This window comes from Collimonas sp. OK607 (assembly GCF_900111995.1).
Taxonomy (GTDB): domain Bacteria; phylum Pseudomonadota; class Gammaproteobacteria; order Burkholderiales; family Burkholderiaceae_D; genus Collimonas.
On the sequence record NZ_FOKF01000001.1, the window covers coordinates 1 to 114,551 of the forward strand.

Annotated in this window: 107 protein-coding genes, 2 tRNA genes and 1 pseudogene (1 of these 110 running past the window's edge); 66 read left to right on the forward strand and 44 right to left on the reverse strand. The window is 56.0% G+C overall.

Annotated elements, in window-relative coordinates; genetic code table 11:
• The coding region (locus BM029_RS00005; protein ID WP_139217158.1) for a transposase at positions 1-201 on the reverse strand (201 nt) is incomplete at its 3' end.
• A 145-nt stretch (positions 202-346) separates the two neighbouring features.
• Between BM029_RS00005 and BM029_RS00010 the strand changes: the two genes are divergently transcribed.
• Complete coding sequence (locus tag BM029_RS00010; protein WP_211482419.1) at positions 347-1,387, forward strand: hypothetical protein; 1,041 nt, start codon at positions 347-349, stop codon at positions 1,385-1,387.
• Between the two features lie 194 nt (positions 1,388-1,581).
• Here the strand turns inward: BM029_RS00010 and BM029_RS00015 are convergent, their stop codons facing one another.
• Positions 1,582-2,013: a VOC family protein gene (locus BM029_RS00015; protein WP_092431409.1), complete on the reverse strand. Its 432-nt coding sequence runs from the start codon at positions 2,011-2,013 to the stop codon at positions 1,582-1,584.
• Between the two features lie 133 nt (positions 2,014-2,146).
• Here BM029_RS00015 and BM029_RS00020 point away from each other — a divergent pair, with 133 nt between their 5' ends.
• Positions 2,147-2,698, forward strand: a complete 552-nt coding sequence (locus BM029_RS00020) for a TetR/AcrR family transcriptional regulator (RefSeq protein ID WP_092431412.1) — start codon at positions 2,147-2,149, stop codon at positions 2,696-2,698.
• 497 nt (positions 2,699-3,195) lie between these two features.
• Here the strand turns inward: BM029_RS00020 and BM029_RS00025 are convergent, their stop codons facing one another.
• From BM029_RS00025 to BM029_RS00035, 3 genes are all read right to left on the reverse strand, one after another.
• A complete protein-coding gene (locus BM029_RS00025) occupies positions 3,196-3,993 on the reverse strand; it encodes an amidohydrolase family protein (RefSeq protein WP_092431414.1) in 798 nt (265 codons plus the stop codon).
• Between the two features lie 162 nt (positions 3,994-4,155).
• Positions 4,156-5,445: an MFS transporter gene (locus tag BM029_RS00030; RefSeq protein ID WP_092431416.1), complete on the reverse strand. Its 1,290-nt coding sequence runs from the start codon at positions 5,443-5,445 to the stop codon at positions 4,156-4,158.
• Positions 5,446-5,531: 86 nt separating this feature from the next.
• Positions 5,532-6,266: a GntR family transcriptional regulator gene (locus BM029_RS00035; RefSeq protein WP_092431419.1), complete on the reverse strand. Its 735-nt coding sequence runs from the start codon at positions 6,264-6,266 to the stop codon at positions 5,532-5,534.
• 443 nt (positions 6,267-6,709) lie between these two features.
• Here BM029_RS00035 and dctA point away from each other — a divergent pair, with 443 nt between their 5' ends.
• Positions 6,710-8,011, forward strand: a complete 1,302-nt coding sequence (dctA, locus tag BM029_RS00040; protein ID WP_092431422.1) for a C4-dicarboxylate transporter DctA — start codon at positions 6,710-6,712, stop codon at positions 8,009-8,011.
• Positions 8,012-8,107: 96 nt separating this feature from the next.
• Positions 8,108-9,151 carry a porin gene (locus tag BM029_RS00045; protein ID WP_092431424.1) on the forward strand — a complete coding sequence of 348 codons (1,044 nt, stop codon included), beginning with the start codon at positions 8,108-8,110 and terminating at the stop codon, positions 9,149-9,151.
• Between the two features lie 12 nt (positions 9,152-9,163).
• Here the strand turns inward: BM029_RS00045 and BM029_RS00050 are convergent, their stop codons facing one another.
• Positions 9,164-10,087, reverse strand: a complete 924-nt coding sequence (locus tag BM029_RS00050) for a LysR family transcriptional regulator (RefSeq protein ID WP_092431427.1) — start codon at positions 10,085-10,087, stop codon at positions 9,164-9,166.
• Positions 10,088-10,234: 147 nt separating this feature from the next.
• Here BM029_RS00050 and BM029_RS00055 point away from each other — a divergent pair, with 147 nt between their 5' ends.
• Complete coding sequence (locus BM029_RS00055) at positions 10,235-11,104, forward strand: amidohydrolase family protein (protein WP_092431433.1); 870 nt, start codon at positions 10,235-10,237, stop codon at positions 11,102-11,104.
• A gap of 47 nt (positions 11,105-11,151) precedes the next feature.
• Here BM029_RS00055 and BM029_RS00060 read toward each other — a convergent pair whose 3' ends face one another.
• From BM029_RS00060 to BM029_RS00075, 4 genes are read right to left on the reverse strand one after another with little or no spacing between them, the layout of a single operon-like run.
• Positions 11,152-12,060, reverse strand: a complete 909-nt coding sequence (locus tag BM029_RS00060; RefSeq protein ID WP_092431439.1) for an NAD(P)-dependent oxidoreductase — start codon at positions 12,058-12,060, stop codon at positions 11,152-11,154.
• Between the two features lie 15 nt (positions 12,061-12,075).
• Positions 12,076-12,765, reverse strand: coding sequence for a 4-carboxy-4-hydroxy-2-oxoadipate aldolase/oxaloacetate decarboxylase (gene ligK, locus BM029_RS00065; protein WP_092431442.1), 690 nt, complete (start codon positions 12,763-12,765; stop codon positions 12,076-12,078).
• A 9-nt stretch (positions 12,766-12,774) separates the two neighbouring features.
• Positions 12,775-13,803, reverse strand: a complete 1,029-nt coding sequence (locus BM029_RS00070; RefSeq protein WP_092431444.1) for an amidohydrolase family protein — start codon at positions 13,801-13,803, stop codon at positions 12,775-12,777.
• 13 nt (positions 13,804-13,816) lie between these two features.
• On the reverse strand, positions 13,817-14,950 hold the full coding sequence (locus tag BM029_RS00075) for a 4-oxalomesaconate tautomerase (protein ID WP_092431447.1): 1,134 nt from the start codon (positions 14,948-14,950) through the stop codon (positions 13,817-13,819).
• A 138-nt stretch (positions 14,951-15,088) separates the two neighbouring features.
• Here BM029_RS00075 and BM029_RS00080 point away from each other — a divergent pair, with 138 nt between their 5' ends.
• On the forward strand, positions 15,089-16,297 hold the full coding sequence (locus BM029_RS00080) for a LysR family transcriptional regulator (protein WP_092431449.1): 1,209 nt from the start codon (positions 15,089-15,091) through the stop codon (positions 16,295-16,297).
• Between the two features lie 355 nt (positions 16,298-16,652).
• On the opposite strand, the gene BM029_RS00085 is transcribed toward BM029_RS00080, so the two are convergent.
• From BM029_RS00085 to BM029_RS00120, 8 genes are all read right to left on the reverse strand, one after another.
• On the reverse strand, positions 16,653-17,570 hold the full coding sequence (locus tag BM029_RS00085) for a DUF2145 domain-containing protein (RefSeq protein ID WP_092431451.1): 918 nt from the start codon (positions 17,568-17,570) through the stop codon (positions 16,653-16,655).
• On the reverse strand, positions 17,567-18,022 hold the full coding sequence (locus BM029_RS00090; RefSeq protein WP_092431453.1) for a hypothetical protein: 456 nt from the start codon (positions 18,020-18,022) through the stop codon (positions 17,567-17,569). Before BM029_RS00090 ends, BM029_RS00085 begins: the two co-directional genes overlap by 4 nt.
• 123 nt (positions 18,023-18,145) lie before the next feature.
• Complete coding sequence (locus BM029_RS00095) at positions 18,146-18,838, reverse strand: PqiC family protein (RefSeq protein ID WP_092431456.1); 693 nt, start codon at positions 18,836-18,838, stop codon at positions 18,146-18,148.
• Positions 18,835-20,475 carry a PqiB family protein gene (locus BM029_RS00100; protein WP_092431458.1) on the reverse strand — a complete coding sequence of 547 codons (1,641 nt, stop codon included), beginning with the start codon at positions 20,473-20,475 and terminating at the stop codon, positions 18,835-18,837. Before BM029_RS00100 ends, BM029_RS00095 begins: the two co-directional genes overlap by 4 nt.
• Entirely contained in the window at positions 20,468-21,124 is a 657-nt protein-coding gene (locus BM029_RS00105; protein ID WP_092431461.1) for a paraquat-inducible protein A, read from the reverse strand. Before BM029_RS00105 ends, BM029_RS00100 begins: the two co-directional genes overlap by 8 nt.
• Positions 21,121-21,777 carry a paraquat-inducible protein A gene (locus BM029_RS00110; RefSeq protein ID WP_244544832.1) on the reverse strand — a complete coding sequence of 219 codons (657 nt, stop codon included), beginning with the start codon at positions 21,775-21,777 and terminating at the stop codon, positions 21,121-21,123. The genes BM029_RS00105 and BM029_RS00110 overlap by 4 nt, the downstream gene beginning before the upstream one ends.
• Positions 21,774-22,439 (reverse strand): DUF3313 domain-containing protein, encoded by a 666-nt coding sequence (locus BM029_RS00115; protein ID WP_092431466.1) that lies wholly within the window; start codon positions 22,437-22,439, stop codon positions 21,774-21,776. The genes BM029_RS00110 and BM029_RS00115 overlap by 4 nt, the downstream gene beginning before the upstream one ends.
• 453 nt (positions 22,440-22,892) lie before the next feature.
• Positions 22,893-23,462 (reverse strand): TetR/AcrR family transcriptional regulator, encoded by a 570-nt coding sequence (locus BM029_RS00120; RefSeq protein WP_092431473.1) that lies wholly within the window; start codon positions 23,460-23,462, stop codon positions 22,893-22,895.
• 219 nt (positions 23,463-23,681) lie between these two features.
• Between BM029_RS00120 and BM029_RS00125 the strand changes: the two genes are divergently transcribed.
• The 3 genes from BM029_RS00125 (at position 23,682) to BM029_RS00135 (ending at position 26,238) form a co-directional block, all read left to right on the forward strand.
• The gene (locus tag BM029_RS00125) at positions 23,682-24,113 is read left to right on the forward strand and encodes a TetR/AcrR family transcriptional regulator (RefSeq protein WP_244544833.1); all 432 of its coding nucleotides are present in this window, start codon (positions 23,682-23,684) and stop codon (positions 24,111-24,113) included.
• Positions 24,114-24,251: 138 nt separating this feature from the next.
• The gene (locus BM029_RS00130; protein WP_371329065.1) at positions 24,252-24,530 is read left to right on the forward strand and encodes a helix-turn-helix domain-containing protein; all 279 of its coding nucleotides are present in this window, start codon (positions 24,252-24,254) and stop codon (positions 24,528-24,530) included.
• 454 nt (positions 24,531-24,984) lie between these two features.
• Positions 24,985-26,238, forward strand: a complete 1,254-nt coding sequence (locus tag BM029_RS00135; RefSeq protein ID WP_139217179.1) for an IS256 family transposase — start codon at positions 24,985-24,987, stop codon at positions 26,236-26,238.
• A gap of 264 nt (positions 26,239-26,502) precedes the next feature.
• Here BM029_RS00135 and BM029_RS26520 read toward each other — a convergent pair whose 3' ends face one another.
• Positions 26,503-27,150 (reverse strand): PcfJ domain-containing protein, encoded by a 648-nt coding sequence (locus BM029_RS26520; protein WP_371329066.1) that lies wholly within the window; start codon positions 27,148-27,150, stop codon positions 26,503-26,505.
• A gap of 810 nt (positions 27,151-27,960) precedes the next feature.
• Positions 27,961-28,037, reverse strand: a tRNA-Pro gene (locus BM029_RS00145).
• 150 nt (positions 28,038-28,187) lie between these two features.
• Between BM029_RS00145 and BM029_RS00150 the strand changes: the two genes are divergently transcribed.
• On the forward strand, positions 28,188-29,309 hold the full coding sequence (locus tag BM029_RS00150) for a M14 family metallopeptidase (protein WP_092431484.1): 1,122 nt from the start codon (positions 28,188-28,190) through the stop codon (positions 29,307-29,309).
• Positions 29,310-29,412: 103 nt separating this feature from the next.
• Here the strand turns inward: BM029_RS00150 and BM029_RS00155 are convergent, their stop codons facing one another.
• The gene (locus tag BM029_RS00155) at positions 29,413-30,285 is read right to left on the reverse strand and encodes a pirin family protein (RefSeq protein ID WP_092431487.1); all 873 of its coding nucleotides are present in this window, start codon (positions 30,283-30,285) and stop codon (positions 29,413-29,415) included.
• Between the two features lie 124 nt (positions 30,286-30,409).
• Between BM029_RS00155 and BM029_RS00160 the strand changes: the two genes are divergently transcribed.
• Positions 30,410-31,315, forward strand: coding sequence for a LysR family transcriptional regulator (locus BM029_RS00160; protein WP_092431490.1), 906 nt, complete (start codon positions 30,410-30,412; stop codon positions 31,313-31,315).
• A gap of 330 nt (positions 31,316-31,645) precedes the next feature.
• Here the strand turns inward: BM029_RS00160 and BM029_RS00165 are convergent, their stop codons facing one another.
• From BM029_RS00165 to BM029_RS00185, 5 genes are all read right to left on the reverse strand, one after another.
• On the reverse strand, positions 31,646-32,899 hold the full coding sequence (locus BM029_RS00165; RefSeq protein ID WP_092431493.1) for a DUF2863 family protein: 1,254 nt from the start codon (positions 32,897-32,899) through the stop codon (positions 31,646-31,648).
• A 396-nt stretch (positions 32,900-33,295) separates the two neighbouring features.
• Complete coding sequence (acnA, locus tag BM029_RS00170; RefSeq protein WP_092431496.1) at positions 33,296-36,007, reverse strand: aconitate hydratase AcnA; 2,712 nt, start codon at positions 36,005-36,007, stop codon at positions 33,296-33,298.
• Positions 36,008-36,032: 25 nt separating this feature from the next.
• Positions 36,033-36,518 carry a hypothetical protein gene (locus tag BM029_RS00175; RefSeq protein ID WP_092431499.1) on the reverse strand — a complete coding sequence of 162 codons (486 nt, stop codon included), beginning with the start codon at positions 36,516-36,518 and terminating at the stop codon, positions 36,033-36,035.
• A gap of 50 nt (positions 36,519-36,568) precedes the next feature.
• Positions 36,569-37,540 (reverse strand): HpcH/HpaI aldolase/citrate lyase family protein, encoded by a 972-nt coding sequence (locus BM029_RS00180; RefSeq protein ID WP_092431501.1) that lies wholly within the window; start codon positions 37,538-37,540, stop codon positions 36,569-36,571.
• Between the two features lie 80 nt (positions 37,541-37,620).
• Positions 37,621-38,610: a malate dehydrogenase gene (locus tag BM029_RS00185; RefSeq protein WP_092431504.1), complete on the reverse strand. Its 990-nt coding sequence runs from the start codon at positions 38,608-38,610 to the stop codon at positions 37,621-37,623.
• Between the two features lie 487 nt (positions 38,611-39,097).
• On the opposite strand from BM029_RS00185, the gene BM029_RS00190 reads away from it, so the two are divergent.
• From BM029_RS00190 to BM029_RS00250, 13 genes are all read left to right on the forward strand, one after another.
• Positions 39,098-39,892, forward strand: coding sequence for a GntR family transcriptional regulator (locus BM029_RS00190; RefSeq protein ID WP_092431507.1), 795 nt, complete (start codon positions 39,098-39,100; stop codon positions 39,890-39,892).
• 229 nt (positions 39,893-40,121) lie between these two features.
• Positions 40,122-40,532 (forward strand): succinate dehydrogenase, cytochrome b556 subunit, encoded by a 411-nt coding sequence (sdhC, locus tag BM029_RS00195; RefSeq protein WP_092431511.1) that lies wholly within the window; start codon positions 40,122-40,124, stop codon positions 40,530-40,532.
• A 2-nt stretch (positions 40,533-40,534) separates the two neighbouring features.
• Positions 40,535-40,903, forward strand: coding sequence for a succinate dehydrogenase, hydrophobic membrane anchor protein (sdhD, locus tag BM029_RS00200; protein WP_092431513.1), 369 nt, complete (start codon positions 40,535-40,537; stop codon positions 40,901-40,903).
• Between the two features lie 2 nt (positions 40,904-40,905).
• The gene (sdhA, locus tag BM029_RS00205) at positions 40,906-42,684 is read left to right on the forward strand and encodes a succinate dehydrogenase flavoprotein subunit (protein ID WP_092431516.1); all 1,779 of its coding nucleotides are present in this window, start codon (positions 40,906-40,908) and stop codon (positions 42,682-42,684) included.
• An 83-nt stretch (positions 42,685-42,767) separates the two neighbouring features.
• A complete protein-coding gene (locus BM029_RS00210; RefSeq protein WP_092416203.1) occupies positions 42,768-43,481 on the forward strand; it encodes a succinate dehydrogenase iron-sulfur subunit in 714 nt (237 codons plus the stop codon).
• A 135-nt stretch (positions 43,482-43,616) separates the two neighbouring features.
• Positions 43,617-43,886 carry an FAD assembly factor SdhE gene (locus BM029_RS00215; RefSeq protein WP_092416202.1) on the forward strand — a complete coding sequence of 90 codons (270 nt, stop codon included), beginning with the start codon at positions 43,617-43,619 and terminating at the stop codon, positions 43,884-43,886.
• Between the two features lie 107 nt (positions 43,887-43,993).
• Positions 43,994-45,298, forward strand: a complete 1,305-nt coding sequence (gene gltA / locus BM029_RS00220; protein ID WP_092431519.1) for a citrate synthase — start codon at positions 43,994-43,996, stop codon at positions 45,296-45,298.
• A gap of 395 nt (positions 45,299-45,693) precedes the next feature.
• Entirely contained in the window at positions 45,694-48,549 is a 2,856-nt protein-coding gene (locus tag BM029_RS00225) for a 2-oxoglutarate dehydrogenase E1 component (RefSeq protein ID WP_092431522.1), read from the forward strand.
• Positions 48,550-48,605: 56 nt separating this feature from the next.
• Positions 48,606-49,856 (forward strand): 2-oxoglutarate dehydrogenase complex dihydrolipoyllysine-residue succinyltransferase, encoded by a 1,251-nt coding sequence (gene odhB / locus BM029_RS00230; RefSeq protein ID WP_092431525.1) that lies wholly within the window; start codon positions 48,606-48,608, stop codon positions 49,854-49,856.
• Between the two features lie 194 nt (positions 49,857-50,050).
• On the forward strand, positions 50,051-51,478 hold the full coding sequence (gene lpdA, locus BM029_RS00235) for a dihydrolipoyl dehydrogenase (RefSeq protein ID WP_092432004.1): 1,428 nt from the start codon (positions 50,051-50,053) through the stop codon (positions 51,476-51,478).
• Between the two features lie 11 nt (positions 51,479-51,489).
• Positions 51,490-51,906, forward strand: coding sequence for a hypothetical protein (locus tag BM029_RS00240; RefSeq protein ID WP_092431527.1), 417 nt, complete (start codon positions 51,490-51,492; stop codon positions 51,904-51,906).
• 188 nt (positions 51,907-52,094) lie between these two features.
• Positions 52,095-53,192, forward strand: coding sequence for a cell division protein ZapE (zapE, locus tag BM029_RS00245; RefSeq protein WP_092431530.1), 1,098 nt, complete (start codon positions 52,095-52,097; stop codon positions 53,190-53,192).
• A gap of 69 nt (positions 53,193-53,261) precedes the next feature.
• Positions 53,262-54,131: a hypothetical protein gene (locus BM029_RS00250; protein WP_092431534.1), complete on the forward strand. Its 870-nt coding sequence runs from the start codon at positions 53,262-53,264 to the stop codon at positions 54,129-54,131.
• A gap of 12 nt (positions 54,132-54,143) precedes the next feature.
• Here the strand turns inward: BM029_RS00250 and BM029_RS00255 are convergent, their stop codons facing one another.
• Complete coding sequence (locus tag BM029_RS00255; protein WP_092431538.1) at positions 54,144-54,950, reverse strand: PP2C family protein-serine/threonine phosphatase; 807 nt, start codon at positions 54,948-54,950, stop codon at positions 54,144-54,146.
• Between the two features lie 217 nt (positions 54,951-55,167).
• Here BM029_RS00255 and BM029_RS00260 point away from each other — a divergent pair, with 217 nt between their 5' ends.
• From BM029_RS00260 to BM029_RS00270, 3 genes are all read left to right on the forward strand, one after another.
• Positions 55,168-55,374 (forward strand): YdcH family protein, encoded by a 207-nt coding sequence (locus BM029_RS00260; protein ID WP_170850937.1) that lies wholly within the window; start codon positions 55,168-55,170, stop codon positions 55,372-55,374.
• Between the two features lie 132 nt (positions 55,375-55,506).
• A complete protein-coding gene (locus tag BM029_RS00265; protein WP_092432006.1) occupies positions 55,507-57,549 on the forward strand; it encodes an ATP-dependent DNA helicase in 2,043 nt (680 codons plus the stop codon).
• Between the two features lie 235 nt (positions 57,550-57,784).
• Complete coding sequence (locus BM029_RS00270; RefSeq protein WP_092431541.1) at positions 57,785-59,239, forward strand: Ppx/GppA phosphatase family protein; 1,455 nt, start codon at positions 57,785-57,787, stop codon at positions 59,237-59,239.
• A 156-nt stretch (positions 59,240-59,395) separates the two neighbouring features.
• On the opposite strand, the gene BM029_RS00275 is transcribed toward BM029_RS00270, so the two are convergent.
• Positions 59,396-60,508, reverse strand: coding sequence for an ABC transporter substrate-binding protein (locus tag BM029_RS00275; RefSeq protein WP_244544834.1), 1,113 nt, complete (start codon positions 60,506-60,508; stop codon positions 59,396-59,398).
• 172 nt (positions 60,509-60,680) lie between these two features.
• Between BM029_RS00275 and BM029_RS00280 the strand changes: the two genes are divergently transcribed.
• The 4 genes from BM029_RS00280 (at position 60,681) to BM029_RS00295 (ending at position 64,160) form a co-directional block, all read left to right on the forward strand.
• Positions 60,681-61,217 (forward strand): hypothetical protein, encoded by a 537-nt coding sequence (locus BM029_RS00280; protein WP_244544835.1) that lies wholly within the window; start codon positions 60,681-60,683, stop codon positions 61,215-61,217.
• Positions 61,218-61,471: 254 nt separating this feature from the next.
• On the forward strand, positions 61,472-62,239 hold the full coding sequence (locus BM029_RS00285; protein ID WP_092431550.1) for a GNAT family N-acetyltransferase: 768 nt from the start codon (positions 61,472-61,474) through the stop codon (positions 62,237-62,239).
• The gene (locus BM029_RS00290; RefSeq protein WP_092431554.1) at positions 62,236-63,120 is read left to right on the forward strand and encodes a UDP-2,3-diacylglucosamine diphosphatase; all 885 of its coding nucleotides are present in this window, start codon (positions 62,236-62,238) and stop codon (positions 63,118-63,120) included. Before BM029_RS00285 ends, BM029_RS00290 begins: the two co-directional genes overlap by 4 nt.
• Positions 63,102-64,160 (forward strand): glycosyltransferase family 4 protein, encoded by a 1,059-nt coding sequence (locus tag BM029_RS00295; RefSeq protein ID WP_092431557.1) that lies wholly within the window; start codon positions 63,102-63,104, stop codon positions 64,158-64,160. Before BM029_RS00290 ends, BM029_RS00295 begins: the two co-directional genes overlap by 19 nt.
• A 102-nt stretch (positions 64,161-64,262) precedes the next feature.
• Here the strand turns inward: BM029_RS00295 and BM029_RS00300 are convergent, their stop codons facing one another.
• Positions 64,263-65,084, reverse strand: a complete 822-nt coding sequence (locus BM029_RS00300; protein ID WP_092431560.1) for an outer membrane protein assembly factor BamD — start codon at positions 65,082-65,084, stop codon at positions 64,263-64,265.
• A 67-nt stretch (positions 65,085-65,151) separates the two neighbouring features.
• Between BM029_RS00300 and BM029_RS00305 the strand changes: the two genes are divergently transcribed.
• Complete coding sequence (locus BM029_RS00305; RefSeq protein ID WP_092431562.1) at positions 65,152-66,222, forward strand: RluA family pseudouridine synthase; 1,071 nt, start codon at positions 65,152-65,154, stop codon at positions 66,220-66,222.
• A 53-nt stretch (positions 66,223-66,275) separates the two neighbouring features.
• Complete coding sequence (gene pgeF / locus BM029_RS00310) at positions 66,276-67,067, forward strand: peptidoglycan editing factor PgeF (protein ID WP_092431565.1); 792 nt, start codon at positions 66,276-66,278, stop codon at positions 67,065-67,067.
• Between the two features lie 41 nt (positions 67,068-67,108).
• On the opposite strand, the gene BM029_RS00315 is transcribed toward pgeF, so the two are convergent.
• A complete protein-coding gene (locus tag BM029_RS00315; protein ID WP_092431568.1) occupies positions 67,109-67,369 on the reverse strand; it encodes a hypothetical protein in 261 nt (86 codons plus the stop codon).
• A 68-nt stretch (positions 67,370-67,437) separates the two neighbouring features.
• On the opposite strand from BM029_RS00315, the gene phaC reads away from it, so the two are divergent.
• The 6 genes from phaC (at position 67,438) to BM029_RS00345 (ending at position 74,043) form a co-directional block, all read left to right on the forward strand.
• Positions 67,438-69,207, forward strand: coding sequence for a class I poly(R)-hydroxyalkanoic acid synthase (gene phaC / locus BM029_RS00320; protein ID WP_092431573.1), 1,770 nt, complete (start codon positions 67,438-67,440; stop codon positions 69,205-69,207).
• A gap of 138 nt (positions 69,208-69,345) precedes the next feature.
• Positions 69,346-70,086 carry a 3-ketoacyl-ACP reductase gene (locus tag BM029_RS00325; protein ID WP_092431575.1) on the forward strand — a complete coding sequence of 247 codons (741 nt, stop codon included), beginning with the start codon at positions 69,346-69,348 and terminating at the stop codon, positions 70,084-70,086.
• Between the two features lie 219 nt (positions 70,087-70,305).
• Positions 70,306-70,869: a polyhydroxyalkanoate synthesis repressor PhaR gene (gene phaR / locus BM029_RS00330; protein ID WP_092416180.1), complete on the forward strand. Its 564-nt coding sequence runs from the start codon at positions 70,306-70,308 to the stop codon at positions 70,867-70,869.
• A 104-nt stretch (positions 70,870-70,973) separates the two neighbouring features.
• Positions 70,974-72,368 (forward strand): 30S ribosomal protein S12 methylthiotransferase RimO, encoded by a 1,395-nt coding sequence (gene rimO / locus BM029_RS00335; protein ID WP_092431578.1) that lies wholly within the window; start codon positions 70,974-70,976, stop codon positions 72,366-72,368.
• Positions 72,365-72,847, forward strand: coding sequence for a hypothetical protein (locus tag BM029_RS00340; RefSeq protein WP_139217160.1), 483 nt, complete (start codon positions 72,365-72,367; stop codon positions 72,845-72,847). Before rimO ends, BM029_RS00340 begins: the two co-directional genes overlap by 4 nt.
• A gap of 32 nt (positions 72,848-72,879) precedes the next feature.
• Complete coding sequence (locus BM029_RS00345; protein ID WP_092431587.1) at positions 72,880-74,043, forward strand: cystathionine beta-lyase; 1,164 nt, start codon at positions 72,880-72,882, stop codon at positions 74,041-74,043.
• Positions 74,044-74,351: 308 nt separating this feature from the next.
• Here BM029_RS00345 and BM029_RS00350 read toward each other — a convergent pair whose 3' ends face one another.
• The 5 genes from BM029_RS00350 to mfd are packed head-to-tail and all read right to left on the reverse strand — an operon-like array spanning position 74,352 to position 80,396.
• Positions 74,352-75,119 carry an SAM-dependent methyltransferase gene (locus BM029_RS00350; RefSeq protein ID WP_092431590.1) on the reverse strand — a complete coding sequence of 256 codons (768 nt, stop codon included), beginning with the start codon at positions 75,117-75,119 and terminating at the stop codon, positions 74,352-74,354.
• Between the two features lie 3 nt (positions 75,120-75,122).
• Positions 75,123-75,623, reverse strand: a complete 501-nt coding sequence (locus BM029_RS00355; protein WP_092431595.1) for a GNAT family N-acetyltransferase — start codon at positions 75,621-75,623, stop codon at positions 75,123-75,125.
• Positions 75,624-75,640: 17 nt separating this feature from the next.
• On the reverse strand, positions 75,641-76,003 hold the full coding sequence (locus BM029_RS00360) for a DUF4870 family protein (protein ID WP_092431597.1): 363 nt from the start codon (positions 76,001-76,003) through the stop codon (positions 75,641-75,643).
• A 46-nt stretch (positions 76,004-76,049) separates the two neighbouring features.
• Positions 76,050-76,910 carry a phosphoserine phosphatase SerB gene (serB, locus tag BM029_RS00365; RefSeq protein WP_092431598.1) on the reverse strand — a complete coding sequence of 287 codons (861 nt, stop codon included), beginning with the start codon at positions 76,908-76,910 and terminating at the stop codon, positions 76,050-76,052.
• A 45-nt stretch (positions 76,911-76,955) separates the two neighbouring features.
• Entirely contained in the window at positions 76,956-80,396 is a 3,441-nt protein-coding gene (mfd, locus tag BM029_RS00370) for a transcription-repair coupling factor (RefSeq protein WP_092431600.1), read from the reverse strand.
• A gap of 305 nt (positions 80,397-80,701) precedes the next feature.
• Here mfd and ispD point away from each other — a divergent pair, with 305 nt between their 5' ends.
• Together ispD and ispF are read left to right on the forward strand one after the other, a co-directional pair.
• Positions 80,702-81,400: a 2-C-methyl-D-erythritol 4-phosphate cytidylyltransferase gene (ispD, locus tag BM029_RS00375; protein WP_092431601.1), complete on the forward strand. Its 699-nt coding sequence runs from the start codon at positions 80,702-80,704 to the stop codon at positions 81,398-81,400.
• Positions 81,401-81,434: 34 nt separating this feature from the next.
• Positions 81,435-81,923, forward strand: coding sequence for a 2-C-methyl-D-erythritol 2,4-cyclodiphosphate synthase (gene ispF, locus BM029_RS00380; protein ID WP_092431603.1), 489 nt, complete (start codon positions 81,435-81,437; stop codon positions 81,921-81,923).
• 127 nt (positions 81,924-82,050) lie between these two features.
• On the opposite strand, the gene BM029_RS00385 is transcribed toward ispF, so the two are convergent.
• Complete coding sequence (locus tag BM029_RS00385) at positions 82,051-83,391, reverse strand: sensor histidine kinase (RefSeq protein ID WP_092431605.1); 1,341 nt, start codon at positions 83,389-83,391, stop codon at positions 82,051-82,053.
• Between the two features lie 51 nt (positions 83,392-83,442).
• Positions 83,443-84,198, reverse strand: coding sequence for an osmolarity response regulator transcription factor OmpR (ompR, locus tag BM029_RS00390; RefSeq protein ID WP_092432010.1), 756 nt, complete (start codon positions 84,196-84,198; stop codon positions 83,443-83,445).
• 172 nt (positions 84,199-84,370) lie between these two features.
• Between ompR and BM029_RS00395 the strand changes: the two genes are divergently transcribed.
• Entirely contained in the window at positions 84,371-84,658 is a 288-nt protein-coding gene (locus BM029_RS00395) for a hypothetical protein (protein WP_139217162.1), read from the forward strand.
• A 230-nt stretch (positions 84,659-84,888) separates the two neighbouring features.
• Here the strand turns inward: BM029_RS00395 and BM029_RS00400 are convergent.
• Positions 84,889-84,965: transfer RNA gene (locus BM029_RS00400), tRNA-Arg, on the reverse strand.
• 300 nt (positions 84,966-85,265) lie between these two features.
• Here BM029_RS00400 and BM029_RS00405 point away from each other — a divergent pair.
• The 5 genes from BM029_RS00405 to BM029_RS00425 all read left to right on the forward strand — a co-directional run bounded on the left by BM029_RS00405 (position 85,266) and on the right by BM029_RS00425 (position 89,773).
• Positions 85,266-85,808, forward strand: coding sequence for an iron transporter (locus BM029_RS00405; protein WP_092431609.1), 543 nt, complete (start codon positions 85,266-85,268; stop codon positions 85,806-85,808).
• Positions 85,809-85,868: 60 nt separating this feature from the next.
• Positions 85,869-86,189, forward strand: coding sequence for a cupredoxin domain-containing protein (locus tag BM029_RS00410; RefSeq protein ID WP_092432011.1), 321 nt, complete (start codon positions 85,869-85,871; stop codon positions 86,187-86,189).
• A 127-nt stretch (positions 86,190-86,316) separates the two neighbouring features.
• On the forward strand, positions 86,317-87,147 hold the full coding sequence (locus BM029_RS00415; protein WP_092431611.1) for an FTR1 family iron permease: 831 nt from the start codon (positions 86,317-86,319) through the stop codon (positions 87,145-87,147).
• A gap of 4 nt (positions 87,148-87,151) precedes the next feature.
• The gene (locus tag BM029_RS00420) at positions 87,152-88,555 is read left to right on the forward strand and encodes a 4Fe-4S binding protein (protein WP_092431613.1); all 1,404 of its coding nucleotides are present in this window, start codon (positions 87,152-87,154) and stop codon (positions 88,553-88,555) included.
• 198 nt (positions 88,556-88,753) lie between these two features.
• Positions 88,754-89,773 carry a bile acid:sodium symporter family protein gene (locus BM029_RS00425; RefSeq protein ID WP_092431615.1) on the forward strand — a complete coding sequence of 340 codons (1,020 nt, stop codon included), beginning with the start codon at positions 88,754-88,756 and terminating at the stop codon, positions 89,771-89,773.
• A 10-nt stretch (positions 89,774-89,783) separates the two neighbouring features.
• Here BM029_RS00425 and BM029_RS00430 read toward each other — a convergent pair whose 3' ends face one another.
• Both BM029_RS00430 and BM029_RS00435 read right to left on the reverse strand, forming a co-directional pair.
• Positions 89,784-90,833, reverse strand: coding sequence for an NADP(H)-dependent aldo-keto reductase (locus tag BM029_RS00430; protein ID WP_092431618.1), 1,050 nt, complete (start codon positions 90,831-90,833; stop codon positions 89,784-89,786).
• Between the two features lie 76 nt (positions 90,834-90,909).
• Complete coding sequence (locus BM029_RS00435) at positions 90,910-92,190, reverse strand: MFS transporter (RefSeq protein WP_092431620.1); 1,281 nt, start codon at positions 92,188-92,190, stop codon at positions 90,910-90,912.
• Between the two features lie 446 nt (positions 92,191-92,636).
• On the opposite strand from BM029_RS00435, the gene BM029_RS00440 reads away from it, so the two are divergent.
• The 8 genes from BM029_RS00440 (at position 92,637) to BM029_RS00475 (ending at position 102,784) form a co-directional block, all read left to right on the forward strand.
• Positions 92,637-92,840, forward strand: a complete 204-nt coding sequence (locus BM029_RS00440) for a cold-shock protein (protein ID WP_014005790.1) — start codon at positions 92,637-92,639, stop codon at positions 92,838-92,840.
• A 279-nt stretch (positions 92,841-93,119) separates the two neighbouring features.
• On the forward strand, positions 93,120-94,277 hold the full coding sequence (locus BM029_RS00445; protein ID WP_092431622.1) for an ABC transporter substrate-binding protein: 1,158 nt from the start codon (positions 93,120-93,122) through the stop codon (positions 94,275-94,277).
• A gap of 154 nt (positions 94,278-94,431) precedes the next feature.
• Positions 94,432-95,322, forward strand: a complete 891-nt coding sequence (locus BM029_RS00450) for a branched-chain amino acid ABC transporter permease (protein WP_092431624.1) — start codon at positions 94,432-94,434, stop codon at positions 95,320-95,322.
• A gap of 2 nt (positions 95,323-95,324) precedes the next feature.
• The gene (locus BM029_RS00455; protein WP_092431626.1) at positions 95,325-97,325 is read left to right on the forward strand and encodes a branched-chain amino acid ABC transporter ATP-binding protein/permease; all 2,001 of its coding nucleotides are present in this window, start codon (positions 95,325-95,327) and stop codon (positions 97,323-97,325) included.
• 1 nt (position 97,326) lies between these two features.
• Positions 97,327-98,052, forward strand: a complete 726-nt coding sequence (locus BM029_RS00460; RefSeq protein WP_092431629.1) for an ABC transporter ATP-binding protein — start codon at positions 97,327-97,329, stop codon at positions 98,050-98,052.
• Positions 98,053-98,243: 191 nt separating this feature from the next.
• Positions 98,244-99,044, forward strand: a complete 801-nt coding sequence (locus BM029_RS00465) for an N-acyl amino acid synthase FeeM domain-containing protein (protein ID WP_092431631.1) — start codon at positions 98,244-98,246, stop codon at positions 99,042-99,044.
• Between the two features lie 117 nt (positions 99,045-99,161).
• Positions 99,162-102,143: a putative bifunctional diguanylate cyclase/phosphodiesterase gene (locus tag BM029_RS00470; protein ID WP_244544836.1), complete on the forward strand. Its 2,982-nt coding sequence runs from the start codon at positions 99,162-99,164 to the stop codon at positions 102,141-102,143.
• A 41-nt stretch (positions 102,144-102,184) separates the two neighbouring features.
• Complete coding sequence (locus tag BM029_RS00475) at positions 102,185-102,784, forward strand: LysE/ArgO family amino acid transporter (RefSeq protein WP_092431633.1); 600 nt, start codon at positions 102,185-102,187, stop codon at positions 102,782-102,784.
• A 218-nt stretch (positions 102,785-103,002) separates the two neighbouring features.
• Here the strand turns inward: BM029_RS00475 and BM029_RS00480 are convergent, their stop codons facing one another.
• Positions 103,003-103,896 carry a LysR family transcriptional regulator gene (locus BM029_RS00480; protein WP_092431635.1) on the reverse strand — a complete coding sequence of 298 codons (894 nt, stop codon included), beginning with the start codon at positions 103,894-103,896 and terminating at the stop codon, positions 103,003-103,005.
• A gap of 150 nt (positions 103,897-104,046) precedes the next feature.
• Between BM029_RS00480 and BM029_RS00485 the strand changes: the two genes are divergently transcribed.
• From BM029_RS00485 to BM029_RS00505, 5 genes are all read left to right on the forward strand, one after another.
• The gene (locus BM029_RS00485) at positions 104,047-105,027 is read left to right on the forward strand and encodes an aldo/keto reductase (protein WP_092431638.1); all 981 of its coding nucleotides are present in this window, start codon (positions 104,047-104,049) and stop codon (positions 105,025-105,027) included.
• Positions 105,028-105,058: 31 nt separating this feature from the next.
• Positions 105,059-106,048, forward strand: a complete 990-nt coding sequence (locus BM029_RS00490; RefSeq protein WP_092431640.1) for an aldo/keto reductase — start codon at positions 105,059-105,061, stop codon at positions 106,046-106,048.
• Positions 106,045-106,431: a nuclear transport factor 2 family protein gene (locus BM029_RS00495; protein ID WP_092431643.1), complete on the forward strand. Its 387-nt coding sequence runs from the start codon at positions 106,045-106,047 to the stop codon at positions 106,429-106,431. Before BM029_RS00490 ends, BM029_RS00495 begins: the two co-directional genes overlap by 4 nt.
• Before the next feature lie 97 nt (positions 106,432-106,528).
• A complete protein-coding gene (locus BM029_RS00500) occupies positions 106,529-106,945 on the forward strand; it encodes a (R)-mandelonitrile lyase (protein ID WP_092432013.1) in 417 nt (138 codons plus the stop codon).
• 52 nt (positions 106,946-106,997) lie between these two features.
• Positions 106,998-107,825 (forward strand): SDR family oxidoreductase, encoded by an 828-nt coding sequence (locus BM029_RS00505; RefSeq protein ID WP_092431645.1) that lies wholly within the window; start codon positions 106,998-107,000, stop codon positions 107,823-107,825.
• Positions 107,826-107,946: 121 nt separating this feature from the next.
• Here the strand turns inward: BM029_RS00505 and BM029_RS00510 are convergent, their stop codons facing one another.
• Entirely contained in the window at positions 107,947-108,837 is an 891-nt protein-coding gene (locus tag BM029_RS00510) for a LysR family transcriptional regulator (protein WP_092431647.1), read from the reverse strand.
• A gap of 184 nt (positions 108,838-109,021) precedes the next feature.
• Here BM029_RS00510 and BM029_RS00515 point away from each other — a divergent pair, with 184 nt between their 5' ends.
• Positions 109,022-109,873 (forward strand): aldo/keto reductase, encoded by an 852-nt coding sequence (locus BM029_RS00515; RefSeq protein ID WP_092431648.1) that lies wholly within the window; start codon positions 109,022-109,024, stop codon positions 109,871-109,873.
• 14 nt (positions 109,874-109,887) lie between these two features.
• Positions 109,888-111,045, forward strand: coding sequence for an aldo/keto reductase (locus BM029_RS00520; RefSeq protein WP_092431650.1), 1,158 nt, complete (start codon positions 109,888-109,890; stop codon positions 111,043-111,045).
• Positions 111,046-111,219: 174 nt separating this feature from the next.
• On the opposite strand, the gene ampC is transcribed toward BM029_RS00520, so the two are convergent.
• On the reverse strand, positions 111,220-112,389 hold the full coding sequence (gene ampC, locus BM029_RS00525) for a class C beta-lactamase (protein WP_092431651.1): 1,170 nt from the start codon (positions 112,387-112,389) through the stop codon (positions 111,220-111,222).
• A 293-nt stretch (positions 112,390-112,682) separates the two neighbouring features.
• Here ampC and BM029_RS00530 point away from each other — a divergent pair.
• A pseudogene (locus BM029_RS00530) lies at positions 112,683-112,859 on the forward strand (VOC family protein); the annotation flags it as partial.
• Between the two features lie 38 nt (positions 112,860-112,897).
• On the opposite strand, the gene BM029_RS00535 reads toward BM029_RS00530, so the two are convergent.
• Positions 112,898-113,344 (reverse strand): SRPBCC family protein, encoded by a 447-nt coding sequence (locus BM029_RS00535; RefSeq protein WP_092432016.1) that lies wholly within the window; start codon positions 113,342-113,344, stop codon positions 112,898-112,900.
• Between the two features lie 138 nt (positions 113,345-113,482).
• Between BM029_RS00535 and BM029_RS00540 the strand changes: the two genes are divergently transcribed.
• The 3 genes in view from BM029_RS00540 to BM029_RS00550 are tightly spaced (at most 52 nt apart) and all read left to right on the forward strand, a layout consistent with a single transcriptional unit that may run on beyond the window.
• The gene (locus BM029_RS00540; RefSeq protein WP_092431652.1) at positions 113,483-113,806 is read left to right on the forward strand and encodes a Dabb family protein; all 324 of its coding nucleotides are present in this window, start codon (positions 113,483-113,485) and stop codon (positions 113,804-113,806) included.
• A 9-nt stretch (positions 113,807-113,815) separates the two neighbouring features.
• A complete protein-coding gene (locus BM029_RS00545; protein WP_092431654.1) occupies positions 113,816-114,244 on the forward strand; it encodes a PaaI family thioesterase in 429 nt (142 codons plus the stop codon).
• Positions 114,245-114,296: 52 nt separating this feature from the next.
• A protein-coding gene (locus BM029_RS00550; RefSeq protein WP_092431656.1) for a GNAT family N-acetyltransferase crosses the window boundary here: on the forward strand, positions 114,297-114,551 show its 5' portion. It continues 171 nt past the right edge of the window; only the first 255 of its 426 coding nucleotides appear in the window; it begins with the start codon at positions 114,297-114,299; its stop codon lies beyond the right edge, outside the window.

The window sequence follows — 114,551 nt, forward strand, 5'->3', positions numbered from 1 at the left end:
CTTTAAGAGCATTGCAGGATGATACGAAGGCCTGCCAGTTTCCGATGGAACGACGCCACCAAATCCGAGCTTGGCCAGGTCCAGTTCGTCGACGAACACATCGACGACGCGCACTGGATTCTGTTCGGTGATGTAGTCATCCAAATGCTCGGGGAGCAGCGTTCCTTGCGTGCGATGTTCTCCTTGGATAAAGCGCTTCATCTAGCTACCCCGCCGTTTGATGACATAGCCAAATAACGTCTTGGGATTAATTACGTTTACACGGATGGCCGAAAAACGGTGAAAATATGATTCCCAAGGACGGCCGCGTTTTTACACACTCTGGGCCAGAAGCGGACGCTGTAAGATGACAAGAAATCAGCTCGGGCATTCTTTTAAAGAAGCAGCTATGAACAAAATTGATAAAGAAGATTCTTCAGGTGAGTGCGTTCTTCCTCCAATGCACCCCATTCCTCCCGAACTACTCGGACGATACAGCGTCGAGCGTGATCCCTTCTCGGAACAAGACATAGCTGACTATGTCCATTCGCAGGCGCGGGACGAGACGGTGCAGCACGTCGAACGCATCAAACGAGAAATCGTCATTGGCGAACCGTACGACATTTGGGATGTAACGACAGACCAAGATCGCTGGTGGGTTATCACCCACCCGACTAACCTCTACTCGCAGAAGCACTTCCCGAGTCTCGACTACACCCTATCGTTTCATATCGGGCTGATGATGCGGGTTCGCAGCCGCTCGAGCTCACTCGATGGCAATGATCCAACCCCGTTTGATGAGGTGATCCGCAGGCAAGAGCAGGCGCAGGGTAGGTTCGAGAGCGCAGTGGAGGCTGAAGACTATCAATCCGTCGGCATGTTGCTCCGAGAAGCCCTAGTTTCAGTCGTTGCTGCCTTACGTAGACGCACGGAAATCCCCCCAGAAGTTGAGCAACCCCAAGCAGCCAATTTCATCGTTTGGACTGATGTACTAATGAATCAATTGTGTGGAGGTGGTAGCAACAAGGAGTTACGCCAGCATCTCAAAAACACAGCCAAAGAGGCATGGCAGCTCGCAAACTGGCTCACGCACTCTCGCAGCGCAGACAAGACAGCCGCAGCGATTGCCATCGGTTCGTGTGAGACCGTGATTGGGCATTTCATAATGCTCTTGGAGCGCCAGCGTGTCGGCGGAACAGAAACCTGTCCCGCCTGCAAGTCTCGCGATATTCGCTCGCACTTCGACGTCGACATCGGACTGGACGGCGATTACTTCTTGAGTTGCGGCGCTTGCGATTGGCACAGTCATCCAGATTACTCGACTAATGACGACGCACCACACGAGGCGCCCGATGAGGTCGCTGAGACCGTGCCGTCCGTCACCTCGTCTTGCAGAGAGCACAGATGACCGTATTGCTCGACTTTCCCTGATCCATGACCGCTCCTCCAAATACAGCGAAAACGCGATATTTATCGCGAATTATAAGACCACGCTTTGCATGAAGAGGGAAGTATGACCGCGCTGTGCTTCTGCAATTAGAGACACGGGCGCCTTTGACGTTGCTGCGTGGTGCCCATCGCTTCTGTTGATCAGCTGAGAGTTCAAACGGGCTTGTCGCTGCAGTGGTTGGTGTAGAAACTGACACCATTGCCATCAGGATCTTGTATTGAGAAATAATGATGGCCATATAGGTCGTCATCTGGGATAACGGAAGGCGAATATCCTTTGTCGATCAGGCCGATCCTGTAGAGTTCCAGATCTGCTTTTGTGCGCCCAGCGATCATCAGGTCTATTTTTTCGCCGCCAAAATCTGGTCGTTGTCCGACATGACTATTCTGCAAAGTGCGACTCTGGCTATCGTCCTTTTGAAATAGCAGTAAATGTGTACCACCGCGCAGCTCAACGATCGCCAGTCCGGGAAATTTGTCGAATGCGCGCAGACCTAAACCAACATAAAACTGATAACTTTCCTCGATATTTTGCACTTTCATAACAAAGTGACCGAGTGCAGCGGCAGGCAAAAAATCTTCCATTTCAAATCCTTTCATAAAGTCCGTGAGAGGGCCAACAGAAAATCAAACTTGTTACGTAAGCAACGTCGTGCTAATCTGACTGGCCAGTCGAATATATTATCCGACTGGCTAGTCGAAAAAGCAAGGAGTTGTTGTGACACGAAAGAAAGTAATCGACAGAGACAGGGTCTTGGATGCTGCCGAGGCTGTCATCCTCGAATCTGGCGGCCGAAATTTCACGCTCGATGCCGTCGCAGAGCGTGCGGGAATTAGCAAGGGCGGTCTCGTCTATACCTTTGCGACTAAGGATGTATTGATACTCGCTGCATTAGAACGAGAGCTCGACCGTTTTCAGGAGGCAGTGCGTCGGCGACTCGGCAGCGGACCAGCTGGGCCGATTCAATTGGCGCTCGCTCATATCGAGGAAGCACTGGCCGAGGACGACGCGTCGACGAAAATGGCGGCTTTCCTCGTAACGGCACTCGTGCATGCCCCCGACATGCTAGGGCCGGTGCGACACTTTTATCGCGCACTGCTCGATCCGTTTCGATCAGAACATGGTGAGGTTGCTGAAGTCCGTCACGCACTGCTGGCTGTTGAAGGTATTTTTCTGCTCAGCGGGCTCGGTTTTGCAGAGGTTTCCCCAGGCGAGATCAAAGCTGTTCTGCTCCATGCACGGAATAGTGTCCTTGCAGCGTTGGATTAGCCGACATTGAGCGCGCAGCCTGGAAAGACCGTCATCGGCAAGAAGCAGTCTGTAGCGGCCAGTCCAAAGCACGCAATACTAGATCATCGGCCTATCCGCCCTTTTTTTAATGCAACTACAGCATTTATAAAGTACATCAATAGGCGTAGTTGCGGACGCGGCAAGGGCAGCGGTCAGAACGTGTATCAGACTCAATCGACTACCTCCAGACATTTGTTGAGGCCAGCAATAGGCGAATTGCTGCAATGGAAGCTAAAGCATCGGAAAAGCAGAAGCCTGTGCAATAAGGGCGACGGAGCGCAGATACGCGCATCGCGACAATCGTCTCCTGCGCTGTGTGTCGGTTTCTTATTTTCGATGTTCCAAACCGAACGGAATGCATCGCCATGTCTTGATGGTTTTCTCGGTCATCTGTCTCCAGATGATCCGCTGTAAGCGCCGTAAGGCCAGCTAGAGGCTGTTATCTGACCAAGAGCGATCCGCTGACCATGTACCGGCTAAAGAAAACGGAACAGATCAGACGGCGTATCTACCAGAACTACGCGGCGCTCTTCAGGATCGGGCAGCCAGCTGTCAAGCAACGTTCGGACTTGATCGTAATTGGTGCTCTTTTCGAATTGAGTGTGCGGCCAGTCGCTGCCCCACATCAGACGCTCCGCCCCGAAAGCATTACGAAGTAGCGGAATCGCAGCCAGTGCAGTCTGCTCACCGGCGCCATTAGCTCCATTGCGATAGGCGGCTGACAGTTTTACCCATACGCGCCGGCTGGCGGCGGTATCGAGCAAGTAGCGAAAGCCAAGATCGTTTACGCCCAATGTCGGGTCAGGCCGGCCGAAGTGGTCGACCACTACGTTCACGCCGGAACGCAATAGTGGTGGCAGAATTAGCGGAAGGTCACGTGCCTCGCGATGCAGCTCCACTTGCCAACCCAGCCGAGCAACGTGTTTGAGAAAATCCGACCAAACGCAGCTTGAAAAATCCGGCAACGGCGCGCCGACCAAATTTAGCCGCACGCCAACTACACCGGCCACATTAAGAGCGTCTAATTCAACGGAGGAGATAGTCGGATCGACTACGGCGATACCGCGCAGACGAGCAGGAACCTGACGCAGGGCAGCCAGCATGAAGCTATTGTCCGTACCTAGAAAACTAGGTTGCACCAGGATCCCGCGGGCGATGCCGTGCTGGTCAAGCGTAGCGAGATAAGTTTCCAAAGGTGCGTCGTGGTTGGGTGCATACCGTCGCACATTCGCGAGTGTCAGTCCTCGTTTAAAAATATGGGCATGAGTGTCCACAGTAGCTCACTTCCCTTCCTTATCTTGCTTTGCAATAGAAGCCTAGTCTGGTATTGAATTCGCGTTGGTCCATATTGGATTTCTCGTTCCGTTTTTCTCTTGTCATCGGTAACCTGCCATGCACACGGCTCGCTTTTCGATGACAGCAGGATTCATGACAAATCAGGCGCGCGCCTTGGTTTCCGTTCTGGCTAGATTTTCGGTGACAGGCGCGTCTTCGTTCAGATTTTTACCGCGTGTCTCCGGCAACGCCAACACAGCCAGCACTACAAGCGAATAAGCAAGCGCCGCGTCGATACCAATGGCTGTCCCGAGCGACATCTTGCTGCTCATGTGACCAACCAGTATTGGAAATCCAGCCGAGACGATACGGCCGAAGTTGTAGCAGAAACCCACGCCGGTGCCACGCACACCGCTCGGATATAGTTCGTTGAACAAAGCGCCCAGGCTTGCTGGGATGCCAGCAGCGAAGAAGCCCAACGGAAAGCCGAGGAATAGCATCGCAGTATTACCGAGCGGTAGAAATACGTAGGCGAGCACAGTTATCACGCAGCACCCCGAAAACAGGATCAGGTTGAGCCGACGGCCAATGCGGTCAAGTAGATAGGCGCTGACCATGCACCCGCACCAGAAAGCAACAATAATCACTGCCAGATAACCACTGGTGCCGAGTACAGACAGGTGACGCTCGGTCTTGAGGAAGGTCGGCAGCCAGGTCATCAAGGCATAGTAGCCGCCGTGTGCTCCCACGCCGATCAAAGCGCCGATCAGCGTCATACGTAGCATGTCAGGCTTGAAGATGGCAAACAGCTCGCTATAGCTGGCTTTGTCCGTCTTGTTTTTCTTTTGTGCCATAACGAAAGTCGCCGGTTCGGGAATGTTGCGCCGGATGTAGATGATCAGGAAGGCCGGCAGGATGCCAATGCCGAACATCACCCGCCAAGCCATATCTGGCGACAGCAGCAGGAACAGGGTCGAATATAGCAATACCGATCCGGCCCAGCCTACGGCCCAGGCGCTTTGCACCATGCCCATCGCCTTGCCACGGTGCTCCGGGCGTATTATCTCGGCCATCAACACCGCGCCGGCGGCCCATTCACCGCCGAAACCGAAGCCTTGCAGTGCTTTCAGCACCAGCAATTGATTGAAGCTTTGGGCAAACGCTGACAGCAGAGTAAACAACGAGAACCAGACGATGGTCAGTTGCAGTGCACGTACCCGGCCGATGCGGTCGGACGCCGCGCCCATAACCCAGCCGCCTAACGCTGATGCCACCAAGGTTACACCGCTGATCAAGCCGGCCTCTGCTTTGTTGAGACTGAAGGCGGCGATCAACGCTGGAATAGCGAGGCTGAACATTTGCACGTCAAGCGCATCAAGCGCCCAGCCGCTAAAACAACCCCAGAATGTCTTGCGTTCAGTGGGAGTGATTTCCCGGTACCAATTAAACATTGCCTATCTCCTATAGATGTCGGTAGGCGGGAGTTACGTTGACACCCACCTTGTTAATGATTCAATGCGTTTAGCGTTGATCGCCCTCAGCGGATTTCTACGTGATAGCGGAAGTGATCGGCCGGCCCGCGCGAACGGCGCCACTCGAGCGGTTGGCGGTCATAGCCCAGCGCCAACCGTTCCACCACGATTACAGGTGCGCCGGGTTGCAGTTGCAGCAGACGGGCATACAAGTCGTTTACCGCCTCGGCGACGAGGGTTTCTTCGGCTAAAGCGATTATCTGGCCGCAGCGCTCTTCGTACAGCGGATACAGTAAATCGCCGAATTCCGATGTATCGATTTCCAGCAAGGCGGAGAATTTTTCCTTTGGCAACCAGATCGACTCCGCGAGCAACGGCTTCTGATCAAGTAAACGCAGTCGCGAGAAATGAATGACTTCCGCGCCTGGCGCCAGCCGCAGTGCCGCCGCAACTGCGGTGGGAGCCTCCATGACTTCGCGGCGCAGGATGCGTCCCTCTGGAATGCGCCGTTCGCCAGCTTCGTTCTGAAAGCGGAAAAAGCGGAATAGCGAAGAATCGAAACGGGCGCGCCGCACGAATGTGCCCTTACCTTGAAAGCGCTCCAGCATCCCTTCGGCCACCAGCATGTCGATGGCTTTGCGTACGGTGCCAATCGACGCCTCGAACTGCTTTACCAGCTCGCTCTCAGTAGGAATTGCTTCGCCGGGTCGCCAGTGCTGATCCGCGATTCGTGCCGCAAGTTCATCGTGCAGGCGTTGGTACAAGGGAAGACGTTGATCATGGGAGATTGCGTAATTCATTCAATCCTCTAGTCATATATATGAATTTATAATTGACTTTTTACGCTACCAAATTGCCGATGTCAAGGTGATTTACAGATGGCGGTAATGGGTGTTCCTGTGATTGAAGGTCCTCGCTACTGTCCTAACCTCCAGGACGCGCCATCATCTCGCACTGTCGCAGTCATCGCCGGCCAACTCGCTGCACAACTATCGGTTTCCATGGCAAGGGCATGCCCGACGTCTCCTCGTTATTCAGTATGTGCATAACAGCTAGTGAGATATTGGTATTGTATGTTTCCGGGGCTATGCCAGAATGAAATCCGGTGACTTGCATTTTGATCAGTTACCGCCGGAGCCAGCAGCGATCCGCACCCGCGCATGCAGCCCGTCACGCTTCATCCGTAGAGCGCCCCTGTAGCAGCCTGTCTGCCGCAGCCCGAAGAAATCAGGAGACAATAGCAATGGCAATAACCACGTCAAGTACCGATGTTCCGGTGCTGCCCGCCCCACGCCGCTGGTACAAGCAGCTTTGGATACAGGTGCTGATCGCCATGGCGCTCGGTATCGCAATCGGTCATTTCTACCCGAGCGCCGGTACCAGCCTGCAACCGCTGGGCGACGGTTTCATCAAGCTGATCCGCATGCTGATTGCCCCCATCATTTTCTGTACCGTGATTCTCGGCATCGCCAAGATGGACGATATGGCACGTGTCGGCCGGGTGGCCATCAAGGGATTGATCTATTTCGAAGTGATGACCACGCTGGCCCTGATCGTGGCGCTGGTGGTAGTCAACCTGTGGCAGCCGGGTGCCGGTATGAACATCAACGCCTCCCAGCTGGACACCAGCAGTATCAAGGGCTATGTCGGGCAGACGCATGAGCATGGCATGATTCCGTTTCTGATGAATATCATCCCCTCGACCTTGGTCGGCTCGCTGGCGGAGGGCCAGATTTTGCAGGTGTTGCTGGTTTCGGTGATCCTGGGCAGCGCGCTGATCAAGCTGGGCGACTACGGCAAGCCAATGATCGCGGTGCTGGAAGTGGCCTCGAAGATGCTGTTCGGCGCGGTGGGCATCGTGATGTGGGCGGCGCCGTTGGGAGCATTCGGCGCGATCGCCTTCACCGTCGGCAAATACGGCGCAGGCGCGCTGCTGTCGCTGGGTAATTTGCTAGCCTGTTTCTATGTCACCTGCCTGATTTTCATCTTTGGAGTGCTGGGGCCGGTGTCGCGCTTGTGCGGTTTCAGCCTTTTCAAGCTGATGCGTTATCTGCGCGAGGAAATCCTGGTCTGCCTGGCGACCACGTCATCCGAAGTCGTGCTGCCGCGTACCCTGATCAAGCTGGAAAACCTGGGATGTAAGCCCAGCGTCGTGGGGTTGATCATCCCGACTGGCTACTCGTTCAATCTTGACGGTACCTGCCTGTATCTCGCCACCGTCACCGTGTTTTTGGCGCAGGCCACCAATACGCCGCTGGACCTGTACCAGCAATTGGTGCTGCTGGCCGTGTTGTTGCTGACTTCCAAGGGAGCAGCCGGTGTCGCCGGCGCCGCTTTCGTGGTGCTGGCTGCGACGCTATCGACGGTGGGCGGCATCCCGGTTGCCAGCGTGGCGCTGATCCTCGGCGTGCACCGCCTTCTGTCTGAAGGACTGACGCCGACCAACCTGATCGGCAACGCAGTGGCGACCATCGCCATTTCGAAATGGGAAGGTGCGCTCGATACGGAAAAAATGCATCGCGTGCTGAATCGAGAATCCGCCTAACCCTTAGTCTGACATTCCCCAGTATGACCAACCAGGCTGGACCGGCCAGGATAGCGCTCGGCCAGAAAATTTAATAAAAATTAAAGGAGACTGAATATGTACTATGTTGAACAACGCGCTGTCGGCCGGCTGGTCGTGGGTTTGCTGCTGGCCGGATGCGGCAGCGGTATCGCGGCCGATGCGGCTGCAGAAGATCAGGTGCAGGTCTACGGTCTGATCGGCACCTATGTCGGCAGCATGAAACGCAGCGACAACGTTGCTCGCACTGTGCAGATCGGCTCCGGCGGGCTGAACACATCCTACTGGGGCTTCCGCGGCGGCGAAGATCTGGGCAACGGGCTGAGTGCCATCTTCCAGTTGGAGTCTTTTTTCCAGCCCGATACCGGCGGTGCCGGCCGCAACGCCAGCGATCCGACTGGATTCTCGCGCAGCGGCTGGGTCGGCCTGAAGGGCGATTTTGGTCAACTGACGCTCGGACGCATGATGTCGCCGTTTTACGCGTCGATGCAGATCGTCAATCCATTTCAAGCGTCGGTGGTGTTTTCGCCGCTTGTGGTGCAGTCCTATGTGGCGTCGTTCAACAACACCATCATCGGCGACACGGTATGGAACAACGCAATCCAGTATGTCACGCCGCAGATGGGTGACCTGAGCGTAACGGCCATCTATGCACCGGGCGAGGTGGCGGGCGACAGTGCTGTCAGCAACTACGGATTGCACCTGCGCTACCAGCACGGGCCGTTGGCTGCTGTGCTGTCCGCGCAACGCTTCCGTAGCAGCGCGGTGGCGCCGTCGACCGGACAGTACGCTTATCTGACTGGCTTCAGCTACGACTTCGGTCCCGTGAAGCTGTACGGCTCGGCCCAGGCCACCGACAGCGCGGTGACCGCGATCAAGTCGCACACCTACCAGGCTGGCGTCTCGGTCCCGGTCACGACAACCAGCTCCTTGCAGTTTTCCTGGGCTCGCACTAACGTCGACAATCCCAAGGCCGCTACCGGGATTCGCAATACGGCCGGACTTGGCTACGATTACTTTCTGTCGCGCCGTACCGACATCTACGTCAATTATCTGTACGATCACGTCGCCGGCCACGAGGTCGGCAATAGCTACGCACTTGGCATCCGGCATCTGTTCTGAGGCTGCGGCCGTTCAGGACAGATAGTCGTCGATGTTCTTCTGGCGAGCCTGATACAGCGGCAAGATTTCACTTTCCAGCATCTGCACTGCCAGCGTAGCCAGCTTCGACATCGGATGTTGGTTGCTGGTGGCGATCGCCAGCCTGCTGTGAATCACCGGATCCTCGATGCGCGTGATGCGGAACTGGCGCTGCATCGGGTCGGCGATGATGGCATTTAGCGGCAGCACCGCGTGGCCATAAGCCTCATGCACCAGGTCCAGCACGGACGGCACGGCATCGACTTCAAGCGTAATGTTGAGCTTGATGTTGCGCTCGGCCGCCTGGCTTTCCACTAGCGTGCGGATGGCGTGCGGCCGGCCCGGTATGATGAGCGGGTATCGCACCAGATCCTTGACCCGTATCGACGATGGCGTCGGTGCGCCCAATTTGCTGATCAAAAATAGTTCTTCAGTGAACAATGGGCGCTTGTCCACTAGCGGCGTATCAGCGGTGTCATACAGGATCGCCGCATCGATGCGACCCATCATCAGCCATTCGGCTAGATTGGTCGACAAGCCTTCCGAAACCGTGATACGGGCCTGGGGAAACTGCTTCTGGAAGCTGCGCACCAGAGCCAGCGTGGCAAAGCGCGAGACGCTGGGCGCCAGCCCGATCTTGAATTGCCCATCCAGCGTCCCCTGCAAATTATTTAGCGCGTGCTTGGCGCTGTCCACTTGATGCAGGATGCCCTTGCTGTATTCCAGCAGCACCTTGCCGGCTTCGGTGAGCGCCACGCCGCGGCCGTTGCGCCACAACAGATTTTGCCGTAGATCCACTTCCAGTTGCCGCACCAGACGGCTCAGGGCCGGCTGATTGCGCCCAAGGATAGCCGACGCCCGGGTAAAGCTATTTAGTTCGGCAACGTGTACAAATGCCTCCAGCTGATCGAGATTCATAGCGAGCCCGTTATGTGAAAACCGCATATTAGGTAGTCTGGTATTGCCATTGTATAGCTCCGTAGCAGTGGGCACAATCGATCTAACGATGGCCCGCAGCACCTGCAGCGGGCGCCGATGGACTTACACATCAAAGGAAGCCGCTCCATGAAATCCTGTTTGCCTCCGGACCCTAATCCCGTCAAACCCAAGCACGTTCTGCCTCCCGGTGCCTGCGACGCACACTGCCACGTGTTCGGCCCGGCTGCGGTATTTCCGTACGCCGCCGACCGTACCTATACGCCGTCCGATGCACCGGTGGCCATGTTGCGCGAACTGCATGCGCACTTAGGCGTATCGCGCGCCGTCATCGTGCACGCCAGCTGTCACGGCACCGACAATACAGTCACGCTGGATGCCATCGCCTCCAGCAACGGCGCCTATCGCGGCGTGGCCAACGTCGAAGCGAGTATCAGCGACAGCGCATTGGCCGATCTGCATGTCGGCGGCATTCGCGGCATCCGCTACAATTTCGTCAAGCATCTGGGCGGCGTGCCAGACCTCGCCGTCATCGACACCATGGTACGTCGCATCGCGCCGTTAGGCTGGCACGTCGTGCTGCACCTTGACGCAGAAAACTTGCTCGACCACCAGGATCTGCTTCGCAAGATCGACGTCCCCTTCATTATTGACCACATGGGGCGCGTGAAAGCGGAGCAGGGTCTGGAACAAAAGCCGTTTCAGCTGCTACTGCAACTGATGCGCGACAATCCGCTGGCCTGGGTGAAGATCTGTGGCGCCGAGCGTGTGTCGGCCGGCACGAGGCCGTTCGCCGATGCGATTCCGTTTGCGCAAGCACTGATCGCCACCGCGCCGGAGCGCCTGTTGTGGGGTACCGACTGGCCGCATCCGAACATTTCAAAGGACATGCCGAACGACGGTGAGTTGGTCGACCTGTTTTACGCCTACACGGAAGATGCCGCGATCCAGCAGCAAATCCTGGTCGATAATCCGGCACGCTTGTACGGTTTCGAGTAGTTGGAGGTAAGGCATCGCCGCACGGCGATGCCTTGCGATACCGATTTTCAATCGGGGCTGAACTGCGCCAGCAGCCGGTCTGCATAGTTCTGCCACGGCGCCTTGGGAAAGATGTCCGCAAACAAGCCTTGCGCGGCAAGGGTAGCCATCCAATCCTGTTTGTCTGCGATGGCAGATGCCATCAGCGGTACTACACCGGCCTCGCGCACGGTGCGTGCCGCTTCGCGCATTTCCTCGGCGCGCCGCTTGCCATGCTGGACTACGCGGCTGAAAAAATACGCACCCTGCGCAGACCAGTCGATCTGCGGAAAAGTCTCGGCCAGCGTCGGTAGCACCAACTGCTCGACGCCATAGTGCCGTGCAGTGGCATAGCTTTCGATCACCAGAGCCTCCAGACCCTTGATCATGATGCTGCGACACATCTTGACCGCCGATGCCACGCCGATCCGCTGCGCAACCGGTTGCACGTTCATGCCCCAGCCGCGCAAGGTCTGCGCCAGTGTTTCGGCCTGCGCGCCGCCCAGCAGCATCGGTACCGCGATCCCATATGGGGGCACGGACGTCATGACGCCGGCCTCCACATAGTGGGCACCCGCCGCCTCGATGACGGCGGCTGCCTGCTGCTTGGTGCCGGGCGAAGCCGAGTTCAAATCCAGAAACATGCTGCCAGGCCTTATGTGCAGCGCCGCCTGCTGCGCTACCTCTAGCGTACTGGAGGCGGTGACGGCGGAAATGATCAGCGTGGCCTGGTCGCACAGGGTAACGATGCCGTCGCCCAGCGTCACACCAGCGTGGCCAGCAGCCGACCGCAATACGTCAGCGTCGGCACTGGCCGGATCTGTCAGCTTGCGATCCCAGGCCGTTAGCGCTCCGACACCAGATGCTGACTGCAAACCTGCGGCAAATATGCGGCCGACTTCACCATAGCCCAGTATGCCGATACGGATAGTTTCCATGGTTGTCTCCAGATCTCAGTCGATGTAGCGCAGGCCGGCCTTGGCCAACGTCTCGCGCATGTTGTAGATGTCCAGCCCAAGCACACCGGCGGCCAGTTTGGTACGCTTGGCGTGCTCGTTTGCTTCGCGCTCAGCGGCGGCAGCGGCCACTTGCGGGGCCAGCGCGGCCGGCACTATCACCACGCCGTCGTCGTCTGCCAAGACCACGTCGCCCGGATTGACCAGGGCTCCGGCGCATACCACCGGCACATTGACCGAGCCGACGGTGGCCTTGATGGTGCCCTTGGCGCTGATGGTCTTGGAAAACACCGGGAACTGCATCGCCGTTAAGTCCCGCACGTCGCGCACACCGGCGTCGATCACCAGACCATGCGCGCCGCGTGCCTGGAACGAGGTCGCGAGCAGGTCGCCGAAATAGCCATCGCTGCATTCGGCTGTAATGGCGGCTACCACCACGTCGCCGGGCTGGATCTGCTCCGCGGCGACGTGCATCATCCAGTTGTCACCAGGATGCAGTAGCACGGTGACTGCGGTGCCGCACAGCCGGGCGCCGGGATACACCGGCCGCATAGTTGGTTGCATCAGGCCGAGGCGTCCCAGCGCCTCGTGCACGGTGGCCACGCCGAACTGGCTCAGGGCGTCTACTGCGGTGCGGTCGGCGCGCAGGATATGGCGTTTTACTACACCCAGATTGTTGTTGATCATGTTATCTCCTTATTTGCCTTTGGCGGTTAGTGCGGCATCGAGGCGCGGGAACACGTGCCGCGCATTGCCTTCGTAGATCTGGTAGCGTTGTTTGGCGCTAAGCTGGGTGGATGCTTCGATGTAGCGTTTGGTGTCGTCATAAAAGTTACCGGTCTCTGGATCGATGCCGCGTACTGCGCCTATCATTTCCGAGGCGAACAGGATGTTTTCGACTGGGATCACCTTGGTCAGCAAGTCGATGCCAGGTTGATGGTAGACGCAGGTATCGAAGAAGATGTTTTTCAGCAGGTGCTCTTGCAACAGTGGCTTTTTCATCTCCTGCGCCAAGCCACGGAAACGGCCCCAGTGATATGGCACGGCGCCGCCGCCATGCGGGATCAAGAATTTTAGCGTCGGGAAATCGGTGAACAGCTCGCTGGTCAGACACTGCATGAAGGCGGTGGTGTCGGCGTTCAGGTAATGCGCGCCGGTGGTGTGGAAACACGCGTTGCAGCTGGTGCTGACGTGTATCATCGCCGGGATGTCCAGCTCTACCATCTTTTCGTAGATCGGATACCAGTGGCGGTCCGACAGCGGCGGCGAATTCCACATTCCACCGGACGGATCGGGATTCAGGTTGATGCCGACGAAGCCGTATTCGCGGACACATGTTTCCAGCTCCGGAATGCAACTGGCCGGATCGACGCCTGGCGATTGCGGCAGCATGGCGGCGCCGATGAAATGCTCGGGGAATAGCATCGCCACACGGTGGCATAGTTCGTTGCAGATAGCGGCCCAGGTGGCGCTGGCATTGAAGTCGCCGATATGGTGCGCCATGAAGCTGGCGCGCGGCGAGAAGATCGTCAGGTCTGAGCCACGCTCCTTCATCAGGCGCAACTGGTTGGTTTCGATCGACTCGCGCAGTTCGTCGTCGCTGATCTTCAGCGAGGCTACCTTGGGGCCGAGCTCGGGGGTGTTGAGATTGGCGATTTGTTGCTTGCGCCACTCTTCCAGCGCCTTGGGCGCGGTGGTGTAGTGGCCGTGGCAATCGATGATCATGGGGGCTCGCATCTTATTGTCCTTTCCAGGCGGTTTCGGGGATCATGACTTCGCCGCGCATGATGAGGCGGGCGGTGCGCAGCAGTGCGGCGCGAGTGACTTGTTGCGGGTGTTGGGGATCGAGTCCTAACTCGACGCTGAATTCGCCGCTCGGATGTTCTACCGACACGGCCTTTTGAAGTCCGGAAGGCAGTGCGGCCAGCCCTTGGGTGACCGTGCCTTCCAGCACGCAGGCGGTGGCGACTGTCACCGCAGCCAGTACGCCGATCGAGTCGTGGCACACGTGCGGAATAAAGCAGCGGGCGGCAATGCTGCCGCCGTCGCGTGGCGCCGCCACCAGGCACATCTTCGGATAATTTTTCTTTGTCACGTCGCCCAACCCCATCATCGGGCCGACCGCCAGACGCAGCACCTCGAGGCGGGTTTTCAGCGCAACGTCGGCGTTCAGTTCAGCCACCGTTTCGTAACCGGTGCGTCCAAGATCGGCGGCGCGCACCAGCACCATCGGCATACCGTTGTCGATTAGCGTGGTGTCAATGGTGAAGGGCGCGATGCTGGCGCCTTCTACCTGTACCCGGTCCAGCACGCGCCCGGTGGGCAGCAGGGCGGGACAGACAGAGCCGGCCGTGTCGAGGAAGTTGATGGTGATTGGTGCCGCCGTGCCCGGCACTCCGTCTATCCTGGTGCCCCCGCCGTATTGCAAGCGGCCGCCAGGCGTCGGCACGGTGATGTCGCACTGCATGCCGGTGTTCAACGTCAGCACGCGTGCAGTGGTGGTATCGCCCTGTGGAGCGATCAGGCCTCGTTCCAGCGCAAACGGCACCACCGCAGCCAGCATATTGCCGCAGTTGGGCGTGGTGTCGACAGTGTCGCTGTCTGGCTGCAACTGCGCGAACAGGAAGTCCAGCGCTACGCCGGGCGTGCTGCTGGCACGCACGATGCCGGCCTTGCTGGTGAGCGGATGGGCGCCGCCCAGGCCGTCAATCTGGCGGCGGTCCGGCGAACCCATCGCCGCCAGCAATACATGGTCGCGCGCGGTCTGGTCGGTTGGCAGGTCCGATTCGAGGAAAATTGGGCCGCGCGAGGTGCCGCCACGCATCAGCAAGCACGGCACAGGGCGCAGATCGGAATTGATTTCAGTGGACATGGCAAGCTCATTCAGGTTGTGAACGTGCCATAAGTATCGCCATCGGCGCGGCTGCGTGGGTTGCTTTCTGTCGCTAAGACTGTTCTAATTTACTTATTGATGATAATAAACGGCAGCGCCGGAAAGGTACTTTCTCATATGCCCGGCATCAGTCTTCACCACCTGCACGCCTTTATCTCCGTGGCCGCCACCGGCGGCGTCCGGCGCTCCGCCGAGGTCCTGTATCGGGCTTCCTCCGCAGTGGCACGCTCGGTGACGTCCCTGGAACAGCAACTGGACGTGGCGTTGTTCGAGCGCAAGGGCCGCGGCATGCTGCCGACCGCGGCCGGCGCCACCGTGCTGGTGCGCGCCCGGCGCATCGAGGCGGAATTGCAGCAGTTGCGCGACGAGGCCTTGCGCTCCGGGAGCCGTGTAGGGCAGGTCGGTGCGCTGGATCTGCTGTTTAGCGAACGCCGGCTGCAGGCAGCGGCACTGCTGGCCGACCTGCATCACATGCCCAGCGTGGCGCGCGCTACCGGCGTATCGCAGCCAGCGCTGAGCCAGGCCATCGCACGACTGGAGGATACGCTCGGCCAGCCGCTGTTCCAACGCAGTGCGCGTGGCATGATGCCGACCGAGACTTGCCTGCGCTGGGCAGTGCGCTTCGAACGTGTGTTGGCGGAACTGCGGCATATCGAAGCCGATGTCGCCGCCCTCAACGGCGTGCTGCAGGGCAGCGTAACGGTGGGCGCGCTACCGTTGGCGCGGACGCTGCTGTTGCCGAAGGCCATCGGCACGGTGCTGGCAAGCCATCCGAAACTGCAGGTGCATTCGTTGGAAAGTCCTTACGAAGAACTGTGTGCCGGGCTGCTTAGCGGTCGTATCGATTTCATCCTTGGCGCCTTGCGGCCGGCTGCCGGCAGCAACTTGACCGTGCAACCCCTGTTCGAGGACCAGACGGTGCTGATCGCCGGCGCCACACATCCGCTGGCCGGCAGAACTACGCTGACGCTGGCCGACCTGGTGCCGTATCCATGGGTGCTGTCGCGCGCCGGAACGCCCCTGCGCGACGCGCTGGAACGGTTTTTCCATGGCAGGGGACACACTCCGCCGGCGCCTGCCGTGGAGACTGGCGACTTGGCGCTGTTGCGCGGTCTGCTGATTGATGGCCGAATGCTGACGGTACTATCGGCCCATCAGCTGCATTACGAGATTGCGGCAGGCTTGCTGGTGGTGCTGCCGCTGGCGATGCCGGGCATGGAGCGGCAGATCGGCATCACTGTGCGAGAAGGAGCGCATCTTGCACCAGGCGCCCGGCTGTTGCTGGACGAAATACGCCGCCTGTGCCGAGCGCAGGAAGTGGCATAGCCATTTGTTCTGCAACCCGATGGACAATCCAGGCGGCTGTCTACCCGCTGGCCGGGACATCTGCGTATTTTTCCAGGATTTTAATGCTTAGCGTTTTTCAAAATTACAAAACTTGCTGGCGTTGATCGGTTTCAACCAACCGGTAAGTTGATTTAGTTTGGTTTACGTGAGATGCAAAGAGGAAATGTTATTTACCGTCGATTGCTCTCTGGCATCCGTGACAAGAGTATGTGCCGTTGCTGTTAAAAGAAGCGTTGCCTCGCCAGCACGTTCCGCAATATCTTTGGGCCGCCGTCTGAGCTCAAGTTTGTGGGCTAATGCCGCCCTGCGCGCCGGATAATCCGTAGACAATGTGTCAGCCGAGCGGATAGACGCGATCGCCCTCGTCTGGTCGACAGCCGTCGGCAATCGGTGTCCAGCCACGATGTACGACGATCTGCTGATTGTCATGACACACCTCGATGCGCTCACTGCCGGGCAGGCGCTCCCGAACGAAGGTCTCTACCGTTGATGGCAGGCTGATCTTCAGTTTCATTGCGAAGAGATCGTCCTCCGGATGATCGTCCAGATGCAGCAATGGTACAAATGTCGACGCGAACATCAGCGCGTGCGAGCCGACTTCCACCGGTTCGGGCGCGTAGTTTGTCTCCTGAAGCCAATGTTGCGCTCGCCCGCGCAAGTCGTCGCCGTCGGCCAAATCACCCCATGCTACTGCGAGCATTTCCACCACCCACTGATTGCAATTCTGGTAGCGAGTGCTGAACGGATAGGCGTTGGCACTGTAGCTCGTAGCTAACAGGTGCTGGACGCGCGGTGTGTCGAGCGATGCGTACCGCAACGACCGGGCAGCGTCAGCCGGCAGCCGCACGATTGAGATGTAGCCGAGCGCAGGATCGTCAGTACCCATGACGAAACCAGCGAGGCCTTGATCGTAGATCCGCGGTCGCGCTTCGTCGCAGGCGTAGTAGAGCTGACGCGCTGACCATGCACCGGTTTCGTCACGCCGGGCCACGGCGGCGTGCGAGTAACGGATGTGGAAGCGCGAGAGATCGAGTCCTGAGCGACTGATCAACGCAGCGTCGCCGTCCGTTGCACCAAGTTCATTGCGGACCACGGCGGCAAAGCGCAGCAACCGATCTTGCTGGCTAGCTGTAAGCTGCTGCGGGCTGTCGCAGAAGGCTGAAGAAGTCGAGTAACCGGACGAACCGGGCTGTGCCTGGGCCGTTCCCGTTGCGATTGTCGCCGCAACAGACAACGCGTAGAAAGCCTTCAAAGAGTCACCGGCCGCGCTGCAAGTTCGTTGTACCACTCGTCGGCGAGCACGAGATAGAACGCTTCACGCGTGTCGGCGCGAGCGAACTCGAAGCCATACTCACGGTGTTGTGCGCGCACGGTATCGCCTAAGCCAAGTTTCTGCTTCTCGACAATGGCCTGTGGCAGGTCGAGCACGATGCGCTGCTGCGATTCCTCGATTTGCATAGTGACGCGCGTGACGCCAGCGCGATCGGGTGCCGTGGTTACCTCGATGATGCGATAGTTACCATCGGCAGTCTTTTCGTCACCGGTTGAGCTGTTGCTCGAACCACGCAGGGATGCGGACATGCTGCCGCTAGACGCCGAACCGGTGCTGACGGCCGAGGACGTGAAACTTTCTGCGTGCGCGTGCAAAGTGACACTGGCGACTGCGGTGAGGCAGATGAGACGAAATGTGGTGGGGAAGATCATTGAATGCTCCTTGGCAGTGTGAGATGGGTTGATGTGCGGTGCAGCCAGCGTTCTGTCTGTATGCAAATTGCATGTGTCGGATAACTCTCGTACGAGTCGGGGCCGGCCGAAGCTGTATTCATATCAAGGAATTCCCCGCTTCTCGGGAGGGGCGTGATATTGGTTGTAGCGTGCAAATGGAGTCTCCGTTTCTGAGGCAGCAGGTGATACTTGTTGCAGCTCTCGTATGGCCGTTGCGATATCGTCGGCGGCGTCGATGACAATGTGCTGATATGCGGCCACAACGCTACCTACCCCGCCCGGCGTCGGTAACGTCACCTGCGTGCGGCCCGACGTCACTTTGCGGTCTGGCAATCGTTGCACTATCCAGTTGATGATGGCGTCAGCGTTTCCTCCGAGTTCTGCATTCATGCGCACCACTTCGGCGGTAACGCGGTACGACGGTGCTGCGGCAGAGGTGCCCTGGTGGTAGGTGTCGACGGCGCCTAGACTGGTTTGCAGCCGTTGCGACAGCGCGTCGCGCAATTCATCGGGAAGCGGCGCTGACCAGCGATCCAGTTCCATAAGTCTGAGCCTGCCGCCCCCCATGTCCAGAAGTAAATTGGTGCGATTGAGACCTTCTGGTACGTGAACGGGAGATATTTCGATCAATGCCGGGTCTTTGCTCCTGATCACGGTTGGCGCGGTGGCAGTATTGATGACTGCCGCCTGTGCCAGTGTGTAATAACGCGGCTCGGGCGACGCGCATCCGGCCAATATGGCAGCAACGAGTATCAGTTCGGCAGACAGAACAGACAGATTGGGAGGGGTACTCATGGTTTCTCCGAATCCACTTTCCCGCGTAGCAATGCTTCGGGATGGCGTTCCAGATAATCGGTCAAAGTGCGCAGGGAGGCGGCGCTGCGCGTCAACTCTTGCATCATGTGACGCGCGTCCTGTTGCATTGGCGCATTTGGAGCAAGCGTGTCGTTCGCCGCCCGCAGTGTCTTGTGTGCATCCTGCAACGCTGTGGTGAACTGCGGCACCACATCGCCGTTGATTTTGGCCACCAGTTTGTCGGCGTTATTCAGCATCGTGTCCAGCGCCGCCATCGAGGTACGCATGTCCTGGCCAATTTGCTCGAACGGCACCTTGTCGATTTTGTTAACGATGCTGCCTAGCTTGGCCTGCAGCTCGTCAAGCGTACCAGGCGTGGTGGCCAGTTCGGGCATGGGGCCGTCGATGCTGATTTTCACCGGCGGCGCTTTGGGGAAGAAATCAAATGCGACAAAGAGCTGGCCGGTCAATAGGTTGCCGTTGCGCAACTGTGCGCGCATGCCGCGTTTGTTCATCGTTTCAGCGATGTCGTATGCTTGCTGTTTATCCTCTAGGTCGCGTGGACTGAAGCCCATGCGGGATGGATAGAGTTCTATTATCACGGGAAAACGGAAGGTTTTCTTGTCGCGCTGATACTCGATCCCGATCGAGCGTACCTGGCCCACCACTATGCCGCGAAAATCTAGCGGCGCACCTGGCGCCAGGCCGCGCACCGACTGGTCAAAATTGAGTACGGCAAGCGCTGGCTTCAATTCTTCCGGAGCCTTCATGGCTTCGGTTTGCTCGCTGGCAAGCATGAATTGCGTGTTCTCGCTGGCCGCGGAAACGGGTTTAGAATCGTCAGGATCCTGGAAGGCCACGCCGCCAAGCAGCATGGTGGCAAGCGCCTGCGTATTGACCTTGAGGCCGCCTGCGTCCAGCTTGATGTCTATGCCGCTGGCGTGCCAGAAACGCGTGTTGGCGGTGACCAGCTTGTCGTAGGGTTTGTCGACAAACACGCGTAAGGAGATATCCCGCCCGTTTGGTTCGAGCTGGTAAGCTACTACCTGTCCTACCCGCACGCGGCGGTAGTAGACCGGAGAGCCGATGTCGAGTGAGCCGAGATCTGCGGCCCGCAGTATGAATTGCTTGCCGGAGGCATCGGTGGCTACCGCCGGGGGCACTTCCAGCCCGGAGAAAGCGTGGATGCGTGTTTCCGACGTACCGGCATCCACGCCGATATAAGTGCCGGACAGTAGTGTCTCCAGGCCTGAAATGCCGGAGAAGGCAAAACGCGGACGCACTACCCAGAAGCGTGTGTCCTTGGCCAGGAAACTTCCAGCATCGTTGGTCAGCGCTATGGTGGCGATCACGTGCGAACGATCCGGCGCCAGGCGCAAGGACTTGACCACACCGATGTCTACCGCTTTATAGCGTACAGGAGTCTTCCCGGGGGCGAGGCCATCCGCGGTGCGGAAGGTCACCGTGATTTCCGGGCCGCGTTCGGACAGCGTGTGTACTAGCAGCGATAAGCCGACGATTGCAGCGACGAAGGGGATCAACCATACGAGCGAAGGCAACCAGCGCGTCTGGTGACGGAGTTCCGGACGCGGTAGCGAAGGCGGTGCAGAAGGATGTGACGAGTTCAGGTCAGTCATTGTTTGCGTCCAGCGAATCCCACAGCAAGCGGGGATCGAAACTCAGGGAAGCGAGCATGGTGAGTACGACCACAGAGGAAAAAGCCAGGGCCCCTGATCCGGGGCTGATAGTGGCCAACTTGCCGGCGCGTACTAGCGCGGCCAGCATGGCTACGACGAAGATATCGAGCATGGACCAGCGTCCGATTACTTCCAGCAGACGGTACAGCCGGGTCTGCTGCCGGATACGCCAGGTGGAGCGGAAATGTACCGAGAGCAGCAGGATCGTCAAGGCCATCATCTTTAATAGTGGCACTACCACGCTGGCAATCAGCACCAGGATAGACAGCACCCTGGAACCCGAAATCCACAAATAGACGATGCCGGTAAGAATGGTGTCGTGTGAGATCCCGAAAACAGACTGCGTGGTCATCATCGCAGACTGTGTGATCATCATTGGGAGCAGGTTAGCGGGGATGTAGAAGATCACGGCAGCGATCAGCAAGGCCCAGGTACGCGCCAGACCATTTGGCTTTCGACGGTACAAAACGGCGCCGCAGCGTGCGCAGGGAAAGCCATCGAGCAAGTGCGGGTTAAGCAGGTTGCAGGCGTGGCAAGACGTCAGCCGCATTGACGCTGTTGTCGGCCTGGCAGGCAGCGACACGCTCATCGCGGTTGCCCCTTCTTTACGTATTGCCACAGGTCGCGCGGATCGAACGACAGCATGGTCGCCAGCACGATCACTAGCACGCTAAACGACCACAGGGCGACGCCCGGCAGGATATCGGCTAGGCTCGACAGTTTTACCAGCGTTACCACCACGCCGAGCAAATAGACCTCGATCATGCCCCAAGGCCGGGTTATCTGCATACTGTGCACGATGCGCGCAAAGCCAGTTGGCAAACGATGTCGTCTCATCTGCACGAGCAAGTAGAGCATCATCAGCATCTCTGTCAGAGGGAACAGGATGGTGGTTGCAAACACCAGCAAGGCAACCAGCGACATTTTATCTGCGTACAGCGTCGCCACCGCTCCCCACAATGTGGTCTGGGTACGGATGCCCTTGAGATCCATCTCGACGATTGGAAAGACGTTGGACATTAAAAACAGGATGAGCGCGGTCACGACTAGAGGTAGCAGGCGACGGTAGGCGCGACTGCTCTCGCGGTATAGCGTGGCACCGCAGCGCAGGCACAGTGCTTGCTCGCCTTCGGCAAGGCCGGTGCGCTGGTAAACGGTGTCGCAATATTCGCAAGCGATCAGGTGCTGATGGTCAGCACCTGACGTCGACGTACCCCGCGCAACGTCCTGGTTTGGCATCATTTCAGCTGTTCAACCAGTGCATCTGCCCCTTTTTCGATGCCCGCTTTCGATGCCGCCAGCGATCCCATGCTGGCCCCTAGGTTCCAGGGGCGAGGATATTGCTTCGTAATGAAGGCGCTGAGCAGGCGGTCGCTTGCCGCGTCGTAGATCTCGACAGCATAGATGACAGAACCTGTCAGCGTTCCTTCCCGATTACGTGCATTCTGCACCCCGTTGTAGATACCTCCAGCAATGTCAAATCGCGAAAGAGTGGCAAGGACCGGGGTGTTCGTTTCCGCACCGGTCAGCGTCAATTTCAGGCGGAGCGTGTTTGGAGCCGGATCGCGGGAGAGCGCGAAACGGGGCGTCATTTTTTCTGCGAACTGAGTTTGCATGTAGCTGGCAAGAGCAGTTTTGTTTTTTTCTGACATGTCCCCGAACTGTTGATCCGGTCCCCGGTAAACTACGACCGGATCAATGATGATTGCGTTATATTTTTTCCAGTTGGCGGGAGTCGAATAACTGTACGGAACTCGTCCGGTATCATTGTTCTGATTCGGCATCAGCTTAGATGACGACGAGATTTCCGAATACGAATTCGGTTGCGTGGTTCCACATGCGGCTAACGCCATGCAGAGCGCTGCAATAGCCGCCAGCCGGCCCGTCTTGATAGATATGTACATTTCAATTCCTCTTCAGATTTTCCAAGGGATGACTGTCATCGCCTGGCACAACTTGGTAGACGAGCGGTGCATGAGCGTGACGGAGATCAATGTCTAGCGGTTTGGACGAACCTGGCTACGACATTCAACTGACAACGAGCTCAACTCTCGGCCGCCTCTTTTGCGCTAACTCAGGGAGTGAATATAGCATTGAATATTGACTTTGCAAACCGGGTGGTCGGTTTTATTTTGATTTGTGAAATATACTGAAATCTTGCAACAGAGAAAAGGGGGCAGGTAATTTATAGCAAAGGAACGAGCCTAGCCCAGCGGGCCATGCTCTGTGGCGCTGCGTCAGCTATCGAACAACCTTTGAGGAGTGTCCGACATGTGGAGATCAAAGAAAAAAGTGATCGGGTTATCGCCACCGAGCACACGGCCTCCTGTGAGAGGGCGTGTACGAGAAGCGTTCTTCTAAGTCTTGCCATGAACCGGCCATTGCTGGCTGTCGAGCAGGCGCTCAAAAAGGCGCTGGCGGTCATCATCCGAAAGGGAGCATTGCCCGAGCAGGGCACTCAGAAGCATTCCCCTGGCAGCATACCAGCGCAGGGTCGCTAAATCAGGATCAACGGCCTCTGTCTTGATGGCTTCAATTTTCTTGGCATCAATCTCCTTAAACATGGACAAGAGCCCGGGTTCTTCACTGATGGCACCGAGCATTGCAAACGCAACCGATTTTTGCGTAGTGACAGCTTCGCGGGCTACCGCGATCTGTGTTGACAAGTTGGCTTCGGGCGACGTAGCACCTGCCTTAGTCATGTAGTGCTGAGAAAATGTATCGTAGTATTCGGCTTGGTATTCCAGCATCGCCTTTAGCACAGCTTCTTTCGACCGGAATTGATGCATTAGCCCGCCTTTACTGACGCCGGCTTCGCGAGCAATGGCATCAAGCGTCAATCGGCGAGGGCCATCGCGTCCGATGATGGTCAGGGCCGCCTGAATGATGGCGTTGCGTGAAAGCTTCGATCGAGTAGTGTTGTCCATTAACTATTTCCATTGCGGGATGGGGAGCTGCCAAACTAATGAAGATAGCTCGGATTGGCGAGAAAAACAATCTTTCTGGTCTGTTTTTTGACTTGCCATGATATCCATCTACGGTTTACGTTACGGCGAGACTTTGAACAGCGCGATGAGGATTCACGAATAGCGTGTTCTGCGACTCTTACATCAGGTAGCAAAGCTGATATCTTCGCACCGAAAGTAATGTACTCTATCGATTTTGATAACTTACTAGAACTAGCCGTGATGCGTGTAGCACCGACGACCCATAGCCAACTTCTACGTCACACAAAATTATTTACAATGGACAATCCGACACGTTCAGAGACAACCCGTAGAAAAGCAATCGAAGCTGCATTTGCGATCCTTACAAGAGAGGGCGTGAAAGGGTTGACTTTTGATTCATTGGCGCAGGAAAGCGGCATAAGCAAGGGCGGGCTTATGCACCAGTTCCGTACGAAGAACGGGGTGCTGAAGGCCTTGCTTGACTTCCAGAAGCAGGACTTCGATCGCATTGCACGAAACCATCTGGCGAGTGAGGGAGCATCAAAAACTGAGCAAATCCTCTCTATGCAGATCGCAACGTATAGGGCTGCCTCCAAGCCTATGCATCATCGGTTTCAAGCTGATAGCTGAGCCGACGATTTACCACATTACTGAAAACGGATAAAACAAGCGTTACTTACAAAACATATATGACTAGCCCCCCCCCATTTGTTTCGTTAGGCATAGATGGTTAAATCACACTCATTTCACAAATGAGGAATATTACCCGTGGTTTTATTGGCATCATACCCAGAAAATCAAGGTATGCCAATTGCATCCCCTCATTCCAAAGATAAAGTCCTAGCGACGTTTGGCGCTGGCGTTCGACGCGCCAGAAAGGATCGCGGAGTTTCTCAGGAGGAGTTGGCCTTGAAATGTGGGATTGATCGTTCTTACATGGGTTCGATTGAGCGCGGCGAACAAAACTCTGGATTGCTGCACATTGCTCGTATTGCTAAAGCTCTCGACATAAAAATCTCAGAGCTAATGGCTGTTGCCAAGCTTTAGAAATCTGTCATTTGCATTTTCTGCCGGTTGAACGTGATTCACATGAAATTCCGGTCCAACTGATAGCAGACCTATTCATCGGCCGATCAATTTGCAATTCCAGCGAATCAGTAACTAATACTCCTCCGGCAGCAATAGCGTGGTCACACTGCGATCCCATTCCGTAATAATCCACAGCCGCTCTCGCCCTGCGCCAAGCCTGTATTCTGACAGTATCCGGTTGCCACCGATAAAGCTGCGCATTTGTTCGCCAGTGGGTTACGTAGGGATTGAAGCGGAAGGGAAAACGGAGCTACACAAGAAGGCCTAAAATGCGCCGGGAACTACAATTAGCTGGATGATCGACGTGTAGGGAATGATATCGAATTTGTTTTCCCACGAGAGAGCGTGTCAGATTTTCTGTGTGTCCGGGGTCGTGAAATAATACCGAAAGGGAAATTTCATGAACGACACGATGAGCACACCTAAAAAGCCAAAGAAACCGAAAGCCGCCAAGCTGTTTCCAGACGAACTGATTGACCAGCTACTGGCGCAGGTTCAGAACAAGGATGCTGAATCCATCCTGGGCGAATCCGGGCTGGCCGGCCAGCTCAAGAAACAGCTTGCAGAACGGATGCTGGCAGCCGAACTGGATCATCACCTCGGCACCGAGACTGAGACGTCGGGCAATCATCGCAACGGCAGCAGCTCCAAGAATGTGATCACGCCATCTGGCAAACTACAGCTGGATATACCGCGAGACCGATTGGGCACGTTTGAGCCGCAATTGGTCGCCAAACATCAGCGCCGCCTGCCGGGCTTCGATGACCATGTGATCAGCATGTACGCTCGCGGCATGAGCGTGCGGGAGATTCAGGCCCATCTGCTCGAACTATACGGCCTGCAAGTCTCGCCAGACCTGATTTCTACCATCACTGACGAGGTGCTCGACGAAGTCGCCCAATGGCAGCAGCGGCCGCTGGAAACGATGTATCCGATCGTCTATTTCGATGCTTTGCGGCTGAAGATCCGCGACGAAGGCACGGTCAAGAATAAGGCGGTGTACCTGGCGCTGGGCATCCGTGCCGACGGCAAGAAGGAAGTGCTGGGCCTGTGGATTGAACAGACCGAGGGCGCCAAGTTCTGGCTCAAGGTGTTTAACGAACTGAAGAATCGCGGCCTCAACGACATACTGATTGCCGTCGTCGATGGCCTGCGCGGCTTTCCGGAAGCCATCGAAGCGGTCTATCCGCAGGCGCAGATCCAGACCTGCATCGTCCATTTAATCCGCAATTCGATGACCTTGGCGAGTTGGAACGATCGCAAGGCCTTGGCGGCGTCACTCAAGCCGATCTACCAGGCCGTCAACGCCGAGACCGCCGCCGAGGCGCTCGATGCCTTTGCGCAAGGCCCCTGGGGGCTGAAATTCCCGACCGTCGCGGCAATGTGGCAGCGTCAATGGCAGCAGGTCATTCCGTTCTTCGCGTATCCACCGGAGGTGCGCACCATCATCTACACCACCAACGCCATCGAGAGTCTGCATATGCAATTACGCAAGATCGTCAAGAACCGGGGCCATTTCCCTACCGATGAAGCCGCCAGCAAACTATTGTTCCTGGCCTTGCGCAATATAGAAAAAGATTGGAAGATGCCACAGCGGACTTGGAAACAGGCCGCTAACCAATTCGCCATTCTGTTCGGCGAACGTTTTACCAACGCAATTCATTAACTTTGTATCGCGGCCCCGCACACAAAATTACTGACACGTCCGTCTCTTTCACGGCGCCGCCTGCGACGGCTCGACGAGCACCACGCAGCAAATCCGGTGTTTCGTTAACCTCTTTTTGTATCACCATTTGATCAGCCTTATGCGCAGCCAAGTGCTCCACGTAGTCACCGAATATCTCGCCAATAAGCACAGCATTATCCCAACGTCCATCCTGCTTGTGGTCTAAGCGGCTTTCATTTACCCGCCTTCATAATTGATTCAATGTCATGCAAGCTTCGGGAATTCTTGCGATGGCTCCGATCGAAAGGCGCATCTCCAAGCTAAAGTCTGGGTGAGCAGTTCGTATCGCCTGAGAACTGATGGCTTCGGGCGGCTTGGCCCTGCCTGTGTGAATAGCTGATTTTGTTGAAATGTTTTTCGCTTTTCAAGCCGATCGACAAAATTCGCCGAGTTGAGAACATGTATGAGTGCAGTCACAGCAGCCTCGCATTCCATCTGCGGGCATGCGTTACGCTTCGCCTTATGCGATCGCAATTCGACACCCAGTGGAAAACTGCTCAAATGTAGTTCGACGGTAGATAATCTGCTTCCAGTGCAAGTTCTAACTGAGAAGACAAGACTAGAGCCCGCTCTGCAATTTTCACTATACCCGCCTACGCAGTGCTCCATGAGCTTGCCCTCAACCAACAGACTTATGGGGTTTTTAAGTTCTACAATTTGTGTCTGACCATAAAAAAATGTTTCATCGAGTACGAGCGGCCAGGCGTCAATACCATCTGCCTGATCCGATATGACGGATGCAGGGGTCAGCGGCACACTCTCAGCTGAAGGACGGAGGATTCGTCCGCTATCGACCCCACCCAGAGGGTCCGGTGAGTTCTTGGCAATGGGAATACAACGCCGGCGGCACACCGATTGTCGTCGAATTTCTGCAACACACTGACGACCCGGGACAGAGTTCCTTTCTCGTGGAAATTGATGGCGAGGATGTACTCACGAATCAAGAAAGTTACAGAACAGCGCCATAGAGTAATTATCTTTTTGCATTAAAAACACCTTCCTTTACGATTGCGTAAGAAATGGCGAGCATGGTGAACCGGTCAGACCGGCGCTTTTTGATCCTGATATATCCGACGGCTGCAGTATGAAGCCAGTAGGCCGATAAGGAAAAAGCGCGCGAATTTCCATGGAGGCTGATGCCATCAACCGGCATCGATGAAAGCCGAATGTACGGATGCAGTCGCGACCTCTCTATGCAAACAATTCTTGCTCAATAGTGGGAGTCCATGTACGGATATAGGTGTTAGCCAGGGCGTTAATCTGGTAGCGATTTGACGGGGACTGAATGAATATAGCCCTCGCCCAGTATTGAGGGAAGCCAGCCGCATATTCGGCAATTTCGGGCAGGTCGAATTCTACATACATTGGGACCCTAACTTGGCGTTATACAGACAGCATACTGTCATTGATACGATGCTAGAGCAACACCATATCGACGCCGTAATGAACGGCCGCTTTTCGCCCTGAGGAGATGTGAAATTGAATTTATTGACTTCGAAAAGCTAACGACGCTATTACTAATTTAGAAGTAATTATAATTTTCTTTATGCAATAACTAGTACCTATTTTATTGCATTTTTAAACAAAAAATGCTGTGTACATTTTTGTGTACACAGCATTGTTAATTACTCTTCTAAATTAGAGTTAACTCGTTGATTCTATTGGTCGGGACGGAGTGATTCGAACACTCGACCCCTTGCACCCCATGCAAGTACGCTACCAGGCTGCGCTACGCCCCGACAAGCCTGCTATTATATCAGAGCAAAATTGCTTTGTTTCCAAGGCAATACATAAAATTTTAACTGTTTGTTCGCTCGACAGTAACGGCCCATTGCGCTTCACAATGCACCGCCAGATCGCCCAGCCAACAATCCTCATTAAATAATCATATGCCAATAAAAATTAGCCAGCAGTTTGACGCCGCCGCAATTGAAGTATTACGCGCCGATAGTCCTCAGCAGATTGAGTTGAACATCCGTAGCGATTCGCACGCAGATTTCACGCAATGGTTCTATTTCCGCTTGCAGGGCGCGCGTGACGAGGCCTGCAACATCCGTTTCATGAATGCCGGCGCCACCACCTATCCCAAGGGTTGGGAAAATTATCAAGCGGTGGCCAGTTACGATCGCGAGACCTGGTTCCGTGTACCAACCAGCTTTGACGGCAAGGTGATGACCATCACCCATACCCCGGAGCGCGACAGTGTGTATTACGCTTATTTCGAGCCGTATTCCTGGGAGCGTCATCTGGCTTTGCTGGGGCACGCAGAGGAATCACCATTGGCACGGGTGGAGGATCTGGGGAGCACCGTTGACGGCCGCGATATGAATCTGCTGGTGATCGGCAATCCGGCGGCGGCCAAGAAGGTTTGGGTGATCGCACGCCAGCATCCGGGTGAAACCATGGCGGAATGGTTTGTCGAGGGTATGGTCGATGCATTGCTGGATAGCGCCAATCCGCTGGCGACCAAGGTGCTTCAGCACGCGGTGTTCTACATCGTGCCGAACATGAATCCGGACGGTTCGGTGCGCGGCAACCTGCGTACCAACGCGGCCGGCGCCAACCTGAATCGCGAGTGGATGACACCTTCGCTGGAGCGTAGTCCGGAAGTATTTGTGGTCAAGAACAAGATTCACGAAATCGGCTGCGATCTGTTCCTGGACGTGCATGGCGATGAGGCTTTGCCGTATGTGTTCGTGGCGGGTTCGGAAATGCTGGAAGACTTTAGTCCGCAGCAGGGCGTGGAGCAGCAAAAATTCATCGACGATTTCTTGCGCGCCAGTCCGGATTTCCAGACGGAATACGGCTACGCGGCGAGCAAGTATAGCAGCGATGTACTGACCCTGGCATCGAAATATGTCGGCCACACATTCAAGTGCATATCGCTGACCCTGGAGTTGCCGTTCAAGGATAACGTCAACCTGCCTGATGCGGAGGTCGGCTGGGATGGCGCTCGCAGCGCGCGTTTGGGGGCGGTGGTGTTGCAACCGATATTGCGGGCGTTTGAATAAGCGATACCGTATGCGGTCTTGAGTCTGGATATGAAAGAGCCGGGCATGTCAGACATGCCCGGCTCTTTTTTTCACCGTAGTTCTGGTGATCCGGCAGCGACTGTTACGCCTTCTCAGCTATCTGCGCAAAGCGCCCGCTGTTGAAGTCGACAATCGCCTGGGCGATTTCTTCCTGGCTGTTCATGACGAACGGGCCATGGCCGACGATCGCTTCATCGATCGGCTCACCGCTAAGCACCAGCACCACAGCGTCGTTGTTGGCCTCTATATCGACGCTGTTGCCGTCGTTGTCGAGTAACGCCATTTGCGCTTCGCGTGCCACGGTCTCGCCGTTGATCAGCACGGTTCCGTGCAATACCACCAGTGCCGAATGCCAGCCGGCGGGCAAGGACAGCCTGGTGCTGCTGCCTTGGTTCAAGCGCATATCCCACACGTTCATCGGTGTGAATGTACGTGCCGGACCTGCATGGCCGTCGTATTCGCCGGCAATCACCCGTACCGTGCCAGCGCCGTCAGGCAACGCAACGGCTGGGATGTCGTTATCGACGATGGCTTGATAACCAGGTGCGGTCATCTTGTCCTTCGCCGGCAGGTTCACCCACAGCTGCACCATTTCGAGTGTCCCGCCGGAGCGCGTGAACGCTTCGGAGTGGAACTCTTCATGCAGAATGCCGCTGCCTGCTGTCATCCATTGCACGTCGCCTGGGCCGATTGTGCCGCCATTACCGGTCGAGTCGCGGTGCGTCACTTCGCCTTTGTAGACGATGGTGACGGTTTCGAAGCCGCGATGCGGATGCGAGCCGACGCCACGTGGGCGGGTAGTAGGGGTGAACTCAGCCGGGCCGGCGTAATCGAGCAGCAGGAACGGACTCAGTTGCTTGCCGTGGCTGGTGTAAGAAAACATCGAACGAGCAGGAAAACCGTCGCCGACCCAATGTTGGCGAGGTGCGCTGTAGATGCCGAGGACTTTTTTCATGATCAATTCCTTGTGTTGGTTGCAGAATTTGTTGCTGATAGAAGATTAAACCAAGGACAGTGAGTGCGGTAGTCTGTAGAATTTGCCTTCACTGTTCTATTTTGTGAACGATGAAGGGGCGGCTATGCAGGATTTGAACGATCTCTATTACTTCGTCCAGGTGGTCGACCATGGCGGTTTCGCGCCTGCGGGGCGGGCCTTGGGCATGCCGAAATCAAAGCTGAGCCGGCGCCTGGCGTTATTGGAGGAGCGCCTGGGCGTAAGGCTGATCCAGCGCACCACCCGGCAATTTTCCGTGACGGAGGTCGGGCAGTCGTATTACGAGCACTGCAAGGCGATGCTGGTGGAGGCAGAGGCTGCGCAAGACGCGGTCGAGCTGACGCGGGGCGAGCCGCGCGGCATCGTGCGCCTGACTTGTCCGGTGGCTTTGCTGCATATGAATGTGGATGCGATGCTGGCGGACTTCATGGCGGCCAACCCGCGGGTGACGGTGTTGCTGGAGTCGACCAATCGCCGGGTTGATGTGGTGGCCGAGGCGGTGGATATTGCTATCCGGGTACGGCCGCCGCCGATTCCGGATAGCGATCTGGTGTTGCGGGTGCTGGGTGAGCGTAGTCAATGCCTGGTTGTCAGTCCGCTGCTGATTAAGGAGCGGTCGCTACCGGTATCGCCTGCCGATTTAAACGACTGGCCGAGCCTGGGGCTGGGGGCAGGGCAGCAAAACCATATCTGGACATTGTTCGGGCCGGATGGCGCCAAGGCGGCGATTCACCACACGCCGCGTTTTGTAACCGGTGACATGGTGGCGTTGTTGCGGGCGGCAGTGGCTGGTGTCGGTATTGTGCAGTTGCCGACCATGATGATTCGCGAACAGGTAGAGCAGGGTACGCTGGTGCATGTGTTGAATGACTGGCGGCCGCGACATGAAATTATCCATGTGGTGTTCCCGTCGAGGCGGGGTTTGCTGCCTTTGGTGCGTACGTTGATTGATTATCTGGTGGCGCGCTTTCAAGCTTTGGAAGAAGATTAAATCGGGCCGCCGTGTGGCAGGCGTAAAGGCAAATTAGAAATGTCCGCTTTTTGAATGGTTTTTTACGATCTATGCGACGAGCAGCACGAACTAACCGGGGTCAGAGTGAACTTTCGGTATGTTTTATCGCCGAAACTTCACTCTGACCCCGCTTAGTGGGCCACGGAGTAGAGGCAGTGAAACCAAAAAGAAACAAACCTGCGATAAGTGAATCGCCGCGCTCCGTAGTCGTGATGTGGGGTCAGTCGAGTTTCGCGATAGAGCCTGCGAAAGTCGACTGACCCCAGATCACTAGGTCGTCGAGGCGCAACTGACTGGCGAGCTCCGATGTCAGTGAAAATGCGCCGAGCCGCTTGGCGCATCTTCGGGCATTTCCGGATGCACCAGATCACCTTCCCGATCCGGGTAGAGCGGGGTGCCGCAATCGTCGCAAAATTCCATCGCAAACATTTCGGCGTGCCGTTGAATGTCGTCGATGCCGCATTCGCGCAGCAGGCTCAGGATTTGTTCCAGCGGGGTTTCCGGCTCAGCCGTGGCCTCGTCACTATCGCTGGCGCGGGTAATGACTTCTTCCGTCGCTTCTTCCTGTCCGTACAGCGGCCACACCACGCCGTAGATCACTTCATTGGTTTGGCCCAGCGAAAAGCCGATCCGGTATTCGTCGACCCGGCCGCTTTCCGGCTGTTCGCTAAAACGGCCGATGCTGGCGTGCAGGTCTTTCGATGCGATGTCCAGCGTGTGCGACAGGTAGTAGCTGGCGGCGCGCAGGGACGCCGGGCGGATTTGAAGGTCGGCCTCGCGGCAAGCGGCAAAATAAGCCTCGGGCAGCAGTACCTGGACGCCGCAACCTGGCAGCAAACGCGTCAGGTTGGGAGTGACCTGATTGCGCCATTGCTCCAGCGCCCGTTCTTTGTCGGCGGCGATATGCCCGGCTTGCCCACGCGCCAGTTGCCAGTGAAACAGCGGCATGCCGCTTGGGACAACCAGGGCCGCCAGCAAGTAGCGGGTATCGGCCAGGAACGGCGCAGTCTCCGGCGGATTGGCGGGGCTGCGCACCGGTGCGGCGTTCAGGGCGGCATGTGACAGTTGCTGCAGCAAGGTAAAAGTTTCGCAATGCGTGCGCGGCAGCTGATCGATGGAGTACAAGGTCGGCACGATGGCGGTTTGCACTTCCGGCGCCAGGATGTGGGCGTGCAGATGGGCGTTCAGCGTCATCACGACATCGGCCGGAATCGGCCCCGATCCGATCGAGAAGCGCGTCCACGCCAGCAACGGAATGCCCACCAGCAGGCAGTCGTACTGCTTGCCCTGGTATTCGATGGTGCTGGATTCGCTGCAGGCTTCCACCACGTCCATCAAGGCATCGTAGGCATCGGGCTGGGTCGGAAACAACTGTTCCAGCGCGCCGTCGATCGGCTCCTGATGATGGGCTTTGAAATGCTTGCTGAGCAAGACTTCAATCTCGCGTTCCCATGCGCGCTCTTCAAGACGGCTGGAGGCTTGAATCAATGCTTGTGCCAGCTCGGCCAGGCGGTGACTGTCGGCTGAAAATTTACGGGAAGGCTTTTTTGACGGACGGCGCATAGTGAATAGAGTAAGGGCTGATGACAACATAGTCAAAATCTTACTGCGCGACCGTAGCGGATGCATGCATCCGATGACCGGCAACTGAGACGCTCACATATTCATTGATAACATTGACGAATATGCTCCGCTTTTCTGCGCTGCCTTCTGGCCTACGACCGCTTGCTGAGAGTGTTCGACGACTCTGAGGCAGGAAGACTGCAAGATCCTATTGTAGTGGATTTAACGGTATGTTGAATAACTACCGTAGATGGATGGCAATGATTTCTTGAATGCTGCCTGATCGGTGCCGAAAACGAGAAACGCCGGCATGGCCGGCGTTTTTTGATAACTTTATTGAATCACTCAACTACCAGGCTGCCGCCCATGCAGAACGGGCGGCAGTCCGGTGTGTTGTTACGCTGCCAGCAACTGGCGCAGCACGAACGGCAGGATGCCGCCGTGTTTGTAGTAGTCGACTTCGATTGGTGTATCGATGCGCAGCAGAACCTTGACTTCCTTGGTTTCGCCGTCGGCACGATGGATCACCAGGGTAGCGTCTTGCTGTGGCTTGATTTCGCCGTCGATGCCTTTCAGGTCGAAAGTCTCGTGGCCGGTGATGCCCAGGGTTTGCACGCTGTCGTTACCGATGAATTGCAACGGCAGAACGCCCATGCCGACCAGGTTGGAGCGGTGGATACGCTCGAACGAACGCGCAAACACAGCCTTCACGCCCAGCAGCTGAGTGCCCTTGGCTGCCCAGTCACGCGACGAACCTGTACCGTATTCTTCACCTGCAAACACCATCGTTGGCACGCCGTCTTTGACGTACTGCATCGCTGCGTCATAGATCGATGTTTCTTCGCCGGTTGGCTGGAACAAGGTGATGCCGCCTTCAACCCGCGAACCGTCCGGTGTAGCAGGAATCATCAGATTCTTGATACGGACGTTAGCGAATGTACCGCGCATCATGATTTCGTGATTGCCGCGACGTGAGCCGTAGGAGTTGAAGTCAGCCTTCAACACGCCGTTGGCGATCAGCCATTTACCGGCCGGGCTGGATTCCTTGATGGAGCCGGCTGGCGAGATGTGGTCGGTAGTGATCGAATCGCCGAACACGCCCAGTGCACGTGCGCCGGTGATACCGGTCGCAGCTGCCTTCGGCACCATGGTGAAGTCTTGGAAGAATGGTGGCTCAGCGATGTAAGTCGACTTAGGCCAGTTGTAGACTTCGCCGCCGGCGACGCCCTTGATGGCTTCCCACAGCTTGCCTGGTGCGCCCTTGACGTCAGCGTAGTTGGCTTTGAAAGTCTTGGCATTCATCGCAAACTTCATCAGCTTGGCGACTTCTTGCGAAGTCGGCCAGATGTCGCCCAGATAGATATCTTTGCCGCCCTTGCCCTTGCCGACAGGCTCGGTCATCAGGTCGCGTGTCATGTTGCCGGCGATCGCGTAAGCGACTACCAACGGTGGCGAAGCCAGGAAGTTGGAGCGAATGTTCGGATGGATCCGCGCTTCGAAGTTACGGTTGCCGGACAATACAGCCGATGCCACCACGTCGTTCTTGACGATGGCTTCGTTCATGGCTGGTGTCAGGTCGCCGGCGTTACCGATACAGGTTGTGCAACCGTAGGCAGTGACGCCGAAGCCGAGTTTTTCCAGGTACGGCAGCAGGCCAGCCGCTTCCAGGTACTCGGTAACAACGCGCGAGCCAGGGGCCAGCGAAGTCTTGATGTGTGCAGGTACCTTGAGGCCGGCTTCGACCGCTTTCTTGGCCAGCAAACCAGCCGCCAGCATGACGCTCGGGTTGGAAGTGTTGGTGCAGGAAGTGATTGCAGCAATCAGCACGTCGCCGTTTTGCAGCTTGACGCCGTCGGTGTTGGTGTAAGTCGCGTCCAGGTCTTCCGCTTTCTTGTTGAAGCCGTTCTCTGCGATTGGCTTGCTGAACAATTCTGCGAAGTTGGCTTTGACGTTGCCGATTTCGATACGGTCTTGCGGACGCTTTGGACCAGCCAGCGACGGCGCAACAGTAGCCAGGTCGAGTTCGACGACAGTGGTGTAGTCGATGTCGCCAGCCTTTGGAATGCCGTACAGGTTTTGTGCCTTGAAGTAACCGGCGAATGCGTCGATTTCCGCTTTGCTGCGGCCAGTGCCTTCGAAGTATTCGATAGTCGCATCGTCAACCGGGAAGAAGCCCATGGTGGCGCCGTATTCTGGTGCCATGTTGGCGATGGTAGCGCGGTCGGTCAGGCTCAGCGAAGCAGTGCCTTCGCCGAAGAATTCGACAAACTTGCCGACTACTTTAGCTTTACGCAGCAGTTCGGTAATGGTCAGCACCAGATCGGTTGCGGTAACGCCTTCACGCAGTTGGCCGGTCAGGTTGACGCCGACTACGTCTGGTGTCAGGAAGTAGACCGGTTGGCCCAGCATGCCGGCTTCCGCCTCGATGCCGCCCACGCCCCAGCCGACTACGCCGATGCCGTTGATCATGGTGGTGTGCGAGTCAGTGCCGACCAGGGTGTCCGGGTAGTAGACCGAATCCTTCTTGTGGACGCCGCGCGCCAGGTATTCCAGGTTGACCTGGTGGACGATACCGAAGCCCGGAGGCACGACGCCGAAAGTGTCGAATGCCTGCATGCCCCATTTCATGAACTGGTAGCGCTCGTTGTTGCGCTGGAATTCCAGTTTCATGTTGAGGTCGAGTGCTTTCTTTTCACGGAAATGGTCGATCTGTACCGAGTGGTCGACTACCAGGTCGACCGGCACCAGCGGCTCGATGTTCTTGGCATTCTTGCCCAGCGAGGCAGCAACGTTACGCATTGCTGCGAGGTCGGCCAGCAGTGGCACACCGGTAAAGTCTTGCAGCACGACGCGCGCCACGACGAATGGGATTTCGTCGGTGCGGGCTGCGTTGGCGCCCCAGGCAGCCAGTTGCTTGACGTGCTCTTCAGTGACCTTCTTGCCGTCGCAATTACGCAGAACGGATTCCAGCACGATACGGATCGACACTGGCAGGCGCGAGATGTTGATGCCGAGTTTTTTCTCCAGGGCTGGCAATGAATAGAACTTGCCTTTCTTGGAGTCGGAAATCTTGAATTCCTTAAGTGTATTCAGCGTGTTGCGAGACATGATTTCTCCTGAGTTTTCAGTTTAATTACAAACTATTTGCCGGATCGGCAGGTGCAGCGGCCGGCATGGTTTCTTGTGCTGGGGATTTGCATTCGTTCGCCAGTTGATGACCTGTTTTTGAATCAAGCAAAATGCCCTTGGCCGGGATGCCGATCCAGAGCAGGCCGTATTTGCGGTTTTCAAAGCGGTTGGCGCCGGTGGTGGTTGGCACGCGCGACAGGCGGTGCAGGGCTTTGCCCCAGCGCAGTGCGATGTGCTTGTCGTCTTCAGCGTTGGTGTAGATTGTCAGGCTGTTGCCGAGCTCGCATTTGTAATCGACGGAAACGGAAGTCTTGACGTCCGGTGTGCCTTCGTCTTCGCCATCGTCGACTTCTGCTGGCGCTGCTTTTGCAGCTGGCTTCTTGACGGCTTTTTTGGTCGTTTTCTTGGTGGTGGTCTGGGCCTGAACTTGTGGTGCTGCAACTGCCAGGCTGGCGCATAGTAAAACCAAAATTGACAAACTCTTTTTCATTTTCATTGCTCCGTGGTGCATCCCGTTATCTTGGTAAGGGCGGGGTGCGGTTATAACAAAGTTATTGCATCTTCAGGTAGTGCGGCGCCATTATTTTTTGCGCGCTGCAGAACAGTCCAGTAATAACGATAACTGGCGCGGTCATGTAGCGTGCCCTCGTGTTGTATTGGTCCCCATGCTGCTTGCCTGGCCGCAAGCAGGATTTGTGCCGCCGTGGCTATCTCCGATGGCGGCGGGGTAAATGCGTTCAATATCGGTTTGATCTGTTGCGGATGGATGCTCCACATCCGGGTATAGCCGAATTCAGCCATGGCGCGGCCGGCATCTGCAGCGACGGTGTTGCCGTCCTTGATGTCGGTGGTGACGTTATGCGAAGGTACCTTGCCGTGCGCGTGGCAAGCCGCGGCAATTTCCAGTTTGGCGCGGGTGACCAGCGGATGGCTGAACTGCGCCGGCGAACGCATCGCCGAGCTTGGGATGGCGCCGTAATGCGCTGAAACAAAATCCATGATGCCAAACGACAGCGACTGTACTTGCGGCAGGGCGGCGATAGCAAACACGTCTGCCAGTGCACCGTGGGTTTCTATCAATACATGGACCGGCAATGCCTGCCGTCCGGCCTGGCTGCTGTGGTGGTCTATCAGGGCCAGAGCGGCGTTGACGTCGGCCAGGCTCTCGGCCTTGGGCAGCATCAGGTAAGCCAGCCGGCGCGCTGCACCTTTGCAGATGATCTCTACGTCTTGTTCGAAAAAAGTGCTGCCGATGTCGTGTACGCGAGCGCCTATGCGCTCAAAGCGATTGTCGGCGCCGGCGATGATGGCGGCGACCAGTTGTGCGTGTGCTGCTTCGTTACCGGCGCTGGCGCCGTCTTCGCAGTCAAGTGTGATGTCGAATACCGGACCCAGCTCCTGCTGCAAGGCGATCGATTTACGCATGAGCTTTTCAGCGCCGGCGTAATGATCGCAGACCGGTAGCGAGACCGGTTGTTGCTTGCCTAGGAATAAGACCTGGGTAGGATGCATTGCGAAGTTCTTAATAATAATTGCGGGGCAGGGTAGACACGCGTAAGTACAGCGCGTCCACCCTACATTGAAGCAGTTGCTTAGCCGACCAGGTGTTTCACGCCATCACGCTCTTCTTGCAGTTCTGCGAGAGTAATGTTGATGCGCTCTTGCGAGAAAGCGTCGATTTCCAGGCCTTGGACGATTTTGTATTCGCCGTTTTCAGTAGTTACCGGGAAGCCGAACATGGTGCCTTCAGGAATACCGTAGGAACCGTCCGATGGCACACCCATGGTGGTCCACTTGCCGTTGGTGCCGAGTACCCAGTCACGCACGTGATCGATCGCTGCGTTAGCGGCCGAAGCAGCCGACGACAAACCGCGCGCTTCGATGATAGCTGCGCCGCGCTTGCCGACGGTTGGCAGGAACACATCTTTGTTCCAGACTTGATCGTTGATCAGGTCTTTGACCGATGCGCCGTCTGCTGTCGCGTAGCGATAGTCCGCGTACATGGTTGGCGAGTGATTGCCCCAGACGAACATTTTTTCGATGGCGGAAACTGGCTTGCCGATCTTGGCCGCGACTTGCGACAGGGCGCGGTTGTGGTCCAGGCGCAGCATTGCGGTGAAGTTCTTGGCTGGCAGGTTCGGCGCCGATTTCATGGCGATGTAAGCGTTGGTGTTGGCTGGATTGCCCACCACCAATACCTTGACATTGCGTGAAGCGACGGCGTCCAGCGCCTTGCCTTGCACGGTGAAAATCTGTGCATTGGCTTCCAGCAGGTCTTTACGTTCCATGCCTGGGCCGCGTGGGCGGGCGCCAACCAGCAGGGCAACGTCAGCATCCTTGAATGCTGTCATCGGATCGCTATGTGAGGTGATGCCGGCCAGCAGCGGGAATGCGCAATCGTCGACTTCCATGATCACGCCCTTCAACGCTTTTTGTGCTTTTTCGTCAGGGATTTCAAGCAGTTGCAAAATGACCGGTTGATCTTTGCCGAGCAGGTCGCCGTTGGCGATGCGGAACAGAAGGGAATAGCCGATTTGACCAGCGGCGCCGGTAACGGCAACACGCAGAGGGGACTTAGCCATGTTGAATCTCCAGAGAAGTGATAAAAATGTGTGCGGGGCAAAGTTCAAGAGCCATCCGGTTAAACCCTGCGGCGAATTACTCTACCCTTAACCGTTCAATTCAAAAGAACGACGGTCAAATTACAAAAAATCCCAGCCAGGTATGCGGCCCCATATACAGCGATGCAGCCCAATACATACCAAGATACAAAAAGCGGCGACTTAAATACGCAACCTCTAATCATACCGGCGAAAACCGCGTGCGTCAGTTTGTTTTGCGTTGATCCGAGCGCCAAAATTTACGGCTTGCATCTCTGCCATGAAAATCGATTTGCGCGAAACATGCACAGCTTAACGCCCATCTGACGACCATCAAATAGTGCTTATGCCCGCGAGTTTAGGCTTGGCAACATGGTATGTCAATCAATATCTTATGTCTTATATAAGACATATCATTGCGTATTTTTTACTGGACGGCAGAGGGTATTTTATGGTGAAATCTAAGCTTATGAGTTCCATCCCGTCCAATTTGAGTAGTGACCCTGTCGGCCAGAGCGCTGCGGTCCCTGCGTCTCCCTCAGTATCGTCTCCGACCTTTAGTCCTCTCTATCAGCAAATCAAGGCGCTGATCATGCAACGCCTGCAATCCGGTGAATGGAAGCCGGGTGAGCTGATTCCCAGCGAAGTCGAGCTTGGCAACCGTTTCAAGGTAAGCCAGGGTACGGTGCGCAAAGCGATTGACGAACTGGCTGCCGAAAACCTGCTGGTGCGGCGTCAGGGCAAGGGCACGTTTGTCGCCACCCATCACGAAGCGCGTTCGCAATTCCGCTTCCTGCGCCTGATGCCGGACAGCGACCAGCCGCAAGTTACCGATAAAAGAGTGATCGAGCTGAAGCGCTTGCGCGCGCCGGCGGAAATCGCTCGCCTGTTGGGCATGAAATCGGGCGACTCGGTGGTATATGTCAAACGTGTCATGGCATTTGACGGCGTACCGACGATACTTGAAGAATTGTGGCTGCCGGGCGCGCTGTTCAAGGCGCTGACGCTGGAGCGGCTGGTTGAGTACAAGGGCCCGATGTACGGCCTGTTTGAAACTGAATTCGGCACGCGCATGATCCGTGCCACCGAGCAGATTCGCGCCGCCAGCGCCGATGCCGATGCGGCTGAGTTGCTGGGGGTGGAAAAATTATCGCCTTTATTATGTGTGGAGCGCGTGTCTTTTACCTATGGCGACAAGCCGGTGGAAGTGCGGCGCGGTTTGTACGTGACCAATCGCCATCACTATCAGAACGAATTGAGCTGACGGGTTGGAGTAGTGATCTGGAGTAGCGAGTTGGGCTGGTCATCGGCTGACGATAGCGGCGACTGGTGGCAATATGAGCAAGCTGACCAAGTGCAATCTAGTGTAAGAATAGTCGCTGCTAGCCATTATTTGCAATATTGAATAATAACTATTGGTGTGCTGCACAAAAATCGGCGAAAATTGCGGGATTGCGCTTGCTCTAAAATTTTAAACTGAGGAGAACCCTGTTATGTCTGAAGCCGCGAAGCCCAATCGGCCACAGTTTCGTAATATAAGCATTACCCAAATTGTCGGCTACCGCTTTCCGTTGGCAGCCCTTATTTCGATTTTGCATCGTATTAGTGGCGTGTTGATGTTTTTGCTCTTGCCTTTTATCTTGTACATGCTGGATAAAAGCCTGGTATCTGAAAGTTCTTTCGAATACTTCAAAGGTTTTACCTCGGGCTGGTTCGTAAAGCTCGTCATCCTGGCCCTGTCCTGGGCATATCTGCACCACTTCTGCGCTGGCATCCGCCACCTCATCATGGATAACCACATCGGTCTGGATAAGGATAGCGCGCGCAAATCGGCTGCCGGAGTCCTGATTATCAGTGTGCCGCTGGCGTTGATCGTTGCATTGAAACTGTTCGGAGCATTCTAAAAATGGCTAACAACAAGAATATCGGCGCCAACCGCCTGGTAGTAGGGGCCCATTACGGCTTGCGCGACTGGCTGGCGCAACGCGTCACCGCTGTCGTCATGGCAATCTACACGGTCATCCTGCTGGTCACCTTTCTGACCGCCAGCAACTTCACCTATGAAGGCTGGGCAGGACTGTTTTCGCATCAGTGGTTCAAGCTGGCTACGTTCGTAGCGCTGATGGCACTGTTTTTTCATGCATGGATCGGCGTGCGTGATATCTGGATGGATTACGTCAAGCCGGTCGCTCTGCGTCTGGTCTTGCAAGTTGCCACAATCCTGTGGTTGGTCGGTTGTGCCGGATGGGCGGCGCAGATTTTGTGGAGAGTGTAATCGTGGCAGCTATTAAATCCACAATTCCTACACGCCGCTTTGATGCGGTAATCGTTGGGGCCGGTGGTTCCGGTATGCGTGCTTCGCTGCAGTTGGCGGAAGCTGGTTTGAATGTAGCAGTCTTGTCGAAGGTGTTTCCTACCCGTTCGCACACGGTTGCGGCGCAGGGCGGCATTGGCGCCTCGCTGGGTAACATGTCCGAGGACAGCTGGTACTGGCACATGTTTGACACCGTCAAGGGCTCGGATTACCTGGGTGACCAGGACGCGATCGAGTTCATGTGTCGCGAAGCGCCAAAGGCTGTGTATGAGCTGGAGCATTTCGGCATGCCGTTCGACCGTAATGCCGACGGCACGATTTATCAGCGTCCGTTCGGCGGCCACTCGGCCAACTTCGGCGAAAAGCCGGTAGCGCGCGCTTGCGCCGCTGCCGACCGTACCGGTCATGCGCTGTTGCACACGCTGTACCAGCGTAACGTTCGCGCCAAGACGCATTTCTTCGTCGAATGGATGGCGATCGACCTGGTGCGCGATGCCGAAGGCGATGTCATCGGTGTAGTAGCGCTGGAAATGGAAACCGGCGATGTCATGATCCTGGAAGCCAAGACCACAGTGATGGCTACCGGCGGTGCAGGGCGTATCTGGGCGGCTTCGACCAATGCCTTTATCAATACCGGCGACGGTATGGGTATGGCGGCGCGTGCCGGTTTGCCGCTGGAAGACATGGAGTTCTGGCAGTTCCACCCGACCGGCGTGGCTGGCGCAGGCGTGCTGATTACCGAGGGCGTACGTGGCGAGGGCGGGATTCTGATCAACGCCAACGGCGAACGTTTCATGGAGCGCTATGCGCCAACCTTGAAAGATCTGGCGCCGCGCGATTTCGTGTCGCGTTCGATGGACCAGGAAATCAAGGAAGGCCGTGGCTGCGGCCCGCACAAGGATCACGTGATGCTGGATCTGCGTCACATCGGCGCCGAAACCATCATGAAGCGTCTGCCTTCGATTCTGGAAATCGGCCACAAGTTTGCTAACGTTGACGCTCTGAAAGAGCCGATTCCGGTCGTGCCGACCATCCATTATCAAATGGGCGGTATCCCGACCAACGTTTACGGTCAGGTTGTAGTGCCGAAGAACGGTATCCCGAACGCGGTAGTCAATGGTTTGTACGCCATCGGCGAATGCGCTTGCGTTTCGGTGCACGGCGCCAATCGCCTGGGTACCAATTCGCTGCTGGATCTGGTGGTGTTCGGCCGTGCCGCCGGCAATCACATTGTCGACAGCAAGCTCAAAGAGCGCAGCAACAAGCCGTTGCCGGCAGATGCAGCCGACGTCGCCCTGGCGCGTCTGGCCAAGCTGGAAACCAGCACCGGTTCCGAGCGCGTGCAAGACGTGGCCGGCGATATCCGCAAGACCATGCAGCACTACTGCGGCGTGTTCCGTACCGACGAGCTGCTGCAACAGGGCTACAAGGAAATCATGGTGCTGGACGAGCGGCGCAAGCATGTTTCGTTCAAGGACAAATCCAAGGTATTCAACACTGCACGTGTCGAAGCGCTGGAGTTGGACAACCTGATCGAAACCGCCAAGGCCACTATTACCTCGGCTGCAGCTCGTAAAGAATCGCGCGGCGCCCATGCGCATCGCGATTATGAAAAGCGTGATGACGAAAACTGGATGAAGCACACCTTGTGGTACTCCGAAGGTAATCGTCTCGACTACAAGCCAGTGGTTACCAAGCCGCTGACAGTTGATACGTTCAAGCCAAAGCCACGTACATTCTAATTTGTCGGGGCAGGGCAAGGCGCGCCAAACCATACGGGCGCCCGGGCTCTGCTCCACAATAATTAAAAACAAGAGGTATAGCCATGTCATCACGTACTTTGAAATTTAAAATCTACCGCTACGATCCTGATAAGGACGCCAAGCCTTACATGCAGGACCTGACGGTGGAGCTGCTGCCAACCGACAAGATGCTGCTGGATGCCCTGCAACGCATCAAGGCCGACGTTGACGATTCGCTGGCGTTGCGCCGTTCGTGCCGCGAAGGTGTGTGCGGTTCCGACGCCATGAACATCAACGGCAAGAACGGTCTGGCTTGCACCACCAACCTGAACGAGCTGAGCGAGCCGATTATCTTGCGGCCATTGCCAGGCCTGCCGGTGATCCGCGACCTGATCGTCGACATGACGCAGTTCTTCAAGCAATACGAATCGATCAAGCCGTTCCTGATCAACGACAGCATTCCGCCTGAAAAAGAGCGTCTGCAGTCGCCGGAACAGCGCGAAGAGCTGGATGGCCTGTACGAGTGCATCCTGTGCGCATGCTGCTCGACTTCCTGCCCGTCGTTCTGGTGGAATCCAGACAAGTTCGTCGGCCCGGCCGGCTTGCTGCAAGCCTACCGTTTCATCGCCGACAGCCGCGATGAAGCCACCGGCGCCCGTCTGGATAACCTGGAAGATCCGTATCGTCTGTTCCGTTGCCGTTCGATCATGAACTGCGTCGATGTCTGTCCGAAGGGCTTGAACCCTAACGCAGCGATCGGCAAGATCAAGGAACTGATGGTTCGTCGCGCGGTGTAAGAAAGTAAGCGAGAGTAAGTAAGAGTAAGCAGGGCGGTGAAACTTCCAAGTCTTCCCGCCCTGGTTTTTGCAACAGTTTTAGAACTGTTCGTCGAAAGCGCCGAACGGCGATATCAAATAGAATAAGTGGTTTCCATGCCTATCATCCATCAAGCCGATCCAGCCAACCGAGCCCGCCTGCGCTGGCGCGCGCGACGGGGCCTGCTTGAAAACGATCTGATACTGACTCGTTTCCTGGATGCAAACGAAGCCAGCATGACGGATGACGATGTCGACGCTTTTTCGCGCCTGATGGAACTGTCCGACATTGAACTAATGGATTTACTGCTAGTCCGTAAAGAGCCGGACGGCTTGCTGGATTTGCCGCAAGTGCATGCACTGTTAGCCAGAATACGCACTGCTTAAGACTGTATCTTCGCTGGCGGCGACGGCCGCGGAAGATGTCGATCAGCATGCAGCAGCGCCTTTTGTTTTTTTTGTTTTAGAGTCACCTTTTGATTGAGGGAAGAGCCATGACCACCGCTGATACAAAAGCCACGCTATCGTTTTCCGATGGCAGTCCATCCGTAGAATTTCCTATTTACAAGGGCACCGTCGGCCCCGAAGTTATCGATATCCGCAAGTTGTACGGCGCTACCGGCAAATTCACTTACGACCCGGGCTTCATGTCGACTGCGGCATGTAATTCGTCGATCACCTACATCGACGGCGACAAGGGCGAGTTGCTGTATCGCGGTTATCCGATCGAGCAGCTGGCAGTCAATTGCGACTTCCTGGAAACCTGCTACCTGTTGCTGAACGGTGAACTGCCGACAGCAAAGCAAAAAGAAGTATTCGACGCTACCGTGACCCAGCACACCATGGTGCACGAGCAGATGCAATTTTTCTTCCGCGGTTTCCGTCGCGACGCGCATCCGATGGCTGTGCTGGTCGGCACCGTCGGCGCCTTGTCGTCGTTCTACCATGACTCGCTGGACATCACCGATCCGCATCATCGCGAAGTATCCGCGATCCGCCTGATCGCCAAGCTGCCGACACTGGTTGCCATGGCTTACAAGTACAACGTCGGCCAGCCTTTCGTCTATCCGCGTAACGAACTGTCGTACAGCGCGAACTTCATGCACATGATGTTCTCCACTCCGTGCGAAGAGTACAAGGTCAACGACGTGCTGGTGCGCGCGCTGGACCGTATCCTGACCTTGCATGCAGATCACGAGCAAAACGCCTCGACTTCGACCGTGCGCCTGGCTGGTTCCAGCGGCGCCAATCCGTTTGCCTGTATCGCTGCAGGTATCGCTTGCCTGTGGGGCCCTGCACACGGCGGCGCCAACGAAGCGGCACTGAACATGCTCAAGGAAATCGGTACTGTCGACAAGATTCCAGAGTTCATCGCCAAAGTGAAAGACAAGAACTCCGGCGTCAAGCTGATGGGCTTCGGTCATCGCGTCTACAAGAACTTCGATCCGCGCGCCAAGCTGATGCGCGAAACCTGCTACGAAGTGCTGAACGAACTCGGCCTGCATGACGACCCGTTGTTCAAACTGGCGATGGCGCTGGAAAAAGTGGCGCTGGAAGACGAATACTTCGTTTCCCGCAAGCTGTATCCAAACGTCGACTTCTACTCCGGTATCGTGCAATCGGCACTGGGCATCCCGACATCGCTGTTCACCGGCATCTTCGCCATGGCGCGTACAGTCGGCTGGATCGCACAATGGAATGAAATGATTTCCGATCCTGAGCAAAAGATCGGCCGTCCACGTCAATTGTTCGTCGGTTCGCCAACCCGCGACGTGCCAGCAATCGACAAACGCGGCTAAGGCCAGCGTGAGTCGGAAATAGGTAATAGCAACACAAAAACAGCGAATCCACGGATTCGCTGTTTGCATTTCTGCAGGTTATGCTATGCTCTCAATCTGTGCCGAATCAGGCGAGTAGGGTGGGCAATTTGCCCACGCGGAATTCGTTTATACCGGCACAGCGTGGGCAGAGAAACCTGCCCACCCTACGTGTAGTAAAAAACATGTATGTAAAGCATGTTTTGAAGGGCAGGCTTAAAGAAGTACCGAAATACCCGAATTGAAGTTGCAGTAAAGAACACAGTAATAGAGCCCTTCCCCACAACTTGATGTGCAATCCGCTAACCGGTCAGGCCGTGTCGCGGAAGGTTATGTTAACCCGCTAATCTCGCGAAACGCGAAGAAAGGTGAGCAAGATGATGCAACAATACCGCTCTAATTCTTATCTCTTCGGAGGTAATGCACCGTACATTGAAGAGCTGTACGAGTCTTACCTCGACAATCCCGGTTCAGTTGCCGATAACTGGCGTGCTTATTTCGACGCCATGCAACACGTGCCTGCCGTCGACGGCTCCGACAAGCCTGACGTTGGCCACGCCTCCGTCATCGCCTCGTTTGCCGAGCGCGCCAAACACGGTCCGATCCGCACTATCTCCGCTTCGGCCGATGCTGAAATGGGACGCAAGCGCGTTGCTGCAACGCAACTTATCGCTGCCTACCGTTACCTGGGTTCCCGCTGGGCCAACCTGGATCCGCTGCAACGCCAGGAACGTTCCGTATTGCCTGAGCTGGAACCGAGCTTCTACGGTTTCACCGATGCCGACATGGACATCGTGTTCAACATCAGCAACACCTATTTCGGCACTGAAACGGCTACGCTGCGCGACCTGCTGAATTCGCTGCGCGATACGTATTGCCGTTCGATCGGTACTGAGTACATGTATATCAGCGATCCGACCGAAAAACGCTGGATGCAGGAACGCCTGGAGTCGACCCGTTCGGCGCCGGTATTCACTGCAGAAAAGAAAAAGCACATCCTCGACCGCCTGACCGCGGCTGAAGGGCTGGAGCGCTACCTGCACACACGTTATGTCGGTCAAAAGCGTTTCTCGCTGGAAGGCGGCGAAAGCTTCATCGTGTCGCTGGACGAAACGATCCAGCGCGCCGGCGCCAAAGGTGTCCAGGAAATCGTTATCGGCATGGCCCACCGCGGCCGTCTGAACGTGCTGGTCAACACACTGGGCAAGATGCCGCAAGAACTGTTTGCAGAATTCGAAGGCAAGCACGCCGACGACCTGCCTGCAGGCGACGTCAAGTATCACCAAGGCTTCTCCTCCGACATCACCAGCCCGGGCGGCCCGGTGCATCTGTCGCTGGCATTCAATCCATCGCATCTGGAAATCGTCAACCCTGTGGTTGAAGGTTCGGTCAAGGCGCGTATGGAACGCCGCGGCGATATCGACGGCTCGCAAGTGCTGCCGATCCTGGTCCACGGCGATGCTGCATTTGCCGGCCAGGGTGTAGTGATGGAAACCCTCAACCTGGCGCAAACGCGTGGTTACGGCACTGGTGGTACCGTGCATATCGTGATCAACAACCAGATCGGTTTCACCACTTCCGATCCGCGCGATTCCCGTTCCACCCTGTATTGCTCGGACGTCGTCAAGATGATCGAAGCGCCGGTACTGCACGTCAACGGCGACGATCCTGAAGCGGTCGTGTTCGCCACTCAAATTGCGCTCGATTACCGTATCGAGTTCAAGAAAGATATCGTGGTCGATATCATCTGCTTCCGCAAACTGGGCCACAACGAGCAAGATACGCCAGCGCTGACTCAGCCGCTGATGTACAAGAAGATCGCTCAGCATCCAGGTACCCGCAAGCTGTACGCGGACAAACTGGCAGCACAAGGCACTATCGACGCCGACACTGGCGACGCCATGGTCAAGGCCTTCCGCGATGCGATGGACGCCGGCAAGCACACTGTCGATCCGGTCATCACCAACTTCAAGAGCAAGTACGCAGTCGACTGGCTGCCGTTCCTGAACCGCAAGTGGACCGACGCCGCCGACACCGCAGTGCCTGTCACCGAACTGAAGCGCCTGGCAACACGTATCACTACCGTGCCGGAAAACTTCAAGGTCCACGCGCTGGTTGAAAAAGTATTGAACGACCGCGCCGCCATGGGCCGTGGCGAACTCAACCTCGACTGGGGCATGGGCGAACATCTGGCTTACGCATCGCTGGTGTCGTCGGGCTATGCAATTCGCCTGACCGGCCAGGACGCAGGCCGTGGCACATTCGTCCATCGCCACGCTGTATTGCACGATCAAAACCGCGAACGTTGGGATGCCGGCAGCTATATTCCGCTGCAAAACATCTCCGACCAGCAAGCACCGTTCAAGGTGATCGACTCGGTCTTGTCGGAAGAGGCTGTACTCGGTTTCGAATACGGTTACTCCACCGCAGAGCCAAACACGCTGACCATCTGGGAAGCCCAGTTCGGCGATTTCGCCAACGGCGCGCAAGTCGTGATCGACCAGTTCATCAGCTCCGGCGAAGTGAAGTGGGGCCGTGCTTCCGGCCTGGTCATGATGCTGCCGCACGGTTACGAAGGCCAAGGCCCGGAACACTCGTCGGCACGCCTCGAACGTTATCTGCAACTGTGCGCAGACAACAACATGCAAGTGGTGCAACCGACTACTGCAGCGCAGATTTTCCATCTGCTGCGCCGCCAGATGATTCGCTTGTTCCGCAAGCCGCTGGTGATCATGACGCCGAAGTCGCTGTTGCGTAACAAGGATGCCGGTTCGCCGTTGTCCGAATTCAGCAAGGGCAGCTTCCAGACCGTGATCGGCGAAGTCGATGACAAGATCGATCCTAAGAAGGTCAAGCGCATCGTCGCTTGCTCGGGCAAGGTTTACTACGATCTGGTTAATGCACGTAAAGAGCGCGGTCAGACTGACGTCGCAATTATCCGTCTGGAACAACTGTATCCATTCCCGCACAAGGCATTCGCTGCCGAGTTGAAGCAGTTCCCGAACTTCAACGAACTGGTATGGACACAGGACGAGCCGCAGAATCAAGGCGCATGGCTGCAGATTCAGCACAACATTTTTGAGAACCTGGAAGATGGCCAGAAGCTTGCCTACGCAGGCCGTCCGGCCAGCGCATCGCCAGCTGTCGGTTACTACGACAAGCACTATGCGCAGCAAAAAGCATTGCTGGACACTGCATTTTCCAAGCTTAAAGGCTTTGTTCTTACAAAATAATTGACGCCAGGGCGGGCCAGCAGGCCTGCCCGACGCACCACCTTACGGAGAATTAAATGGCACTTCTAGAAGTAAAAGTTCCGCAATTGTCGGAATCCGTCGCTGAAGCGACCTTGTTGACATGGCATAAAAAAGTCGGCGACGCTGTCAAGCGCGACGAAAACCTGATTGATATCGAGACAGATAAAGTTGTGCTGGAACTGCCGGCCCCGGCCGACGGCGTGATCGTCCAGCTGTTAAAAGGCGACGGCAGCACCGTAGTTGCCGATGAAATCATCGCTGTGATCGACACTGAAGCAACAGCTGGCGCGGTTGCCGCTCCGGCAGCAGCACCAGCAGCTCCAGTAGCCGCTTCGGCAGCTGCACCGGCAGCATCGCAATCGGCAGCGGGCATCGCGATGCCTGCAGCAGCAAAACTGCTGGCGGAAAACAATTTGTCCGCAGGCCAAATTGATGGCAGCGGCAAAGATGGCCGCGTCACCAAGGGCGACGTTCTGGGTGCACTGGCTAACAAGCCGGCTACACCTGTACCGGCACCTCTGGCTGCAGTAGCAGTCAAACCGGCACTGCAGCAAGTTGTCGCGCCAACCAAGGCCCAGCTGGACCAACGTCCGGAAGAACGCGTGCCGATGAGCCGCCTGCGCGCACGTATCGCCGAGCGCCTGGTGCAATCGCAATCGACTAACGCCATCTTGACGACATTCAATGAAGTCAACATGCAGCCAGTCATGGACCTGCGCACCAAGTACAAAGACAAGTTTGAAAAAGAGCACGGCGTCAAGCTCGGCTTCATGTCGTTCTTCGTCAAGGCTGCGGTTGCCGCGCTGAAGAAGTACCCGATCGTCAATGCCTCTGTTGATGGCAACGACATCGTGTATCACGGTTATTTCGATATCGGAATCGCAGTTGGTTCGCCACGCGGCCTGGTAGTGCCGGTGTTGCGCGATGCTGATCAAATGTCGATCGCTGACATCGAAAAGAAAATCGGCGAATTCGGCGCCAAGGCCAAGGACGGCAAGCTGACTCTGGACGACCTGACCGGCGGTACATTCTCGATCTCCAACGGTGGTACTTTCGGTTCGATGCTGTCGACACCGATCATCAACCCGCCACAATCGGCGATCCTGGGCGTGCATGCGACCAAGGACCGTGCAGTTGTCGAAAACGGCCAAATCGTGGTTCGTCCGATGAACTATCTGGCGATGTCTTACGATCACCGTATCATCGACGGTCGTGAAGCAGTGCTGGCGCTGGTGGCAATGAAGGAAGCGCTGGAAGATCCGGCTCGCCTGTTGCTGGACCTGTAAGCTTTAAATCTCGCCAGGCGACGCGCCCTGACTCCTGTTTTTCTCGTAAGGAAAATGGAGCAGGGCGTATCGTTTAGGTGGCTATGTAAATGATGAGAGCCTTGTCGCGGTCCGCCGCATGTGTCGGCAACAAGTTGGCAATGAGTGGCAACGAGTGATACGCGACCGGCAAGGCAACAACTCGAAGGATGGAAATGAGCAAACAATTTGATGTCGTCGTGATCGGTGGCGGTCCTGGCGGATATATTGCAGCAATTCGCGCCGCGCAACTGGGTTTCAATACTGCATGTATTGATGAATGGAAAAATGCCAAGAACGGTCCTGCGCCGGGCGGCACTTGCACCAACGTCGGTTGCATTCCATCCAAAGCGTTGTTGCAATCGTCTGAGCATTACGAGCATGCCGGCCATGCATTCGCCGACCACGGTATCGAAGTCAAGGGCCTGGGGCTGAACCTGGGACAGATGCTGGCGCGCAAGGATAATGTCGTCAAGCAAAACAACGAAGGCATCTTGTACCTGTTCAAGAAAAACAAGGTTACCTTTTTCCACGGCCGCGGTTCGTTCGTCAAAGGCGACGCCAGCGCTTACGAAATCAAGGTTGCCGGTACTACCGAAGAAACAATCACAGCCAAGCACATCATCGTGGCTACCGGTTCCAACGCCCGTGCATTGCCAGGCACGCCGTTCGATGAAAAACTGATTCTGTCGAACACCGGCGCACTGGCAATTGAAGCAGTTCCGGCTAAACTGGGTGTTATCGGCGCCGGTGTTATCGGCCTCGAAATGGGCAGCGTCTGGCGCCGTCTCGGCTCAGATGTCAGCGTACTGGAAGCATTGCCGACTTTCCTGGGCGCAGTGGACGAGCAGATCGCCAAGGAAGCCGCCAAACTTTTCACCAAGCAAGGCTTGAAGGTCAGCCTGGGTGTCACGATCGGCGCCATTACGGCTGGCAAGAATGATGTCACAGTAGAATATGTCGATGCCACCGGCGCAGCGCAAAAAGCGGTGTACGACAAACTGATCGTATCGATAGGCCGGACGCCAAACACCATCGGCCTGAATGCCGAAGGCGTTGGCTTGCAGCTGGACGAGCGCGGTTTTATCGCCGTCGACGGCGATTGCAAGACTAACTTGCCGAACGTCTGGGCGGTTGGCGATGTGGTGCGCGGCCCGATGCTGGCGCACAAAGCGGAAGAAGAAGGCGTGGCGGTAGCCGAGCGTATTGCTGGACAGCATGGTCACGTTAACTTCAATACGATTCCATGGGTGATCTATACTTCGCCGGAAATAGCCTGGGTTGGCAAGACAGAACAACAACTGAAGGCAGATGGAGTAGCATATAAGGCTGGTACGTTCCCATTCCTGGCGAACGGGCGGGCACGCGCTTTGGGGGATACCTCGGGTATGGTCAAATTCCTGGCGGATGCCAAGACTGACGAAATCCTGGGCGTTCACATTGTTGGCCCAATGGCATCAGAATTAATTTCAGAAGCCGTGGTGGCGATGGAATTCCGCGCATCAGCGGAAGATATCGCCCGCATCTGTCACGCGCACCCATCCTTGTCGGAAGCGACCAAGGAAGCGGCGCTGGCAGTCGACAAACGGTCCCTGAATTTCTAAGGGAGAAGCACATGCGTTATCTGATCGTTTTGTTAGGCGTTGCGCTGTCCGGTTGCGCGACTACAGCGTCGGATAACGGACGTGTGGTGATCCAGGCTACCTCTGACAGCCAGCAGCTGGAAGGCGCGCGCTGCGTGGTGAAAACCGATAGCAGCCGCTGGAATGTGGTTACACCCGGCGATATCCTGATTGTTGAAGCCGACGGTGACCTGCATGTGGTTTGCGACAAGCCAGGGTATCGCACCTCGGAAGTGGTGTATCGGGCGCCGCCTGGATTGAATTCTCCTAGTGTCGGCATTGGCGCTACCGGCGGCAGTGGCGGCATCGGTGCGGTCGGCCTCGGTCTGGGGGCTAACCTGCCGCTGACTTTCGGCGGCAAGGAGAAGGCTTATCCTAGCCGCGTGCTGGTAGAGATGGGGCGGTCGTAGTTGCGGGGTCGTTGTCACGGTGTTGTCAGGGCGGTTGCCTGGATTGAAGTGGGTGAGCTGAGGCTCGCCCATTTTTATTTTTGGTGGCTTGCTTATTTTGCAATTTCCCTGATGGGCATGATTATTTTTTTGTCAATCCATGAGATCGACAAACCGGTTTTAGCTTTTCATCAAGAATTGAAAACACAATGAACGTCTTAGAGTTTTATGAACAGGCACTGACGCAAAGGGGCTTCCAGGCCGATGACGCGCAACGGCGCGCAGTCGATCGCCTGCAACAGTCTTATGATGAATGGGTCGAGTACAAGGCGCAGCGTTCCAACTCCTTCAAACGTCTGATCAACCGGCCTGACGTGCCGCGCGGCGTGTACATGTGGGGCGGGGTCGGACGCGGGAAATCGTTTTTGATGGACAGCTTTTATTCAGTGGTGCCGGTGGTGCGTAAAACCCGCCTGCATTTCCACGAATTCATGCGGGCGGTGCATCGGCAGCTGGATGAACTCAAGGGCGTTGCCGATCCTCTCGATGAGGTGGCAAAGCGGGTCGCCAGGAAGTATCGGCTGATCTGTTTTGACGAGTTTCACGTCTCCGATATCGCCGACGCCATGATCCTCTATAACCTGCTGAAAGCCTTGTTCGATAACGGCGTGTCATTTGTCATGACCTCGAATTACGAGCCGAGCACGCTGTATCCGGACGGTTTGCATCGCGATCGCATGCTGCCGACCATCAAGTTATTGCAAGATAACCTGGATGTGATGAATATCGATGCCGGCATCGATTACCGCAAGCGCGCCCTGGAGCAAGTGGATAGTTACCATGCGCCGCTCAACGCCGACACCGATCGCGCCTTGCGGCATGCTTTTGCCGGAGTGGCCGAGACTGCCGACGAAGATCCTATCGTCGATATCGAAGCACGTAAAATCAAGGCTTTGCGCCGAGCCGGCGGCGTGATCTGGTTCGATTTCAATACCTTGTGCGGCGGACCGCGCTCGCAAAACGATTACCTGGAAATTGCCAGCCGCTTCCATACGGTGATATTGTCCGGTATTCCGCAAATGTCGGCAGCGATGTCGTCAGAGGCGCGCCGGTTTACCTGGCTGATCGATGTGTTCTATGATCACAAGATCAAGTTGATCATGTCGGCCGCGGTGGCGCCCGAAGAGCTGTACACGCAAGGCATGCTGGCCAACGAGTTTCACCGTACCGTATCGCGTATCATGGAAATGCAGTCGCGCGAGTACATGGATAGCGAACGACGCTCGGAAGCCGACTCGATAGTGTGAGCCGAGCGTGAGTGGGGAGCGGGCAACGGCGGTGTTTGAAAAATAACGTATAGAAATGGACAGGTTTACGTGGAATTTGCTTCTTTGAGTTTGGCTCCGTGGTCGTCATTGTCATCACAGGTGCGGGCGCGTCTTCAGCGCCCCGTCGCGCTGGGCGTTGCTGCGTTGCTGCTGACGCTGTCCGCTGGCGTGCAAGCCGCAGATGTCCCTTTGAAGCCGGTCGCCGAGCCTGCCGACGAGCTGAGCGCACGCTATCCGCTTGAAACGCTGAATTCGGTGGAAACGTCGAATCGTGCCTTGACCGAAGTGGCTAATGCCAAGGCCGAAGTCGAGGCGCGCGATCTGGAACAGCGGCGTGCCTGCTACGCGAAGTTCTTCGTCAACCATTGCCTGGATGCCGCCAAGGAGCAACGTCGCCTGGCGATGAAGACGATCCGTCCGGTAGATATCACCGCCAACGCCTTCTTGCGCAAGGACCGCGCCGATGAACGCGACAAGGCGCTGGAAGTGCACAATGCCGGGCAGCCGGCCGAAGCAGCGCAGAAAGCGCAAGATCAGAAAGAAAAAGAGCTGAGCAACGCCGACAAGGTGAAGCAGGGCGCTGCCAAGGAAAAAGAAGTGGCTGCCAATACCCGCAAGCATCTGGGCGAGGCAGACAAGCGCGTGGCGGATCATAACGCCAAGGTAAAAAAGGCGCAGCAGGATGAGGCGGCCAAAGCCTCGCAACGTGCAGCCAATGTTGCCGCTTTTGAGAAAAAGGGACAGGATTCGGTAGCGCGTCAGAAAGAGGTAGCCGCAAACAAAGCTGCTAAAGCCAAGGATCTGGCAAACAAGAAAGCGGCTGAAACGGGTGTGCCGGTCGCGCCGGCGGCCCCTGTTGCACCTGCGGCGAAACCGTCGTCGCCGCCGGCCAGTACCGCACCGGCGTCAGCACCGTAAGGCAGGCAGGAATTACACCGCGCGGCGCATCTTCTTGACGGTGTAGTTCTGCGCTTCCTTGGGCAGCGCGACCAGTTTGACGATCGCAAAGGTGCAATTATCCCCGGCGTGCCCCTCGGCCCGCTTGCGGGTCTTGGTGATCAGCATTTCGGCTGCGTCGCGCGGCTTGTTCATAGCGATGGCCGCACCCAGTTCATCTTCCGTAAAGTAGTGCCACAACCCATCCGAGCACAGCAGGAAGGAGTCGCCAGCCGTCAGGCCTGTATGACGGCCGATGCTGACTGCGGGGGTGTCGGTGCTGGAACCGAGCGCATTCAACAGTATGTTCGACAGATTGTGCGATTTCGCTTCGTTGCGCGACAGCTTGCCTTCGGCCACCAGTTTCTCGACATACGAATGGTCGATGGTGTGCTCGGCAAAATTAGGCCCCTCGAAGCGGTACAGGCGCGAATCGCCGACGTGGCCCCAGGTTGCAGTGCCGTCCGGCGACAGCACCAGGATCACCATGGTGGTATGCGGGTCCTTGTCGTTGGAAAAACCGCTCAGCTTTATGACCGTGTGGGTTTCCAGCGCAATGTTGTGCAACATCGCCTCGACATTGTCGGTCAGCGGCGAGAAACCCTCGAATATCTGTTTGGCGGTGCAAATCACCTGTTCGGCAGCCAATGCGCCACCACTGCGGCCACCCATGCCGTCGGCGAGTACCGCCATCATGTAACCCGGTGCTTTGGGGGCGGTAAATAATGCGGCGCGGTCCTGTTGTTCCTGGCGGTCGCCGATGTGTTGGCCGGTGCCGGCTTCGATCTTGTATTGGCTCATTCGTCTGGGTAGATTAAACTGCATCCTGTTCCGGGTAATTCTGCGCTTGCCGGGCCTCGATAGGGCGTGAGGTTGGCGTTCATCGCAACTCACAGCCACTCGCATACAGTAGTACAGTAAGAAGTCGATGGGAAATATTATACGCAGGAAAAATTTTAAAAGTGTTTCCAGATGTTAACATTCTCCATCATCAGACTAGAATGTGACCGTGATTGATATGACTATGATTGATCGAGAAGAAATCCTGCGCCGCATTATAGAACTTGAAGTCGAACATCGCGATCTGGATGCGGCTATTCATACTATGACGAATCAGGTCTTGCATGAAGAATTGCAGTTGCGCCGCCTGAAAAAACGGAAATTGCAACTCAAGGACCAGATCACGCTGTTAAGAATGCAATTAATTCCCGACATCCCTGCCTGATAGCTCACCCCAAGGCTGGTAGGATAGCTACCCAGCCTCTGCTTTAAGTACGTTACCTTGACCGAAGATACATCCTCACCTGTTGCCGAAGGCGCGTTGTCCGGTACCACTGCCGTTGCAACTCCGGCTGCGATTGCAACTGGGATTGCAACTGCAACCCCCGGCGCCCACGATGCCGATATCGATCGTCTGTTCGCCAGTTCCGGCCCGCTTGGACAGGCGGTCGGCGGCTTTCGGCCGCGCCAGGCGCAAACCGAAATGGCGAAAGCCATCGCCGACGCCATCGCCCAGCAAAGAACCTTGATTGCCGAGGCTGGCACCGGCACCGGCAAGACTTTCGCCTACCTGGTGCCGGCCTTGCTGTGGGGTGGCAAGGTGATCGTCTCGACCGGCACCAAGAATTTGCAAGACCAGTTGTTCTTGCGCGACATTCCTACCGTGCGCAGGGCGCTCAGTGCGCCGGTCTCGGTAGCGCTGCTGAAAGGGCGCGCCAATTACGTTTGCCATTTCCATCTGGAACGGACACTGCAGAATGGTCGCATGACCTCGCGTGAGGACGTCGGCTACCTGCGTGAAATTTCCCGTTTCATGAAAACCACCTCATCCGGCGACAAGGCCGAGTTATCGAAGGTGCCGGAAACCGCGTTGATCTGGAATCTGGTGACCTCGACCCGCGATACCTGCATGGGCGCTGAATGCCAGTATTACCAGGACTGTTTCGTGATGAAGGCGCGCAAGGAGGCCCAGCAGGCTGATGTGGTGGTGGTCAACCATCATCTGTTCTTTGCCGATGTGGCTTTGAAGGATACGGGTGTCGCGGAACTGCTGCCGTCAGCGAACACCATCATTTTCGATGAAGCGCACCAGCTGCCTGAAGTGGCCACTTTATTTTTTGGCAATACCATCTCTACTTCGCAAATCCTGGAGTTGTGCCGTGACGTTCTGGCAGAAGGCTTGTCGCATGCTCGCGATGGCGCCGACTGGGGGCAAGTAGTGGTGCCGGTAGAAAAAGCCGCGCGCGATTTACGGCTGACCTTTCCGCAGGAAGGGGGCCGGCTGGCAGTGAATCAGATTGCAGCATCGAGCGCATTCTTCCCGGCGCTGGAAACCTTGCGGGCGCAAATGCACAGCATGCTTGCCGTCCTCGAAAAGCAGGCGGAACGGGCGGAAACCATCGAGCAGTGCCGGACCCGCGCAGTGGAACTGGGGCATCAGCTAGACAGCTGGAACAGCGCGCCAAGTGTCGGCAGTGGCAGCACCGGCAAGAGCGCAAAGAAAGCCAAGGCGGCCGAGGCTGAAGGCGAAGAAGGCAGCGTGCTGTGGGTGGAAGCCTTTTCGTCTTCCTTGCAATTGCACCAGACACCGCTGTCGATCGCGCCGATTTTTAATAAACAGCGTGAAGGTGTCGCCCGTTCCTGGATTTTTACCTCCGCCACGTTGGCAGTGAAGAACGATTTCCAGCATTACGCCTCGCAAATGGGCTTGTGGGACGAGCCGGCCCAATCCTGGCCTAGCCCCTTCGATTATGGCGAGCAAGGCCTGCTATACGTGCCGCAGAACCTGCCGCAGCCGAATTCGCCTGACTATACCGATGCCGTCATCGACGCCGCGCTGCCGGTGATCGAAGCCTCGGGCGGCCGCGCTTTTCTGTTGTGTACGACGATACGCGCCGTCAATCGCGCCGCCGAACGATTACGCGCGGAATTCGAAGCCCGCCATCTGGATTTCCCTCTGATGGTGCAAGGCGAGGCCGGGCGTACCGAGCTGCTGGACCGTTTCCGCGCTGCCGGGAACGCCGTGCTGATCGGCAGCCAGAGTTTCTGGGAAGGTGTCGATGTGCGCGGCGAAGCATTGTCCCTGGTGATTATCGACAAGCTGCCATTTTCACCGCCGGACGATCCGGTCCTGGCGGCGCGTATAGAAGCGCTGGAATCCAAGGGCATGAACGGTTTCATGCATCACCAGCTGCCGGCGGCTATCATTAACCTGAAGCAGGGCGCGGGCCGTCTGATCCGCGATGAAGCCGATCGTGGCGTCTTGATGATTTGCGATCCACGCCTGATTTCCAAAGGCTACGGCCGGCGCATCTGGCAGAGTTTACCGCCGTTCAAGCGGACCCGGGAGCTGGATGCGGTAAAGGCGTTCTGGCGCGGCGATGCAATTGAGCCCGATTGATCGCGATTAATCGGGACCGAACAAGAGTGAGATAGCGCTATCACTCTTGTACCGGGCAGGGCGGTGCGGTACATTGATGCTGGCGCGCTCGATTACGATCGCTAAGCTGCCCAAGGTCACCTCTTCTTAAGTTGTCATCAACTTGTAATACTCTGCGTCTATTGTCACTGCTTGCGTTTTCCGGTGGCTGGCGCCGGTTTTTGTCGAACGTTCGTTTGGATAATAAAGGTAAGCAATGTTTGCAGCAGTGGATTTGGGGTCCAACAGTTTCCGTTTGCACATAGGCAAATACAATGGTGATGCGATTCGCGTCATCAAGAGTGCGCGCGACCCGATCCGACTGGCTGCCGGCCTGGATAGCAAAGGCTACCTGACCGAACAGGCGATGCAGGTTGCGCTGGACTCCCTGTCGCGCTTCCGCAATATCCTGGCCGACTATCAATTGGAGGCCGTACGGGTCGTGGCCACCAACACGATGCGGGTCGCCAAGAACGCGGCAGAATTCCTGCCGATCGCCGAACAGGTCATCGGCTACCCGATCGAAATCATTTCGGGCGAAGAAGAGGGGCGGCTAATTTACATGGGCGTTGCCAGCATGCTGCGCCTGCCAAATGAAAAGCGGCTGGTGCTGGACATCGGCGGCGGTTCCACCGAACTGATCCTGGGGCGCGGCAAGCAGATCGAGCGGGTCGAGTCGTTCGGCATCGGCACCGTCAATCAAAGCCTGGCTTTTTTTGCCGACGGCCAGATCACTGCAGAGGCTTACGATGCCGCGGTACTTTCCGCCCGCAGCCATTTTGAAGACGCGGCGCCGCCGTATCGTCCGCAAAACTGGAGCCACGCCTACGGTTCTTCCGGCACCATCCGGGCGATTTCCGAGACTATCGAAAAAAACGGCCTGGGCGATCACCGCCTGTCGTATACCAGCCTGGAAGCCTTGCGGGCGCGATTCGTCGAATTCGGCCACGTCAGCCGTATCGATTTGCTAGGTATGAAACCGGAGCGTGCTGCGGTCATGGTTGGCGGTCTGGCGGTATTGATCGGCCTGATGCAGGAGCTGGGCATCGAAGTGATCCAGCCGATCGAAGCCGGCCTGCGCATGGGCGTGATGTGGGATCTGCAGCTGCGCGGCACGCGCCTGGACCGGCGCGATCAGTCGGTGCACGATTTCTCACAGCGTTTTCACGTAGATCAATTACGCGCAAGCCGGGTTGCCGAAACGGCGACCTCCCTGTTTGAGATGCTCAAACCAACCAGCGATGGCCTCAGCCAGTATTTGCACTGGAGCGCCTTGCTGCACGAAGTCGGACTGGTGGTGTCGCAAAGCGGCTATCACAAGCATGCGGCCTACCTGATCGAAAATGCCGACCTGTCCGGTTTTACCACCCGTGAACAGCGTGCGATGAGCATGTTGATACTCGGTCAGAAGGGAAATCTGCGGAAGATCAGCGATGCACTGCTGGATCCGGATTTTTCCAAGGCGGTGCTGGCTTTGCGCCTGGCAGTGATGTTCCTGCATTCGCGGATCGAAGTCGATCTGGATGAGTTGCGCTTGAAGATGAAGAGCAAGATCGAGCTCGATATCAAGCGCGACTGGATTGAGGATCACCCGACAGCGAGTTACTGGATGACCAAGGAGCAAGACTGGTGGCGCGAGATTGGCGTCGATTTTGCCATTCGCCGGACCTGAAGCAGGCTACCGCTGCAAATCGTAGGGTGGGCACGCCTTTGTGCCCACGCGGAACTCGCTTCACGTACATGCCTATTTCCGTGCCACGCGGGTTTGTACTCCGGTTATCGCGGTCACGCGTGGGCAAAAACCTTGCCCACCCTACGGTAAACACTCTCAGTAAGTCAACCCGTTAGCCTTGTTAAACAGCGCCATATCCACGTAGCTGGAGAGGTGGTTGCTGTTGGCTGCTTCGCCCACGACATATCCGCCGATATCAAAACCGCCGCCGGGAATCGTGTATTCCGGCTGGCCGGCGACTCTTTTACCGGCTGGCAGCAGCCGTGTCCACGATTTGGCTGCGGTGAACCCTTCCAGCGTCAATGCCGACACCGGCTCGTCGCGGTACTTCCGCATCATGTTCAAATGTTCAAGCTGTATCGAAGAACTGCCGATGTTGGGATTGGGAACGACTTGCGAAAATACCGTCCATTCCACGGCTTTGCCGCCTGCCAGCTGGCGCAACGTGGTCAGGTTGGTGAGTGATGAGCCGGCGACAAAGGTTTGCGGCGCAAGTTTGCGAAATTCCTTCAGGAATACGCCAGCGTTCACCGTGTCCGCGATCATGATCACAAAACCTGGCTTGGCAGCGGCCAGTTGTACTGTCTCATTACGCATTTTTGCAAGATCATTGCCCAGGTGGACGGTGCCGCTAAGCTTGATGCCGCTTTCCCGCATCTGATCTGTGAGTCGACGATAGGCGTCTGTCGTGGCGGCTGAATCTTGAACTACGACCCCCACATTTTTGACGCCAAGCTTGTCGAAATGGGAAAATATATGACGGATTTCCTGCTGGTAGCTAGGGCGCCAGAACAAGACCTTGGCATCTTTCTGATAATCGGCCCCAGCCAATGGCGCGTATAACGTCAAGCTGCTGCGTTTGAATTCTGCCGAGTCCAGCACCGCCTTGGTAACATCGTCGCCGACACCGCCAAACAAATAAGCGACATGGGCCTGGGTGATCAGTTCGTTTACTGCCTTCACAGCCAGGTCGGCCTGGCCGCGGTCGTCGCGTACCAGATATTGGATGTGGCGGCCGTTGAGTCCACCTTTCGCATTGAGAACGTCAAAATAAGTCTTGATGCCGGCGACATAATCGCGCCCCAGGTCCGCATTCGGTCCTGACAAATCGATGGCCTGGCCGATCACAATAGCCTCAGCGGCAGCATTTCCCAGCAACGGCACGCACAGTGCGAGAGCGACCAGAGACTTGCACAAAAAGCGATTCAAGTTTAAGTTCATTGGAAAGTCGAAAAATGGCGGTGGAGGAGTCGCGATTCTGGTTGTAAATTGTGACGGCTTGATGAATTTGTTGCTGAATTTGTTTCGTTTGTGAGGCTGTTCTTGCTGATGATTGAATAATTGTATATATTATTTATACGATTTAATTATGGAGAGTTGAATGGTTACCGGTAAAAATGTAAAAACAGGTGCGAAACCAGCTGCGAGTCCTGCGGTGAAGCGTGCAGTCAAGAAGCCGGCAGCGCGCTCTGCCGTCAAGCCAGGTCCGAAGGCTACGTCGGCAATTAAACCAGCCGCTAAAGCTGTAGTGAAACCGGCTGTGAAACCAACAGTGAAACCAACAGTGAAAGCAACAGTGAAACCACAATCGAAGCCTTTGCTCGTCACCAAGCCGCTTACAGCAAAACCGGCACTGCCTGTCAGCAAATCGGCTCCCAGCATCAAATCCCTGCCTGACGTCAAGGCCAAGGTAAAAAAAGCCAAGCTGGTGCGCGATAGCTTCACCATGCCTGCCGACGAGTATCAAGTCCTGGGCGACGTCAAGAAGACTTTCTTGAAAGCCGGCCTGGAAGTGAAGAAGAGCGAACTGTTGCGCGTTGGCGTTGCCTTGATCCGCGAGCTGGATCTGGCAAGTCTGAAACTGGCCGTGGCCAGCCTGCCGCCGGTGAAGGCAGGTCGTCCGAAGAAAGAAAAATAAGACAGAACCGCTGCGTTCAGCGGTTCGGCAAAAGGGGTTCGCGGGGCACGGATTTGCACGATGACAGGTTGAGTCGTCGTGCAAATCCGTGCCCCGTTTTTTTGTTGGCAAGTTGTCTGGAAATATCAAAACTGACGTGATGGAAATTGCATTTTCGACACTGTTGCTATGTCATGGAACCGAAATAAACCTGTCATTTTCTTGAAGTAATCTGTGGTTAGGCTTGTCATCGTCACAATCAGAAAGGACGATGAATGCAACTACTTACGAATCCTGGCGAAGCAAGTCCTAGTGTTTCCAAGCTGACAGTTAGTCTTGCCAGTACGCCGGAAGAAGTGCGCGAAGTGCAACGCCTGCGGTATAAGGTTTTTATCGAGGCGATGGGCTTGTCTACGCTGGCTAACGCAGAAGGCCTGGATAGCGACGAATTCGATTCATATTGCGATCACCTGATCGTCCGCGATACCAATACCTTGCGCGTGGTTGGTACTTATCGTGTCATGAGCCCGCATGCTGCACGGCGCATGGGGCGTTATTATTCGGAGCAGGAATTCGATCTCGGCCGGCTCGATAATCTGCGCGACAGGATCGCAGAAGCCGGACGTGCCTGCATCGATCCTGCTTACCGTAGCGGCAGCGTCATCATGCTGCTGTGGGCGGGCCTGGCGGCGTTCATGCGGCGCGAGCGATGCGATTACCTGATGGGCTGCGCCAGCGTCAGCCTGGCCGATGGCGGCCATAACGCGGCGGCTTTGTATCACGCTCTTGATCAAGACAATTTTTCGCCGGCCGAGTACCGGGTTACGCCGCACGTGCCGTTTCCGGTCTATGAGCGCGAAGCCGGCCACGTGGCGCAGATGCCGCCGCTGTTAAAAGGATATTTGCGCAGCGGCGCCTGGGTCTGCGGCGACCCGGCCTGGGATCCCGATTTCCATTCGGCCGATTTCTTCCTGCTGCTGCCTCTGTCCAAGCTGGACCAGCGCTACGCTCGCCACTATCTTAAAGAAACGAGGGCGGCATGAAGCCGGGCGAGCAGTTCCTGGATGCGGCGCTGTTCCGTTCGCTGGATGACGCCGTTCCCGGCAACGGATCCGGTTCGAAGCGCGACCCGATCCGCTTTCGCACCATCTGGATTTCCGACGTTCACCTGGGAACCACAGGCTGCCAGGCTGCTCGCCTACTGGAGTTTTTGCGCGCGACCGAATCCGATACCTTATACCTGGTCGGCGATATCATCGATGGCTGGCAACTGAAGCGTCGCTGGTATTGGGACCAGGTACACAACAACGTGGTGCAAACGGTGTTGAAAAAAGCGCGCAAGGGAACCGAGGTGATTTTCGTTCCCGGTAATCACGATGAGGCTGTGCGCCAATTCATCGATCTGGACTTTGGCGGTATCCGGATTCGCGATGAATTGGTGCATACCACCGCGCAAGGCAAACGCATGCTGGTGTTGCACGGTGATCGTTTCGATGGCGTGATCGCCTGCGCCAAATGGCTGGCATATGTAGGCGATGGTTTGTATACCGTGATCCTGAAATTCAATCAATGGTTCAACGGCTGGCGCGCACGTGCCGGTTTGCCCTACTGGTCGCTATCGCAATATTTGAAATTGAAGGTAAAAAACGCAGTGAATTATATTTCTTCGTTTGAAGATGCATTGGCGGCGGAAGCAAAAAAGAAAGGTTTGGACGGCGTCATTTGCGGCCATATCCATAAACCTGAAATTCGCGACATCGACGGCATTAAATATTGTAACGACGGCGACTGGGTGGAAAGCTTGTCGGCGCTGGTGGAAGAAGCCAGCGGCGAACTGCGCCTGGTAACCTGGCAGGAAATCATGCAACAAAAGAATGCAGTGTCCGGCAACCGGGCCCGTGAATTATGCGAATTGCCATCGTAACTGACGCGGGGCAATCGCAAATAAACGGAGTAGTCAATACGTTACGCGCCACCAGCGCTTGTTTGCGCCAGAACGGCCACGACGTATTGCTGCTCAATCCCGACGATTTTCCAACCTTTGCCTGTCCTACTTATCCGGAAATTCGCCTGGCCTACAAACCATACGCCAGGATCGCTGCCAGCCTGAAAGCGTTCGCGCCGGACTGCATCCATATCTCGACCGAAGGGCCGATGGGGCTGGCCGCCAGGCGATTTTGCCTGCGCCAGGGGATCGGTTTCACGACCGCTTACCATACCCGTTTCCCCGAGTACCTGAGCGCACGTTCGATCTTGCCGAAGGCACTGACTTATCGTTGGCTACGCTGGTTCCACGGCCCTTCAAAAGCAGTGATGGTGCCCACTCCGCATGTGCTCAGGGAGTTGGAGCAGCGTGGCTTTCGCCATCTGGTACTGTGGGGCCGGGGAGTCGATACCGAGCGATTCAAGCCGGTGGATGAGGATCATGCCTGTATCGCGCGCCCTTTGTATTTGTATGTCGGCCGGGTCGCGGTGGAAAAGAATATCGAATCTTTCTTGCAAGTCGATCTGCCGGGTAGCAAATGGGTGATCGGCGACGGCCCGTTACGTGAAGAATTGCAGCAACGCTATCCGCAGGTGCAGTTTCTGGGGGCGAAACCGCACCATGAACTCACGTCGTACTACAACTGCGCCGATGTCATGGTATTTCCCAGTCATACCGATACCTTCGGCCTGGTCATGGTGGAGGCTATGGCGTGCGGCGTTCCGGTTGCGGCCTATCCGGTGGCAGGCCCGCTGGACGTTGTGGCGCATGGCCGCTCGGGGATACTGGATGTCGACCTGGCTTCGGCTTGCCTGCGAGCCCTGGATCTGGATCGGCATGAGGTGCGAAAGCATGCGCTGGAATATTCCTGGGAAATTGCAACCCAGCAGTTCCAGCAGCATTTGTTTCAAATCCACTGCGTGAAAGCCCGTCCCGCGAATCTGCTGGCGAGAAGATCGCGGCCGGTATCGGGTTTGTAGCTCCGCCTTGGTGTGCAACCCTGGAGTACCAGCTTGCTGCTCCGGCTAATCGCCATAAAAAAACCTCGCAGTGCGAGGTTTTTTTTTCGTGCGAACTACTTGTTACCAGAATTTCCACCAAGGACGAGCCTTCGCGAACTGGACTTTTTCGGTAGCTGTACCGGTACCGCCGACATACTTGCTGTTCGGGTAGGTTTTCTTCAGTACGCGTTCGGAATCGTCGCGCAACTGCTTGAGACCCAGTGCGTCGTAAGATTGCACCATGATATGCAGTGCTTCCTCAACCGCTGGCGCATCGCGATATTCCTGGATGGCGCTTTGAGCGCGATTGGCAGACGCCACATATGCCCCGCGACGATAGTAATAACCGGCGACGTGGACGTCATATTGCGCCAGCGCATTCACCAGATACTTCATACGTGCCAGCGAATCGGGTGCGTAGGTACTGTCCGGGAAGCGGACAACCACTTGCTTGAAGGCATCGAATGCATCGCGTGCAGCTTTTGGATCGCGCTCGGTAGCATCTTCGCTAGACAGGAAATCGAAAATACTGATCTTGTCATTGAAGTTGACCAGGCCCCGCAGGTAGTACATATAGTCTACGTTAGGGTGATTCGGATGCAATTTGATGAAGCGGTCAATTGCCGCCAACGCCTCTGGCTGCTCGCCTTGCCGATAGTGCGCATAAGCGATATCCATTTGCGCCTGTTGCGCGTAAGTGCCGAACGGATAACGCGATTCCAGCTTTTCAAAGTACTTAATTGCCTTATCGTAGCCGCCGCTGTTCATTTCATCCTTGGCCTCCGAGTATAATCGGGGGGCGGACCAGTTTGCGGTTTCATCGACTTTGTCTGGCAATAAGCCACACGCAGATAAGGATAGAGCGAATGCGACAGCAGCTAGTTTTAAGAGTCTTTTTTGCATAGTGGTTTGCAAGATTGCGCGTGTTTGCGTGTAGTTTGCGTGTATTAACAACGATTGATTATAGCTGATGGGACTTCAAGTGATGTCATTTACCAAGCCAAATTTGGCTGAAAGTCTGCCTGATGCTGATTTAGTGGCCAATATCGACGATATTGATGACGGCGTCGATGACAGCGTCGACGACGGCGATGCTGCAACAGCCAGCGCGCCGATAGTACTGCAATTGACGCCGGATGTGTGCGGTACACGTCTGGATAAAGTAGTTTCAAGCCTGGTGCCGCAATATTCGCGTAGCCGTATCCAGCAATGGATAGAGGCCGGCCACGTCACCGTGGACGGCAAGCCCGGCACCACGAAAATGACCACTTACGGCGATGAAACCGTGATTGTGCTGCCGCAGCCGGCGCCTGACGAGCAGGCATTCAAGGCGGAAGACATGCCGCTGGATATAGTTTATGAAGATGCCGCCATCATCGTCATCAACAAGCCGGCCGGGCTGGTGGTGCATCCTGCCGCCGGCAACTGGTCGGGAACCTTGCTGAACGGCTTGCTGTTTCGCTGGCCGTCACTGGTCGGGGTGCCGCGCGCCGGTATCGTGCATCGTCTGGACAAGGATACCAGCGGCTTGATGGTGGTTGCCAAAACGCTGGAAGCGCAGACTGATCTGGTGCGCCAGCTGCAGGCCCGTACCGTCAAGCGCCAGTACCTGGCGCTGGTATGGGGCTCGCCGCAACTGAACGGAACCGTGGATGTCGCCATGGCGCGCCACCCGCGCGACCGTATCAAGATGGCAGTATCGGAAAGTTTGATTGCCAAACCGGCCATCACGCATTACCAGCGGCTGGCCACCGGCTTGCTGGAGCGCCGTCCGGTCAGTTTGATGGGTTGTCGACTGGAAACCGGGCGCACGCACCAGATTCGCGTCCATATGCAGTCTCTCGGCTTTTCACTGGTTGGCGATGCCTTGTATGGAAAGCAACATTTGATGCCGGCTTTCCCGCGTCAGGCATTGCATGCATCTCGTCTGGGTTTGCTTCATCCGGCGACCGGCAAGGCCTGCGAATGGTTTGCGCCGCTGCCGGACGATTTTGCCGCGCTGCTGGCGCGCGCCGGCATGAGCGAGCCTGAATCAGCGTAACTGGTCCTGGCTTTGCTGATCTGTTGTAATGAAACCAAGGGGAATTTCGGTACATGCAATTAATTATTCCGGACTGGCCCGGACTGCCGCCAAATGTTGGTGCTTTTGCTACCTTGCGTAGCGGCGGTTTCAGTCGTGCTCCTTATGATGATGGCAATGGAGGCGGCGGCCTGAATCTCGGTACCCACGTCGGCGATCTGCTGCAAGACGTAGAACGCAACCGTGCCCGCCTGGACATGCTGCTGCCGGCGTCGCCAGTCTGGCTGTCGCAGGTACATGGCCATCATGTGATTGATGCTGACGGCTTCGGCGGCGGCGCCATAGTTGGTGCCGAAGCAGATGCGGCAATTGCCACCCGGGCAGGCGTGGTGTGTGCGATACAGACTGCCGATTGTCTGCCGGTATTGTTCGCCGATTCGAATGGCGGCGTAGTCGGCGCAGCACATGCCGGCTGGCGCGGCCTGGTGGGCGGGGTGTTGCAAAACACGGTGGCGCGCATGAGAGCTGCCGGCGCCGGGCCGATTTCGGCTTGGCTTGGCGCAGCTATCGGCCCTGAACGATTCGAGGTCGGCGCCGATGTTCTTGCCGCATTTGTCGAGGCTGCAGAGTCCGGCCAGACGCAACCGCAAAGTCTGGCGCAGATCCAGGCGTGCTTTACGCCCATCGCTCAACGGCCAGGTAAATATCTGGCGGATATTTATCAGCTGGCGCGGCTCGCCCTGCATCAGGCGGACGTGCGCCATATTCATGGCGGGGGGTTATGCACGGTCAGCGACAGAAATTTTTATTCTTATCGTAGAGATCATGTGACTGGTCGCATGGCCTCGCTAATTTGGCTGAAATGAGATGGCTAAAATGCATTGTCAGAAATGATCAACGCAATTTATTAATCCATTTTTTCTGAGGGAGCAGGCGCCTGAGCGGCTGTGGCAGCCGCGGCAGAAGCTTTTTGTAGTGCTGCGAGCCGGGCAGAATTTTCAGCGCGCTGTCGATTTCTCTTGCGCTGCGGCGTGCCCATCAGGTATAAAACAATTGTCAAAGGAAGCACACCGTAGAGCAAAAATGTCATCACGCCTGCGACTGCGGTAGTTTCTGTAATTGCCATCATGAAGACGACGTAAATCCATGCGATGGCAACGATATGCATTTAAGTACCTGCTGTAGAGTCAATCCGATAAAAGATACACGAAAATAAGCCAAAACAACGGTCATCGCATGAATACGCCTAATTTTTCTGTTTTCGATCCCGCCGCATTGTCGCAACTCTCGCAACAATTCAGTCAAGCCTTCAATCCGCAATTCCTCCAGCAACTTAGCCATGTTGCCGATCCCAATGTGTTCCTGGGTTTGCTCAATCCATCTGCGCAAAAGCAGGGTGGCGCTGCGGGCCTGGGCGATCTTGGCATTTCGCTGGATCCGGCCGCGCTGGAAAAGCTGCAGGTCGAATACACGCAACGGTTGTCGGCCTTATGGCAGGACATGCTGGCCGCGCGCATTCCTGCCATCGCCGATCGCCGTTTCAGTGCCGCGGCCTGGCAGGGCAATCCGGTATATGCGTTCAATGCGGCTGCTTATTTGTTGAACGCTCATTTCCTGAACGCGATGGTTGAGGCTCTCGATGCGCCGCCGAAGATGAAGCGCAAGATCGGCTTTACGGTGCAGCAGATGATTGACGCCATGGCGCCTTCCAATTTCCTGGCAACCAATCCGGTGGCCCAGCAGAAAATTGTCGAGACCAATGGCGAGAGCCTGACCAGAGGCATCTCCCAGATGTTGGCGGACATGCATAAGGGCCGGGTGTCGCAGACCGATGAGTCCGCGTTCGAAGTCGGCGTGGATGTGGCCACCACTGAAGGTGCGGTGGTATTTGAGAACGACCTGTTTCAACTGATTCAATACCAGCCGCTCACCCCCAAGGTGTATCAGCGGCCGCTGCTGATCGTACCGCCGTGTATCAACAAATTCTACATTATGGATTTGCAGCCGCAAAACTCGCTGGTGCGCTATGCGGTCGAGCAAGGACACAGTGTGTTCCTGGTTTCCTGGCGCAACGCCGATGAGTCGATGGCGCATACGACCTGGGATCAATACATAGTCGACGGTGCAATTAGGGCAATCCGGGCGGCGCAGGATATATCCGGCCAGGACAAGATCAATACGCTCGGTTTTTGTGTCGGCGGCACAATCCTGTCGACCGCCCTGGCAAAACTGGCGGCGGAAAAAGATAATCCGATTGCCAGCCTGACCTTGCTGACCGCCTTGCTGGATTTTAGCGATACAGGGATCCTGGACGTGTATATCGACGACATGCAGATACGCATGCGGGAACAAGCCATCGGCCACGGCGGCTTGATGCCCGGACGCGAATTCGGCTCGGCCTTTTCCAGCTTGCGACCTAATGACTTGCTATGGAACTATGTCGAATCGAATTATCTCAAGGGCGAGCAGCCGGCCGCCTTCGATTTGTTGTACTGGAATGCCGACAGCACCAATTTACCAGGCCCGATGTTTTGCTACTACCTGCGCAACATGTATCTGGATAATTCCTTGAAAGATGCCGGCAAGCTAACGGTGGGCGGGCAGAAAATCGACCTTGGCAAGATCGACGCGCCGACCTTTATCTATGCGTCGCGCGAAGATCATATCGTGCCATGGACTTCGGCCTATGCTTCGGCTTCTCTGTTGAATCCAAAAAAGCCGAAACAGAATCGCTTTTTGCTCGGCGCTTCGGGCCATATCGCTGGCGTGATCAATCCCCCGGCAAAAAAGAAGCGCAGTTATTGGACCAACGAAAAAATTGCGAAGGATGCCGAAACCTGGCTGGCGGCGGCGGTCGAGCATCCGGGCAGCTGGTGGACAGAGTGGGCGGAATTTTTATCCGGGCATGCGGGAAAACAAGTGGCCGCGCCGCGCAAATTAGGAAATGCCACGTACGGCGTCATCGAACCGGCGCCGGGACGGTATGTCAAAGTGAGGGCGGAATAGGGTAGTGGAATAAGGCAACTGGATAACGCAACGGAATAAAGCATTAAGATAAGGCAAGATGCAGCGGTAAGACTGCGGGATAGGCAGCAACATAGACGTAGATGGATTTTCTGAATTGTTTTTTTGAAGGAGACAAAGATGGCAAAGCGAATCGTTTATGTAACCGGGGGAATGGGCGGCATCGGTACCCCAATTTGTACTCGCCTTTGCACAGATGGTTTTACCGTGGTCGCCGGCTGCGGACCGAATTCTACGCGCAAGGATAAATGGCTGGCCGACATGCGGGCCAAGGGTTTCGATATTCACGCTTCAGAAGGCAATGTCTCTGACTGGGAATCGACCAAGGCGGCATTTGAGAAGGTCAAGGCTGAAATCGGCGAAGTCGATATCCTCATCAACAATGCCGGCATTACACGTGACGGCCAGTTCCGCAAGATGTCCAAAAGCGATTGGGATGCGGTCATCGATACCAATCTGAACTCGCTGTTCAACGTCACCAAGCAGGTCATCGACGGCATGGCGGATCGCGGCTGGGGTCGGATTGTCAATATTTCATCGGTGAACGGCCAAAAGGGCCAGTTCGGCCAGACCAACTATTCGACTGCCAAAGCGGGGATTCACGGCTTTACGATGGCGCTGGCGCAGGAAGTGGCGACCAAGGGCGTTACCGTCAATACGGTATCTCCAGGCTATGTCGGTACCGATATGGTGCGTTCGATCCGGCCGGACGTGCTGGAAAAGATCGTTGCCGGGATTCCGGTAAAGCGTCTGGGTGAGCCTGAGGAAATCGCTTCCATCATCTCCTGGATCGTGTCGGACGAGGGCGGTTATGCGACAGGCTCCGACTTCTCCTTGAACGGCGGCCTGCACATGGGCTAATGCCGGTTTCCGCGTGGATTGCGTCGCAGGCCGGTTTTGCGGGTTTGCAATCCACGCGGCTTATCGGAATGCTTGTTTCTATTGCAATGCAATAAAACTCCCTGCAATGGATGCTGCACGTGCATATAATAGGGATGTTCTGTAGTAAAACTGATTGCACGAATAGCAAATAAGTAGAAAATATAAAATGCCTTATGGGCGCAGCAACCTGGGACTGAAATGACTACTACAAAAAAAATGTCTGAACGTTTGATCAAGAAGTATCCGAATCGTCGCCTGTACGATACGCAAACCAGTTCATACATTACCCTGGCAGACGTCAAGCAACTGGTGCTGGACAACGAGGAGTTCGTTGTGCTGGACGCCAAGACCGACGACGATCTGACGCGCAGCATCCTGCTGCAGATTATTCTGGAAGAAGAGTCAAACGGCACTCCTATGTTTTCCAGTGCGGCGCTGTCGCAAATCATTCGCTACTACGGTCACGCAATGCAGGGGATGATGGGCTCGTACCTGGAAAAAAATATCCAGGCTTTCATCGATATCCAGAACAAGCTGACTGAAAATTCCAAGGGGCTTTACGAAGGCAAACCTTTCAGCCCGGAGATGTGGGCGCAGTTCATGAATGTCCAGGGACCGATGATGCAGGGCATGATGAGCAACTACATCGAACAGAGCAAAGGCTTGTTCGTCCAGATGCAGGAACAGATGCAAAACCAGACCAAGAACATGTTCGGCACCTTCCCGTTTGCGCCGCCACCGCCGGACAAGACAAAAAAATAATCATTCCGAGTGCACCCTGTAGCAGGTTTTAGACCGGCGCAGGGTAACCATGGCATTGGAAGGGGTACAATAGCGACTTTGCTTTGACCCTACCTCCTGTCATCATGTCCAATGTTATTCCCGCAGCGCCTGCTGCACCAGCCACCGCACGAGCCGCCGCCCCCAAAGTAGGTTTCGTGTCCCTTGGTTGCCCTAAGGCACTAGTCGACTCAGAACAGATCCTGACCCAGTTGCGCGCGGAAGGTTATGAAACTGCCAAGTCGTATGAAGGCGCCGATCTGGTGATTGTCAACACTTGCGGCTTTATCGACGCTGCGGTGCAAGAGTCGCTGGACGCCATCGGCGAAGCCCTGAGTGAAAACGGCAAAGTCATTGTGACAGGCTGCCTGGGTGCCAAAAAGGATGCTGACGGCGACGATATCATCCAGAAGATCCATCCAAAGGTATTGGAAGTCACCGGTCCGCATGCGGTCGGTGAAGTCATGTTTGCGGTGCATAAGCATCTGCCTAAGCCACATGCGCCGTTCCTCGATCTGCTGCCGCCGCAAGGCATCAAGCTGACACCCAAGCATTTCGCCTACCTGAAAATTTCGGAAGGCTGCAATCATCGTTGCAGTTTTTGCATCATTCCATCGATGCGCGGCGACCTGGTGTCGCGGCCGATCGCCGATATCATGCTGGAAGCCGAAAACCTGTTCAAGGCCGGCGTCAAAGAGTTGCTGGTGATTTCGCAAGACACCAGCGCCTACGGCGTCGACGTCAAGTTCCGCATGGGTTTCTGGAACGGCAAGCCGGTCAAGACGCATATGACGCAGCTGGTTACCGCGCTGGGCGAACTGGCTGCGCAATACGGCGCCTGGGTGCGTCTGCACTATGTATATCCTTACCCGCACGTCGACCAGATCATTCCGCTGATGGCGGAAGGCAAGGTGTTGCCATATCTGGACGTACCGCTGCAACATGCCCATCCCGATGTGTTGAAACGCATGAAGCGTCCGGCCAGCGGCGAAAAAAATATCGAGCGGATTCAAGCCTGGCGCGCAATGTGTCCGGACCTGACGATTCGCTCAACCTTCATCGCCGGCTTCCCGGGCGAAACCGATGCAGAGTTCGAATACCTGCTGGACTTCCTTAAAGAAGCGGAAATCGACCGCCTCGGCTGTTTCGCCTACTCGCCGGTAGAAGGTGCGACCGCCAATGCGCTGGATAATCCGGTTCCGGAAGAACTGCGCGAAGAGCGCCGCGGTCGTGTGATGCAGCTGCAAGAAGAAATTTCCAAGAAGCGCCTGCAAGCCAAAGTCGGCAAGACCATGCGCGTGCTGATCGATGAAGTCGATCGCAATGGCGGTGTCGGCCGTTCCAGCGCCGATGCGCCGGAAATCGATGGCGTGGTCTATGTCAAGCCGCCGTATGAGCCGCACAAGAAACTGGTGGTTGGCGAGTTTGTCGATGTCACCATCACTGCCTCCGACGCACATGATTTGTGGGCCGCTGCATGATGTCAGGGGAGGCAGGGAAGTTTGCTACGGCGCTGATGTTGGTGCTTGGGTTTGCTTCCGCTCCGGTATTTGCGGGCAATGTTAATGTTGGCACTGAGGTTGGTACTAAGGTCGCCACCGATGTCGCCACTGCCCCGATAGCGGCAACGGCAGGGCAGAATTTGTTCGCCAAGCCGCTGACCTTACGTGGCAAGCTGGGCGATGTGCAGATCGAAATGCATTTGCAATTGAAGCCGGATCCGACCGAGGGTATTCAGGGTACTTATACGATTGACGGTCAATCCGCCAAAATCCTGCTGGCCGGCGAATCGGAAAACACCGATGTCATCATGGAAGAATCCATCAATGGCAAAGATGTCTCCGGCGAGTGGGCTGGGCAGCTGGTCGGTAATACCTTCAGCGGCACCTGGTCCACCACCGACGACGCGGTGACTAAACCCTTTGTGTTGACTGTCCTGACCGCCAAATCGGCTAAGTAAATCCTGCTCGTTTAACTTGCTTACTATTGAACATGGCAAAAAAGAACCCTCAAACCGCATTGATGCACAGCGAATATAGCGCTCCCGCAGGTTTTGATGCTTTCCCGGTGGCGATTCATCACGCTTCCACGGTGCTGTTCAAGAATGTCGCTGCGATGCGCGCCCGTGACTGGCAGGAAAAGAGCAGTTATACCTACGGCCTGCACGGCACGCCAACCTCATTCACATTGGAAGCGCGCCTGGCTGAAATCGAAGGCGGCCAGCATTGCCTGCTCGCACCGAGTGGCCTGGCGGCGATCACAATGATTGATCTGGCCCTGCTAAAGAGCGGTGACGATGTGCTGCTGCCAGACAACGTATATAACCCGAATCGCGATCTGAACAACTGGCTGGCCAATGATTTCGGCATTACGGCCCGTTATTACGATCCTTTGATCGGCGCCGGCATTACAGATCTGATCCAGCCGAATACACGCTTGATCTGGACCGAAGCGCCGGGTTCGGTATCGATGGAAGTACCGGATCTTCCTGCTATTTGTGCCGCTGCGCATGCCAAAGGCGCGCTGGTGGCAATCGACAATACCTGGTCTGCCGGCCTGGCTTTGCGCGCGTTCGATCTTGGCGTCGATATCGTGATGCAAGCATTGACCAAGTACCAGTCGGGCGGATCGGATGTGCTGATGGGCGCCGTGATTACCCGGGATGCCACGCTGAATCAACGCTTGCAGACCGCGCACATGCGGCTGGGTTTCGGGGTCGGCATGGACGATGCCTATCTGGTGTTGCGCAGCCTGCCAACCATGAAGCTGCGTTTTGAAGCGCACGATGCAGCGGCACGTACAGTCGCTGCCTGGTTGAAGCAGCAGCCACAGATTAGCAAGGTGTTGCATCCGGCTTTTGCGGATTGCCCCGGGCATGAAACCTGGAAGCGCGACTTTACCGGAGCGGGTGGTTTGTTCTCGGTGCTGTTCGATGCGCGTTATGCAGAAGAGCAGACTGACCGTTTCGTCGATAGCCTGAAATTATTCAAGATCGGCTATAGCTGGGGTGGTGCAAACAGCCTTTGTGTTCCTTACCGGATCCAGGGCATGCGGAAAAATTGGCAGGACCAGGGTGTATTGGTACGTTTCAATATCGGCCTGGAAGATCCGCAGGATTTGATTGCCGATATCGAGCAAGCTTTTGCTGTTATGTAGACAGTTGCGCATCGACGACATAGTGATCTGAGGTCAGTCAACTTTCGCAGGCTTTATCGCGAAACTTGACTCTGACCCCACATCACGGGTACGGAGTAAGGTAGTTCACTTATCGGCGCTTTGTTTCTTTGCGTTTTACCACTTCTGCTCCGTGGTCCACTAAGCGGGGTCAGAGTGAAGTTTCGGCGGTGGGGCATCCCGAAAGTTCACTCTGACCCCGGTTAGTTCGTGCTGCTTGTCGCATAGACTGTAAAAACCATTCAAAAAAGCGGGCGTTACTATTCTGCCTTGCCCATCCTACGAGTTCTTCAATTTTTTTCAAGCAGGTAGTAGCCAAATCCGAGCGTAGCTTTGCCTGACTCCAGATAGCTGTCGTACCAGCGCTGGGCTCGTTCGCTAAAGACTACCGCATCCGGGTCCTCCGGGTGCGTTGCTACATGGCGCATCATTGCCCGGTAGTACATGCCTTCATACTGATCCCATTCATCGTCGCTACTCACCGCTGATGTCAGCAACTTGTAGCCATTTGCCAGCGCACGGCTAACGTTCTGCTCGTGACTGGTGAGTTCATCACGCGTTGCGCCGAGCATGGCGAGGTACTGCTCTGACGGAGATTGTTTCCAATAACCTTCGCCAGTCAGAAGTAAGCCGCCGGGTTTGAGCCATTGCCAGCAGGTGGCGAGAGAGCGATCAAAGCCGCCGAATACGTGGCTCGATCCAATGCAAAGAATGGCGTCGTAACCGGTTGCCGGCGGCGGATGGTGCTCTACCTGGCTTTCGACAAGGGTCAGGCGGTCGTCGCCCGGATTGCTACTGGCCCATGCATTTGATGCTTCGGTAAGGAACCGCGTATTGATATCCACGCCGACGCCACGGACCGAGGCCGGCGCCGATTGCAACAGATCACGCAGCAGTGCGGCTTTACCGCATCCGGCATCCAGCACCAAGGCGTCGGGCGTCAGCTGCAACGCAGCTAATAGCGTGCTGGCTTTAGCAGGCGAAAGAGGGCAGCAATAGCGATGGTCGCTATGCGCGATAGTCGTGTATTTGAATTGATCTTGCGAGGAAGTGGACATGCGTCAGCCCAGGCATTGCAACATATAGATGGCACTTTCCTGGCTGGCCGATACTTGATAACTGGCGAGATTTTCCCTGGCCGGGGAGTGCGTTACATCTACCGCTGAATAGCCCAGCGCGCCCCAAAATTTTTGCGACTGCTGTACCGATACCAGCGCACTCCAGCGCATGCCAGATTCGCGCGCGTGTTTCAACGCAGCCGCCACCAGAACATTACCTGCTTGCCGGCCCCGCGCGTCTGGCGCTACCGCCAGGTCGTGCAGGTACAGGCAATTCGGCGTTGCTGCAATCTTGAACGGCTGGTCCAGCGCCGTGACCACATCTTTATTCGAAGGATAACTGAACAGATACGCAGCCGGATCGTGTTCCTGCGTCGACCATACCCAGCAAGTGGCTGGTGTCAGGTCGAGGCGGGCGCGGAACACGGCTTCCGACTCTTGCATGAGCGAGGGATAACATTCCGCCTGGATGCGCATCACGGCAGGAATGTCATGCTCAGACATGATTCTGACAGCTGAACTCAAGCCGGCATCGCCTTGTTGTCGTTCAAATCTACCAGGCCCTTGATCAGGCGATAGGCTTTCCATAGCCACGCAATACCCCACACGGCGAAAGCCAGCGGGATGCCGATCACCGTCAGGAACAGGACGCCACCGACGAACATCCACAACAGATACCACCAGAATGACCGAATTTGCCAATTGTGATGGCTATATACGAAAGTGTCCGCCGCATCCGAGCGTTTGACGTAATTGATGATCAGAGGGATCCAGGAAAATGCCCCGAGAGACAGCACCAGGCTGGCGGCGTGAAAGAGATAAAGCCACCAGGCAAGATTCTTCTCGGAGTGCAATTTGCTATCGAAAACCAATTCTTGTGCCATGACTATCCTTTGCATTTTGTTAAGGGGGCGCTTATTTCAACAGCAATCAAGCCAATATAGGCAAGATGCCATCTAAACCGACAAAATTCAAGGCCACGCTGGCTTGCGCCCGCACCACCGGTTTGGCGCGGAAGGCTACCGACAGGCCGGCAATCTTCATCATGTTGAGGTCGTTGGCGCCGTCGCCCATGACGATGGCCTGGCTTGGGGCGATATTCAGCTCGGCGCAGACGCGCTCGACAGTCAGTTTCTTTTCCTCGGCGTTGACGATGCCGCCGACTACTTTGCCAGTCAGTTTGCCATCGACGATTTCAAGTACGTTGGAATGGGCGTAATCGAGTTCCAGGGCGGCTTTCATGCGATCGGTAAAGAAGGTGAAGCCGCCGGAAACCAGCAAGGTCTTGATGCCGGCAGCCTTGACTGCGGCCAGCATGTTTTCTGCCCCCGGCGATAGTTGCAGCCGTTCGTCAAACACCCGTTGCAACGCCGAAGCATCCAGGCCTTTGAGCAAGGCCACGCGTCGGGTCAGGCTTTCGTTGAACTCGATTTCGCCACGCATCGCTGCTTCGGTAATTGCCGAGACTTGCGGCTTCAAACCTTGCATGTCGGCGATTTCATCGATGCATTCGATGGTGATCAATGTCGAGTCCATGTCCATTGCCAGCAACTTGAAATCACCTAGTTTCGCGCCCGGTTCAGGTGCCGATGGCAGCCAGGCGCAGTCGATCCCGACGCCGTAGCAGGCAGTGTCAATCAGCGCCTTCAAGCCTTCAGAATACGCGACGTCGTCACAACGCCATGCATGGCGGCCGCCGCTGCTTATATCTGTGGCGGTAACGTCAGCCAGGTTGGCGATACGGTCAATGGCGTTGCGTTCTGCGCTCAGGCTTTGCAAGATGAGGTTCATGTGTCTGTATGGCTTTATGAAAATTTAAATAATTGAATAACGATGCTATCCCGCCAGGGCCTTGATGGTGGCCTTGACCTGCGTCAGGCGCGCCGCCAGGTCGGGCATGTTGACTGTGATCCGCAACTTGTCCTGGCCGTTGAGCTTGATATGGCGGTTTTTTTGAATCAGTTCGATGATGCGCATGGCGTCGATCGGCGGATTCGGTATGAACTGCAGCAGGGCGGAGTCGGTGTGGGCGTCGATCTTGACGATGCCTATCGATTTGGCGGCAATCCGCAGGCGATGGGTTTCGATCAGGGCTTTAGCCGGATCCGGCAACTTGCCGAAACGATCGATCAATTCCTCCTGCAGGTCGTCGATCTTGTCTTGCGCGTTGCAATTGGCCAACCGCTTGTAGATCGATAACCGTTCGTGCACGTCGCCGCAATAGTCCGCGGGCAGCAAGGCCGGCACGTGCAAATTGATTTCGGTGGTGGTCGACAGCGGCGCCGCCAGATCCGGCTCCTTGCCGTTCTTCAATGAACGCACGGCTTCGTTGAGCATGTCGGAATACAGCTGGAAGCCGATCTCTTGCATTTCTCCGGACTGGTTTTCACCCAGCACCTCACCGGCGCCGCGGATTTCCAGGTCGTGCATGGCCAGGTAGAAGCCGCTGCCGAGTTCTTCCATCTGCTGGATTGCATCCAGCCGGCGCTGCGCCAGTTTGGTCAAGCCCTGGACGTCATGCACCAGCAGGTAAGCATAGGCCTGGTGATGCGAACGGCCAACCCGGCCGCGCAACTGATGCAGCTGGGCCAGGCCGAACTTGTCGGCGCGATGCATGATGATGGTGTTGGCAGTTGGAACGTCGATACCGGTTTCGATAATGGTCGTACACAGCAGGATGTTAAAGCGCTGGGCAACGAAATCGCGCATCACTTTTTCCAGGTCGCGTTCGTGCATCTGGCCGTGGGCGATGGCGATGCGCGCTTCCGGCAACAGCTCTTCCAGCATCGCCTTGCGGTTCTGGATGGTATCGACTTCGTTATGCAGGAAGTAGACCTGGCCGCCGCGCTTCAATTCGCGCAAACAGGCTTCGCGAATGGTCGATTCGCCTTCGCTGCGGACGAAAGTCTTGATGGCCAGGCGTTTTTGCGGCGCGGTGGCGATGATGGAGAACTCACGCAAGCCTTCCAGCGCCATCCCCAACGTACGCGGGATCGGCGTGGCGGTCAGCGTCAAGACGTCGACTTCGGCCCGCAACGCCTTCAGCGCTTCTTTCTGCCGCACGCCAAACCGGTGCTCTTCATCGATGATCACCAGTCCGAGGCGTGAGAACTTGATGTCGTCGGATAATAATTTGTGGGTGCCGATTACTATATCCAGTGTGCCGTCGGCCATGCCTTTGATCGCTTGCGTGACTTCCTTGCCGGAGCGGAAACGCGACAGTTCGGCGATTTTTACCGGCCAGTCGGCAAAGCGGTCGGCGAAGGTTTGCGCGTGCTGTTCCGCCAACAAAGTAGTCGGCGCCAGGATCGCGACCTGTTTGCCGCCGAGCACGGCGACAAACGCCGCGCGCAACGCGACCTCGGTCTTGCCGAAGCCGACATCGCCGCAAATCAAACGGTCCATCGGCTTGCCGCTGGTCATGTCCTGGATCACGGCATTGATCGCCGCAGCCTGGTCGACCGTTTCTTCAAAGCCGAAACTTTCAGAGAAAGCCTCGTAATCGTGCGCTGAATATTCGAACGCATGCCCTTGGCGCAAGGCGCGCCGCGCATACAAATTCAATAACTCTGCGGCGGTGTCGCGTACCTGTTGCGCGGCTTTGCGCTTGGCTTTTTCCCACTGCCCGGAACCGAGCGCATGCAGCGGCGCATCTTCGGGCGAGGCGCCGGAATAACGCGAAATCACATGCAGTTGCGATACCGGCACGTATAACTTGGTGTCCTTGGCGTATTCCAGATGCAGGAATTCGGTCTCGCCTTCGCCCAGATCCATGCTGAGCAAGCCCATGTAACGGCCGATACCGTGATTGATATGCACCACCGGATCGCCGATCTTGAGTTCGGACAGGTCGCGCACCATCGATTCGACCTGGGTCGCGCCTTCCTGTTTCTTCTTGCCGATGCGGCGACCGGAGCCGGCGTACAGTTCGGTTTCCGTGACGAAGATAAACTGCGGCAATTCAAAGCCTGCGTGCAAGGGCGCCACGCCCAGCATCAGCTTATGGGCAGAAGTGGCGAAATCGGCATAACCATCGCACAGCGCCAATGGTAAATCGTATTCGTTGAAATACTGCTGCAAGGTTTCGCGGCGGCCATTCGATTCGGCGCAGATCATCACGCGGCGGTCGCTTTGCAGCAGATAGGCGCGCAGATTGGTCAACGGATCGTCGATACGGCGATTGACCGCGATATTGGGAATCGGCGCAGATAATTCGGAGGCCGCATCGCTCTGCTGAATCACCCAGCGGCCGTAAGGCTTGGTCAGGCTGAAGAAATTCTCGCCGGTCAGGAACAAGGCTTCCGGCGCCAGCAAAGGGCGTTCTCGATCCGACTTCAGGAATTTGTAGCGCGACTGGGTATCATTCCAGAAGCGCTGGATGGCGCCGTCGATATCGCCGACCAGGGCAAACGTCGCATCGGCCGGCAGATAGTCGAACAAGGTCGCCGTGTCTTCAAAAAACAGCGGCAGGTAATATTCGATACCGGCCGAGGCGATGCCATTGCCGATGTCCTTGTATATCGCCGAACGCGACGGATCGCCTTCGAATACTTCACGCCAGCGGCTACGGAACGCCGAGCGTGCCGCCTCGTCCATCGGGAATTCGCGGCCCGGCAATAGCCGTACTTCCTTGACCGGATACAGCGAGCGCTGGGTGTCGGCGTCGAAGGTGCGTATGGTTTCGATGGCGTCGCCGAACAAGTCCAGCCGGTACGGTAACACCGAGCCCATCGGGAAAATATCGATCAAGCCGCCACGCACCGAATATTCGCCGGGTGACATGACCTGGTTGACGTGGCTGTAACCCGCCAGCGTCAGCTGCGATTTCAGGCGCGCTTCATCCAGCGTCTCGCCCTGCTTGAAAAAGAAGGTGTAACCCGCCAGGAAGGACGGTGGCGCCATTCTGACCAGGGCGGTGGTGGCCGGCACCAGCAGCACGTCGCATTGGCCGCTCTGGACCTCATACAAGGTCGCCAGTCGCTCCGATACCAGGTCCTGGTGCGGCGAGAAGGCATCGTAGGGCAGGGTTTCCCAGTCCGGCAGCAAATGGCAGCGCAGGCCGTTAGACTCGTCGCCAGTGGTTTGAAACCAGGGGATTTCCGTACGCAGCCGCTGTCCATCGGTGGCGTCGGCCACTACTACCACCAGCATCCGTTGTTGCGACTTGAGCGCCAGCGCAGCTTGCGCCAATGCGAAGGCATCGGCTGAGCCGTGCAAAGCCGGCAGCACGAAACGGGCAGCCGGTTTAGGCAGCAATTTTTCTAGATCAAAGGACATTAGGGCCTGTTAAACGTAACATACAAACGCAACATACAAGATGACATACGAGATGACATACAACGCGACACAAACGATGACGCAAACAACGATACAAGCACGGCTATGGTCAAAAAAAGCCGCAATACGCCTGATTTGACAGTTAAAATTCAGAGCCGCATTATAAACCACGGGCATAAATGCCGATTCTTACGGCTCAGGACATGGTTTAGCTAATATTCTCTCAAGCATGCAGCCATTTTTTTACCGTCATTTTGCTATGTATTGATGACATTTCCTCAGAATTTCCAACGAGCCCATTGCGCATGAATTCTTCACGCTATTTTGCCCTGATTCCTGCTGCCGGCATCGGCGCCCGCCTTGGTGCTGATATCCCCAAACAGTATATGCCGCTGGCCGGCCGGCCGATGTTGACGCATGTCTTGACGACTTTTGCCGCGGCCAGCGTAATCAGCCATGTTTTTGTGGTGGTCAGTGCCGACGACGGCTATATAGGCGAACTGATGGCTGCCGCGCCGCATTTGCAGGGACGGGTCAGTGTACTGTTTGACGGCGGCCCCAGCCGTCGGGAATCGGTATTGAACGGTCTGCAGGCGATTCGGCCATTGGTTGGCGATGACGACTGGATGCTGGTGCATGATGCCGCTCGGCCCGGCCTGACTGGTGGCTTGATCGAACATCTGATTGAGACGCTGCAAGATGACCCTGTGGGCGGTTTGCTGGCGCTACCGGTGGTCGACACCCTGAAGCGCAGCGATCAGCAAACACGCGTGGAGCAAACTGTGGAGCGCACCGCATTGTGGGCAGCTCAGACGCCGCAAATGTTTCGCTATAGCCTGCTATTGCGGGCATTGAGGTTGGCCGACGCAGTCACCGATGAGGCCGGTGCGGTTGAATTGCTGGGCTTGCAGCCGCGCCTGGTTGAAGGTAGCCCGCGTAATTTCAAAGTGACCCTGCCGCACGATGTGGCGTTGGCAGAGATGTTTTTAAAGGAAAAGTCGTGAAATCATTAACTGCACTGTATTCAAAGGAGCACGCATGAACAACCCAGGATTTCGCATCGGCCAGGGCTACGATTGCCATGTCTTGCAGGCCGGCCGGCCATTGATTATCGGCGGTGTGACGATTCCGCATAAAACCGGCTTGCTGGGACATTCCGACGCCGACGTGCTGCTACATGCGATTATCGACGCACTGTTTGGCGCAGCAGCCTTGGGTGATATAGGTCGTCATTTTTCGGATACCGATGCGCAGTTTGCTGGCGCCGATTCACGCAAATTGCTGCGCGAAGCGGTCAGGCTGATCGGTGCGGCCGGTTACGCTGTCGGCAATATAGATTCCACCATCATTGCGCAAGCGCCGAAGATGGCGCCGCATATTCCATTGATGGTGGCACAGATTGCCGCCGATTGCGGGATTGCCGTGAATCAGGTCAATGTGAAGGCAAAAACCAATGAAAAACTCGGGTATCTGGGCCGGGAAGAGGGGATCGCAGCGGAGGCGGTAGCTTTGCTGTTCCCTTTGTAGGGTGGGCACGCTTTTGTGCCCACGCTGAACTCACAATACGCACATACGTGTTTCCATGCCGGGAGGGTCCGTACTGCGGTTATCGCGGTCACGCGTGGGCATTCATGCCCACCCTACGAAACCCGTGTCAGGTTTTTAGCTGTAGTTCGATCTGGGTTGCCAGGCCACCGCCTTCGCGGTTGCTGACACGCAATTTACCGCCGTGCTGCTTGACAATCCGGCTGACGATCGCCAAGCCCAGGCCTGAACCGTTGGCTTGTCCCCGCGCGACATCGAGTCGCGTGAACGGCCGCAGCAGGCGGTCGATCTCGCTGTCCGGCACGCCAGCGCCGTGATCGGCAATATTCACGATGACTTTGTCCTGACGGATATGGCAGCTGATGTCGATCTCGACGTGGTCGTCGCCGTCTTTTTTTCCGTAGCGGCGGGAATTTTCCAGCAGATTTTCCAATACGCGCCTGAGTTCGGTTTCGTTGCCGAAGACATGGACATTAGGCGTGACGCTGGATTGAATCCGGACATCGGTCTGGCGTGTCGCCGTTTGCGCCACGTTATCGATCAGTTCGCTGAGGTTGATTCTCTCGAAACTGCTGGTATCCGTCGGCTTCGCATAGTTCAGGAACTGGCCGATGATGCCGTCCATCTGCGCCAGGTCGGATTGCATGCCGGTGCGCGCGTCATCGGACAGGTTTGCCATTTCCACTTCCAGCAGCATACGCGCCAGCGGCGTGCGCAAATCGTGCGAAATGCCGGCCAGGATGATCGCGCGATCAGATTCGATACGCTGCAAATCATTGACCATCTGGTTAAAGCTGCGATTGGCTTCTTCAATTTCGGTCGGCCCGGTTTCGGGCAGCGGTTCGGGCCGTATGCCTTTGGCCACCGCGCGTGTAGCTGCGGTAAGGCGCGATAGGGGCTGGTTAATCAGGGTGGAAATAAACATCGCCCCCAATAGCGACAGTACCAGTGCAACGCTGGCCCATTGCAACCATTGAATGCCGGAAGTGCGGTCAAGCCGCTCGCTGTCGAGCATCAGCCAGTATTCGTCGCTATCGATCTTGAAGCTGATCCAGAAGCCATCGATATCATTGACCTTGGATGAAAACCGGGTTTGGTTGCCAAGGCGCGCCCGGACTTCTCTCTCGAGGTCAGGCATCAGCGCATTATCGGGTGGCGGATCGATTTTGTCGGTGTCTTCCAGCGGGTAGATCCGGATGCCTTCATTGCTGGCCAGGTCGAACAATAGCTCGCTGCGCAAGTCCGGCGCGGAATGGGTGAGGGCGGCCCGGGTAATGGTGACGATAGAGATGATTTGCGCTGCGATCTGTTGCGCGCGCGGACCCCGTTCAACGATCCTGAAGCTGGCGACCCATGTCACCATGCTGACCGTGATCAGAAAGGCGAGCATGAAAAAGGTCCGCCAGAGCAGACCGCTTTTCAGCCAGGCCAACCGGTTAGTCGTTACCATGCGGCCGTTTGATACGAGCGTTGCTGAGTGGGAATGCCGTGCACACTGACATCAACGCGGCTGGCCTTCAGGAATGAAGACGTAGCCGAGGCCCCATACGGTTTGTATGTAGAGCGGGCTGGCCGGATCGGGCTCGATCAGCTTGCGCAGGCGTGAAATCTGGACGTCCAGGCTGCGGTCGAATACTTCGTACTCGCGTCCGCGCGCCAGTTCCATCAATTTTTCGCGGGACAGCGGTTGTCGTGCGTGCCGCGCAAATACCTTGAGTACCGAGAATTCGCCGGTGGTGAGCGGGATCGACTCGCCATTTTTTTTCAATGTGCGTGTGCCGAGATCCAGTACGAATTCGCCGAATTCGAAAGACTGCGGTGTCTCCGACGGTGCGCCCGGTAATTCATCCGGACCTTTGCGTCGCAGCACGGCGCCGATGCGCGCTACCAGTTCGCGTGGATTGAATGGCTTCGGCAGATAATCGTCGGCGCCCATTTCAAGTCCGACGATGCGATCCACATCCTCGCCTTTGGCGGTCAGCATGATGATCGGCGTCTGGTCGCCGGCGCCGCGCAAACGGCGGCAGATCGCCAGGCCGTCTTCGCCCGGCAGCATCAGGTCAAGCACCAGCAAGTCGTAGCGTTCGCGAATCCACAACTTGTTCATCGCCTGGGCGTTCTCCGCCGTGACCACCTGGAAGCCTTGCTCCGTCAGATAGCGTCGCAGCAGATCGCGCAATCGAATGTCGTCGTCGACCACCAGGATTTTATGTTGGTGGGTTGTGTTCGTTTGGTTTTGGGTGTTGATCGTATTCATGGTCATATGGTAACGTCAGAGTGCGCATCAAAAGTACAGTAAATGCTTATGGATTACAAAGTGTTACACACTTTACTAAAAACGTCTTATGCCAATTAATAGAGGAGCTTACACTCAATTTGTGGCGATTAAATCTTAACCGTTATCCAGAATTCACAGAAGAAGTCCATATATGAAGATGTTTCGGAAAATCAGTGTTTGTTTGTTGTTGCTATCGGCAATGATGAGCGCCTCTGCACGTTCCGACCGGGCGCAGGATGATCGCGGAGAGCGCCGCGCGCCGCCGCCATCCCAGTATGAGCCGCAACGCGGCCAGGCGCCGGAGCCGCAATGGCAAAATCGCGGGCGGGAATCTGATCCTAATGAAGGTGGGCGTGGCAGGATGTCACCGGACGACCGGCGCGCATTGCGTCAGCAAATCGACAGGGCTGGCCGCGATATTTATCCGCAACGCCGCTGATGCTGAAAACCAGAAAAGATTGAAGATGCCAATTCATATGGCATAGCGAACCGAACCGGTGATGAAGATCACCGGTTTTTTATTGGGCGCTGCATTTGAAAAAACGAATTGGGGATGCTGTGTTCTGCGCAGATGGTGTGGTGGAAGATCCGGCTTTGGCAGGGAGGTAAAAACAGGTGACGTAAACCAGAAAGGGGTTGCAAGATTTCTCTTGCAACCCCTCGTAATACTGGTGCGGCTGGCAGGAATCGAACCCACGACCCCTTGGTTCGTAGCCAAGTACTCTATCCAGCTGAGCTACAGCCGCGAAAAACAAAATTATATATTAGCTTTGTTAATTTTGGAAGAGGAAAATATTTAAAAAACTTAATATTTCTTCTCGCTTACAGAGGTAAAACACTTTTTCTGCTTGCTCTCAACCAAGTCCGTTACTATGCCACAGACATTGCGCATTGGGAAGCTTTTTTTCCAATTTCATTCTATTTTTGTGTCCGCGATTTTAATCTTTCCAATTTCCTGTGCCAGGTCGCCGCGAATTTCATCGGATGTTATAATTAAACAATAATCATTATCATTTGTAATTGGCAGATTGAGAAAGGTTGATGACATGAATGTGAAATTGCTTACGGCGGCTGTGCTTGTTTCGATTGGTCTTGCAGGTACCGCTTCGGCGGCTGAATACCCGATCGGCAAACAGCAAATCATGAACGGCCTGGAGATTGCAGCTGTTTACTTACAGCCGATCAAAATGGAGCCGGAAGGCATGATGCGCAAGGCGGAGCTGTCGGATATCCATGTCGAGGCTGACATTCGTGCAGTGAAAGACAATCCGAACGGCTTTGCAGAAGGCGACTGGATGCCGAACCTGGTCATCTCTTATGAATTCACAAAAGCCGGTTCGTCCCAGGTAATCAAGGGCGACATGATGCCGATGGTGGCTAGCGACGGTCCGCACTATGGCGATAACGTCAAACTGGCAGGGCCGGGCAAATATACATTGAAGATGATTATTTCCCCGCCGTCAGCCAACGCCGGTGCGCATTTCGGCCGCCACGTAGATAAGGAAACCGGCGTCGGCGCCTGGTTCAAGCCGTTCACGGTGGTCAACGAATTCACGTTCGCTGGCGTCGGTAAAAAGGGCGGGTATTAATTCACTATGAAATCTGCCATGAGATTCTTATCGGAGAGCACCGTTATGGCGTCAGGCAAGATGCGCTGCCTGGTCGGTATCAGCCTGCTGGCGATAGCGGCGGTTTCGGCGGCCGCCGATTTGCCGACCTTCAAGCTGGAAATGAAGGATGGCGTTTTGAATCCGGCGCGGATAGCGGTTCCTGCCGGCCAGAAAATAAAAATCGAGATTCATAATCTCGGCCAGTCGGCCGCGGAATTTGAAAGCGTCCAGCTGCGCAAGGAAAAGGTGCTGGCGCCAGGCGCGCAGTCTTTTGTGGTGATTGCACCGCTGCAGCCGGGCGAGTACAAATTTTTCGATGATTTTCATACGCAGGCGCAGGGTGTGATCGTCGCCAAGTAAATCGCTCTCTATATATAGAGAGAGCCGTGCAGTATTTTAGAGATAGTCGTTTTTTGTTGCGGGACGGGAGCGCAGAGTCGCCATGGCATGGCGCATTGCTCCACCCGCAATTGACTGGAGATAAGTGATGGGTCAGGTATTGTTCATCGTCTGGCGCGAAAGCGTTGAGGCGTTGCTGGTAGTCGGTATTTTGCATGCGTGGCTGAAAAATGGCGGCGAAGCTGCGCGCCACGGTCTGCCTTATCTGTGGAGCGGTGTCGGCGTCGGCATTTTCGGCGCGGTTGGCCTCGGTGCGGCGTTGCTGGGTTTCAGCGAGCTGCTTTCCGGCGATGCCCAGGATTACTTTCAGATCGTCATGGTGATATTGGCCGCCATATTGATAGTGCAAATGGTGTTCTGGATGCGCAAGCATGGCCGCACACTCAAGCGCGAAATGGAAACCTCGCTCAGCGCGAATCTGCAAAACGCCAACTGGTGGGGCGTATTTGCGCTGGCGGCATTGGCGATTGCGCGCGAGGGCAGCGAAACCGTGATATTTCTTTACGGGCTGGGTCTGGCGCAACACGGTGAAAGCGCTGGAGCCATGGTGCTGGCTGCGGTACTCGGTTTTGCGCTGGCGTTCCTGACTTTCTATCTGTTGCAGCTCGGTGGTAAAATTTTCTCCTGGCGCCGCTTCTTTCAGGTAACTGAAATTATCTTGCTGTTCCTCGCCGCGGGTTTGCTACTGACCGGTATCGAACGATTGATGTCGCTGGATATTATTCCGACGCTGGTCGATCCGATATGGGATAGTTCACGCTTGCTCGACGACACGACTTCCTTTGGTAACCTGGTTTCCACGTTGACCGGCTATCGCGCGCAACCGGCGCTGATGAGCTTGCTGGTGTATGTGGGATATTGGGTGTGCGTTTTGTTATTCCTCAAGCGAGCCAGGCCGCAGGCAACCCTAGCTAAATAATCTGATGAATACTTGTGCAACTCCCCAAACAAGACTTTCCCGCGTGGCTGACTGGATGCGGGACCATGCGAAACTTATTCGCTGGGTGCAGTGGGGGATTGTGCTGGTCTACGGCTTGCTGATCCTGGTGCCGATCTTTTTGCCGCTGCCGGACGAGACCGCGCATATCTGGTCCAATCTGACCTTGATCGCCCAGTTTGCATTCTGGGGCATCTGGTGGCCGTTCGTGCTGATCAGCATGGTGTTGATGGGCCGCGTCTGGTGCGGCGTCCTGTGTCCGGAAGGCGCGCTGACCGAGTTCGCCAGCCGTCATGGCCGCGGCAAGGCAATCCCGCACTGGATGCGTTGGGGCGGCTGGCCGTTCGTGGCATTTGCGCTGACCACCATCTACGGCCAGATGGTGAGCGTCTATCAATATCCTAAAGCGGTGCTGCTGGTGCTGGGCGGATCTACCGCCGGCGCCATCATCGTCGGTTATCTGTACGGTCGCGACAAGCGCGTCTGGTGCAAATACCTGTGCCCAGTGAACGGTGTCTTCGGGTTGCTGGCGAAACTGGCGCCGTTCCATTACAAAGTCAATGAAACCGCCTGGCGTGCTTCATATGGCACCCACAGCCACACGCAAGGCCGCACGGTGATTCCTGTCAATTGTGCGCCGCTGGTGCCGTTGCGGGCCATGAAAGGCGCTGCCGATTGCCATATGTGCGGCCGCTGCAGCGGTCATCGCGATGCGATTGAACTGACCTGGCGCGCGCCGACCGAAGAAATCGTCGAGCACGGCGAACAGCAAAACAGTTTGTGGGAAAGCGCCTTGGCGCTGTATGGCCTGATGGGGATTGCGATTGGCGCGTTCCACTGGTCGGCCAGCCCCTGGTTTGTGCAGGTCAAGCAAGCCATCGCTACCTGGCTGATCGACCGCGACATCATGTGGCCCTTCGATACACATGCTCCGTGGTGGGTGTTTACCAATTATCCGGCGCAGAACGACGTGTTCAGCTGGCTCGACGGCGGCCTGGTGATCGCCTATATCCTCACCACCGGCCTGGTGCTGGGTACTGCCCTGACATTGTTGTTCGCCCTGGGCAGCCGTGTGCTTGGCGACTGGGATCGCAAGCGTTTCAATCATCTGGTGCAAGCCACGATCCCGTTGGCCGGCTGCGGTGTGTTTGTCGGCTTGTCTGCTACCACCGTCAGTTTATTGCGCGGCGAGCATCTGCCGATTTTCTGGGCGAACGACTTGCGCGCCATCCTCCTGATTGGCACCAGTTTGTGGAGCGTCTGGCTGGCCTGGCGCGTGACCGGCCGCTATGCAACATCGTCTGCGCGCCGTTTGGTGAGCATGGTGCCGGTGATTGCCGGTCTGGCCCTGGTCAATTTTGCCTGGTTGCTGATGTTCTGGTTGTGGTGAAATCCCATCGTTTTTGAAACATAACCCAACAATTCTTCGATGCTTGGGTTTTAGTGCGTAAAATGAAGGTTGTTATCCCGTCTATCTATCCCGTCCATATTTGGCTAGTCCCGGCGCTTTCCTGATCGCTGAGATGGCTGGCGGCGGCGGGGAAACCTTCAGGATACCCTTTCAACTTTAGCGCACGTTTTCTCTATCATGGTTCGCCCACGTTTTTTACCTGACAACTTCACGTTGTTATTGGTTACCACGGTTCTTGTCGCCAGCCTGTTGCCGGCCAGGGGCCAGGTTGCAGTGTCCTTCAACCTGATTACGACGCTGGCTATCGGCTTGCTGTTTTTCCTGCATGGCGCCAAGCTGTCGCGCGAGGCGGTGGTGCAGGGCGCGCTGCACTGGCGCCTGCATTTGACGGTGTTGCTTGCCACTTTCGTATTGTTTCCATTGATCGGGCTGCTGTTCAAGCCGGCATTGCTGCCGCTGGTGACGCCCGATCTGTATCTCGGCATCTTGTTCCTGTGCACCTTGCCGTCCACGGTGCAATCGTCGATTGCCTTCACTTCGGTCGCCCGCGGCAATGTGCCTGCGGCGGTGTGCAGCGCATCTGCTTCCAACCTGCTCGGCATATTCCTGACGCCGGTGCTGGTCGGGCTGGTCGTTGTGGCGCACGGACAGAGCAAAGGCTCGTTCGAATCCATCATGAATATCGTGATGCAGTTGCTGCTGCCCTTTGTCGCCGGGCAGATCGCTCGCCGCTGGATCAGCAAATGGCTGGACAAGCACAAGATAATCTTGAAGGTGGTTGACCAGGGCTCGATCCTGCTGGTGGTCTACACCGCATTCAGCGAGGCCGTGGTGCAGGGTTTGTGGCAGCAGCTGCCGCCGCTGTCCTTGCTTGGTTTGATTGTGGTCGTGACGCTGTTATTGTTTGCGATGCTCGGTATCGCTACCTTCGTCAGCCGCCGCCTCGGCTTCAACAAGGAAGACGAAATCACGATCGTGTTTTGCGGCTCGAAGAAAAGCCTGGCGAGTGGTATACCGATGGCAAAAGTGTTGTTTGCCGGGCACACCATCGGCATGATCGTTTTGCCCCTGATGCTGTTCCACCAGATTCAATTGATGGTCTGCGCCGTGCTGGCAAAACGCTATGCGGCCCGTCCGATTGAAATAGCAACCGGCGGCCCGCCGCCGGTCTGGTCCGACGTAACTCCTGAAGATTAAGTCCGGAAGATTAAGGAGCGGGGTTAGGCTGGCGCGAGTGGATCAGCTCAATCTCGCGCAGGATATCTTCGCTCAGCGTCAGGTTGATGCTGTCGAGATTGCTCTGCAATTGCTTTAACGTAGTGGCGCCAACGATATTGCTAGTCACGAAACCGCGGCTGTTGACGAAAGCCAGCGCCATTTGCGCCGGATCCAGTCCGTGTTTTTGCGCCAGCGCTACATAATCGCCGATGACCCGGTCGACTTGCGGATTGGTATAGCGGCTGAAACGTTCAAACAAGGTAAGGCGGCTATCAGCCGGTCGCGCGCCATTCAGATATTTCCCCGACAGCACGCCAAACGCCAGCGGTGAATAAGCCAGCAATCCGACCTGCTCACGGAAAGCAAATTCCGAATGGCCGATTTCAAACGTGCGGTTGAGCAGGCTGTACGGATTCTGGATGCTGACCACGCGCGGCAAATCAAACTTTTCCGAAGCCTTGAGAAACTGCGCAATACCCCACGGCGTTTCGTTCGAAATGCCGATATGGCGCACCTTGCCAGCCTTGATGAAGTCCGCCAGGATGGTCAGCGTTTCTTCAATCGGCACCGTATCTTCATCTGCAATATGGCTGTAATTCTGGGTGCCGAAGCAATTCACGCTACGATCCGGCCAATGCAACTGGTAGAGATCGACGTAATCCGTCTGCAACCGTTCCAGGCTGCCGTTCAACGCCTCGGTCAAGCCTTTGCGATCAAAATTATTGACGCCGCCGCGTATGTGGCGCGGGTTGTGCGGCTTGCGCGCCGGTCCGGTAGCCTTGGTGGCGATCATTACATCGCGACGCTTGCCGGATTTTTTCAGCCAGCTGCCGACATAACGTTCGGTCGAGCCTTGGGTCTCGGGGCGCGGCGGCACCGGGTACATTTCCGCGGTGTCGATCAGGTTGACGCCGTGCGCCAGCGCCAGGTCGATTTGCGCATGCGCTTCTGCTTCGGTATTTTGTTCGCCCCAGGTCATGGTGCCGAGCGTAATCTGGCTAACCTTGAGATTGCTTTGTCCGAGTTCACGATATTGCATTGTTGCTTCCTTTGCTGCAGGGGACTGAGAGTATAGCTGGAACCCCGTTTTACTGCAGGGCGCGGGCCGCCTGCAGCTAGCTGGTTGTTGCCGTTGCCGGCGGCGCCGGATTGGCGGGCGCAGCCGGATTGAGCAGCTTGTCCAGACCGAATAAAGCAGGGAACAAACGTATCCACAGCAGCACCACGGCTATCGTGCCGATACCGCCCAACAGTACCGCCGGCACCGGGCCGAGCCAGGCTGCAGTGATACCCGACTCGAATTCGCCCAACTGGTTGGAGGTGCCGATGAATACTGAATTGACGGCGCTGACGCGGCCCCGCATATGATCCGGCGTTTCCAGTTGCACGAAGGATGAGCGCACCACCACGCTGATCATGTCGGAAGCGCCGAGCACCGCCAGTGTCGCCAGCGACAAGACAAATGAACGGGACAGGGCGAAGACGATGGTTGCCAGGCCAAACACGGCAACCGCAATAAACATGCTGCGGCCGACACGTCTCCTGAGCGGCCGCCGCGCCAGGAAGATCGCGGTTGATAACGCGCCCACCGCCGGCGCCGAGCGCAGCAGGCCGAGGCCGAGCGGGCCGGTGGCGAGAATGTCGTGGGCGTAGATCGGCAACAGGGCGGTGGCGCCGCCCAGCAAGACAGCGAACAGATCGAGTGAGATGGCGCCCAGGATGGCTGGCCGGCTCTTGATAAAGGCAATTCCCGCCAGCAAGGAGTTGAGGGTGGCCGGTTCGCGGCGTGGCAGGACGCTCTCAATCCGGATCAGCGACACCAGCAGGCTGGCAGTAATGAACAGGACGCTGCTGCTTGAGTACACGGCGCTGGGGCCGAATACGTAGATGAACCCGCCCAGGGCCGGGCCGATAATCACCGCGGTTTGCGTGGCCGACGCCGACCAGGCGATCGCGCGCGGCAGCAATCGGGCTGGCACCAGTCCGGGCAGCAGCGCCTGTAACGTGGGTGATTCAAAAGCATGCGTCGCGCCGATCACGAAGACGATGGCAAAGATGGCGTCCTTGTCGAGCCAGCCGTAAATGCTGCCAAGCGCCAGGGTTGCGGCCGCCGATCCTTTCAGGAACAGGCAGATGCGTGCAATCTTGCGGCGGTCGTAACGGTCCGCGACATGGCCGACCAGCAAGGCCAGGAACAAGGCCGGCAGGAATTGCACCAGGCCGACCATGCCGAGATCGAAAGCGCTATGCGTGAGTTGATAAACTTGCCAGCCGACGGCGACGATCTGCATCTGGTTGGCGATGGTGGAGGCAACGCGCGCGCCCCAGAACAGCGTAAACGGGCGATGGCTCAGGATGGATTCTGATTCGGAACTGCTGGAAGCGGGGGCTGTCATGTGGGGACTGGAATTGGCGCAAGGCCATAGAGTATTCCTTTCCAGCAAAAAAAGCAGCTGTCGCAGGGTGGCCGCATTTGTGATTTGTGCCCGCGCCTTACCGTGATATCCGGAATGCGGTAGCGATGACTATAGCGGTGGCGGTGGCGCGCGACACCGATATTGCTTTTTGTTATGTATATTGTTTGTAGGGGTACAGCATGAATATAGGGTAAAATCGCATGTCGAAATTATTGGGTGGAACAGTCGGATTGCGCAGTCAAAAACGCAACTCTTTCTCCCCGCGCAACTTTTATTTGCGCACCGAGTGTTTTAAGTGAAATTATCGGTTATAATGCGACATCGTTTAAGATTCGAGCTAGTAGTGCAGTATTAGTCTGTCATTTCTTTCTTGCTTCAAACGATCTAACGGGCGACAGCCCAACTTAACTGAAATAGGAAATGTAATGGCAACTGGTATCGTAAAGTGGTTCAATGATTCGAAGGGTTTTGGTTTTATTACTCCTGACGAAGGTGGTGAAGATCTGTTCGCGCACTTCTCCGCAATCAATTCTTCCGGCTTCAAGTCGCTGCAAGAGAACCAACGTGTTTCTTTCGAAGTTACTGCTGGCCCAAAGGGTAAGCAAGCTTCGAACATCCAAGCTATCTAATTCATAGCTCACTCAGTTGAAATAAACTGAGCATCGTAAAAATCCCTGGCTTGCCGGGGATTTTTTTCGTCCGTACCAAACGTAAAACTATAAACGCATAACGACTATAAGATCGGAAAGGCGAGCGTTGTCAGGAAGCTGTAAGGGTGGCCTGAAATGCTGGGGTGTCTGTATATCAGATACCATATTGCAATAGCTGGATCACGTTTTACCCTTAGAGGGCTGCCCGGTTTCTGCGAATGCCGGCGCTCACCAATATAAAAACACGGAGGAGACGACATGAATAACATAAGCAAAGCATGTGTGGCAGCGGCACTGATAAGCTGGTCGCTGGCCGCAGGTGCGGCAGAGCCGATTAAAATCGGCGTCACGGGTCCATTCACCGGCGGATCGGCGCCTATGGGCGTATCGATGCGTGACGGCGTCAAGCTGGCGGTTGCGGATATCAACGCCAAGGGCGGTGTGCTGGGGCGCCAGATACAATTGGTCGAGCGCGATGACGAAGCCAAGAATGAACGCGGCGTCCAGGTCGCGCAAGAATTGATCAACAAGGAAAAAGTGGTCGGCACGGTTGGTTTCATCAACACTGGCGTCGCCCTGGCTTCGCAGCGTTTCTACCAGGACGCCAAGATCCCGGTCATGAATAATGTCGCCACCGGCAGCATTATCACCAAGCAGTTCGTGGCGCCGGATCAAAAAGATAATTACGTATTCCGTACTTCGGCCAACGATACGATCCAGTCGGCGATGATCGTCGACGAAGCGGTGGTCCGTCAAAAACACACCAAGGTAGCGATCCTGGCCGATTCGACCAACTATGGTCAACTCGGTCGCGAAGATCTGGAGAAAGCCTTGGCTGCCAAGGGCATCAAACCGGTTGCAGTTGAAAAATACAACCTCAAAGATGTCGACATGACTGCTCAATTGTTGAAGGCCAAGCAGGGTGGCGCACAAGTGGTGCTGACTTACGGTATCGGACCGGAACTGGCGCAGATTGCCAACGGCATGGAAAAGCTCAACTGGAAAGTGCCAATCATCGGCAGCTGGACCCTGTCGATGGGTAACTTCATCGACAACGCCGGCAAGAACGGCGATGGCGCGCGCATGCCGCAAACCTTTATCCAGGATGGCAACACAGCCAAACGCAAGGCCTTCATCGAAGCCTATCAGAAAGCCTACAAGACCGACCGCATGCCTTCCGCCGTCTCAGCGGCTCAAGGATATGACTCGGTCTATCTGCTGGCGGCAGCGATCAAACAAGCCGGCAGCACCGATGGCGTCAAAGTACGCGAAGCGCTGGAAAACCTGAATGGCACAGTGGAAGGCGTGGTGACCAATTACACCAAGCCTTACACCCATGACGACCATGAAGCGATCAAGCCAAACATGGTAGTGATTGGCGAAGTCAAGAATGGTCGCGTGGTATTCGCCAAGTGATAGGAAGCCGGAACGCAGCAGCTTGCGTTCCAGCCAGACATCCGTTTGAACGACAAGGGTTCCAGCCTGCGCGGTAAGCGGGCTGGATTTATTTCGTCAAACGGTAGTATTGTTTTGCCGTAGCCCGGCTATCGCTGTCTCTTGGACCAATATCATGGAAATTCTGCTGCAACTCGTCTTCAGCGGTATCGCGCTAGGCATGATCTACGCGGTGATCGCTTTCGGTTATCAACTCACGTTCGCCACTTCCGGCACCCTCAATTTCGGCCAGGGCGAGGCACTGATGCTGGGCGCTCTGGTCGGGCTCAGCCTGGTCGGTAATATCCACGGCGGCCCTTATCTGAATTATTGGCTGATGATTCCGGTGGTGATTGTATTCGGCGCGCTGCAAGGCGTTGTGGTCGAATGGATCGGGGTGCGTCCGGCGCTCAAGATCAAATCGGAATTCGGCTGGATCATGTCGACCATTGCGCTGGCGATCATCTTCAAGAATGTCGCTGAAAACATTTGGGGCAAGGACGACCTGACATTCCCGTCGCCTTTGTCGTCGACGCCGTTCCAGGTGTTCGGCGCCAATGTCCAGCCGATGCAGGTGGTGGTGGTGCTAGGCGCGCTGGCGATGATGCTGGCGGTAGAACTGTTCAACCGCAAGTCGATTTATGGCAAAGCCGTGGTAGCGACTTCGAACGATCGTGATGCCGCCGGCCTGATGGGTATCAACACCAGCATGGTGATTACTTTTTCCTACGCTTTGTCATCGGCGACCGCCGCCTTTGCCGGTGTGCTGGTAGCGCCGCTGACCCTGACCGGTGCCACCATGGGCACTGCGCTGGGCTTGAAGGCCTTTGCGGTAGCGATTATCGGCGGCCTGACTTCGGGTATGGGAGCGATCGTCGGCGGCCTGATCCTGGGCATTGCGGAGACTATGACCGGGTTTTATATCTCGACCGGGTACAAGGAAGTACCGGGCCTGGTGCTGTTGCTGCTGGTGCTGGCGATCAAGCCGGCAGGTTTGTTCGGTAAAACAGCGATCAAGAAGGTGTAAATATGAATAAAAAACTATTTGCACTGGCGGTGGCCGGCATCCTGTTGCTGGTGGCCTTTCCGCAGGTTATTCCGAATCCGTATTACATCCACCTGGCGGAAACCATCCTGATTTACGCCATCCTGCTGTTCGGCCTGGATATCGTGGTCGGCTATACCGGCCAGGTCTCGCTCGGGCACGCCGGTTTGTTCGGCATCGGTTCCTACACCACCGGCGTGCTGGTGTTCAAGCTTGGCTGGCCATTCCTGGTTGCCGCGCCCGCCAGCCTGGCGGTTACCGCCATATTCGGCGCCATCCTGGCCTTGCCGGCGTTGCGGGTGACCGGTCCTTACCTGGCCATGGTGACGCTGGCGTTCGGCACCATCATCCAGATCCTGATCAATGAAATGAGCTTCCTGACGGAAGGGCCGATGGGGATCAAACTGAACAAGCCGGACTTCTTTGGCCATCGGCTCGATGAGGTGGAGTATTTCTATCTGGTCGCCGCCTTGATGGTGTTGTCGCTGATTGTGGTGCACCGGATCGTCAAGTCGCATCTGGGACGTGCCTTCCAGGCGCTGCGCGATAGTCCGATCGCCTCCGATTGCATGGGGGTCTCGGTGTATCGCTACAAAGTGATCGCATTCGTGATCAGCGCTGCGCTGGCAGGGTTGGCGGGCTGTCTCTATGCCTATTCGGAAGAGTATATTTCGCCGAATACCTATAACTTCGAATTGACGATCCTGTTCCTGCTGGCGGTCATCATGGGTGGCCGCAAGAGCCGAACCGGATCGCTGATCGGCGCCCTGATCGTAGTCATGTTGCCGAGCTTGCTGGCAGACATTGAGTTATTCCGCCAGATCGCCACCGTCGCGGCAGTAATCGGCGTGCTCGCAAGCGCCTTCCTGTTGTGGAAAAAGCGCAAGACCATGCGCGAGGTGGCGGTGCCGCTGGCGGCAACGGTTGGCATGGCGATTTTTTCCTATCGGCTGGAAAACATTACCGATTGGCGCCTGACCGTATTTGGGTTGATGACGCTGTTCGTGGTGTATTACCTGCAGGACGGGATTGTCGGCTTCGCGCGCAACCTGCTAGGCATGAGGGCAACCGCAGGCGGCAAGCAGGTCAGCGTGGCTCCCGCTGCCGGACAGGCATGGGCGCCAGCCGCCGGCAGTGTCGCAGTTGGCACTACCTTGTTGAGCGGCCAGCAGATACTCATGCAGTTCGGCGGCCTGAAGGCGCTTAACGAGGTCAACCTGGATATCGTCAAGGGCAGTGTGCATGGTTTGATCGGGCCGAACGGCTCGGGCAAGAGCACCATGATGAATGTGCTTACCGGCATCTACAAACCGACCGCCGGCAAGGTCGTGTTCAATGGCAGGACGATTTCCGGTTCGACACCGTCGGCAATTGCGCTGGGCGGCGTCGCCCGCACTTTCCAGAATGTGCAGTTGTTCGGTGAAATGACTGCCACTGAAAACGTGCTGGTCGGCCTGCATCACACTTTCCGCAGCAATATACTGGACGTGATCTTCCATACGCCGCGTTATCGGCGCGAAGAACAAGCGGCGCGAGAACGCGCTGCCAGCATCTTGCAATTCGTCGGGCTGAACGGCCTGGCCGCTGAAGAGGCGCGCAATCTGCCCTATGGCAAGCAACGCTTGCTGGAAATCGGCCGCGCACTTGGCTTGAACCCGGAATTGCTGCTGCTGGACGAGCCTGCCGCTGGCTTGACTGCGCCAGACATCAAGGAGCTGATCGAGATCATCCAGAAGATCCGGCAGCATGACATTACGATCATCCTGATTGAACATCACATGGATGTAGTCATGTCGATTTCCGATACGGTGACGGTGCTCGATTTCGGCCAGAAAATCGCTGAAGGCAAGCCGGCTGCGGTGCAAAGCGATCCTAAGGTGATTGAAGCCTATCTCGGCGGCACTGCCGCTGAAGCAGCCGACGCTGCCGATGCAGGCGATACCGCCCATGGCGCGCCATCCACATCCAACGCAGCGGGGTCATAAGATGCTCTCGATTTCGAATTTGCATGCCGCGTATGGCAAGGTTGAAGTACTGCACGGCATTTCGCTGGAGGTGCCAAAAGGCAAAGTGGTCACATTGATCGGTTCCAACGGCGCCGGCAAGACCACCACCATGCGCGCAATCTCCGGCATGATCAAGGCCAAATCCGGCAGCGTCACTTTGGCCGGCGTCGACGTTACCGGCCTGGCTTCGCATAAAATCGCCCGTGCCGGACTGGCGCATTCGCCAGAAGGACGACGCGTGTTTGCCACCATGAGCGTGGTCGATAACCTGCTGCTCGGCGCCTTCCCGCGGTTTACCCGCTTGCGTCCGCGCGGCGACATCAAGCTCGATCTGGAACGGGCGCTAGAGCTGTTTCCGCGCCTGAAAGAGCGTCAAAGCCAGCTGGCCGGCACCTTGTCGGGCGGCGAGCAGCAGATGCTGGCAATGGCGCGTGCCGTCATGCTCAATCCGGAGGTGATTTTGCTGGACGAGCCATCGATGGGACTGGCGCCGATCCTGGTGGAAGAAGTGTTCCGCATCATTTCCCGGCTCAAGGAAGATGGCGTGACCATGCTGCTGGTTGAGCAATTTGCGGCAGCCGCATTGAATGTCGCCGATTACGGTTACGTGTTGGAAAACGGGCGGATTTCAGTGCATGGCCCGGCAGAAAAGTTGAAGAACGACCCGGCAGTCAAAGCAGCATATCTGGGTGGCGGGCAGCATTGATACATGCCATTTATTTCCACAGGGAAAATATTTAGTCAAATAAATTGTTTTTAGGCAATTATTTGTAGCAAAGACAGGACTGTAAACAGGGTTTAGTTTTCCACAGTGTTCCGAACGTGAGAATCTGGCAATACCGCGATGCAATGGATGCATAAAGCGGCTAACCATGTTTTCACTTCGGAGCACTCAAAATGAAACAAGACCAGACAGCAAACACGTCCTCCTATCACAGCGAGGACAGCTTCATTCCATCGTCTTTTCCTGGCGGCGTTACTACCGCAGCGCTACCTGAAGAACGCCTGCCATTCACCATCAAGATAGTGAGCGACAAGCAGGCTTTGCAGAAGGCGGTAGGAATTCGTCATGCGGCATATAGTCGTCACCTGCCCGAGCTGGCGCAGAACCTGCGGCGTTTTGAACAGGCTGATCTCGCACCAGATGTGATCGTTCTGCTGGCTGAGTCCAAGCTAGACGGCTCGTCGTTGGGCACGATGCGCATCCAAACCAATCGTTTCAATGCATTGGGGCTGGAGCAATCGGTGACCTTGCCGGATTGGCTGCAGTGCCGACGCTTGGCAGAAGCGACCCGTTTGGGGATAATCGACGGTAAGATCGGTAAGGTAGTCAAAGCTTTACTTTTTAAGGCGTATTTTCAATATTGTGTCGAGAATGGAGTCGATTGGATGGTGATTACCGCGCGCTCCCCCTTGGATAGACAGTACAAGGCGCTCCTCTTCCAAGATGTTTTTCCCGGACAGGGATTTATGCCAATGCAGCACGTTGGCAATCTGCCGCATCGGGTCATGGCTTTTGAAATTGCCACGGCAAAAGCGCGTTGGGCAGCAGCAAAGCATCCGTTGCTGAGTTTGATGTGCGACATACGCCATCCTGATCTGATTCTTGAGCACCCCCCGACACACCCGACGAAAATTAACCCGGTTTTAAGTACCAGAATGGTCGGGCGCAATAGCAGAGGCTTGATAAACCTGTAGATTGATTGCTGGAGCTGGTCTTTCCCCTGACCTCATGTCGAAGGGTGCTATTGTCGTAAAAAAAATATTGCGACATTTTTTTACAGTACAGTAGAACCCTTTGACTTTACGGACACGATGTCTATGTGGCTATTCCATGCCGATACGCCGAAAAGCCGTATCAACACCCTGCGCCCCCAAGATAGGGTAGGGTTTTATTTTTCGGTTGTATTGGTGCCTGTGCTGATTATTGTCTTCACGATTATTGCCTTTGCGAGGCTTGATAGTCGCTTCGGAGAAGCTAGTCCGACGCCGTCGCCATTTCGCGTGCTGAGTGACCCTGCACAGAGTTTTTCGCCAGCGCAGGCATTTCAAGCATTGGCAGGCGAGCCCTTGCGAGCCTATCGTGATACGCAATTGCTGGAGACGCCTTTTTGGTTTTCGTTTTTAGTGCCGGCGACAATTGACTCTGGTCAAACGGAGATTGAATTGCCATCGCGTCATGCCCAGCAGGTGAGTTGTTGGGAAGGCGCAGGTAAACGTTTGCTTGGCGCGGCCAGCCGCGATGAGGTCGTGGGTCAGATCAGGGCCGAAAAGACTGGATTTCTCTTGTCGCTCGTGCCCAGTGCGCAGCCACTGACCGTGCTTTGCAGAGGCACTTTCTCGGGGCCGGCTAGAATTTCGATCCGTCAATGGAGCAGTCTCGCGTTCGAGCGGTCGGAAGCAGAATTTTATCGCGGCATCGGTTTGCTGGAAGGCGGGCTGTTGACATTGACCTTGTTCGTGCTGGTGGCAGCAATCATCAATCGCGAATGGATGTACGTATTGTTTGCCGTCTGGCTGCTGGGAAATTTGCGGCTCAGCGCTAACGCCATGGGGTGGGATGCACATTGGCTGATATGGATGATTCCGAATCAGTGGCTGCCCTTGCTGCGGCAATTCACATTTGCTACGTATTACGTTGTAACTTTTGCTCTGTTCGGCCGACTGTTCAGAGCAGAGCTGAAACAAATCGGTTTTGTTGTCCTGCAAAACATATTGCATGGGGTAGGTTTGATCCTGCTGGTTGCGGCCCTTTTGCTGCCATATGGTCGCTTTTTACCTGTTTTATGGATCGGGACCATCATCGGAACCACAATTTTAGTGTTCTTGCTGGCGCATATCGTGTGGAAGGCGCGTTCCCGAGCTGTGTTTTGGTACTGTGCGTCCATGTTTGTGGTGGTGTTTACCCGGGTCGATGAAGTAGTTGCTGCGGCGTTTGGCATAAAAGCTCTGGATGAAGTATCCAACACAGTGATTGCAGCATTGTTGTCTAGTTTGATGGCGTCGTTTGCCTTTGCTGAGCAAATGCGCGCCGGCAAGCGGGAATTGGCAAACGTTCAGGCCGAACTCCGTACCACCTATGAGGTCACGCCAATAGGCTTGTTTACATTAGCCGCCGACGGCAGTTTTGTGCGCACCAATCCCGCTCTTGAAAAAATTTTAGGCCGGGATGCCAGCGGTCAGTTGTTGAAAAAATGGGACGATTATTTCGAACGTGGTGCACGCGAGAAGTTGCTGCATATCGTTTCCGCAGGCGGCAGCAATGAAGCGGAACTGCGCGGCATCGCCAATGAAGATGGCGAGGCCAGTTTTTACCTGGTTACAGCCACCTTCGCCAATGGCCGCATCGAGGGGTCGTTGCAAGACATTACGGATCGATCCCAGACCGTGCAGCGCTTGCGGTTCTTTGCCGAGCACGACCCGTTGACCGCTGTCCTTAACCGCCGCGGCATTGAAATCATGCTGGAACAAGCGATCGAACGTCAAGCCGATGACCGGCCGCTGGCGTTAGCCTATCTCGATCTGGATCGCTTCAAGCTGATCAATGATCTGTTTGGCCATCATTCCGGCGATGAGGTCCTGAAGCAGCTATGCCAGCGGGTGCAGGAATTGCTGACGGGCGACAGTTACATAGGCCGTATCGGCGGCGACGAGTTCATCCTCCTGTTCCGGGATAAAGATATTGGTGCTGCGACTGATATCTGCCGCGCCATTGTTCAAAAAATCAGCTACCAGTCGTACCACATCGGCGCCCGTGCATTCCAGGTAAAAGGCTCGATAGGGCTGATTGAAGTGGATGCAGGCATGCGCGTCCAGGATGCCATCTCAGCCGCCGATCGCGCGTGCCGGGAAGCCAAGAAGGCGCACGATGAGCATATTGTGGTGTATCAAAAAAATGCGCCGGTATTCCGCGAACGGCTGGAAGAACTCAGCTTGATAGAACGCCTGGGCGGAGAATTCCTGCCGGCAGGTTTGTTTGTCGAAATGCAGCCGATCATGTCGTTGCGCGAACCCGAAGCGTCGCTCAATTTCGAAGTGCTGCTGCGGCTGCGCGATGCGGACAACAAGGTAGTGCCGGCAACCAAGGTGGTTGCGGCAGCGGAAGAAAACGGCAACATTGCCGTGATTGACCGTTGGGTCATGAGCACGGTGCTGGAGTGGCTGGCGCAGCACCAGTCGCAGTTGCCGCTGACAAAATTTGTCTGCGTGAATTTGAGCGGCGCTTCGCTGAATGATGAAAGATTTATCCAGGATCTTTTTGTGATACTGGGGAAACATCCGCAAGTGGTGCCTATGCTATGCATCGAAATCACCGAAAGCGTCGCGCTGCACGATCTGGAGCATACCAGCCGCATCATTCAACGTTTGCAGGCGTTGGGCGCGAAAATCGCGCTGGACGATTTCGGCGCCGGCTATACCTCGTTCACCTACCTCAAGAGCTTGTCCGCAGATGCCTTGAAAATTGATGGTGCTTTCATTCAAAGCATGAACACGCATCCGGCCAATGAGGCGATTGTCGAAGCTATTGTCGAACTGGCGCGCAACCTCGGCATGAAGAGCATCGCCGAATGGGTGGAGGATTGCGCGATGATCGAAGCACTGGCGAAGCTGGGCGTCGATTACGTGCAAGGTTACGTGGTGGCCAAGCCGCAATCGCCGCAAGCGATACTGGCCGCCAGTTCCGCCGCCAGCTTCATCACCGATCCAGCCTTGGCCCGTTTTGTATCCAGCAGGCGCATCGACGGCCAGTCGTGGGGCGAAAGCGATGCAGACTTGCCGGCCACTGGTTTGCACTAGGCTACCCGGAAACGATATGATTACAATTTCATAAAGTTTTTATGAATGCGGCAATTTCTGGTTTTTCCCTCGGTCTTTCACTTATTCTCGCCATCGGTGCACAAAATGCCTTTGTTCTCAAACAAGGGCTTAAGCGCGAGCATGTTTTCCTGGTTTGCCTGACTTGCGCAGCTTCTGACGCTATCCTGATATTGTTCGGCGTAATGGGCCTGGGCATCATCATCGACCGCGCGCCGTGGCTGATGCCTGTCATGCGTTACGGCGGCGCCGCTTTCCTGATCTTGTATGGCGCCAAAAGCTTCATCGCCGCCTGGCGCTCGTCAGACGTGCTGCAGCAGGCTGGAGACATAAGAGCGGCTCTACTGCCAACGTTGCTGACTTGTGCCGCGCTCACGTGGCTTAATCCGCATGTCTACCTCGATACCGTGCTGCTGATCGGTTCCGTTTCAACCCAATTTCCAGGCGAAAGAGGCCAGTTCGCCGCCGGTGCAATGCTGTCGTCGTTCGTCTTCTTTTTTTCGCTGGGTTATGCCGCTGCGTGGCTCCGGCCGATCTTTGCCAAGCCGATGTCGTGGCGTGTGCTGGAGGTTGTTGTCGGGATCACGATGTGGGCTATCGCCTATAAATTACTGAGTGAATAGATGCAGATGCGGGATAGATTGAAATGGCCTGAATCTAGACCGTCACGCTGACAGTTTGTCCAGGCCACAGACTCGCATCCTGTGTTGCAATGACCAGGAAATTTCCTTCTATTAACCGGTATTGGCCGGAATCGGAAATTCGAGAAAGACCGACTTCGATCCAAAGCGGCCAAAGCCGTTTCCGAAAAGCGGCCATTCGTAACGCAAGTTGTGGGTATTTAGGCCCGGTAACGAAGAGCATCAACCAACATGGCGAAGGCCGGCGAAGATTGTCGGCGACTCGCGAAATACAGATGATAGCCAGGAAAGTATGGGCACCAGTCCGTTAGCACGCGAAGCAAACGTCCCGCAGCGATATGATCCTCAACCATGTCTTCGGGAACATAGGCCAACCCGAATCCGGCCAGCACCGCCGTGACAATCTGAGTGCTTGTGTTGAAAATAAGTTGGCCCTCGACGCGTACATTCACCTCGTGCCCCTTTTTCTCAAATTCCCAAGCATATAAGCCACCATAGGTCGGCAATCGCATGCAGATGCAAGTATGGGGCGCCAGATCTTGCGGCGTCGTCGGCGGCGAGTGCTTCGCAAAGTAACTCGGTGCGCCAACCACAGCCATGCGCAGATCAGGGGCGATCCGCACGGCAATCATATCTTTCGCCACTTGATCTCCTAGCCGGACGCCAGCGTCGAAGCGTTCTGCGACGATATCGATCAGGCCATAATTCACGATAAGCTCGACCTTGATATCAGGGAAGTCAGGCAGAAATTTCTCCAGCTTCGGCCACACGACGTTAGTCGCAGCATGTCCCGCGGCCGAAATCCGTATGTTGCCAGCCGGCCTGTCTCGCATGTCGCTGAGTGCGGCAACCTCAACCTCGATCTCGTCCAGCCGAGGCGCTACGGTCGCAAGCAGCCGGTCGCCCGCCTCCGTGGGAGACACGCTACGCGTGGTCCGGGTCAAAAGTCGGACTCCCAGTCTTGTCTCCAATGCACGAATGGTGTGACTGAGCGCTGATTGAGATACACCAAGCTGGGCCGCTGCTTTTGTGAAACTGCCTTCGCGGGCAACTGCAACAAAGGCAACAAGGTCGTTGAAATTTTCTCGCGGCATTCATGAGTCCAATTCATAAGCTCATGCCGATTATAGGCTCTAATCAAATACTGCGGCATCCATTAAATTATAGCCATAGATAAGGAGCTGCTTCTCCCGCACGTTAGTCAGACCCGACTCCTAACTTTAACTTAACGCCAGGAAATTGACATGAAGACACGCAAACTTGGAAACAGCGACTTGATGGTATCGGCGATTGGGCTCGGCTGTATGGGGTTGAGCCACGGCTACGGCCCTGCTGCAGATAAAAATGCGGCGATTGCGCTGATTCGTAAGGCCGTCGATCTTGGAGTCACCTTATTCGATACGGCTGAAGCCTACGGTGCGTCGAATGAAGAGATTGTGGGCGAAGCATTGGCCCCGTACCGTGACAAAGTCATAATCGCCACCAAGTTCGGCTTCAAGGACGGCGATTCTACGAAAGGTCAGGACAGCCGCCCACCACGCATTCGCGCAGTAGCCGAGGCGTCGCTCAAACGCCTCAAGACCGACCGTATCGACCTGTTCTATCAACACCGGGTCGATCCCAATGTGCCGATGGAGGACGTGGCCGGCGCGGTTAAGGACCTTATCGCAGAAGGTAAGGTGAAGCATTTCGGCTTGTCCGAAGCCGGCGTTACGTCGATCCGCCGCGCACATGCAGTCCAGCCCGTTACTGCACTACAAAGTGAATACTCATTGTGGTGGCGTGAACCCGAGACGGAGATTCTGCCCACGCTTGACGAGCTGGGCATCGGCTTCGTACCTTTCAGCCCGTTGGGCAAGGGCTTTCTGACTGGCACGATTGACGAAAATACCTCGTTCTCCAAAGACGACTTCCGCAATATAGTGCCGCGCTTTTCGCCCGAGGCGCGCAAGGCCAATCAATCGCTCGTTGATCTGCTTGGCGCGATAGCTGCCGGGAAACAGGCAACGCAGGCACAGGTTGCCATTGCCTGGCTGCTTTCGCAGAAGCCATGGATCGTACCGATCCCAGGTACGACCAAGCTGCAGCGCCTGGAGGAAAACCTTGGCGCAGCCAGTATCGAATTGAGCACTGAGGATCTCAGTCAGATCGAAGACGCGCTGTCCAAAATAAATGTCGAGGGCGATCGATATCCGGCCCACCTAGCAGCTCGTGCGGGACGTTAATCCCTCATTTATTTTAATCGAAGGTGCAATTATGAAGATGCGTCAACTTGGAACCGGCGGTCTTACCGTTTCGTCTCTTGGCTTGGGAGCTATGAATTTAAGTTTTGGCACCGGCAAGGCAGTCGACGAAAGCGTCGGTATTGACGTGCTACGAGCCGCTTTCGATCGCGGCATTACCTTTTTCGACACGGCTCAAGCCTATGGTCCCTACACCAATGAAATGCTGGTCGGCAAAGCGCTGCAGCCGGTGAGAAAAGACGTCGTTATCGCGACAAAGTTTGGTTTTAAACTGGAGAATGGAGCAACCGTCGGAACGGACAGCCGGCCGGAAACGATTCGCGCCGTCGCCGAAGCGTCGTTGAAAAGCCTCAGAACCGACTACATAGATCTGTTTTATCAGCACCGCGTCGATCCGAATATTCCGATCGAAGAGGTGGTGGGTACATTGAAAGAATTGATACAAGAAGGCAAGGTGCGCCACTACGGATTGTCGGAGGTTGGCGCTGCCAATATCCGCCGGGCCCACGCGGTACATCCAGTTGCGGCGGTGCAAAACCAATATTCTATCTGGACGCGCGAACCGGAAGCTGAAGTGCTCCCTGTCTGCGAGGAGCTCGGCATTGGTTTTGTGCCTTGGGGGCCTTTGGGTACCGGGTTCCTGACCGGAGCGATAGACGCGAATACCCGATTCGATAGCAACACCGACTTGCGCGCATCGTTTCCTCGATTCACGCCGGAGGCCATACAGGCCAACATGCCGGTGGTTGACATGCTTCGCACTATAGCCGCAAGGAAAGGCGCAACACCTGTCCAAATTGCGTTGGCGTGGCTGCTCGCGCAAAAGCCATGGATCGTGCCCATTCCCGGTATGGACAAAATAGCGTACATCGATGACAACCTGAAGTCGGTTGATGTTGAATTGGACGCGGACGATTTACGTGAAATCGAACAGCGGATGTCACAGATCGCCATTCAGGGTGCGCGCCTCGACGATGGCCTGCTTTCGATGTCCGACAAATGAAGCCAAACCAGCATGTCCAGCATGCGGAAATACTGCGGCTGTTAGACGACTATCACGCGGCGATGGTAACTGCGCGCTCGGATATTTTGGAAAATCTGGTCGACAGCGAATTTACGTTGATTCACATCACAGGTTATGTGCAACCAAAGGCGGAATGGTTAAGTGTCGTCCGTAGCCGTGACTTTGACTATCACTCAATTCAAGTGGATGCGTCGACACTGACTGTTGAAGAAATGTCCGGTACTGTCGTGATAAATGGCCGCGGCGTTTTCAATGCCACGATCAACGGTTTGAAGGCCCCCTGGAGGCTGCAATTCACCCTGGAGTTCACTCGGCAAAAAGGTCAATGGAGACTGATGCACGCAAAATATGGCAGCTACTAAGCCTCTTTTACCGTGTGAGGTTTCCTGCCGACGCGGCAGGGATATAAGTTTGGATTCGCAGGCAATATTGAAAACATTATGGAGCTCGAAAATGGAAATGGAATTAAAACGAAGCGGCACGCAACCTTCCAGCAAAGGGCCGGCAGAGTACTTCACCGGCGATGTACGCATTGACCCTCTCTTTAACTTGCCTGAACCCGCGCGGATGATGGGCGCCAACGTAACGTTTGAACCTGGCGCCAGAACCGCCTGGCATACCCATCCATTGGGTCAAGTCTTGATCGTCACGGCCGGATGCGGATGGACACAATGCTTCGGCGGTCCAATCAAGGTGATCAGGCCGGGCGACGTGATCTGGTGTCCGCCCGGCCACAAGCATTGGCACGGTGCTACCAAGAATACTGCCATGACGCATATCGCCATTGTCGAACAGCTAAACGGTAAGGGCGTTGAATGGATGGAAAAGGTTAGCGACGAACAATATCTGGCAGGCACCGATTCCCAATCCAGTTAAACCGAACTCTCACGCAATCAAGTTAAATGATTTTGAAAAAAAGGAGCTCCAAGTGAAAGACGTCATAGTAGTTATTGGATCGGGATCGATCGGTCAAGCAATCGCTCGTCGTGTCAGCGCGGGAAAGCACGTTGTCTTGGCCGACTTGCGCGAGGAGAACGCCAACACAGCTGCGAAAATCTTGACCGACGCCGGATTCGAGGTCAGCACAACTGTCGTGGATGTCTCATCGCGTGCGTCGGTCCATGCTCTTGTTGAGAAGGCGACGTCCCTTGGTACTGTCACTGGCTTAATCCATGCTGCGGGCGTTTCGCCAACCCAGGCGCCACCCGCCACTATCCTGACGGTCGACCTATACGGCACAGCGTTGGTGCTCGAAGAATTTGGCAACGTGATCACTCAAGGGGGAGCGGGCGTGGTGATCGCGTCGCAGTCTGGACACCGTCTTGCTGCGTTGTCCCCAGAGCAGAACAAGGCATTGGCAATTACACCGGCTGACGAACTGCTTGCATTGCCGATGCTTCAGCCAGACAAAGTGACCGACCCGCTCCTTGCATATCAAATTTCCAAGCGAGGGAATTCGCTGCGCGTCATGGCCGAGGCGGTGCGTTGGGGCAAGCGCGGTGCACGGGTCAATACAATTAGCCCTGGCATCATTATTACACCTCTCGCCAACGACGAATTGTCCGGCCCACGCGGCGCAGGATACCGGCGCATGATCGATCTGTGCCCGTCAGGGCGTGCCGGAACTCCTGATGAGGTGGGAAACGTTGGCGCACTGCTTATGGGGCAGGACGGGGCGTTTATCACCGGCAGCGACTTCCTTATGGATGGTGGAGTCACAGCCGCATACTGGTACGGTGACCTTGCACCGTCGTAACAAATTAAGTTGTCAGGTAAGGCTGTCCACGCCAAGGATGCCTAAGGTCAACACATCGCACCTATATTTAATTTCTCGCCGGCGGTGCTTCTTAATGCGCTGCTTTTTTTGAAATTGGTAGTCACTTGCGGTATCGAAAAGCGTCCACAATCAATTCAAATGCCATGGACGGCTGCCGACGACTCGGATAATAAAGGTGGTAACCCGGGAAAGGATTGCACCAGTCTTCGAGCACGCGGATGAGTCGCCCCTCGGCAATATGCGGTTGCACTACCTCCTCCAGAGCAAAGGCTAAACCCATGCCAGCCAGTGTGGCGTTGAGGATTTGATGGAAGCCGTTCAAGATCAGTGTTCCTTCGACGCGGACTTTCAGCTCGTGTTTACCTTTCTTGAAGTCCCACGGAAGCCGGCCGCCGAGGGTGGGCAGACGCACATTGATACAGTCATGATCCGTCAAGTCCTGCGGTTTCTTTGGCCTCGGACGAGCGGCGAAATAAGCAGGCGCGCCGACGACCGCCATCCGCACATCCGGCCCGATACGTACCGCGATCATGTCCTTGGCAATATATTCGCCGAGTCTTACGCCGGCGTCGAAACGCTGTTCGACGATGTCGATCATCCGATAGTCGGTATTGATTTCGACCTTGATGTCGGGAAAGTCCGGCAGCAACTTCATCAGCTTCGGCATCAAAATCGAATCCGCGGCATGCTCGGAAGCTGTGATCCGTATGTTGCCAGCTGGTTTTTCCCTCAGTTCGCTCAGCGCTGCGAGATCCGTCTCGATTCCTTCGAGCCGTGGCCCTACGGTGGCAAGCAGGCGTTCACCTGCATCGGTCGGCGCTACGCGCCGGGTTGTACGCGAGAACAAACGCAGGCGAAGTCGCTCCTCCAGCCCACGAATTGTCTGGCTCAGCGCCGATTGAGACACACCTAGTTTCGCCGCGGCGCGTGTAAAGCTGCCCTCGCGCGCCACCATTACGAAAGCAGTCAGGTCATTAAGGTTCTCTCTCATGATTAATTAGGTGCGCTAATAATGACATGTCGATTATACCGGCTAATCAAATAGCGCTATTGCCATTACAGTAGCGTTATTGATCGGAAACGAGGTGGAAGCACTGTCCTGGAGCATGGCTGATCAATAGGTGCCGGACTACAGATGTCTCGGTCGAATAAGCATGTCATTAAAGGAACTAACAATGAACTATGTCACCCTTAATAATGGGCTCAAGATGCCTGTGCTGGGATTCGGTGTTTTCCAAATACCCGACCCCGCAGAGTGCGAACGCTCCGTTATCGATGCAATCGAGTCGGGCTACCGCCTGATCGATACCGCTACCTCCTACCTCAACGAGGGAGCGGTCGGAAAGGCGATCCGAAACAGCGGCGTAGCTCGGCAGGATTTGTTCGTCACGAGCAAGCTGTGGGTCCAGGACACGGGATACGAGCAGACCAAACTGGCGATCGACAAGTCGTTGCAGCGTCTACAAATGGACTATCTCGATTTGTACCTGATCCATCAACCGTTCGGGGATGTGCACGGCTCGTGGCGCGCGATGGAAGAGGCGTACGGTAACGGTAAGCTGCGCGCCATCGGCGTCAGTAATTTCCACCCTGACCGCCTCATGGATCTCATCGCGTTCAACGAGGTCCCCCCTGCAGTCAACCAGATCGAAGTCAACCCTTTCCATCAGCAAGCAGAAAGTGCTGCCTTCATGCGTGAAAATGGCGTTCAGGCCGAGGCGTGGGCTCCCTTCGCTGAAGGCAAGAACAATTTATTTCAGAACGATCTGCTGGTTGGGATTGCGGAAAAACACGGCAAATCCATTGGGCAGGTTGTGTTGCGCTGGTTGATTCAGCGAAATATTGTGGCGCTCGCCAAAACTGTGCGCCGCGAGCGCATGGCCGAGAACCTGGATGTGTTTGATTTTAGCCTGGATGAAGCGGACATGGCCGGCATTGTCACCCTGGAAACCGGGAAAAGCAGTTTTTTCTCCCATCGCGATCCGGCAATCGTCAAGTGGATGAAAGAACGTCGGCTCGACATCTAACGGGAAAAATAGAAATGGAAACTAAGCGAAAGCCGGGCGTCGTGCGCCGAACGTTCCTGCTGGCAGCGGCAAGCTTGGCAGCAACGCCACTGACTGGCCGTGCCTGCGGGCAGTCCACAACCCGGGGAATCGGCGCAGCCAGTTCGGCACCTACGACGGTGACTGGACGCCGAAAGCTTGGATCGCTGGAAGTCTCCAGTGTGGGCCTCGGCGTCCAGAATATGAGCCGCAACTATCAAACGACAGTGCCAAACCGGTCCGAAATGATCAATATTATCCGGACGGCTTTCGACAGAGGTGTCACCTTTTACGACGCTGCCGAGGCTTACGGGCCGCATGAGGTGGAGCGGATCCTCGGCGAAGGCGCAGCGCCTTTCCGTAATCAGGTCGTGATTGCATCCAAGTTCGGTTGGAATATCGATCTCGAGACAGGCCAGCGGCGCCCCGGGCTCAACAGCCGGCCAGCCCACATCAAGCAGGCCGTGGAAGGCATGCTAAAGCGCCTGCGGACCGATCGCATCGATCTCCTGTATCAGCACCGCGTGGACCCGCAAGTCCCCATCGAAGATGTAGCCGAGGCAGTCAAGGATCTGATGGCGGAAGGAAAGGTCCTGCATTGGGGACTGTCCGAGATGGGGCCCAACACACTGCGACGCGCTCATGCCGCGCTACCCGTCAGCGCCGTTCAGAGCGAATATTCGATGCTGTGGCGTGGGCCGGAAAATGGCACAATCCCGCTGTGCCAGGAACTCGGGATAGGCTTCGTTCCATGGAGTCCGCTGGGGGTTGGGTTCCTTGCCGGTGCGATTGACGCAAACACGCGGTTCGCTGACGGTGACATTCGCAAGCTCGAATCCCGATTCTCGCAGGAAAACCTACCCCACAACTTGGCGCTTGTGGACTTGGCAAAGAGCTGGGCTGTGCGAAAACAAACCTCTCCCGCCCGAATCGCGTTGGCATGGCTGATGGCGCAAAAACCTTGGATTGTTCCCATTCCCGGAACCACGCAGATGGCACATATGCTCGACAACATCGGCGCAAGCGCCGTTCGGCTCACGGCGTCTGAAGTTGCCGAGCTGAACAGGTCTATTTCGGCGGTCCAGATCCGTGGGGCGCGGCTTCCCGAATCTGTGCTGGTCTTTTCCGGTGTTGAGGCGCCTCCCAAATTCTGATCTGGCGGCCGGATGCGCGTCGGGGATGTCTGCTTTTGACTATGGCTTCAACCCTTTGGTGACCCTCAGGTCGCTCCAAACCGGCTACTCAACGTGTAGCGTAACCATTTAATTTTCCCCTGGCATACGCCTCAGATGACGAATGGTGAACGCATGAAGCTCTCCGGCTGACGACTATTTTTTTGATGCACCCTGGCTATCCAGTAGGGTGAGTATCTGATACGCAGCAGTCACTCTTTGATCGATCGGATAGGATTTATTGGCCAGGATCACAATGCCGATTTTTTTAGATGGAATAAAGGCTGCATAGGTGGAAAAGCCGTTCGTCGAACCGGTTTTGTTGATCAGCACGTCCGCTTGAGGTGGCAACGGCGGGTTTAGCTTGTTTGCAACTGTCCCTTGATAGATAACACCGGGGTCGTTACCGGCCAGCAGTTGTTTCAACTCTACAGGATAAGGGTATTGCTCCCATATCAAATCTTGCGTAAATTCGCCCGACCTGAAATATCCTGTGTGAGTGTCCGTGACCGCACGTTGAAGTTTTTCGCTAAGCCTGTTCCCCTGGATGTTATCGTCAATAAATCGGATCAAGTCCGCCGAGCCTGATTTCACGCCGTATGCTTCGGACGCCAGAATCCCGGGATTCACTCTGACTGGTACATCCTTTGCCGTGTAACCTTGCGCGTAATCCTTCATCTGGTCCGCTGGCACATTGATGTAGCTATGCGTCATGCCAAGCTCAGGGAATAACTTCTTTTCAAGCGCGTCCTCAAAAGACACGTTCATACTTTTGGCCGCAATCATGCCAAGCATTCCTATACTCAGATTGGAGTATTTCCTGTATGTGCCGGCTGCATGAACAGGCTCCCAATGCTTGAAGTAAGCCATTAACTGATCGGTATTCTCTATATTGTCCGGCGCCTGCAGAGGAAGGCCGCCCGCAGTATGCGTGCCCAGATTCAGCAGGCTGATATTGTCAAAGCTACTGCCGCGCAAGGAAGGAAAATATTTTCCCGGGCTGTCAGAGAGTGAAAGATCTCCATTGACTTGAGCATAAGACGCCAGCGTCGCCGTAAATGTTTTGCTGAGCGACCCGATCTCAAAAAGCGTCTTGTTGGTAATGCGTTGCTGTGTTTCTTTTGACGTTACACCATAGTTGTAGAAATAATTATGGCCATTGACGGTCACTGCGATTGCCATGCCGGGAATGCTGTACTTCTGTATCAGTGGCTGGATAGTTGCATCTACCGTATCGGTGATCCTGGATTGATCGACGGTGCCTGCCGCATAGCTACTTGCAGCGAGTAAATATACTGAGAAAGATAGTAGTTTTAGTGTGTTCATGGCTTTTTAGGCGCGTTGAGCAATAACTCTCAATTTGACCAATTAATATTTCTAGGGCAGCGATCTTTTCATTCAAGCGACAGCGCCGAATTCTAGAGGCCGTTGTTTGGAAGCTGGAGCGTTAGTCGCGGCGCTCTGTGTACTAGCTGTTTTTCAAAAGATACAACCTTGGCAGGTCAGCTGGCAATTTTGTAAAACGACAATGTCCGCTTTTGGCGAAATGTTCGCAAGCGAGAATAATTTTGGTAACGGCATAGAAAATCTTATGATTAAGTTGCGCCGCAAGATTGATCGGGGGGCAAGAATGGTGGTGCAAGGACAAATGGGGATTGTCGTGGCAGATCACGCCACGCGCCCTGACGGCCGCGATCACCGATCCTGATCGTGCTGCGGCCAAGCGTGCATTCGAAGCCATGATGACGATGCGAAAGATCGATATCGCTGCGATTGAAGCGGCTCGGCACGGTTGAATCCGCAGTTGGAATCGGACCAGCGTCCCGACAACTAATTACCCGGGAATCTCAGCCTCAACCAATTGCGCAAGAAGAGTGAGCGATTCTTGCCACCCTAGATAGCAAGCCTCTGGTGGAATGGCTTCCGGTATGCCTTCTTGCACGATGTTTACTTCAGTGCCGCAGGAGACCTTTTGTAAAGAAACGGTCGTCTGCATTTTCCCCGGCAAATTAGGATCGTCGAATGTGTCCGTATGCCGAATTCGTTCGTTCGGTATCAGCTCGAGATACTCGCCGCCAAAGGAATGACTATTTTTCGTGGCGAAGTTCGTGAACGACATTTTATAGGTGCCACCCACTTTCGCATCAAGATGGTGGACCTTACCTGTGAAACCATTTGGCGGCAGCCATTTAGCCATCGCGTCGGCATCAAGAAACGCTCGATAGATTCTCTCCGGAGGCGCCCGGAGCACGCGATGAAAGCGAACTATGTTCGTAGCCATGATTCCTTTGCCTTTCTCATCGATGTGATGACTGATTTTGTCAGGATTTACAGCATGAGCATACACCTGAGGCGTCTGACCGGTAAAATGGCGGCAGACGCTGAGTGCGCCATCTATCAACATTGAGCAGAGAATCTTATGAGCGCAATTCCTGAACTTACCCTTAAACACCTTGTATTCTGGAAATTGAAAGAACATGCCGAAGGCGCCGACAAGGCCAGCAATGCTTTGCAGATGAAAGGCATGCTGGACGGCTGCGCCGGCATAGTGCCGGGCATGCTCAGGTTCGAAGTCGCGATTGCCCAGCCAGGGCTGGAAGCAACCTATGACGTGGTGCTCAATTCCGAGTTCACCTCGCAGGCGGCACTGGATGCCTACCAGAACCATCCGACCCACGTGGCGATCAAGCCATTTTTCGGCGCGGTACGGGAAGCGCGCCAATGCATGGATTACCTGAGCTGATCGGCGACCATGTTTCCTTCACATATTTTCCCTATCGATAATCCATTCCTGACCTATCTCGGGGTTGAATTCGTCGAAATGGGCGATGGCGCGGCCGAACTGGCGTTGACTTTGCAGCCGCATCACATGAATAGCTGGCAAGTCACCCACGGCGGGGTTTCGATGACTATGCTGGATGTGGTCATGGCCTTGGCCGGCCGTTCGCTGTACCCGCAAGCCGAGGCGGCGGTCACGGTTGAAATGAAAACAAGTTTTCTGCAGCCTGCGGGGCAAACCGGCGCCCGCATCGTGGCCAAGGGCCGCGCGTTCCATCGTTCCACCACCATGTGCTTTTGCGATGCCGAGTTATGGCACGGCGACCATCTGGTGGCGAAGGCGATGGGAACCTTCAAATATCTCAAGCATCATCGTGCGGCGCTGAAGATCAAGCCGGGTTGATGCAAAATAGAGAATAGAAAACGCAAATAGAAAATCAATTAGAAAAGCAGCCATGAAATTTCACCTGACAGTCGATAACTGGACAGTCCAGAAAGCCGATGCACGTGCAGTACGTTTCGATGTATTCGTTATTGAACAGAAAATCCCGGTAGAGCTGGAATGGGACGACATGGACGAACACTGCATACATGCAGTCGCTTACAACGAAGCCGGCTTGGCGATCGGCACTGGCCGCCTGCTGCCGGACGGTCACATCGGCCGCATGGCGGTGCGGTTAGCTGGGCGCCGTCAAGGCATAGGCGCCGCC

What these genes read in the sequence shown, in the direction of transcription:
- BM029_RS00010 (WP_211482419.1), top strand. Translation starts at nt 347, where the DNA reads ATGACAAGAAATCAGCTCGGGCATTCTTTTAAAGAAGCAGCTATGAAC.
- BM029_RS00015 (WP_092431409.1), bottom strand. Translation starts at nt 2,013, where the DNA reads ATGGAAGATTTTTTGCCTGCCGCTGCACTCGGTCACTTTGTTATGAAA.
- BM029_RS00030 (WP_092431416.1), bottom strand. Translation starts at nt 5,445, where the DNA reads ATGTTTAATTGGTACCGGGAAATCACTCCCACTGAACGCAAGACATTC.
- BM029_RS00035 (WP_092431419.1), bottom strand. Translation starts at nt 6,266, where the DNA reads ATGAATTACGCAATCTCCCATGATCAACGTCTTCCCTTGTACCAACGC.
- dctA (WP_092431422.1), top strand. Translation starts at nt 6,710, where the DNA reads ATGGCAATAACCACGTCAAGTACCGATGTTCCGGTGCTGCCCGCCCCA.
- BM029_RS00045 (WP_092431424.1), top strand. Translation starts at nt 8,108, where the DNA reads ATGTACTATGTTGAACAACGCGCTGTCGGCCGGCTGGTCGTGGGTTTG.
- BM029_RS00050 (WP_092431427.1), bottom strand. Translation starts at nt 10,087, where the DNA reads ATGAATCTCGATCAGCTGGAGGCATTTGTACACGTTGCCGAACTAAAT.
- BM029_RS00055 (WP_092431433.1), top strand. Translation starts at nt 10,235, where the DNA reads ATGAAATCCTGTTTGCCTCCGGACCCTAATCCCGTCAAACCCAAGCAC.
- BM029_RS00060 (WP_092431439.1), bottom strand. Translation starts at nt 12,060, where the DNA reads ATGGAAACTATCCGTATCGGCATACTGGGCTATGGTGAAGTCGGCCGC.
- ligK (WP_092431442.1), bottom strand. Translation starts at nt 12,765, where the DNA reads ATGATCAACAACAATCTGGGTGTAGTAAAACGCCATATCCTGCGCGCC.
- BM029_RS00070 (WP_092431444.1), bottom strand. Translation starts at nt 13,803, where the DNA reads ATGATCATCGATTGCCACGGCCACTACACCACCGCGCCCAAGGCGCTG.
- BM029_RS00075 (WP_092431447.1), bottom strand. Translation starts at nt 14,950, where the DNA reads ATGTCCACTGAAATCAATTCCGATCTGCGCCCTGTGCCGTGCTTGCTG.
- BM029_RS00080 (WP_092431449.1), top strand. Translation starts at nt 15,089, where the DNA reads ATGCCCGGCATCAGTCTTCACCACCTGCACGCCTTTATCTCCGTGGCC.
- BM029_RS00090 (WP_092431453.1), bottom strand. Translation starts at nt 18,022, where the DNA reads ATGATCTTCCCCACCACATTTCGTCTCATCTGCCTCACCGCAGTCGCC.
- BM029_RS00095 (WP_092431456.1), bottom strand. Translation starts at nt 18,838, where the DNA reads ATGAGTACCCCTCCCAATCTGTCTGTTCTGTCTGCCGAACTGATACTC.
- BM029_RS00100 (WP_092431458.1), bottom strand. Translation starts at nt 20,475, where the DNA reads ATGACTGACCTGAACTCGTCACATCCTTCTGCACCGCCTTCGCTACCG.
- BM029_RS00105 (WP_092431461.1), bottom strand. Translation starts at nt 21,124, where the DNA reads ATGAGCGTGTCGCTGCCTGCCAGGCCGACAACAGCGTCAATGCGGCTG.
- BM029_RS00110 (WP_244544832.1), bottom strand. Translation starts at nt 21,777, where the DNA reads ATGATGCCAAACCAGGACGTTGCGCGGGGTACGTCGACGTCAGGTGCT.
- BM029_RS00115 (WP_092431466.1), bottom strand. Translation starts at nt 22,439, where the DNA reads ATGTACATATCTATCAAGACGGGCCGGCTGGCGGCTATTGCAGCGCTC.
- BM029_RS00120 (WP_092431473.1), bottom strand. Translation starts at nt 23,462, where the DNA reads ATGGACAACACTACTCGATCGAAGCTTTCACGCAACGCCATCATTCAG.
- BM029_RS00125 (WP_244544833.1), top strand. Translation starts at nt 23,682, where the DNA reads ATGTACTCTATCGATTTTGATAACTTACTAGAACTAGCCGTGATGCGT.
- BM029_RS00135 (WP_139217179.1), top strand. Translation starts at nt 24,985, where the DNA reads ATGAGCACACCTAAAAAGCCAAAGAAACCGAAAGCCGCCAAGCTGTTT.
- BM029_RS00150 (WP_092431484.1), top strand. Translation starts at nt 28,188, where the DNA reads ATGCCAATAAAAATTAGCCAGCAGTTTGACGCCGCCGCAATTGAAGTA.
- BM029_RS00155 (WP_092431487.1), bottom strand. Translation starts at nt 30,285, where the DNA reads ATGAAAAAAGTCCTCGGCATCTACAGCGCACCTCGCCAACATTGGGTC.
- BM029_RS00160 (WP_092431490.1), top strand. Translation starts at nt 30,410, where the DNA reads ATGCAGGATTTGAACGATCTCTATTACTTCGTCCAGGTGGTCGACCAT.
- BM029_RS00165 (WP_092431493.1), bottom strand. Translation starts at nt 32,899, where the DNA reads ATGCGCCGTCCGTCAAAAAAGCCTTCCCGTAAATTTTCAGCCGACAGT.
- acnA (WP_092431496.1), bottom strand. Translation starts at nt 36,007, where the DNA reads ATGTCTCGCAACACGCTGAATACACTTAAGGAATTCAAGATTTCCGAC.
- BM029_RS00175 (WP_092431499.1), bottom strand. Translation starts at nt 36,518, where the DNA reads ATGAAAAAGAGTTTGTCAATTTTGGTTTTACTATGCGCCAGCCTGGCA.
- BM029_RS00180 (WP_092431501.1), bottom strand. Translation starts at nt 37,540, where the DNA reads ATGCATCCTACCCAGGTCTTATTCCTAGGCAAGCAACAACCGGTCTCG.
- BM029_RS00185 (WP_092431504.1), bottom strand. Translation starts at nt 38,610, where the DNA reads ATGGCTAAGTCCCCTCTGCGTGTTGCCGTTACCGGCGCCGCTGGTCAA.
- BM029_RS00190 (WP_092431507.1), top strand. Translation starts at nt 39,098, where the DNA reads ATGAGTTCCATCCCGTCCAATTTGAGTAGTGACCCTGTCGGCCAGAGC.
- sdhC (WP_092431511.1), top strand. Translation starts at nt 40,122, where the DNA reads ATGTCTGAAGCCGCGAAGCCCAATCGGCCACAGTTTCGTAATATAAGC.
- sdhD (WP_092431513.1), top strand. Translation starts at nt 40,535, where the DNA reads ATGGCTAACAACAAGAATATCGGCGCCAACCGCCTGGTAGTAGGGGCC.
- BM029_RS00210 (WP_092416203.1), top strand. Translation starts at nt 42,768, where the DNA reads ATGTCATCACGTACTTTGAAATTTAAAATCTACCGCTACGATCCTGAT.
- BM029_RS00215 (WP_092416202.1), top strand. Translation starts at nt 43,617, where the DNA reads ATGCCTATCATCCATCAAGCCGATCCAGCCAACCGAGCCCGCCTGCGC.
- gltA (WP_092431519.1), top strand. Translation starts at nt 43,994, where the DNA reads ATGACCACCGCTGATACAAAAGCCACGCTATCGTTTTCCGATGGCAGT.
- BM029_RS00225 (WP_092431522.1), top strand. Translation starts at nt 45,694, where the DNA reads ATGATGCAACAATACCGCTCTAATTCTTATCTCTTCGGAGGTAATGCA.
- odhB (WP_092431525.1), top strand. Translation starts at nt 48,606, where the DNA reads ATGGCACTTCTAGAAGTAAAAGTTCCGCAATTGTCGGAATCCGTCGCT.
- lpdA (WP_092432004.1), top strand. Translation starts at nt 50,051, where the DNA reads ATGAGCAAACAATTTGATGTCGTCGTGATCGGTGGCGGTCCTGGCGGA.
- BM029_RS00240 (WP_092431527.1), top strand. Translation starts at nt 51,490, where the DNA reads ATGCGTTATCTGATCGTTTTGTTAGGCGTTGCGCTGTCCGGTTGCGCG.
- zapE (WP_092431530.1), top strand. Translation starts at nt 52,095, where the DNA reads ATGAACGTCTTAGAGTTTTATGAACAGGCACTGACGCAAAGGGGCTTC.
- BM029_RS00255 (WP_092431538.1), bottom strand. Translation starts at nt 54,950, where the DNA reads ATGAGCCAATACAAGATCGAAGCCGGCACCGGCCAACACATCGGCGAC.
- BM029_RS00260 (WP_170850937.1), top strand. Translation starts at nt 55,168, where the DNA reads ATGACTATGATTGATCGAGAAGAAATCCTGCGCCGCATTATAGAACTT.
- BM029_RS00270 (WP_092431541.1), top strand. Translation starts at nt 57,785, where the DNA reads ATGTTTGCAGCAGTGGATTTGGGGTCCAACAGTTTCCGTTTGCACATA.
- BM029_RS00280 (WP_244544835.1), top strand. Translation starts at nt 60,681, where the DNA reads ATGGTTACCGGTAAAAATGTAAAAACAGGTGCGAAACCAGCTGCGAGT.
- BM029_RS00285 (WP_092431550.1), top strand. Translation starts at nt 61,472, where the DNA reads ATGCAACTACTTACGAATCCTGGCGAAGCAAGTCCTAGTGTTTCCAAG.
- BM029_RS00290 (WP_092431554.1), top strand. Translation starts at nt 62,236, where the DNA reads ATGAAGCCGGGCGAGCAGTTCCTGGATGCGGCGCTGTTCCGTTCGCTG.
- BM029_RS00295 (WP_092431557.1), top strand. Translation starts at nt 63,102, where the DNA reads ATGCGAATTGCCATCGTAACTGACGCGGGGCAATCGCAAATAAACGGA.
- BM029_RS00300 (WP_092431560.1), bottom strand. Translation starts at nt 65,084, where the DNA reads ATGCAAAAAAGACTCTTAAAACTAGCTGCTGTCGCATTCGCTCTATCC.
- BM029_RS00305 (WP_092431562.1), top strand. Translation starts at nt 65,152, where the DNA reads ATGGGACTTCAAGTGATGTCATTTACCAAGCCAAATTTGGCTGAAAGT.
- pgeF (WP_092431565.1), top strand. Translation starts at nt 66,276, where the DNA reads ATGCAATTAATTATTCCGGACTGGCCCGGACTGCCGCCAAATGTTGGT.
- BM029_RS00315 (WP_092431568.1), bottom strand. Translation starts at nt 67,369, where the DNA reads ATGCATATCGTTGCCATCGCATGGATTTACGTCGTCTTCATGATGGCA.
- phaC (WP_092431573.1), top strand. Translation starts at nt 67,438, where the DNA reads ATGAATACGCCTAATTTTTCTGTTTTCGATCCCGCCGCATTGTCGCAA.
- BM029_RS00325 (WP_092431575.1), top strand. Translation starts at nt 69,346, where the DNA reads ATGGCAAAGCGAATCGTTTATGTAACCGGGGGAATGGGCGGCATCGGT.
- phaR (WP_092416180.1), top strand. Translation starts at nt 70,306, where the DNA reads ATGACTACTACAAAAAAAATGTCTGAACGTTTGATCAAGAAGTATCCG.
- rimO (WP_092431578.1), top strand. Translation starts at nt 70,974, where the DNA reads ATGTCCAATGTTATTCCCGCAGCGCCTGCTGCACCAGCCACCGCACGA.
- BM029_RS00340 (WP_139217160.1), top strand. Translation starts at nt 72,365, where the DNA reads ATGATGTCAGGGGAGGCAGGGAAGTTTGCTACGGCGCTGATGTTGGTG.
- BM029_RS00345 (WP_092431587.1), top strand. Translation starts at nt 72,880, where the DNA reads ATGGCAAAAAAGAACCCTCAAACCGCATTGATGCACAGCGAATATAGC.
- BM029_RS00350 (WP_092431590.1), bottom strand. Translation starts at nt 75,119, where the DNA reads ATGTCCACTTCCTCGCAAGATCAATTCAAATACACGACTATCGCGCAT.
- BM029_RS00355 (WP_092431595.1), bottom strand. Translation starts at nt 75,623, where the DNA reads ATGTCTGAGCATGACATTCCTGCCGTGATGCGCATCCAGGCGGAATGT.
- BM029_RS00360 (WP_092431597.1), bottom strand. Translation starts at nt 76,003, where the DNA reads ATGGCACAAGAATTGGTTTTCGATAGCAAATTGCACTCCGAGAAGAAT.
- serB (WP_092431598.1), bottom strand. Translation starts at nt 76,910, where the DNA reads ATGAACCTCATCTTGCAAAGCCTGAGCGCAGAACGCAACGCCATTGAC.
- mfd (WP_092431600.1), bottom strand. Translation starts at nt 80,396, where the DNA reads ATGTCCTTTGATCTAGAAAAATTGCTGCCTAAACCGGCTGCCCGTTTC.
- ispD (WP_092431601.1), top strand. Translation starts at nt 80,702, where the DNA reads ATGAATTCTTCACGCTATTTTGCCCTGATTCCTGCTGCCGGCATCGGC.
- ispF (WP_092431603.1), top strand. Translation starts at nt 81,435, where the DNA reads ATGAACAACCCAGGATTTCGCATCGGCCAGGGCTACGATTGCCATGTC.
- BM029_RS00385 (WP_092431605.1), bottom strand. Translation starts at nt 83,391, where the DNA reads ATGGTAACGACTAACCGGTTGGCCTGGCTGAAAAGCGGTCTGCTCTGG.
- ompR (WP_092432010.1), bottom strand. Translation starts at nt 84,198, where the DNA reads ATGAATACGATCAACACCCAAAACCAAACGAACACAACCCACCAACAT.
- BM029_RS00395 (WP_139217162.1), top strand. Translation starts at nt 84,371, where the DNA reads ATGAAGATGTTTCGGAAAATCAGTGTTTGTTTGTTGTTGCTATCGGCA.
- BM029_RS00405 (WP_092431609.1), top strand. Translation starts at nt 85,266, where the DNA reads ATGAATGTGAAATTGCTTACGGCGGCTGTGCTTGTTTCGATTGGTCTT.
- BM029_RS00410 (WP_092432011.1), top strand. Translation starts at nt 85,869, where the DNA reads ATGCGCTGCCTGGTCGGTATCAGCCTGCTGGCGATAGCGGCGGTTTCG.
- BM029_RS00415 (WP_092431611.1), top strand. Translation starts at nt 86,317, where the DNA reads ATGGGTCAGGTATTGTTCATCGTCTGGCGCGAAAGCGTTGAGGCGTTG.
- BM029_RS00420 (WP_092431613.1), top strand. Translation starts at nt 87,152, where the DNA reads ATGAATACTTGTGCAACTCCCCAAACAAGACTTTCCCGCGTGGCTGAC.
- BM029_RS00425 (WP_092431615.1), top strand. Translation starts at nt 88,754, where the DNA reads ATGGTTCGCCCACGTTTTTTACCTGACAACTTCACGTTGTTATTGGTT.
- BM029_RS00430 (WP_092431618.1), bottom strand. Translation starts at nt 90,833, where the DNA reads ATGCAATATCGTGAACTCGGACAAAGCAATCTCAAGGTTAGCCAGATT.
- BM029_RS00435 (WP_092431620.1), bottom strand. Translation starts at nt 92,190, where the DNA reads ATGACAGCCCCCGCTTCCAGCAGTTCCGAATCAGAATCCATCCTGAGC.
- BM029_RS00440 (WP_014005790.1), top strand. Translation starts at nt 92,637, where the DNA reads ATGGCAACTGGTATCGTAAAGTGGTTCAATGATTCGAAGGGTTTTGGT.
- BM029_RS00445 (WP_092431622.1), top strand. Translation starts at nt 93,120, where the DNA reads ATGAATAACATAAGCAAAGCATGTGTGGCAGCGGCACTGATAAGCTGG.
- BM029_RS00450 (WP_092431624.1), top strand. Translation starts at nt 94,432, where the DNA reads ATGGAAATTCTGCTGCAACTCGTCTTCAGCGGTATCGCGCTAGGCATG.
- BM029_RS00455 (WP_092431626.1), top strand. Translation starts at nt 95,325, where the DNA reads ATGAATAAAAAACTATTTGCACTGGCGGTGGCCGGCATCCTGTTGCTG.
- BM029_RS00460 (WP_092431629.1), top strand. Translation starts at nt 97,327, where the DNA reads ATGCTCTCGATTTCGAATTTGCATGCCGCGTATGGCAAGGTTGAAGTA.
- BM029_RS00465 (WP_092431631.1), top strand. Translation starts at nt 98,244, where the DNA reads ATGAAACAAGACCAGACAGCAAACACGTCCTCCTATCACAGCGAGGAC.
- BM029_RS00470 (WP_244544836.1), top strand. Translation starts at nt 99,162, where the DNA reads ATGTCTATGTGGCTATTCCATGCCGATACGCCGAAAAGCCGTATCAAC.
- BM029_RS00475 (WP_092431633.1), top strand. Translation starts at nt 102,185, where the DNA reads ATGAATGCGGCAATTTCTGGTTTTTCCCTCGGTCTTTCACTTATTCTC.
- BM029_RS00480 (WP_092431635.1), bottom strand. Translation starts at nt 103,896, where the DNA reads ATGCCGCGAGAAAATTTCAACGACCTTGTTGCCTTTGTTGCAGTTGCC.
- BM029_RS00485 (WP_092431638.1), top strand. Translation starts at nt 104,047, where the DNA reads ATGAAGACACGCAAACTTGGAAACAGCGACTTGATGGTATCGGCGATT.
- BM029_RS00490 (WP_092431640.1), top strand. Translation starts at nt 105,059, where the DNA reads ATGAAGATGCGTCAACTTGGAACCGGCGGTCTTACCGTTTCGTCTCTT.
- BM029_RS00495 (WP_092431643.1), top strand. Translation starts at nt 106,045, where the DNA reads ATGAAGCCAAACCAGCATGTCCAGCATGCGGAAATACTGCGGCTGTTA.
- BM029_RS00500 (WP_092432013.1), top strand. Translation starts at nt 106,529, where the DNA reads ATGGAATTAAAACGAAGCGGCACGCAACCTTCCAGCAAAGGGCCGGCA.
- BM029_RS00510 (WP_092431647.1), bottom strand. Translation starts at nt 108,837, where the DNA reads ATGAGAGAGAACCTTAATGACCTGACTGCTTTCGTAATGGTGGCGCGC.
- BM029_RS00515 (WP_092431648.1), top strand. Translation starts at nt 109,022, where the DNA reads ATGAACTATGTCACCCTTAATAATGGGCTCAAGATGCCTGTGCTGGGA.
- BM029_RS00520 (WP_092431650.1), top strand. Translation starts at nt 109,888, where the DNA reads ATGGAAACTAAGCGAAAGCCGGGCGTCGTGCGCCGAACGTTCCTGCTG.
- ampC (WP_092431651.1), bottom strand. Translation starts at nt 112,389, where the DNA reads ATGAACACACTAAAACTACTATCTTTCTCAGTATATTTACTCGCTGCA.
- BM029_RS00535 (WP_092432016.1), bottom strand. Translation starts at nt 113,344, where the DNA reads ATGGCTACGAACATAGTTCGCTTTCATCGCGTGCTCCGGGCGCCTCCG.
- BM029_RS00540 (WP_092431652.1), top strand. Translation starts at nt 113,483, where the DNA reads ATGAGCGCAATTCCTGAACTTACCCTTAAACACCTTGTATTCTGGAAA.
- BM029_RS00545 (WP_092431654.1), top strand. Translation starts at nt 113,816, where the DNA reads ATGTTTCCTTCACATATTTTCCCTATCGATAATCCATTCCTGACCTAT.